Raw genomic sequence first — 95345 nt, forward strand, 5'->3', positions numbered from 1 at the left:
ACATCGTGACATCTGGAACCGGTGCCGACATGACGGCGCCCGAAACCGAGGGGGGTGCATTGGGCGCGCTTTTGCCGGCGCTGGCGCTGGCGCTGGCGGGGCTGGTTGCGCTGGCGGGCCATGCATTGACCCGCCCGGGCGCGCCGGGACAGTTCCTTGTTATGACCAGTCCCGGCCTGCATCGGGCGCAGGTTCTGGACCTGGTCCATGCCGCCGGGGGCGGGGTGATCGCCTTTGGCGCGCTGCCCGGCCTGTCGGTCGTGCTGTCGGGCGACGACGGGTTCGAGGACCGCGTCCGCCAGCGGGGCGCATGGCTGGTGCTGCCCGCGCCGGGATCTTTGGGATGCGTCGCGTCGGACGCGGAGGGGGCACGATGAACGTCGAACTGAACGCGCTGCGGGCGCGCTATGGCCGGATGCTGGTCACGCTGTTCTGGGCTCATGTCCCGGTAATCGGCCTGGCCGCGCTGTGGGTGGGCAGCATGTCACCGTTTACGGCGATGGCACTGGCCGGGGGGCTAGCCGCGCTTTATCACCTGCTGTGGAGGCTGCGCCGCACTCGGCCGGTGACGCGCAACATCGCCGCCGTGGCCCTGGTGGGCGAGCCTGCGCTGTTCCTGTTGGTGTTCGAGGGGCACGCCTGGCAGATGGACATGCACATGTACTTCTATGCCGTGCTGGCGCTGAACCTGGCATGGTTCGATCGGTCGGCCCTGATCATGTCGGCGGCGGCGATCACTGTGCATCATCTGGTGCTGTTCTATCTGCTGCCGAATGCCGTGTTCTCGACCGACGGCGACGTGGCGCGGGTGCTGCTGCACGGGGCCATCGTGGCGTTTCAGACCGCGGTTCTGGTCTGGGTCAGCGACAAGGTCGTCCAGTCCTTCGACCGCATCGGCAAAATGAGCGATGAGATCGTGGCCAAAAGCGCCGCCCTGGAGGAACGCACCCGCGAGGCCGAGGAGGCGAACCGCACCAAGAGCATGTTCTTGGCCAACATGAGCCACGAGATCCGCACCCCCATCAACGCCATCCTGGGCTTTTGCCACCTGGTCCAGCGAACTACGCTGGAACCGCGCCAGCGCGAGCATGTCAGCCGGATCAGCACCGCGGGGGGCGTCCTATTGCGCCTGATCAACGACCTGCTGGATTTTTCCAAGAACGAGGCGGGGGCGCTGACCCTGGAGGCGCGGCCCTTCGACCTGCGTTCGGCGATGTCATGCCAGGTCCAGATGGTGGCCGACACCATGGCCGCCCGCCGCCTGACCTTGCGCCAGGAGATCGACGAACGCCTGCCCGAGATGCTGGTCGGGGATGAGCTGCGCCTGAACCAGGTGCTGCTGAACCTGTTGAGCAACGCGACCAAGTTCAGCGAGGATGGGGAGATCGTGCTGACCGCCCGCCTGGTCGAACGGCAGGACGACCAGGCCCGGGTCGAGATCTCGGTCAGCGATTGCGGCATCGGCATGACGCCCGACCAGGTCGGCCGGCTGTTCACGCCGTTCACGCAGGCCGACAGCTCGACCACGCGGCGGTTCGGGGGGACGGGGCTGGGGCTGGCGATCTGCAAGCAGATCGTCCAGCAGATGGACGGCTGGATCCGCGCGGAGAGCGTGCCGGGGCAGGGCAGCCGGTTCACCTTCTCGCTGTGCCTGGGGATCGGACAGGTGGAGGCCGCCGAGGCGATCCTGCCCTGCAGCGCGATCCGCGCCCTGCGCATCCTTATCGCGGATGACAGCCCCATCGCGCTGAAGATGCTGGAGGCGATCTTTGCCCGCTGGCAGATCCGGGTGATCCTGGCGCCCTCGGGCCGCGCGGCGCTGGACATGGTGCAGGCGGCGGATCAGCGGGGCCATCCCTATGACCTGGTGATCCTGGACTGGAAGATGCCCGATCTGGACGGGCTGCAGACGCTGCGCGCGCTGCGGCGGGTGGGTCTGCGGCGGATGCCCGCCACGATGGTGATGACCGCGCACGGCGTCGACGCCGTCATGGCCGAGGCCGGCGGAGAGACGATCGACCTGTTCCTGGCCAAGCCCATCAACGCGCGCAACCTGCTGGATGCGCTCAAGCAGCTGCCCGGGCTGGCCGAGCGCCATGTCCCCGAGGTCGCGCCCGTCCTGCCCGCCGCCCCCGTGCTGCCCGAGGCGATGCGCGGTCAACGCGTGCTGCTGGTCGAGGACAATCCGATCAACCAGGAGATCGCGGTCGCGCTTTTGGGCGATGCGGGCCTGCTGGTCGATTGCGCCGAGAACGGGCTTGTCGCCTGCCGGATGGTCGAGGCTGGTGCGGCGGGCTATGCCGCCGTGCTGATGGACATGCAGATGCCGGAGATGGACGGGCTGACCGCCACGCGGCAGATCCGCCTGACGCACACGGCCGAGGCCCTGCCCATCATCGCGCTGACCGCGCATGCCTATGACGACGAACGCCGCGCCTGCATGCAGGCGGGGATGTGCGATCACGTGACCAAGCCTGTCGATCCCGCGCGCCTGATCGCGGTGCTGTCACGCCACATGCGGATCGTGCCCACCGCCGCCCCCCCGACCCTGCGGGCCGAGGGGGTGGGTGCCGCGGACCTGCCCGACCACCTGCCGCCCTTCGACATCCCCGCCGCGCTGGCACGGGTGAACGGCAAGCGGCCGCTGCTGCGCCGCCTGATCCTGTCCTTTGCCGAAGGGAACCGCGATGCTGTCGCGCAGATCGCGCAGCTGATCGCCGACGGACGACGCCAGGACGCGCATCGCGCCGCCCATACCCTGAAGGGGGTCGCGGCCTCGCTGGAGCTGCCCCGGATCGCGGCCCTTGCCGGGCAGATCGAGGCGTCACTGCAGGCCGATGACACGATCGGCTTCGACGCGCTGTTGGCGCAGCTGTCCGGCCCGCTGGCTGCGGCGATCGCCGCCGCCGACAGCCTGACGGCGGCGGCGGGCACGCCCTACGCGGCCGCGTCGCCGCCCACCCCGGCCGGCGACAGCGCGCGGATCGCCCAGCTGCGCGGCCATCTGCGCGACCAGGTCCGCCGTCGCAGCATGGCCGCCCGTGCCAGCTTTGACGCGCTGGCCGAGGCGCTGCAGCTGGACCGCATGGCGATGGACGACCACCCCGTGCGCCGCGCGCTGCTGCGGCTGGATTATGCCGCGGCAGATGCGCTGCTGAACGGCCCCCACCCCGACACCGGTCAACCAGGGATATGAACATGGACAACCGCCCCGTCATCCTTGTGATCGACGACGAACCCGCCAACATCGAGATCGTCACCGCCGTTCTGGAGGACGAATACGAGATCTGCTTTGCCCTGTCCGGCGAACAGGCCGTGCAGGTGGCCCGCGAAAGCAGGCCGGACCTGATCCTGCTGGACGTGGTGATGCCCGGCATGGACGGCTATCAGCTGTGCCGCATCTTCAAGGCCGATCCGCTGCTTAGCGACATTCCGGTGATCTTCGCCACCGCCCTGGGCGATGACGAGGCCGAGTTGCGCGGGTTGGCAGTCGGTGCGATCGACTATGTCACCAAGCCGATCCGCCCGGCCGCCCTGCAGCGGCGCGTGCGCAACCACGTCCAGATGAAGCGGATGCGCGACCAGTTGACCGAACAGGCGCTGCGCGATCCGCTGACGGGGCTGGCCAACCGGCGCATGCTGGAACGCCGCCTGCAGGCAGAGCTGCACCGGCAGGCGCGCGACGGCGGTCTGATCGCGGTGCTGATGCTGGATATCGATCACTTCAAGGGCTTCAACGACAGCTATGGCCACCCCGAGGGGGACATCTGCCTCAAGGCCGTGTCGCAGGCGCTGGCGCAGGCGATCCGCCGGTCGGGCGACCTGTGCGCGCGCTATGGCGGCGAGGAGTTCGCCTGCATCCTGCCCGGCACCGACCTGGACGGCGCCCTTCACCTGGCCGAGACGATGCGCGCCGGCGTCGAGGCGCTGGCCATCCCGCACCGCGCGTCGCAGGTGGGGCAGGTGGTGACGATCAGCATCGGCGTCGCGTCGGGGCGTTGCGACATGGGCAGCGACAATGCCTTCTGGCTGACCGGGGCCGACCGGATGCTGTATCGCAGCAAGCTGGCCGGGCGGAACCGCGTCAGCGGGCAGGTGATGAGCGCCGATCACCCGCTGCGCGACGCGTCCGCGCTGGACGGCCCGGTCGTCGGGGATGTCAGGGCGGGCTAGGCCCTTCCCGTCGGGCCGGCCGTCAGATTGGCATTGAATGCCGGACGGGCCTGCGGCAGGCTGCATGACATGCAACCCCGCGACACAGCGGGGGCCGATCACCGACAGGAACCTCACATGACATATCCCCTGACCATGCGCGCCATGCTTCTGGCCTCGGCGCTGGCGCTTGCACCCGCGGCCTGGGCCGAGACGCCGGCCGACACCCTGGTCGTGGCCCACACGATCGACGACATCATCAGCCTGGACCCGGCGGTAAGCTTCGAATTCGCGGGCAACGACGTCAACAACAACACCTATGACCGGCTGGTCGATTTCAACCCGCTGGACCCGGACGCGGGCTTCCAGCCCAGCCTCGCGACCGAATGGGCGGTGTCCGAGGACGGCCTGTCCATCACCTTCACGCTGCGCGAGGATGCGACCTTCCATTCCGGCAACCCCGTGCGCGCCGCGGACGCCGCCTGGTCGCTGCAGCGCGCGGTCAAGCTGGACAAGACCCCGGCCTTCATCTTGACCCAGTTCGGCTTTACCGCCGACAACGTCGATCAGATGATCACCGCCGACGGCAACACGCTGACGCTGACGATGGACAAGCCCTATGCGCCGACCTTCGTGCTGAACTGCCTGACCGCCAACATCGCCAGCGTGGTCGACATGGAGACCGTCATGGCCAACGAGGTCGACGGCGACATGGGCAATGCCTGGCTGAACACGAACGAGGCCGGGTCGGGCGCCTATGTGCTGTCGGCCTGGCGTCCGAACGAGGCGGTGCAGCTGACCGCCTATGAGGAGTACTGGCAGGGCGCCCCCGAGATGAAGCGCGTGATCGTGCGCAACGTCGCCGAATCCAGTGCGCAACGGCTGCTGCTGGAGCAGGGCGACATCGACGTGGCGCGCAACCTGACGCCGACGGACGTGGAGTCCATCGCCGCGGTCGAGGGCGTGACCATCCAGGACGAGCCGCGCGGCCGCATCCTGTACATGGGCCTGAACCAGAAGGACGAACTGCTGTCGAACCCCGCCGTGGTCGAGGCGATGAAGCACCTCGTCGATTACGAGGGCATCACCGGCAGCTTTCTGAAGGGTCAGTTCGTCACCCACCAGACCTTCCTGCCCCAGGGCTATCTGGGCGTGCTGGACGAGCAGCCCTGGACCTATGACGTGGAGAAGGCCCGCCAGATCCTGACCGATGCGGGGATCGAGGGCGGCACCATCACCACCCGCGTGCGCGACCTGCGCGAATACGTGGACGTGGCCCAGACCCTGCAGGCGTCGATGGCCCAGGTCGGCCTGACGCTGGAGATCGAGCAGATGACCGGCGCGCAGGTGCTGGACGCCTATCGCGCCCGCGAGGTTCCGATCTTCCTGGGCGAATGGGGGCCGGATTACTCGGACCCGAACACCAATGCCGCGACCTTCGCCTATAACCCCGACAACAGCGACGAGGCCGCGGCCGTGGGCCTCCTGGCTTGGCGCAACGCCTATGAGGTGCCGGCCGAGATGAACGAGGCCACCGTCGCAGCCACCCTGGAGCAGGACGCCGACGCCCGCGCCGCGATGTACCAGGACATCCAGCGCCAGTACCAGGCCGAGGCCCCGATCGTGCCGCTGTTCCAGCGCATCGAACAGGTCGGCCTGCGCGACGGCGTCCAGAACTGGTGGAGCGGCGGCGCCATTTCGTCGGTCATGTATCGTCAGGTGACGAAGGGCGAATAAATGGCCCTGACCGATCCGACCGGCGTCGCGACCGCATCGTCGCGGCGCCGCGCCCTGACCCGCAGGCGCGTGCGCAGCGTAGCGGGGACCGTCCTGTCGCTGGCGCTGACGCTCTTGGGGCTGCTGCTGGTCACCTTCATCATCGGGCGGGTCATGCCGATCGACCCGGTGCTGAAGGTGGTGGGCGACCGCGCCACCCAGGCCCAGTACGACGCCGCCTATGTGGCGATGGGTCTGGACCAGCCGCTGATCGTGCAGTTCCTGTCCTATGTGGGCGACGTGCTGCGCGGCGATTTCGGGCGCTCCATCTCCACCGGGCAGCTGGTGGCACAGGACATCGCCCGCGTCTTTCCCGCGACCTTCGAACTGGCGGCCCTGGGGACATTCATCGGCGTCGTGATCGGCGTGCCCCTGGGCGTGATCGCGGCGGCGCGGCGCGGCGGCGTCATCGACCAGGTCGCACGGGTCGTGGCGCTGGTCGGCTATTCGATGCCGATCTTCTGGCTGGGGCTGATGGGCCTGCTGATCTTCTATGGCATGCTGGGCTGGGTCGGGGGGCCGGGGCGGCAGGGGATCATCTATGATGGGATGGTGCCAAGCGTGACCGGCATGATCCTGGTCGACAGCCTGATCGCCGGGGACTGGGGCGCATTTCGCGACGCGTTCTCTCACATCATCCTGCCGGCCAGCCTGCTGGGCTATTATTCGCTGGCCTATATCAGCCGCATGACGCGCAGCTTCATGCTGGAACAGCTGTCGGCGGAATACATCACCACCGCCCGCGTCAAGGGCCTGTCCGAACGCGCCGTCATCTGGGGCCACGCCTTCCGCAACATCGCGATCCCGCTGGTGACGGTCATCGCGCTGTCCTTCGGCTCTCTGCTGGAAGGGTCGGTGCTGACCGAGATCATCTTCAGCTGGCCGGGACTGGGCAGCTACATCACCCGCGGCCTTCTGTCGGGCGACATGAACGCGGTCCTGGGCGGCACGGTGGTCGTGGGCGTGTGCTTCGTCGTGCTGAACCTGTTCAGCGACATCCTGTACCGTTTCCTGGATCCGAGGTCGACATGAGCGCCATGACACGCCGCGATTGGCTACTGTCCGACGCGCCCCAGACCCGCCGCCAGGCGCGGCTTGGCGCGATCTATCAGGGGTGGCTGACCTTTCGCGCCAACAAGCTGGCGATGGTCGGGCTGATCATCCTGGTGCTGCTGATCGGCATGGCGATCCTGGCGCCCTGGATCGCGCCGCAGAACCCCTATGCCCAGAACCTGGCCGACCGGCTGCAGCCGCCGTCTGTCGCGCATTGGCTGGGTACCGACGCCCTGGGGCGGGACATCCTCTCGCGGCTGATCCACGGCTCGCGCATCACGCTGTTCATCGTGGGCACGGTCGCGCTGATCGCGCCGGTCATCGGGCTGCTGATCGGCACGGTGGCGGGGTTCGCCGGGGGCTGGGTGGACCAGGTGCTGATGCGGGTGACCGACATCTTTCTGGCCTTCCCCAAGCTGATCCTGGCGCTGGCCTTCGTCGCGGCCCTGGGGCCCAGCATCGGCAACGCGGTGCTGGCGCTGGCGCTGACCGCCTGGCCGCCCTATGCGCGCCTGGCGCGGGCCGAGACGCTGACCATCCGCAACGCCGACTTCATCGCCGCCGCGCGCCTGCAGGGGGCGGGGCGGCTGCGCCTGCTGATCCGCCACATCTGGCCGCTGTGCCTGTCGTCGCTGATCGTGCGGGTGGCGCTGGACATGGCGGGGATCATCCTGTCGGCGGCGGGCCTGGGCTTTCTAGGCCTCGGCGCACAGCCGCCGCTGCCCGAGTGGGGGGCGATGATCTCGGACGGGCGGGGCTATATCCTGGACTTCTGGTGGGTCGCCGCCATGCCGGGCATCGCGATCTTTCTGGTGTCGATGGCCTTCAACCTGCTGGGCGACGGGCTGCGCGACGTGTTGGACCCCAAGGGAGACAAGTCGTGACCGAACCCCTTCTGTCCGTGCGCGACCTGCGCGTTACCTTCCCGACCCGGCAGGGCGAATTCCAGGCCGTGCGCGGCATCGATTTCGACCTGGGCCGCGAACGCCTTGGCGTCGTGGGCGAGAGCGGGTCGGGCAAGTCCATGACCGGCCGCGCGATCCTGGGCCTGGTGCGTCCGCCCGGCCGGGTCGAGGCCGCCCGGATGGAGCTGGAGGGCCGGTCCATCCTGAACCTGCCCGACCGGCAGATGCGCAGCGTCCGCGGCGGGCGCATCAGCATGGTCATGCAGGACCCCAAGTTCAGCCTGAACCCGGTGATGACCGTGGGCCAGCAGATCATCGAGGCCTATCGCCTGCACGCCCGCGCGCCCCGCGCCGCCGCCCGCGCCAAGGCGCTGGAGATGCTTGAGGCCGTGCAGATCCGCGACCCCGAACGCGTCATGGACAGCTATCCGCACGAGGTGTCGGGCGGCATGGGACAGCGCATCATGATCGCCATGATGCTGGCCCCCGACCCGCAGATCCTGATCGCGGACGAACCGACCAGCGCGCTGGACGTGTCGGTCCGGACCGAGGTGCTGCACATCATGGACCGGCTGGTCCGCGACCGCGGCATGGGGCTGATCTTCATCAGCCACGACCTGAACCTGGTCGCGCAGTTCTGCGACCGCGTGCTGATCATGTATGCCGGCCGCGTGGTCGAGACGCTGCCCGCCCGCGATCTGCACCGGGCACAGCACCCCTATACCCGCGGGCTTCTGGACAGCCTGCCGCGGCTGGACGCGCCGGTGTCGCGCCTGTCGGTCCTCCAGCGCCAGGACAGCTGGCGCGACCCCGTCGTGAAAGGCCCCTGAGATGCTGAGCGTTGCCGATCTGACCGTCTGGTTCGGGCAGGAGCCCGACCGCGTCACCGCCGTCCACGATGCGGCCTTCGACGTGGCGCAGGGCGAAAGCTTTGGCCTGGTCGGCGAAAGCGGGTCGGGCAAATCGACCATCCTGCGCGCCATCGCAGGCCTGGTCCCCGGCTGGTCCGGCCACATCGCGGTCGACGGTCAGATCCAGAAGGGAGAGCGGCGCGACCGGGCGTTCTTTCGCACCGTCCAGATGGTGTTCCAGGACCCCTATGCCAGCCTGCATCCGCGCCATTCCGTCGATGCCGTCCTGGCGGAAACCCTGCGCCTGCAGGGCATGGACCGGATCGACCAGCGCATCGTCAAGCTGCTGGACGACGTGGGCCTGGGCCGGGGGTTCCGCTTCCGCTATCCGCACCAGCTGTCCGGGGGACAGCGTCAGCGCGTGGCGATCGCCCGCGCGCTGGCGGCGGAGCCGCGCCTGCTGCTGCTGGACGAGCCGACCAGCGCGCTGGACGTCAGCGTCCAGGCCGAGATCCTGAACCTGCTGGCCGATCTGCGCGACGAACACGGGCTGACCTATCTGATGGTCAGCCACGACCTGTCGGTGATCGCCCATATGTGCGACCGGCTGGCCGTGATGCAGCGCGGCCGCATCGTCGAGATCCTGCCGGCGTCCCATCTGCGGGCGGGGCAGGGCGCCCAGCCCTATACCACCCACCTGATCGAGGCGTCCGCCGGATACCGCCCGGAGGCCCGCCCATGACCGATGCGCGACAGGATGCGGTCGCCCGCGCCGAGGGTTATTTCGACCAGGGCGGATTCCAGGCAGATCTGGCGGCCTTGGTGGCGCATCCGACCGAAAGCCAGGACCCGGCGCAGCGGCCCCATCTGGACCGCTATCTGACCGAGGCGATGATACCGCGCCTGTCCGGTCTGGGTTTCGCCACGCGGGTGCTGGACAATCCCGACCCGCGCGGCGGCCCCCTGCTGATCGCGGAACGGATCGAGGATCCGGCCCTGACCACGGTCCTGACCTATGGTCATGGCGACGTGGTCCGCGCCCAGACCGACCAGTGGCGCGACGGGCTGTCGCCCTTTGTCCTGACCGCCGAGGGCGACCGCCTGTATGGCCGTGGCGCGGCCGACAACAAGGGGCAGCACCTGATCAACCTGGCCGCGCTGCAGGCGGTCATCGACACGCGCGGGCATCTGGGCTTCAACATGCGGATCATCTTCGAGATGTCCGAGGAGACCGGATCGCCCGGCTTGGCCCAGGTCTGCCGGGACCATGCCGATGCGCTGGAGGCCGATGTGCTGATCGCGTCTGACGGCCCGCGCCTGCAGGCCGACGTGCCGACACTGTTCATGGGATCGCGCGCCGCGCTGGCCTTTGATCTGGTGCTGGAGCTGCGGTCGGGGGCGCATCATTCGGGCAACTGGGGCGGTCTTCTGGCCGATCCGGCGATGATCCTGGCCCATGCGCTGGCCACGATCTGCGATCGGCGCGGCCAGATCCAGGTCCCGGAATGGCGCCCCGACAGCCTGACGCCCGCGCTGCGCGACGCCTTGCGCGACCTGCCGGTGATCGAGGCGGGCGGCCCCCAGGTCGATGCCGATTGGGGAGAAGTCGGGCTGACACCCACCGAACGCGCCTTTGGGTGGAACAGCTTTGCGGTGCTGGCGATGACCGCCGGCGTGCCCGACGCACCCGTGAATGCCATCGCGGGCCGAGCGCGGGCGACCTGCCAGCTGCGCTATGTCGTGGGGACCGATCCGGACGACATCCTGCCGGCGCTGCGTCGCCACCTGGACCGCCACGGCCATCACGCGGTGCGCATCGTGCCGCGGGACGGCGATCCCGCCCATGCCACGCGGCTGATGCCCGACCACGACTGGGTGCGCCGGGTCGCGGTGTCGGTCCGGCGGACGACCGGGCAGGACCCGCATCTGCTGCCGAACCTGGCCGGATCGCTGCCCAACGAATGCTTTGCGGAAATCCTGGGCCTGCCGACGATCTGGGTGCCCCATTCCTATCGTGGCTGCTGTCAGCACGCGCCCGACGAACATGCGTTGCAAAGCCTGTCGCAGCAGGCGCTGGCGATCATGGCGGGGCTGTGGTGGGATCTGGGGACGCCCGCGGATCGCACTTGACCGCAGGGGTGACAGATCGGCCGGGTGTCTGAACTCTTTAAACCAATCACCAAGGAGGCCCGGCCGATAAGCCTCTTTTGTCTGAAGTCGGCGGCGGCGTCATCCTGTCCTTATGGACAGGAAAAGATGCACCGATTGGTGCGGTAAGGGTCTGAGCTGAAACGGAAAATGGCGACCCCGGCAGGATTCGAACCTGCAACCTATTGATTAGAAGTCAATTGCTCTATCCAGTTGAGCTACGGGGCCGGCGGGCTGGCCTTTCTTAGCGGCAGGCGCATCGGCAATCCAGACGCTAATCGCCCTGGCAAGCACGAACTTGTGCGCAGGGCCTTCCCATGACCATGGAACGGCACCCGCGGGGCCGGTGTTGATGTGCCACACCACCTGAAGGAGGTCGACATGGACCACGCAAACCACACGCGACTGACCCACGACGAACTGACCGAGGCCGTTCTGGACGGCGCCACCGTCTATGGCCCGGGCGACGAAACCGTCGGCAGCGTGTCGCACACGCATGGCATGGGCGCTTCGGCCAAGGTCGTTCTGGACGTTGGCGGGTTCCTGGGCATCGGCGCCAAGCCGGTCATGGTTCCGGCGACCGACCTGGATTTCATGCGCGACGAAAGCGGCACCGTACATGCCCGGACCAACTGGACCAAGGATGATCTGAAGGCTCTGCCCACGCACGAGCACTGATTGATCGACAGGAAGACGACGGCGCGCATCGCAGGATGCGCGCCGTTTGCATTACAGCATCAGCGTCATGAAGACCGAATGCGGGTCGGCGCGATAGCTGCCGAAGGGCGGGCATTCGGTGAACCCCTCGCGGGCATAGAGGCCACGCGCTGCGACAAATCCGGGCTGCACGCCGGTTTCCAGCGACAGCTTGGCATAGCCCGCGTTCCGCGCGTGACCCAGCATGTGCCGCAGCAGCATCCGCGACACGCCCCGCCCGCGCTGTTCGGACAGCACGTGCATCGATTTCAGCTCTCCCTCGGATGCGCCCAGATCCTTGATGGCACCCATGGCCACAGGTTGGCCCGCGTCGCGCACGACGAAGAAAGCGATGGCGGGGTTCTCCAGCGCCTCCTTGGGCATCATGTGGATCGATCCCGGCGGGGTATCGGCATGCATCTCGGCTGTGTGGCGTTGGAACAGCAGGTCCAGGTCGGGCCCAAGCGGGCTTTCCAGGTCGATCGTCAGCGTCATGTCGGGGTCCTGTCGCCACATGGTCACGGCGGGGCACTATCCCGCCGTGACGCGCGCGTCAAAGGCTTAGCCGCGCGGGGCGGTCGCCTGGTCCAGCACCGGCACAAGCCGGGCCATCGTGCCGTCGACATCGCGCAGCTTGTCCAGACCGAACAGCCCGATGCGGAAGGTCGAGAAGTCGGCCCCTTCATCCACTGCCAATGGCACGCCGGCCGCGATCTGGGTGCCGAGGGCGGCGAAGGCACGGCCCGACTTGACCTCGGGGTCGTCGGTATAGCTGACCACGACGCCCGGCGCCTGGAACCCCTCGGCCGCAACCGAGCGGATGCCGCGCGCGGACAGTTCGTCGCGGACCGCCCGGCCAAGGCGCCATTGCGCGTCGCGCGCGGCAGCGAACCCCATCGCGCGGGTCTCCTCCATCGCGTCGCGCAGGCCCAGCAGCGCGTCGGTGGGCATGGTCGCATGATAGGCATGGCCGCCATCCAGATAGGCCTGCATGATCGCGCGCCATTTCTTAAGGTCCAGCGCAAAGCTGTCGCTGTCGGTGGTGGCCAGTCGTTCGGCGGCGCGATCGGACAGCATGACAAGGCCTGCGGCGGGCGACGCCGACCAGCCCTTTTGCGGGGCCGAGATCAGCACGTCGACGCCCGTGGCCCGCATGTCGACCCAGATGGCGCCCGACGCGATGCAGTCCAGCACCATCAGGGCGCCCACCTCATGCGCGGCATCGGCCAGCGCGGTGATATAGTCGTCGGGCAGGATCAGCCCGGCCGAGGTCTCCACATGCGGGGCAAAGACCGCGTCGGGGCGCGTGTCGCGGATGCGGGCCACGACCTCGTCGATGGGCGGGGGCGCATAGGCGAGCTGGGGCGCGTTCCCCTGCGGGCGGGCCTTGACCACGGTCACCTCGCGCGCGAATGCGCCCGCGTCGAAGATCTGGCTCCAGCGATAGCTGAACCAGCCGTTCCTGACGATCAGCGCATGCGCGTCGCGCCCGAACTGGCGCGCGACCGATTCCATCGCATAGCTGCCGCCGCCCGGCACGATCGCCACCTGGGCCGCGCCATAGACCTCGCACAGACCCGCCGACAGATCGCGCATGACCTGCTGAAAGCGTTTCGACATGTGGTTCAGGGACCGGTCGGTGAACACGACCGAGAATTCGTCAAGGCCGTCCGGGTCGATCTCGGGGCGCTGATGGGGCATGGGTGCATCCTTTCCGTTGCGCGCAGCCTAGCGCCTGTGCGTCTGCGCGGCCAGACCGCCAAAAGGCGCAAACGCCCCCCTTGCGGCCCCCCCTGCGGGGCGACTAGGCTTCGGACACAAGCAACATCAAGGTTTTTCATGCGGATCGGCATCCTTCAATGCGGCCAGTCGCCGGCGCAGCTGAAGCGGGATTTGGGCGACTATCCGGACATGTTCGTGCGCCTGCTGGCCGGGCGCGGATTCGACTTCACCACCTGGCATGTCGAGGGAATGGAGTTTCCACAGGACATCCACGATGCGGACGGCTGGCTGCTGACTGGCTCGCGCCACGGGGCCTATGAGGATCACGCCTTCATCCCGCCGCTGGAGGATTTCATCCGCCGCGTTCACGATGCGGGCGTGCCGATGGTCGGCATCTGCTTTGGTCATCAGATCATCGCGCAGGCCCTAGGCGGCACCGTGGTCAAGCATCCCGGCGGTTGGGCCGTGGGCGCGCAGGATTACGATTTCGGCGGCCAGCCCGTCACGCTGAACGCCTGGCACCAGGATCAGGTCGTGGCCCTGCCGCCCGGCGCGCAGGTCGCGGGCCGGAACGCCTTCTGCGAAAACGCCGCGCTGATCTACGGCGACAGGGCCTTCACCGTGCAGGCGCATCCGGAATTCGGCGACGACTTCATCCAAGGGCTGATGGACACCCGCGCCAAGGGTGTCGTTCCGGACGACCTGCTGGCCGGGGCTGCGGCCCGCATGGGGCAGGCAGACGGCGCGTCCCTGCTGGCCGACCGGATCGAGGCCTTCTTCAAGCAACCCCGCGCCCTGGCGCAAGCCGACAAAGGTGCCGCATGAGCGACTGGACCGAGAAACTGCCCCAGGCCGCGCGCGACTTCATGTCCGGGCGCCGCCTGGACGAGGTCGAATGCATCGTGGCCGACATGGCGGGCGTCGCCCGTGGCAAGGCCATGCCCGCGTCGAAATTCGCGCGGCAAAACCAGTTCTACCTGCCCAATTCGATCTTCCTGCAGACGATCACCGGGGAATGGGCCGACAACCCGTCGGGCGCCTTCACCGAACCGGACATGGTGATGGTTCCGGATTATTCGACCGCCACCGCCGCGCCCTGGACCGCGGACTGGACCATCCAGGTCATCCATGACGCGACCGACCAGCAGGGCAACCCCATGCCCATCGCGCCGCGCAACGTGCTGAAGCGCGTGGTGCAGCTCTATCGTGACAAGGGCTGGAACCCGGTCGTGGCGCCCGAGATGGAGTTCTTCCTGGTCGCCCGCAACATCGACCCGAACCAGCCGATCATCCCGCCCATGGGCCGCACGGGCAGGCGCGCGGCGGCCAAACAGGCCTATTCCATGTCGGCGGTGGACGAATACGGCAAAGTCATCGACGACATCTATGACTTTGCTGAGGCCCAGGGTTTCGAGATCGACGGCATCCTGCAGGAGGGCGGCGCGGGCCAGGTCGAGATCAACCTGAACCATGGCGATCCGGTGGCCCTGGCCGACGAGATCTTCTACTTCAAGCGGCTGATCCGCGAGGCCGCGCTGCGCCACGACTGCTTTGCCACCTTCATGGCCAAGCCCATCGAGGGCGAGCCGGGCAGCGCCATGCACATCCATCATTCGATCACCGATATCGAAACGGGCCGGAACATCTTTTCCGACGAAAAGGGCCGTGAGACGCCGGCCTTCCTGCATTTCATCGCCGGCATGCAGAAGCACCTGCCCGCGGCCATCGCGCTGCTGGCGCCCTATGTGAACAGCTATCGCCGCTATGTCCCGGACTTCGCGGCGCCAATCAACCTGGAATGGGGGCGCGACAACCGCACCACGGGCCTGCGGGTGCCGATCTCGGGGCCCGAGGCGCGGCGGCTGGAGAACCGGCTGGCGGGGATGGACTGCAACCCCTATCTGGGCATCGCCGCCAGCCTGGCCTGCGGCTATCTGGGCCTGCTGGAGGCCGAGAACCCGCGCGCCGAATGCCTGGGCGACGCCTACATGTCCGAGGACGAGCTGCCCTACAACCTGGGCGACGCGCTGGACCTGATGTCCGAGAGCGCACCCATGCGCGGCGTGCTGGGCGAGGATTTCTGCGCCGTCTACGAATCGGTCAAGCGCAATGAATACAAGGAGTTCCTGCAGGTCATCAGCCCGTGGGAACGCGAACATCTGCTGCTGAACGTATGAACCTGCTGCACCTGAACGACGGGCTAGGGGCCTATCCGCCCAGCCTCTATGCCGACCAGTGCGGGCCGCAGCCCGACCTGCCGCCCCTGCGGGGCGAGGCGCGGGCGGACGTCGCGGTGATCGGGGCGGGCTATACCGGGCTGTCCGCCGCGCTGCATCTGGCGCGTTGCGGCCTGTCGGTCCGGGTGCTGGAGGCGCAGCGCGTGGGGTTCGGCGCCTCGGGCCGCAACGGCGGCCAGATCGGGTCCGGCCAGCGGCAGGAGGTCGACTGGCTGGAGGCGCAGCTGGGCCGCGACATGGCCCGCCGCCTGTGGGACCTGGCCGAGGAGGCCAAGGCCGCCGTCCGCCACATCGCGGCCGAAGCGGGCGTGCCGGTCCGGGACGGCATCGCCCATGCCTGCCGCAGCGGGGCGGAGGTCGAACACGCCCGCCACATGGCCGACCATCTGGCACGGCATTACGGCTATGACCGGGTCACGCCCCTGGATCGCGACGGGCTGGCGGCGGCCTTGGGCAGCACTGCCTATGTCGGCGGCGATCTGGACCGCGGGGCGGGGCATGTGCAGCCGCTGGCGCTGGCCCTTGGGATGGCGCGGCTGGCGCGGGATGCGGGCGTCGTGATCCATGAGCGCGCGCAGGTCACCGGCCTGACCCATGGCGCGCCCAGCACCATCCGCACCGATCAGGGCGTGCTGCGGGCCGATCACGTCATCCTGGCCTGCAACGGCTATCTGGGCGATCTGGACCGGGGCGTGGCCGCGCGGGTCATGCCCATCAACAACTATATCGTCGCGACCCCGCCGCTGGACGACCACCCCGAGATCCTGCCGGACCGCATCGCGGTGGCGGACACGAAATTCGTCGTGAACTACTGGCGCGTCGACGACGACCGGCGGCTGGTCTTCGGCGGTGGAGAGACGGTCACCTACCGCTTTCCGCGCGACATTGCGGCGGTGGTCCGCCCGCATCTGCTGTCGGTCTATCCGCAGCTGCGGGACGTGCCCCTGACCCATGCCTGGGGCGGGACGCTGGCCATCACCATGAACCGGATGCCCTGCTTCACCCGCCCCGCGCCGAACTGCCTGTCGGCCAGCGGCTATTCCGGGCATGGCGTGGCGATGGCCACGCTGGCGGGGCGGCTGATGGCCGAGGCCGTGGCGGGCCAGGCCGAACGGTTCGACGCGATGGCTGCCGTTCCCACCCGGCCCTTTCCGGGCGGTGCGGCCCTGCGCAAGCCGCTGCTGGTGGCGGGGATGGCGTGGTTCGGGCTGCGCGACCGGTTAGGGTTCTAGGCCCGTCCGGGCCAGCACCTGCTGACGGATCTCGGCCGATTCGCGGTCGGTCATGCCCAGAAGGCTGGAGACCAGGCGGATCAGGCTGTCCTCATCCGCGTCGCGGCTGTTGTCGGCATAGGCGACCTCCCACAGCGCGGCCAGAACGGCACGACGATCCTCCAGCGCGATGCGGTCCTTGATCTGGCGGGTAAAGCGGACGGTGTCGCTGGCCTCCGCCTCCAGCGCCTCGGCCTGGGCGCGGCGGGCGGCGGCCTCGGCGGCGGTCAGGCCGCGGCGGGACAGGACCTGCTCGATCCGGTCGCGTTCGGCCTGATCGTAATGATCGTCGGCCCGCGCCAGGCGCACCAGCAGCGCGGCGATGGCCAGTTCGGCATCGTCGCGGTCGATCGGCGCGGCGGTATCGCCCATCAGGCGTGTCAGCAGGTCCATGAACATGGCCGAAGGATGCCCCCGAAGGTGCCTGCGGTCTAGCCGGGCCAGCCCTCGACGATGATCACATCTGCGGCAGAGACCGGCTCGCGCAGCGCCTTGGCCGCCTGATAGCCGGGACTGTCGTAACAGGCCTGCGCCGCCTCCAGCGAGGGAAACTCGATCACGACGCTGCGGGGGCGGGCATGGCCCTCGACCACCTGCTGCGCGCCACCGCGCACCAGGAAGCGCGCGCCGTATTCCGCAAAGGGCGCGGCATTGGCCCGTCGATAGGCGTCATAGGCGTCGGGGTCGTCGATCGTCACATGGGCGATCCAATAAGCCTTGGTCATGTGTCCTCCGGGATGCGGATGCGGCCTTGGGCCACGGGAACGGCACGGCCGGACACGCAGACCTGCGCCAGCGCGCCGCCCCTGACGGCGATGCGCAGGCCCAGCTGCGACGGGCGCCCCATCTCGACCCCCTGGCGCAGGGACAGGCGGCTTTCTCCCTCGGGCAGGACGCCTGCGGCCAGCAGGGGGGCGGCCAGGGTCGCGGTGGCCGATCCGGTGGCGGGGTCCTCGGGGACGCCGCTGCCGGGGGCGAACATGCGCGCGCGGAACCCCGCGCCGTCGGGGGCATAGGCATAGACCTTGCCGACCCGTGCCGTAAGCGCCTCGAACGCGGCCCCCGCGGGGCGGGCATCGGACAGGGCCTGCGCGTCGCGCAGCGGCACGAAGATGAAGGCCGGACCCGCATGGGCCACGACCGGCCGATGGTTGCCAAAGCCGATCCGGTCCGCGCCAAGGCCCAGGCCCGCGGCGGCCAGGTCAGCTGCAAACGCATCGCCCAGCTGCGGCAGCACGGGGGCCGCGAATTCGGCCAGGCCGTCTCGGATGGTCACCGGGACCGGCCCAGCCTCCTCCTCCAGCACCAGATCGCCGTCGCCCGCCGACAGGTGCAGCGCGCAGCCGATGGTGGGGTGGCCCGCGAAGGGAATCTCCGCCAGCGGCAGGAAGATGCGGACGCGGGCGCGGTGCGCGGGATCGCGCGGCGCCATGACGAAGATCGTCTCGGACAGGTTGAACTGGCGGGCGATGGTCTGCATCTGCCGTGTGCTCAGGGCATCGGCCCCCATGACCACGGCCAGCGGATTGCCCGCAAAGGGCCGGTCGGTGAAGACGTCATAGACATGATATTCTAGCATCGTCGCCCCGGTTCAGTATTTTTGCGGAACATACAGCTCGCGGGGGACCGCGTCGCGCTCATAATCGGGGTTGAAGACGCGATCGGGCAGCGTGATCTGTTCGTGGTCCACGTCGCCATAGGGGATCAGGCCCAGCAGGTGGTCGATGCAGTTCAGACGCGCGCGCTTCTTGTCGTTGCCGGGTACGATGTACCAGGGCGCCTCGGGGATGTTCGTGCGTTCGAACATGTCCTCCTTGGCCTTGGTATAGGCCTCCCACCGGACGCGGGACTGCAGGTCCATGGGCGACAGCTTCCACTGCTTGAGGGGGTCGTGGATGCGCATCTGGAACCGCATCTGCTGCTCCTCGTCCGTGATCGAGAACCAGTACTTGACCAGCCGGATGCCCGACCGGACCAGCATGCGTTCGAATTCGGGCACATCCTGGAAGAACTGTTCGACCTGATCCTCGGTGGCGAAACCCATGACGCGTTCGACGCCCGCACGGTTGTACCAGCTGCGGTCGAACAGCACGATCTCTCCGCCCGCCGGCAGGTGGGGGACATAGCGCTGGAAATACCACTGCGTCTTTTCCCGGTCGGACGGGGCGGGCAGGGCGACGACGCGGGCCACGCGCGGGTTCAGCCGCTGCGTGATGCGCTTGATGGCGCCGCCCTTGCCGGCGCTGTCGCGCCCCTCGAACAGGACCACGACACGTTCGTTGTTGTGGCTGACCCAGTCCTGAAGGCGGATCAGTTCGGACTGCAGGCGCAGCAGTTCGCGGAAATACAGCTTGCGGTCCATCTGGTCGGGATGGTGGCTGCGATAGATGCGCCGGATCTCGGCCGACAGGGCGGCGTCCTCCATCTCAAGCTCGATATCCTCGTCCAGGGTCTCCTGCAGTTCTGCCTGCAGCCAGTCCTTGTAGTCGTTCATCTGCGTCTCCGGTGGCTTTGCTGCGGTCTAGGGACGGAATGTGACGATAGGGTGTCAGCGCATGAACTGGCGCGCGCAATCGGGCGTGACCGCCAGCACCAGACTGCCGTCGCGCAGCCCGTCGACCGTGCCGCACCAGGCGCCCTGCACGGTGAACAGGCTTTTCGTGCCCCGCGCCGGGCGATAGGCGATGCGCCGGCCCTGGGTGTCGAACAGGTTCAGCACCCCGACCGCGTTCGGCGCGTAATAGCCTACCACCGACCCGTCCGAGGTGAAGATCACCCGCCCCTCGTTCACGCGGTCGGTGGGGCGGTTGCCCGGTGCAGTCGGCGCGTTCGCGGTGTTTCCGGCCGAGTTCCAGGCCGCATGGGGCGCGTTGCCCGGCCGCGCGGGGCTGTTGACGGGGTTCCCGGGCCCCAGGTCGAACGGCAGCTGCGTGCGGTCCAGCACCATCAGCGGCGCGTCGGCCAAGGCCGCGGGGGCGGCCAGCATTGTCAGGAACAGGGCAAGTCGCATCATCGGGGGCATCCTTTTCGCAGGCCCATCATGGCCAAACCCCGCGCCCTGCGCCAGAGGTTGTGCGGCCCGCCCCCGCGCCCTAAGGCGTGACGGGCGGCACCCTGCGCCACCAGCCGCGAAAGGGCAGACCATGGCCGATGACGACTATGTCTATGACGAGGCCACGGGCGAATGGCGCCCCGCCGCCGAGGTCGCGGCCGAGGCCGCCGCCGCCGGCATCGTGCGCGACAGCGCGGGCACGCCGCTGGCCGACGGCGACCAGGTGGTCGTCATCAAGGACCTGAAGGTCAAGGGCAGCAGCACCGTGATCAAGCAGGGCACCGTGATCCGCAGGATCCGCCTGACCGACGACCCGGCAGAGGTCGACTGTCGCCACGACGGCATCAGGGGCCTGGTCCTGCGCACGGAATTCCTGCGCAGGCGCTAGCGGGTCAGGGCCTGCCCGACGCGGGCGAACTCGTCCCGGCTGCCGGGAATGCCAAGCCGCAGCCAGCGGTCCGAATAGGGAAAGCGCCGGGTCCAGACATGTGCGCGGGCCAGCGTGTCCTGGGCCGCCTGCGCGTCCGGCGTGTCGTACAGGCGGAACAGATGCGTCCCGCCCAGGGGCCGCCAGCCCGCGCGCGCGGCCAGCCGGTCCAGGTTCAGCGCGGCTTCGGCGTGATAGGTGACGGTGTCGTCGGCCCAGGCCCGGTCGGCCATGGCGGCGGTCGCGATCTCCAGTGCGGGGCCGCTGACGGACCAGGGGCCCGCTGCCTCGCGCAGCGGCGACAGCAGGGCCGGGTCCGCCAGCGCAAAGCCAAGCCGCAGCCCGGCCAGACCCCAGAACTTGCCGAAGCTGCGCAGCACCACCGCATTGGCGGGCAGGGACCGGGCCAGCGACAGGTCGGGGCGCGCATCCGCAAAACTTTCGTCGACGATCAGCAGGCCGACCCGCCGTGCCAGCGCGGCCAGGGCCAGGGGCGACCATTCCCGCCCGTCGGGGTTGTTGGGGTTCACGACGACGGCCAGGTCGGCGCCATGCATCCTGTCCAGGTCGGGGGCGGGGGTGACGCGCCAGCCCGCGGCGGTCAGGCTGGCCGCATGTTCGTTGTAGCTGGGCGTCAGCACCGCGGCATGGCCCGCGGGCCGCAGGCGCGGCAGCAGCTGGATCGCGGCCGTGGCCCCCGCCATCGGCAGGACATGGTCGTCCGCGCAGCCGAACCATTCCGCGGCGACCCGGATCAGCGCCCGTTCCGCCCTGGCCATCGGCAGCGCGCGGAAGGCCGTGTCCGACAGGGGCTGGACCGGCCAGGGCCTGCGGTTGATGCCGGTCGACAGGTCGATCCAGTCGTTTGTGCCGAACCGTGCCTGCGCCGCATCCAGATTGCCGCCGTGATCGCGTGCCATGCCGCCCCCTTGGTCCTGTCCGCCCCTGCTAGGACACCACCGCGGCGGGGGCAATTCGGACTTTACACCAGTGGTAAAGCCGACCACGATATGTTGTAAGCGCCATGGCCGCCGACCCCCGGTGTTGTGTGGCCACCCAAGGACCACCGCGGCGCAAGACCGCAGCCACAGGCAGACCATGACGCAGATCGATTCCTCCATGCGCATCGACGACATCCACCCGATCGACATCGTCGAAGCCGTGGCCACGCATCACGCCTGGGAGTTCGACCGCCTGGCCGAGGATCAGATCGTCATGGATGTGGACGGCCAGTGGCGCCGCTATGCGCTGACCCTGGCATGGTCGCCCCGCGACGCGGTGCTGCGGCTGATCTGCAGCTTTGACATGGACCCGCCGGCGGACCGCATGCCGGCCATCTATCAGACGATCAACCTGGCCAACGACCGGGTCTGGGACGGGGCCTTCACCTTCTGCGCGCCGCAGCGGCAGATGGTCTGGCGGTACGGGCTGGTGCTGGCGGGGGACGCGATCGCGCTGCCGGAACAGGTGGACCGGATGATCGGCACCGCCCTGGCCGCGTGCGAGCGGTTCTATCCTTCGTTCCAGTTGGCCGGGTGGGGCGGCACCTCGCCCGCCGCGGCGCTGGAGATTGCCTTGGGCGAAACTTACGGACGGGCCTGACATGAACGATTTCGACGACATCAACGCGCGCGGACTGGTCCTGGTCGGATGCGGCCGCATGGGCGGGGCGATGCTGCAGGGGTGGCTGGCGCGCGGGCTGGACGCGGGCGCGGTCACGGTCATCGACCCGAACCTTGCGCCCGAATGGCAGGACCGCGGGTTGCGCGTGAATGCGGACCTGCCGGCCGATCCGGCCGTGGTCGTGCTGGCGGTGAAGCCGCAGATGATGGGTGGCGCGCTGTCTGCCATGCCGGACCTGTCGGGCAGCTTGGTGATATCGGTCGCGGCAGGCACGACCATCGCGACCTTCGAGGCGGCCTTTCCCGGCGCCCCCGTGATCCGGGTAATGCCCAACACGCCCGCGGCCATCGGTCAGGGCATTTCTGCGATGATCGGCAACGGTGCCGCAACGCCCGCGCATCTGGACCTGGCCGAGGCGCTGATGCGCGCCGTGGGCCGCGTCGTCCGGCTGGAGCATGAGGGCCAGATGGACGCCGTCACCGGCCTGTCGGGCAGCGGCCCGGCCTATGTGTTCCACCTGATCGAGGCGATGGCCGCCGCGGGCGCGGCGCAGGGCCTGTCGCCCGCTCTGTCGTTGGAACTGGCGCGCATGACTGTGGCCGGCGCCGGTGCGCTGGCCGTCCATGCGGACGAGGACCCGGCCGTGCTGCGCCGCAACGTGACCTCTCCCAACGGGACGACAGCGGCGGGGCTGGCGGTGCTGATGGACGAGGGCGCGGGCCTGACGCCGCTGATGGTGCGCACCGTCGCCGCCGCGACCGAACGCGGGCGGGAGCTGGGCCGCGGATGATCACCTTTGACGATTTCCTGAAGGTCGACATCCGCGTCGGTACCATCACCCGCGCCGAACCCTTCCCCGAGGCGCGCAAGCCCGCGATCAAGCTGTGGCTGGACCTGGGCGATCTGGGCGAACGCAAATCCTCGGCCCAGATCACCCGGCATTACGACCCCGAAACGCTGGTCGGCCGCCAGGTCCTCTGCGTCGTGAACTTTCCGCCCCGCCAGATCGGCCCCGTCATGTCCGAGGTGCTGGTCCTGGGCGTGCCCGACCCCGACGGAGAGGTCGTGCTGATCCGTCCCGACCTGCCCGTCCCCAACGGAGGCCGCCTCTATTGAAGGTTCTTGTCACCCGCCCGATGACCGATCGCGCCACCGCCGCCATCCGCGCGGCCTGCGACGCGACATTCCGCGACAACACGCCCCTGACCGTCGATCAGGCAGGCCAGGCGATGCGCGATTATGACGCGATCATCCCGACGCTTGGCGATGCGTTCGGGGCCGAGGCCTTCCAGGGCGATCTGCGCTGCAGGCTGCTGGCCAATTTCGGCGCGGGGTTCAACCATATCGACATCGTCGCGGCCCGCGCCGCCGGTGTGGCGGTCACGAACACGCCCGACGTGGTGACGGACGCCACCGCCGACATCGCGCTGACGCTGATGCTGATGGTGCTGCGCCGCGCGTCCGAGGGCGAACGCCTGCTGCGCGCGGGCGGCTGGACCGGGTGGAACCCCACGCAACTGCTGGGCGCGGAGATGTCGGGCCGCACCCTGGGCATCGTCGGCATGGGCCGGATCGGTCAGGCCATCGCGCGGCGCGCGCATCTGGGCTTCGGGATGGAGGTGGTGTTCTTCAACCGCTCGACCGTCGCGGGGCTGGAGTTTCCGGCCCGCCAGATCGGCGATCTACGCGCCATGCTCTCGGCCTGCGACGTGGCGGTGATCGCCGTGCCGGGGGGTGCGGCCACGCGCGGCCTGATCGGCGCGGCCGAACTGGAGGCCCTGGGTCCCCAAGGCGTGCTGGTCAACATCGCCCGCGGCGACGTGGTGGACGAAGACGCCTTGATCGCAGCCCTGGTGGACGACCGCATCGCGGGCGCGGGCCTGGACGTCTATGCGCAGGAGCCGCATGTGCCCCAGGCCCTGCTGGATGCCCCCAATGCCACGCTGCTGCCGCATCTGGGAACGGCCACCGACGACACGCGCACCCGCATGGGCCTGCGCGCGCTGGCGAACCTGCAGGCCCATATCGACGGCGGCGTTCCGCCGGACCTTGTCCGCTAGGAACCTGCCACGGCTGTGGGCGTTATTCCGGCATATGAACGTCTGAAAAGGAGGCGGAAATGAACTGGGATATCATCGAAGGCAAATGGAAGCAGCTGAAAGGCGCGACCAAGGTCAAATGGGGCGAACTGACCGACGACGAGCTGGATCAGATTGACGGCAACAAGGACAAGCTGGCCGGCAAGCTGCAGGAAAAATACGGCTGGACCAAGGACGAGGCCGACCGCGAGATCGACGATTACTATCGCGACAAGTGATCGCCCTGCCGCAACCGCCAGTAAGGGGCGTCCCATCCGGGGCGCCCCTTTCCACATCCGCTTGATCGTTTGTCCGCCGTAGGGCACCACGGGGGCGAACCGACCGGAGCGTCGCATGTATTACGCCTATTCTATCGAGAACGGTCGCCTGGTGCGCCTTGCAGCAGAACGCGATGTCGCGGACGCGGCATGGATCGACCTGATCCAGCCGAACGACGCCGAGATCGCGCAGCTGCGCGTGCTTGGCGTGCCTGTTCCCAGCCTGGCCGAGATGGAGGAGATCGAGTTGTCCAACCGCCTCTATCGCGAGGACGGGCTGGACTACATGACCGCGATGCTGCCGGGAGAGCGCGCCGGAGGTGACCGAATCTCGATGCCGGTGACGTTCATCCTGTCGACGGACCGGCTGGTAACGGTGCGCCACCATTCGCCGCGGCCGTTCCTGACCTATCCCGAACGCGCCGAACGCTCGACCCTGGGCTGCGGCACGCCCGACCGCCTGTTCCTGGGCCTTGTCGAGGAGATCATCGCCCGGCTGGCCGACATCCTGGAAGGGGCAGGCCGCACGCTGGACCAGACCACCGCCGCGGTGTTCGAACGCCGCGCGGTTGCCGCGGCCTCGGATAGGCTGCAGGCTGCGCTGCAGGATGTCGGACGCGAGGCCGAGACGATGGCACGCGTCCGCCTGGCCCTGCTGACGGTCGAGCGGATGCAGGCGTTCTATACCGCCACGCTGGAGGACCGCCCCGAGGAGGGCCGCCTGCGCGCCGCCACCCGTGCCCAGATGCGCGACATCCAGGCGCTGGAGGTGCATGCCGATTTCCTGGGCGGGCGGGTCAGCCTGGCGGTGGACACCACGCTTGGCCTGATCAACCTGCAACAGAACAACACGGTCCGCATCCTGTCGGTCGTCGCGGCGCTGTTCCTGCCGCCGACGCTGATCGCCAGCGTCTATGGGATGAACTTCACGAACATGCCGGAACTGGAGGAGCCCTGGGGCTATGCCTTTGCCTTGGTCCTAATGGGCGGGACGACCTTGGGGACATGGCTGTTCCTGCGTTGGAAGGGCTGGATCTAAAGATCGTCCAGCAGGTCCAGCATCTCGGGGGGCATCTGACCCTCAGAAAGGGTGATGGCGTGCGGGCCGGTCGCGTCCGTCACGGTGATCGCATAGCGCATCCGATCCGGGCAGCCGGGACAGGGGGTGGCCGCCATGTCGGCCAACGCCTTGGGGTGGAAGGCCGCGCACAGCTCCTGCGCCCGGGGTTCGGGCTGGGCGTCGGTGTCGATGCGGCGCGAGGTGGCGGCAGTGATGCCGCCAAAGCCGCCGTGGCTGCGGATCTCTATGATCATGCGGTCCTCCGGTCCGCGGATCATAGGATCAGACCGCGATTCCCACAAGTTTCCACGCGCGTCGCAGCAGCAGCGCCTGTTGGCTGCCCGCGCCTGCCAGTGCTGCCGCGCTGCGCAGGGTCTGGTCGGCGAAATCGGAAAAGCTGGCCATCGGATTGTTCAGGTCCTGCAGCGTCCGGTACCAGATGCGGCCCGGCAGCTCCCACGCGTTGCCGCCCAGATAGCTGCAGAACAGGTAGAAGGCGTGGTTCGGAATGCCCGAATTGATGTGCACGCCGCCATTGTCGTCGGTCGTGGTGTTGAACTGATCCATGTGCCAGGGCTGGGGATCGGTGCCCAGCAGGTCGTCGGCATAGGCCGTGCCCGGTGCCTTCAAGCTGCGCAGCGCCACGCCGTTGATGCCCGCGCCCAGGATGCCGCGCCCGATCAGCCAGTCGGCCTGATGTGCGGTCTGACCCAGCACGCGCTGTTCGGCCAGCGCGCCGAAGACGTCGGCCACATGTTCGTTCAGCGCGCCGGACTGGTTCTCATAGATCAGCCCGCCGGAATGCTGGATGACGCCATGGGTCATCTCATGCGCGATGACCGACAGCTGCAGAAAGGTCCGGAAGATCTTGCCGTCGCCCGTGCCATAGGCCATCTGCTGCCCGTCCCAGAAGGCGTTGTTGTAGTTGCGGCGGTGCTGGACCGTCGCCACCAGCGGCATGCCCCGCCCGTCCAGCGAATTGCGGCCGTATTCCTCGGCGAACATCGCGAAGACTTGGCCGGCGCTGTCATAGGCCAGGTCGGCATCCGCGATGCCGGACGGCGCGTCGCCTTCGCCCCGCACTAGGCGGCCGGGCAGGGCGGCGCGGAATTCGCCGTCGTGGATGCGCCGGTCGGGGCAGCACAGGTCGGGATCGGGCGCGATGCCCTGCGGCGCGGGCGGCAGGCTGGCCCAGGCCGCGCGCTCCTCGCGCAGCTGTTCGTCATGGCGCAGCAGCGTGCGCGCCATGTCCGCCGTCGCGGGGTCACCCCGAAGCGCCAACACCCGCAGCATATAAGGCGGCACGATGCAGGCGACGGGATTGTGGTGAGAGCAGCCGAACGACAGGCACATGGGGCGACCTTTCCGCTTTGGTTCACCCCAAGGTAGCACGGAACGCCCGACCCGCAAGGGTCGGATGTTCACGTTTCATTCACGTCAGTCCATGCGCTTGCCGCTGGCCTTGTCGAACAGGTGCAGCCCGCCGGGGCGATAGGACAGGCGCATATGATCGGACAGGGGGGCATCGGACGGCAGGGTGATGGTGATGCGGGCATCGCCGGTCTTGCCGTGGACCAGCCGCTGCGCGCCCAGTTCCTCGACCGCCAGAACCGACATCTCGATCGGGCCGTCGGCGGTGACGCTCAGATCCTCGGGGCGGATGCCCACATGGCCCGCATGCCCGGTGCCGGGCAGGTGCGGAACGGCGCTGGCCTCGATCAGGTTCATGGCCGGGCTGCCGATGAAGCTGGCCACGAAGGCCGATGCCGGGCGGCGATAGACCTCCAGCGGCGTGCCGATCTGTTCGATCTGCCCGCCGTTCAGCACCACCAGCCGGTCGGCCAGCGTCATCGCCTCCAGCTGGTCGTGGGTCACGTAGATCGAGGTCGTGCGCAGGCGCTTCTGCAGCTCCTTGATCTCAAGGCGCATGGCGACGCGCAGTTTCGCGTCCAGGTTCGACAGCGGCTCGTCGAAGAGGAACGCGGCCGGTTCGCGCACGATGGCGCGGCCCATGGCGACGCGCTGACGCTGGCCGCCCGAAAGGGCGCGCGGCTTACGGTCCAGGAACGGGCCGATCTGCAGGATGTCCGAGGCGATGCCCACGCGGCGTTCGATCTCGGCCTTGGGGGTGCCGCGGTTCTTCAGGCCGTATGCCAGGTTCTGTCGCACCGACATGTGCGGGTACAGGGCATAGTTCTGGAACACCATCGCGATGTCGCGATCGGCGGGCTCGATCTCGTTGACCACGCGGTCGCCGATGCGGACCTCGCCCTCGGTGATGCTCTCCAGCCCCGCGACCATGCGCAGCAGCGTGGATTTTCCGCAGCCCGACGGGCCGACCAGGACCAGGAACTCGCCATCCGCGATGTCGATATTGACGCCGCCCACGGCGCGGGCGCCGCCGGCATAGACCTTGCCGACATTGTTGAGGGTGATGGATGCCATCTTATTTCTCCGTCTCGACAAGACCTTTGACGAACAGGCGCTGCATGGCGACCACCACGATCACGGGTGGGATCATCGCCAGCATCGCGGTCGCCATGACCAGGTGCCATTGCGGCAGACCGTCCACGGCATCCGCCATGCGCTTGATCCCCGCAACGATGGTGTAATAATCCGAACTGGTCGTGATCAGCAGCGGCCAGAGATACTGGTTCCAGCCATAGATGAACAGGATCACGAACAGGGCTGCGATATTGGTGCGCGACAAGGGCAGCAGGATGTCGCGAAAGAACTTCATGGGCCCGGCGCCGTCGATGCGGGCGGCCTCGGTCAACTCGTCCGGGATGGTCAGGAAGACCTGGCGGAACAGGAACGTGGCCGTGGCCGACGCGATCAGGGGGATCGACAGGCCGGCATAGCTGTTCAGCATGCCCAGGTCGGCGACCACCTGGAAGGTGGGCACGATGCGCACCTCGACCGGCAGCATCAGCGTGATGAAGATGCACCAGAAGGCCAGGCCGCGCAGCGGAAAGCGGAAATAGACCACCGCGAAGGCCGACAGGACCGAGATGACGATCTTGCCGATGGCGATGGCCAGCGCCATGACCAGGCTGTTGAACATCATCACGCCGACCGGGGGCGTGCCGCTGGTGGATACGCCCGCGCCCAGCATCTGGCTGTAGTTCTGGATCATCTGGTCGCCCGGCCACATCGGGATGGTGCCCGACATGAAGGCGGTCGCGCTGTGGGTCGAGGCCACGAAGGCCACCCAGACCGGCAGCGCCACGACGCAGACGCCCAGGATCAGTGTCAGGTGGGCGGCCAGGTTCAGGAAGGGACGGTTCTCGATCATCAGTAGGCCACCTTCTTCTCAACGAACCGGAACTGGATCACCGTCAGCACCAGGACCAGCGCCATCAGGACCACCGACTGCGCGGCGGACGAGCCCAGGTTCTGCCCGACGAAGCCGTCGAAATAGACCTTGTAGACCATGATGTTGGTGGCCTGTGCCGGGCCGCCCTCGGTCGTGGCGTCGATCACGCCGAACGTATCGAACATCGCATAGACGATGTTGACCACCAGCAAGAAGAACGTCGTCGGCGACAGCAGCGGAAAGGTGATGTCGAAGAAGCGCCGCACCGGACCCGCCCCGTCGATGGCCGCGGCCTCGCGCAGGCTGGCCGGGATCGCCTGCAGCCCTGCCAGGAAGAACAGGAAGTTGTAGCTGATCTGTTTCCACGCGCTGGCAATGACGACCAGCGTCATGGCGTCGCCCTTGTCCTGGATGTGGTTCCAGTCATAGCCCAAGCCCCCCAGCAGATAGGGCATGATGCCGATGGTCGGGTTGAAGATGAACCACCACAGGATGCCCGCGACCGCAGGCGCCACCGCATAGGGCCAGACCAGCAGCGTCGTATAGACACGCGTGCTGCGGATCATCCGGTCCACCGCGATCGCCAGCAGCAGCGACAGCCCCATCGACAGCACCGTGACCGAGATGGCGAAGACCGCCGTTACCTGCAGGCTGTTGAGATATTCGGGGCTGCCCCACAGGCGGGCGAAATTCTCCAGCCCGACAAAGGTCGTCCGGGTGCCGAAGGCATCCTCGCGCAGAAAGCTTTGACGGATGGCCTGACCGGCGGGCCACAGGAAAAAGATGAAGGTGATGATCAGCTGGGGGGCCAGCAGCAGCCATGGCAGCAGCTGGTTTCGGAAAATGGTGCGCTTCATCGCGGGACCTTGGGGCGAAAACGGGAAAAGACCGGGGCCGCGCGTGATGCGCGGCCCCGGCCGAAGGGGGTGGGGCGGTTACTGGTTCTGCGCCTGGAACTCTTCCAGCAGCGCGTCGCCGCGGCTGACGACCGCGTCCAGCGCGCCCTGCGCGTCCTTGTCGCCCGACAGAAGCTGTTCGAACTCTTCGTCGATGATGCCGCGGATCTGGACATAGCTGCCAAAGCGCAGACCCTTGGAGTTCTCGGTCGGCTCGTTCAGGGTGATCTGGTTGATGCCGGTGTCGGCGCCGGGGTTCTCGGCATAATAGCCGGCCATCTGCTCACGCGCGGCGGCGGTGATGGGCAGGTAGCCGGTGAAGGACGCCCAATCGGCCTGCACCTCGGGCTGGGTCAGGTATTCGAAGAACGCCGCGGTCGCCGCGTATTCCTCGTCCGTCTTGCCCGACAGCACCCACAGCGAGGCGCCCCCGATGATCGAGTTCTGCGGCGCGCCCTCGACGTCGTCGTAATAGGGCAGCATGCCATAGCCGACCTCGTAGGCGGTCGAGTTGGCGATGACGCCTGCACGGCTGGCCGAGCTGCCCATCATCATCGCGCATTCCTGCGAGTACAGCATCGGGGCCGCATTGTCGGCGCCCACCGGGCCGCCGTACTTGAAGATGCCCTCGTCGGACCATCGCTTGAGGTTGTCCCAGTGCTTCACCTGAACGGGACCGTTCAGCGACAGGCGCGCGTCCAGACCGCCAAAGCCGTTCTCCAGCGTGCCGATGGGCTGGTTGTGCCACGCCGACAGGTTCTCGGTCTGGGCCCAGCTAATCCATTGCGTGGTGAAGCCGCAGGTCGCGGCGCCCGATTCCATGATCTGCTTGCTGAACTGCTCCAGCTCGGCCCAGGTCTTGGGAGGAGTGTTCGGGTCCAGGCCCGCCTTCTCGAACACGGTCTTGTTGTAGTACAGGATCGGGGTCGAGCTGTTGAAGGGCATCGACAGCATGTTGCCGTCGGAATCGGTGTAATAGCCGACGACGGCCGGCAGGAACGCCGCCTGGTCGAAGGCTTGGCCGTGCTGCTCCATCAGTTCGTGGACCGGGACGATGGCGCCCTGGGCGGCCATCATGGTGCCGGTGCCGACCTCGAACACCTGGACGATGGCGGGCTGCTGGTTCGCGCGGAACGCGGCGATCGCGGCGGTCATCGTCTCGGGGTAGGTGCCCTTGTAGGCGGGGGTGACGGTGTATTCGTCCTGGCTGTCGTTGAAGCCCTGGGCGATCTCCTCCAGCTTCGCGCCCAGCTCGCCGCCCATGGCGTGCCACCATTCGATGTTCGTTTCTGCCTGCGCGGCAGTCAGCGACGCCACTAGCGCCACCGCGGATGCGGTTCCGTATCGGATCATGTTGTCTTCCCTCCCTTACAGAGTTGCGATGCTGACCCCGCCTATCGGCAGTTCACGACAGCATCGCAACGCTCATGTGACAGTCTTGTGACGTCGGGAGGTTTGGGTCAACGGGTTTCGTTGGCGTTCGGTTTTTTACGAAGTTGCGCGAATGCCCCCATCACCGCGCCGATGATCGGGTTGATGACCTTGGCCGCCACCGGCAGCAGGGCCAGTCCCAAGATCAGGCCGATGACGCCGTCGCAGAAGGCGGTGACGACCCATGCGACCACGCCGGGGGCGGCGGGCACGGCGGCGGCGGCGGCCTCGGCCCAGTCATGGATCAGGTGATAGGGCGCCCCCCAGCCCAGCTGCTCCAGGCCGTGCACGATGATCTGCCCGCCGACCCAGATCATCGCGGCGGTGCCGACCACGGTCAGCGTCTTCATGAAGCCGGGCATGACCTTGACGATGCCGCGGCCCAGGGCGGCGACGGCGCCGGTGCGGCGCTGTGCCAGGTGCACCCCGACATCGTCGGCCTTTACCACCAGCGCCACGAACCCATAGACCGCGACGGTGATCGCCACGGCGACCAGCGCCAGGATGACCGCCTTCATCAGCAGGCTGTCGTCGGTCGGGATGGTGGACAGGGCGATTGTCATGATCTCGGCCGACAGGATGAAGTCGGTCTTGATGGCGCCGGCGACGCGGGCCTCCTCCAAAGCGGCACCGTCGGTGTCGGGATGGGTATGCTTTTCGCTGTCATGGGTGTCGGTCTTGTGGAACAGGTGCGCGACCTTGTGCGCGCCCTCGTAGCACAGATAGGCGCCGCCCAGCATCAGCAGGGGCGGAATGGCCCAGGGCGCAAAGGCCGACAGCAGCAGCGCGACCGGCAGCAGGATCACCAGCTTGTTGAACAGCGATCCGCGGGCGATCTTCCAGACGATGGGGATCTCGCGGCTGGCGTCGAAGCCGTGGACGTATTTCGGCGTCACCGCCGCGTCGTCGATGACCGCGCCCGCGGCCTTGGCGCCCGCCTTGGCCGCCTGGCCCGCCACGTCGTCGATCGATGCCGCCGCCACCTTCGAAATTGCCGCTACGTCGTCAAGAAGCGCGATCAACCCGCTCATGCAGTGTCCCTTCGGAAATTGGCCCGATGCGGCGCCGTGCCGCAGCCCATCAGCACCCGGCAACGCGCGTCGAGGCAAGGGGTTTCACCATCACCCACGGATCGGCATGCAAAAAGGCCCGCGCAGAGGGGACTGCGCGGGCCATGACCTGCCTGTCGGGGGACGGCAGGTCCTGCGGGGCGTCTTAGGACGCCGGCAGCAGCACGGTGTCGATCGAGTGGATCACGCCGTTCGACTGGTCCACGTCGGGGATCAGAACGGTGGCGACGTTGCCGTTCTCGTCGGTGATCTGCAGGGCGTTGTCGCTGGCGCGGATGCTGGCGGTCAGCGTGCAGCCGCCCACGGTCTCCAGCGCGGCCGAACCGCCGCCCTGCTGGATCATGCGGCCCACGGCGGACGACATCGCCTCGGTCGGGACGACGTGGCAGGTCAGGATGGTCTGCAGGGTCTGCAGGCTCTCGGGCTTCAGCAGGTCCTCGACGGTGCCGTCGGGCAGCTTTTCGAAGGCCGCGTTGGTGGGGGCGAAGACGGTGAAGGGGCCGGGGCCCGACAGCGTCTCGACCAGGCCCGCGGCCTGCACGGCGGCGACCAGCGTGGTGTGGTCGGCCGAGTTCACGGCGTTTTCGACGATGTTGCGGTTCGGGAACATCTCGGCGCCGCCCACCATGGTGTTCTGGGCAAAGGCCGGTGCGCCAAGCGCGATGGTGGCAGCGATGATCGAAGCGCCGACTTTGGTAAAGCGGGTGGTCATGGACTTCCTCCGGTTTTGGTTCTGGGCGGCATTTCTGCGCCCGACAGTCCCAAACACGCGGCAGGTGCGGGTTAGTTGCGCAACCCCCCGGTCAATCCGCGATCACAAGGACGTGAGCGGCGCGATGGCCACGACCGGACCGGTCGCCTGACCGGTCGGCGATCCCCCCGCCGGTTCGTCCGACAGCGCGATCTGGATGTCGGCCGAGGGGTCCAGCCCGTCCGGCAGCGTCATGCGCAAGGTGCCGTCGCGCGGGACCAGCCCGATCGATACCGGGGCCGAGCCGTCGGGTTTCACCCACCAGATCTCCCAGTCGCGGTCATCGGGGGCGGCGCCGCTTTCCAGCGCGATCTCCATGTCGCGCCCGTCGATGCGGGCGGCGACGCGCAGGGCCTGATCCTGGGTCGCAAGCTGTGCCTGATAGGCGGGCGCGGCGGGCTGCTGCAGCCCGGGCAGCCACAGGAACGCGGCGGTCGCGGCGACGGCAAGCAACCCGGCCAGTGCGCCCATCGGACCGCGCCACCAGGCCCGCCGTTCGGTCGGGTCGTTGGCCAGGGGCGGGGTGACGTGGCCCAACCGTTCGCGGATCGCCTGGCGTGCGCGGGCAGGGGCCATGACCGGGGTCAGCGCCTCGGCGATGCCGGCCATGCGTTCGTACCAGTCGTGGACGATGCGGGCGAAATCCGGGTCGGTGGACATACGGGCCGTCGCGGCGGCGGCCTCGGGTCCGTCCAAGAGGCCAAGCGCCAGCTCGGCCGCCAGCGCCTGGTCTTCCTGGGACGGGGTCAGCGGGGCGTCGTCGGTCATTGGCTTACGCAATCCTTCAGTCGCAGCAGGCTGCGGCGCAGCCAGCTGCGCACGGTGTTGATGGGCAGCCCCTCGCGCGCGGCCAGGTCGGCATAGCTGACCCCCTCGAGGTAGACGGCACGCACGGCGCTCGCCTGCGCCTCGGCCAGCCTGGCCAGGCAGTCGTCCAGCATGCGGCGTTCCTGGGCCATGATCGTCGCCGATTCGGGACCCGGCGCGCTGCAGGCGACGAAGGCCGCGGCATCTTCGGGCGCGGTCACCGGTCGTGATCCGCGGGCGCGAAGCCTGTCGATGGATCGGTTGCGGGCGATGGTGATCAGCCAGGTCATCGGCGACAGCCCGTTCGAGGCATAGCGCGCGGCGCTTTGCCACACGCGGATATAGACCTCCTGCAGGGTCTCCTCGGCCTCGGGGCGGTCCTTGAGGACCGACAGGCACACGGCGTGCAGCTTGGCCGATGTCGCGTCGTACAGGCGGTCAAAGGCGTCGCGATCACCCATGGCGGTGCGGGCGATCAGGGTTTCCAGTTCGGAACGGCGTGCGTCTGTCAAAACCGGGGCATCCTTCCAAGGGTTGTGGGCACCTTATGAAGCACACCCTCGCGCGTCAACGCGCGCACGGGGTGGCGGCCGCCCGCGCCGTGCCTTGCACCCGTTCCCCGAATGCGCGATCAATGCGCCGATGTGATGGAAAGGGCTAGGGCCGATGCTGGACATGAACGCGAAACCCACCGAAGAGATCGACCTGCGCGAGGTGTTCGGTCTGGACAGCGACATGAAGGTCAAGGGCTTTGCCGACCGCACGGATCGCGTCCCCGAGATCGACAGCACCTACAAGTTCGATCCCGACACGACGATGGCGATCCTGGCAGGCTTTGCCTACAACCGCCGCGTCATGGTCCAGGGCTATCACGGGACGGGCAAGTCCACCCATATCGAACAGATCGCGGCGCGCCTGAACTGGCCCTGCGTGCGCGTGAACCTGGACAGCCATGTCAGCCGGATCGACCTGATCGGCAAGGACGCGATCAAGCTGGTCGACGGCAAGCAGGTCACCGTGTTCCACGAGGGCATCCTGCCTTGGGCTCTGCGCAACCCGACCGCAATCGTGTTCGACGAATACGACGCGGGCCGCGCGGACGTGATGTTCGTGATCCAGCGCGTGCTGGAGGCCGACGGCAAGCTGACGCTTCTGGACCAGAACGAGGTCATCACGCCGAACCCCTATTTCCGTCTGTTCGCCACCGCCAACACCGTGGGCCTGGGCGACACGACCGGCCTCTATCACGGCACCCAGCAGATCAACCAGGGCCAGATGGACCGCTGGTCGCTGGTCGCGACGCTGAACTATCTGCGTCACGACGCCGAGGCCGCGATCGTGCTGGCCAAGGTGCCGCATTACAACACCGAGAAGGGCCGCAAGACCATCAACCAGATGGTGACGCTGGCCGATCTGACGCGGACCGCCTTCATGCAGGGCGACCTGTCCACCGTCATGAGCCCGCGCACGGTCATTTCCTGGGCGCAGAACGCGCGCATCTTCGACAACGTGGGATACGCGTTCCGCCTGACCTTCCTGAACAAATGCGACGAGCTGGAACGCCAGACCGTGGCAGAGTTCTATCAGCGCCTGTTCGACGAGGAATTGCCGGAAAGCGCAGCCGCCAAGGCGGGCTGAGGCCCGCGCGGCCAAGGGGGCCATCCGCAGATGAAGAAATCCGACAACCCCGCCGACCCGTTCAAGAAGGCCCTGACCGAGGCGACGCGCGCGCTGGCGGGCGAACACGAACTGAACGTGACCTTCAGCGCGGACCCGGCCGGGGTTGCGGGCGACACGATGCGCCTGCCGCAGATCAGCCGCCGCATGGGCCGCGACGAGGTGCTGTTGGCGCGCGGCACGGCCGACGCGCTGGCCATGCGGATGCGCCACCACGATGCGGGCACCCATGCCCGCTATTCCCCCGCGGGCCCGATGGCCCGCGAGCTGTACGAGGCGCTGGAGACCGCGCGCTGCGAGGCGCTTGGCGCGCGCGACATGCCGGGGGCGCTGTCCAACATCGACGCCAAGATCGGCGCCGAGGCCGACAAGAAGGGCTATGCCCAGATCAAGGCCCCTGCCGATGCGCCGCTGTCGGTGGCGGCGGGTTACATCCTGCGCCAGGCGGCGACCGGGCGGGCGCTGCCTGCGGGCGCGCAGCATGTCGCCGACCTGTGGCGGCCCTTTGTCGAGAGCCAGGCCTCGGGGGCGCTGGCGGATGTGAACGATGCGCTGGCGGATCAGGCCGCGTTCTCTCGGCTGTCGCGGCGGATCATCACCGACTTGGGCTATGGCGACCAGCTGGGCGAGGATCCGGACCAGCCCGAAGATGACGACAGCGACGAGAGCGCCGAGCAGGATGAGGAATCCGGCGACAGCGAATCGCAGGATCAGGACGACAGCGAGGAGAGCGACGCCAGCCCCGAGCGCAGCCAGGAGCAGACCCAGGACGAGCGCCAGGCCCAGGTCGGCATGGACGACACCGCCGAGGACGAGATGGCGGACGAGGCGGAGATGCCCGATCAGGACAGCCCGCCCGACCTGCCGCCCCCGGTCAGCGAGGCCAGCCCCGATTACCGCGTCTTTGCCCAGACCTGGGACGAGGAGATCCGCGCCGAGGATCTGGCCGACATTGCCGAGCTGGAGCGCCTGCGCGCCTATCTGGACAAGCAGCTGGAACCGTTGCGGGGGGCGGTCAGCCGCTTGGCCAACAAGCTGCAGCGCCGCCTGCAGGCCCAGCAGAACCGCAGCTGGGAGTTCGACAAGGAGGAGGGCGTCCTGGACGCCGGCCGCCTGGCGCGCGTGGTGGCGAACCCGACCATGCCGCTGTCCTTCAAGATCGAGAAGGACACCGAGTTCCGCGACACGGTCGTGACGCTGCTGATCGACAATTCCGGGTCGATGCGCGGGCGTCCGATCAGCATCGCGGCGATCTGCGCCGACGTGCTGGCCCGGACGCTGGAGCGGTGCAACGTCAAGGTCGAAATCCTGGGCTTTACCACGCGCGCCTGGAAGGGCGGGCAGTCGCGCGAGGCGTGGCTGGCCGCGGGCCGTCCGGCCCAGCCCGGCCGCCTGAACGACCTGCGCCACATCGTCTACAAGTCCGCCGATGCGCCCTGGCGCCGCGTCCGCCCCAATCTGGGGCTGATGATGAAGGAGGGGCTGCTGAAGGAGAACATCGACGGCGAGGCGCTGGAATGGGCGCACAAGCGCCTGACCCGCCGTCCCGAGGCACGCAAGATCCTGATGGTGATCTCGGACGGCGCGCCGGTCGATGACAGCACCCTGTCGGTCAACCCTGCCAACTTCCTGGAACGCCACCTGCGCGACGTGATCGCCATGGTCGAGAAGCGCCGCGCCGTCGAGTTGCTGGCGATCGGCATCGGCCATGACGTCACCCGCTATTACCAGCGGGCCGTGACGATCACCGATGCGGAGCAGTTGGCCGGGGCGATCACGGAGCAGCTGGCGGCGCTGTTCGACAGCGATCCGCGCAAGCGGGCGCGGGTGCTGGGCATGGCGTCGATCCGGCGAGGCTGATTGCGTCCCGCGACGCCGGGGGGCGCTGCCCCCCGGACCCCCCGAAGGCGTCGCTGATCCGTGACCTAGTCCCGCAGCAATCGACGGATCGTGCGGCGCAGCAGGCGATCACCCCTGGGTTGCCATCCGGCGCCGATCAGTGCCGTGCAGTCCGGAACGCGCAGGCGTGACGCATCGGCACGCGGGGGCAACGGGTGACGGCTGCCGGTGGCGTCGCGGACGATCGCCAGCAGGTCGTGGTGATCCAGCACAAGATCACTGCAGTTGACGGTGGATGGCAGCACCCCCGTCGACAGAAGCAGGACCAGCGCCCGGGCGAGGTCGGCGGCGTGAACCTCGGTCGCGATGCGCGGGGCGATGGGGCGACCGGACAGGTAATCAGCGAACAACGTCCGCCATTTATGCGCGGGGCCGGGACCATAGACGCCGGTCGCGCGGATCGCGCAGCCGGCCAGCGGCAGCGATGCCAGATGCGCCTCTGCCCCGGCCTTGACCTGTCCGTAGAGCGTGGTCGGCGCGGCGGGCAGGTCGTCGGGCAGGCGCATCCCCGACGGATGACCGTCATGCACCGCGCGCGAGGACAGGAACAGCACCCGCCCGACGCCATGCCGCACGGCCTGATCGAACAGGGCACGCGTACCGTCCAGGTTGGCAGCGATGAAGGCCGCGGGGTCGTCGCCCTCTCCGCCGCGATAGCGGCCCGGCGCGTGGGCGAAGGCACAGTGGATCAGGGCGTCATGGCCCTGCAGCGTCGCAGGGTCGCCCAACGCCCAGCCATGGGCCCGGTCCAGGGGCGTGACGTCGTGGCCCGCCCGGCCAAGGGCGCGCGCGGCATAGCGCCCGACGATCCCGGACGCGCCGGTCAGGGCCACGCGCATCAGGCGGGCGGGCCGGGCAGGGCGTTCAGGTCGGGCACGGGTCCGCCCACCGCGATCTGGCGCCAGAGGTCGATCAGCGGGCGCAGACTGTCGGCCTTGGGGTGATCCTGCCAAGGCTTTTCGTACTGGAAATGCAGGATGCGGATCTGGGTCCAGTCCCACAGCTGCGGCATGTGCGTCCAGACGTATTGCAGCAGGTTGTGGTGGATCGACAGCCCCTGCCAATCGGGAAAGTACTCCTGCAGGAAGGTCTGATCCGTGCGCCGCCAGAACGCGCCCGGCCGGTCCAGACGGGCCATCATCGCGGCAAAGGTCGCGGGATCGGGGCGTGCGGTGAAGACACCCGAATTCATCCGGCCGAACCCGTCCAGCCCGTCATAGACATTGGGCGCGGCGCAGAATTCCGGGAAATCGAACAGCTTGTCGACCGGGCGCAGCACGATCGCGTCGGCGTCGATGAAGACGCAGGCGTCGTAGTCCAGCTGCCACAGCCGCAACTTGATGAAATTGTCCAAGGGGGTATGGAAATCCGGCTTTCCGCCCTTGAGGAATGCGGCCCGTGCGTGCAGCGCGTCGCGGGCATGGGCCTGGTCGAAGGCGTCCGACGTGGGCAGCAGGTCCGCCCGGATCAGCCGGGCGCCAAGCGCGGACAGGCGCGCCAGCGCATCCGCATCAAGGCCGCGATGCATCACCGCCAGATCGGCGGAGGTTCCGGTCAGCCTGAGGGAACGCAGGAGCGCCTCGGCGCCGGGCAGGTAGGCGGCATTGCTGACCAGAGTGACGAAGGCGCGGCGTGCTGTCGCAGGGCCGTCCGCGACAAGTCCGGGGGGCAGCGTGGGATCGGTCATCGGCGCGGGTCCTGATCGGGGCGGGTGTCGGGCCTTCATGGCAGACGGGCGCGGGGTTTGCCAAGCTGTTGCGGAACCGCCCACCCCCGGCCACGTTTCCTTGCGAGTCCAACAGGAAAGTGATCCCATGTCCCACAACCACGAGCCGGAAAAAGCCGCGCGCAACCACAAGCCCGCGATCATCGCCATCATCGTCGCGCTGGTCGTGGCGGCACTGGTGTTCTTCGTCTTCACGCCCGGCGTGGACGAGCAGGAAGATGGCATCGCCACGACCGCCCCGCCCGCCGACACGCCGATCAGCGATGCCGAGGGTCTGGGCGAGGATGTCGGCGAACCCACCACGCCCGGCGCGGATACCCCGGCCGATGGCACCGCCGCCCCCACCGGCACCGCCGACCGGCCCGCAGGCGACGACGCCCCCGCCCCCGCGAACTGAGCCGCGCCCACATTCCGCGTTCCCCGCGCCCGGACCCGAAATGGTCCGGGCGTTCTTCTGACGCAACCGTGACCGGCTTGGACCGATGACATTGCCTCACGGGTTTGAGATAACGGCCACAGAATGGCGCGCAAAGCGCCGCGGGCGGTATCTTCGGACAGAAGAAGGGGCAGGCATGAAATTTCTGACAAAGCTGTTGCTGGGGTTGGCGGTGGTGACATTCGCCGTCTCCTGCGGACGGACGCCGCCACGGGGGCAGGCGCCTGGCGGCTATCAGGTCGCACCCGGACCTGGGGCGAACCCGCAGCTGGGCGACCGCGCGCCGCACCAGTGGCGCAACGGCGCGCCCTATGGGCATGCGGTGCACGGTATCGACATCTCGCGCTGGCAAGGGGACATCGACTGGAACCGGGTGCGCGGCGCGGGCATCAGCTTCGCCTTCATCAAGGCGACCGAGGGGGGCGATCACGCCGACCCGAACTTCCGCCGCTACTGGTACGAGGCCGCGCAGGCCCGGATCCCGCGGGGCGCCTATCATTTCTACTATTTCTGCCGATCTGGCGCCGAGAACGCCTATTGGTACATCCAGAACGTCCCGCGCGAGGCCGGGTCGCTGCCGCCCGTCCTGGACATGGAATGGACCAATTCGCGCAACTGTCCCCGCCGCCCCCCGGCTGCCGAGGTCCTGCGCGAGGCCGAGGTCTTCATGCAGATCGTCGGCCGTCATTACGGCCAGCGCCCGATCATCTACACCACCGTCGATTTCTATCGCGAGAACCAGATGGGCCGCATGAACGCCGAGTTCTGGCTGCGCTCGGTCGCGGATCATCCCAGTGTCACCTATCCGGGCCAGCGCTGGACGTTCTGGCAGTATACCGGCACGGGCATCGTTCCGGGCATCCGCGGTGACACGGACATCAACGCCTTTGCGGGCTCGGCTGCGGATTGGGCGCGATGGTTGCAGGCGCGTCTGGTTCGCTAGCCCCGCGGCGTTGGCTGCAGGTCGAGTTCGCGGCGCTCTATGTCGGGGCGCCGCTGGCCATCGCACTGTTCCTGCCGCCCGATCAGCTGTTCACCGCGCTGGCGGTGTTCAGCCTGGCCGGAATGGCGCTGCTGTGGATCACCGGCGGGTTCCGCTGGCGCGTGCTGGTGCGGGGCTGGCGGCGGATGCCGTGGCAGGAGCTGGCGGGCATCGCGCTGGCGACGCTGGCGGCGGGCTGGCTGATCCTGGCCTGGATGCGCCCCGAGGCGCTGTTCTCGATCCCCCGCAACCGGCCCGAATTCCTGCTGGTCATCTGGACCTTCTATCCGATCCTGTCGGCGCTGCCGCAGGAGCTGATCTTCCGACCGCTGTTCTTTCACCGCTACGGTGCGATCCTGCCCCAGGGGCGGGCGGCCATCGCGCTGAACGCGGCCATCTTTTCGTTCGCGCATCTGATGTACTGGTCCTGGATCGTGGCGATCATGACCTTCGTGGGCGGCTGGTTCTTTGCCCGCGCCTATCTGCGGCACGGCTTTCCGGCGGCCTGGGCGCTGCATGCGGTGGCCGGGAACGTGCTGTTCGCCATCGGCATGGGCGTCTATTTCTACACCGGCAACGTGGTGCGGCCGTTCTGAAGGCCTGCTCTAAGAGGTTGACTTCCCGCCCGGCCCGCGCTTTGTGCGGGGGCTGAAAAACTGGGGAAAACGCTCATGCACGCCTATCGCAGCCATACCTGCGGCGACCTGAAGGCCGCCGATGCCGGAACCACCGTCCGCCTGTCGGGCTGGGTCCACCGGGTCCGCGACCACGGGGGCGTGCTGTTCGTCGACCTGCGCGACCATTACGGCATGACGCAGGTGCTGGCCGACAGCGACAGCCCGGCCTTTGCCGCGATGGACAAGCTGCGGGCAGAGACCGTCATCCGCATCGACGGCCGGGTCAAGATGCGTGACGCGTCGCTGGTCAACGCCAAGCTGCCCACCGGCGAGATCGAGGTCTATGCCACCGAGATCGAGGTGCTGGGCCCCGCGGACGAACTGCCCCTGCCGGTCTTCGGCGACCAGGACTATCCCGAGGAGACGCGGCTGGCCTATCGCTTTCTGGACCTGCGCCGCGACAGCCTGCACAACAACATCATGCTGCGGTCCAAGGTCATCCGGTCGATCCGCAACCGCATGTGGGACCAGAACTTCACCGAATTCCAGACGCCGATCATCACCGCCAGCAGCCCCGAGGGCGCGCGCGACTTCCTGGTGCCGTCGCGGCTGCATCCGGGCAAGTTCTATGCCCTGCCGCAGGCGCCCCAGCAGTTCAAGCAGCTGATCATGGTCGCGGGCTTCGACAAGTATTTCCAGATCGCCCCCTGCTTCCGCGACGAGGACCCGCGCGCCGACCGCAGCCCGACCGACTTCTATCAGCTAGACATGGAGATGTCCTTCGTCCGTCAGGAGGACGTCTTTGCCACCGTCCAGCCGGTCATCCAGGGACTGTTCGAGGAGTTCGGCGGCGGCCGCCGCGTGGACGCCGACTGGCCGCTGATCCCCTATGCCGAGAGCCTCCTGAAATACGGCACCGACAAGCCGGACCTCCGGAACCCGATCGAGATGCAGGTGGTCAGCGATCACTTCCGCGGGTCGGGCTTCGGCATCTTCGCCAAGCTGCTGGAACAGGAAGGCACGCAGGTCCGCGCCATTCCCGCGCCCACCGGCGGCAGCCGCAAGTTCGCCGACCGCATGAATGCCTTTGCCCAGAGCCAAGGCCTGCCGGGCATGGGCTACATCATCTGGCGCAAGGCCGAGGACGGCACGACCGAGGCTGCCGGTCCCATCGCCAAGGCGCTTGGCGTCGAGAAGACCGAGGCGATCCGCACGCAGCTGGGCTTGGCCGAGGGTGATGCGGCCTTCTTCCTGGGCGGCCATCCCGACCAGTTCGAGGCCGTCGCGGGCCGCGCCCGCACGGAAATCGGCCGTGAATTGGGCCTGATCGACGAAAGCCAGTTCAAGTTCGCCTGGATCGTCGATTTCCCGATGTACGAGAAGACCGACGACGGCAAGATCGACTTCAGCCACAACCCCTTCAGCATGCCGCAGGGCGGGATGGAGGCGCTGAGCGGCGACCCGCTGGAGGTGTTGGGATACCAGTACGACCTGGCCTGCAACGGCTATGAGCTGATCAGCGGCGCGATCCGCAACCACAAGCCCGAGATCATGTTCAGGGCGTTCGAGCTGGCCGGCTATCCGGCATCCGAGGTCGAAAAGCGGTTCGGCGGCATGGTCAAGGCGTTCCGCTATGGCGCGCCGCCGCACGGGGGCTGTGCCGCGGGCATCGACCGCATCGTGATGCTGCTGGCGGACGAGCAGAACATCCGCGAGGTCATCATGTTCCCGATGAACCAGCGCGCCGAGGACCTGATGATGGGTGCCCCGTCAGAGCCCACCAACGAACAGATGCGCGACCTGCGTCTGCGCGCGTTGCCGAAAGAGTGACCTGACCCCGGGCGGCGGACATGGCATGATGCTGCACAGCAGCACCAGCCGGAGCCTGTCGCCCGATGCCGTCCTATGCTGAAATCGCCGCGATCCGCCTTGGCTTCGGCCTGTCGCCGCGCCTGACACCGCCCGCCGACCCGTCGGGAATGGCGGCATCGGTTGCGGCGTCCACGCGGTTCGGGTCGGAGGCCGTGACGCTGGACAAGGTCCGCGCCTGGCAGGACAAGGGCCTTGACCTTGGCGCCGCCGCCCGCGCCGGCGATCCTGCCGCCCGCGATCGCGATGTTGCCTATCGGCGCAGGCTGGGCGGCATCTATCGTGCGGCGATCCAGAACCGTTTTGCGCGCGCAGTCGATGACCCTTCCGGCTTTGGGGAACGTCTGGTCTGGTTCTGGGCCGATCATTTCACCGTCACCGGTGGCACGGTCTATTGGAACCTGATGACCGACGCCTTTGTGCAGGATGCGATCCGTCCGCATCTGACCGGTCGGTTCGCCGACATGATGCTGGCGGCCGAAACCCATCCGGCGATGGTTCGCTATCTGGATCAGGACCGGTCGGTCGGCCCCAACTCGGCCCGCGCGCGCAGGAATCCTGACAAGCCGTTGGGACTGAACGAGAACCTGGCGCGCGAGATGATCGAGCTGCACAGCCTTGGCGTGGGGGCCGATTACTCCCAGCAGGACGTGACGCAGCTGGCCGAACTGCTGACCGGACTGGCCTATCACCCCCGGCAGACGGGCATCTTCCGTCCCGGCCAGGCCGAACCGGGGGTCGAGACGGTTCTGGGCGTCCGCTATGGCGGGGGTCGCGCCAGTCTGGACGATATTCGCGGGGTCATCGCCGATCTGGCCCGCCATCCTGCGACCGCCCGGCATATCGCCCGCAAGATGGCCGTGCATTTCGTCGCGGACGAACCGCCGCAGCCGCTGGTCGACCGGCTGGCGGCCGTGTTCGCCGATACGAGCGGCGATCTGGGCGCGATGAACCTGGCGCTGGCAGAGGCGCCGGAGTTGCGGCAGCAGTTCCGCCGGAAGATGCGGCAGCCCTTCGACTTTCTGGTGGCCGCCCTGCGCGGCCTTGGCGTCGACGGGCGGCAGGTCCGCGACATGAAGCCGGGCCAGCTGCAGCGTCTGTTGATGCAACCGATGACCGCCATGGGGCAGGCCTGGGGCAGCCCCCTGGGGCCCGATGGCTGGCCCGAGGATCAGGCGGCCTGGGCCAGCCCGCAGGGCTTGGCGATGCGCATCACCTGGGCGCTGAGCGCGCCGTCGCGGCTGACCGACCCGCTGCCCGACGCGCGCCAGCTGCTGCGTGCGGCCTTGGGCGACACTGCGTCCGAGGCGCTGTCCTGGGCGGTCCCGCGCGCCGAAAGCCAGGCCGAGGGCGTGGCCCTGATCCTGGCCTCGGCCGATTTCAACCGGAGGTGACGCGATGCTGTCTCGGCGGCTGTTCCTGAAATCGACGGCGCTGATCGGCTGTTCGGCCGCCGCGCATCCGCTGCTGTCGTCGGCGACCTTCGCGGCGGCGCCGGGCGACAATCGCCTGGTGGTCATCATCCTGCGCGGCGCGATGGACGGGCTGGACGCGTTTCAGCCCTATGGCGACCCCGCACTTCGGGGGCTGCGCCAGACCCTGTCGCTTGGACCCGATCACGGCGCCACCGATCTGGACGGGTTCTTTGCGCTGCATCCGGGCCTGTCGGACCTTTTGCCGCTGTGGCAGGCCGGGCAGCTGGCCTTCGCGCCCGCTGTCTCGACGCCCTATCGCGACAAGCGCAGCCATTTCGACGGCCAGACCATGCTGGAGGCCGGCACCGGCACCGACCTGGACCTGGATGCCCAGCAGGACGGCTGGCTGAACCGGCTGCTGCAGGCGATGCCGGGGCAGGCGTCGGAGACCGCCTATTCTGTAGGGGTCTCGCAGATGCGCATCCTGCAGGGGCAGGCCCCGGCCAAAAGCTGGACCCCCAAGGCGCAGATGGACCTCAGCCCGCAGGCCGAGCAGCTGCTGACGCGCATCTATCACGATGACCCGCTGTTCCGCGACGCCAGTGCGCAGGCGATGGAGATCGTGGCCAGCCTGTCGCCGGACCTTGCCACCGGCAAGCCGGGACAGGACCACCTGGAGATCGCGCGTTTTGCCGCGGACCGCCTGAACGGCCAGACGCGGATCGCCAGCTTTTCCATCGGCGGGTGGGACACCCATGCGGGGCAGGCGGGGTCGCTGCCGCGGATGCTGGGGCGGCTGGCCGACACGATCCTGACGCTGAAGGCGGATCTGGGCGCGAATTGGGACCGCACCACCGTCATGGCGATGACCGAGTTCGGACGCACCGTCCGCGAGAACGGATCGGCGGGGACCGATCACGGCACCGGGGGCACGCTGCTGGTGGCGGGGGGCGCCGTGCGCGGCGGGCGGATGATGGGCGATTGGCCGGGTCTGGCAGAGGGCGACCTGTACGACGGGCGCGACCTGATGCCGCTGCGCGACATTCGCGCCTATGCGGCCTGGGCGATGCACGCCAAGTTCGGCATCGATCGTGCCACCCTGGAGGGGTCGGTCTTTCCCGGACTGGACATGGGGTCCGATCCGCGGATGACCGCCTGATCCTACATCTCGGCCACGCGGGACAGGCGGTCCTGGACCATGCCGCTGATGCGGGCCAGATCCGTCGCAAGCGCGTGGCCCGCGTTATAGTCGCGCGCAAGGGCGGTGGCCGCAGCCTCCAGCGCGGGGTCGTGCGCCGAGCGGGCGACGCCGGCCAGGAAGCGGGCGATATAGTCGATCTCGGTCGTGTCATGGGCGCTGGACAGCACCTCGGCCACATGGGCCAGATCGTCGCGCAGGCCCGAGGGGTCGGGCTGGATCACGTCGTCGGGCAGCGCCCGCAGCGTCATCGCCCCGGTATCGGCGGGCAGCACCCGCAGGATCGCCTGCTGGAACACCGCCAGGCTCTCGACCGGCTTGGGCAGGAACCCGTCCGCACCCGCCGCCAGCGCCTCGGACGCACGGTCGGGATCGCCGGACATCGCCAGGATCACCGGCACCCGCAGTTCGGCGGCGTGCAGTTCGGCGATCAGCGCGACCCCGTCGCCATCGGGCAGGCCCAGGTCGATCACCACCACCGCCGGACGATAACTGCGCAGATGACGCGCCGCGGACCGCAGGCAATCCGCGCGGCGAATCCGCGCACCGGACTTGAGACACAGCAGCCGCACGGCCTCGCTGGCAAAGCGCGAATCCTCGATCACCAGCACCGTCAGGCCTGTCAGCGGTCTGTTGGGCAGCGACAAACGCCATTGCGGCAAGGGCTTGGGCGTGTCGGCCGTGATATCCGTCAGCATGTCTGTGTCCCCATCCACGTCTTCACGCCCAGTTAAGCCCAGATTCGCTAAGAACCGGTTAACGGCGATGCTTTTCCTTTCCCGCGGCGCGCCCAAGGCTTAGAACCGCCTGAAACGGAGGATGTGACGATGATCGGTCGCCTGAACCATGTCGCCATTGCCGTCCCCGACCTGCAGGCGGCGGCGGCGCAGTACCAGACCACCCTGGGGGCCACGGTCGGCCCGCCCCAGGACGAACCCGACCACGGCGTGACCGTCGTGTTCATCGAACTGCCGAACACCAAGATCGAGCTTTTGTATCCCCTGGGCGACGACAGCCCGATCCGCGGGTTCTTGGACAAGAACCCGTCGGGCGGCATCCATCACATGTGCTTCGAGGTGGATGACATCATCGCCGCGCGCGACCACATGAAGACACAAGGCGCCCGCGTCCTGGGCACCGGAGAGCCGAAGATCGGCGCCCACGGCAAGCCTGTGCTGTTCCTGCACCCCAAGGATTTCAACGGCTGCCTGATCGAACTGGAGCAAATCTGATGAACCTGACCGGCGGTATCGTTCTGTTCGCCTCGCTGTGGTTCCTGACCTTGTTCTGCGTCATGCCCATCGGGCAGCGCAGTCAGGCCGATGCCGGAGAGGTCATTCCCGGCACCCATGCGGGCGCACCGTCGGGCGTGAACTGGCGGCGCAAGCTGATCTGGACCACGGCCATCACCAGCGCCATCTGGGCCGTGCTGGCGTGGATCATCCTGGGCGGCGTGATCACGCGCGCGGATATCTCGAACCTGGACCAGTGGATCCGCTGATCATCTGGAACAGGTGGGTGAAGGCCGCCGCCGCCAGCAGCGGCACGGCGATGTTGACCACGGGGATGACCAGGCCCACCGCGACCAGCACGCCCGTCAGGGTCACGCGCGCCGAATGGGCGCGGCGCAGGTCGCTGGCCGGGCCTTCGTCCAGGTGGCGACGGGCGGCCATCTGAAAGTACTCGCGCCCCAGCAGCCAGCCGTTCGCGCCTAGGAACAGCAGGGGCGCAAAGGGGCCGATGAAGGGCGTCAGGATCAGGCTGATCACCAGCACCCCCAGGACCGCCAGCACGACCGCCACGGATTCCAGCAGCCCGTCGAAGAAGTCCAGCGACGTGCCGCGGCGGTCCGGGTAATGGATCGCCTCGACCTTTTCGGCAACGGTTTCCGCGAAGAGGCCCGCAAAACCGGCGGCGACCGGGGCCATCAGGAAGATCCCCATCACCGGAAACAGCGCCAGCGATCCCCAGGACAGCACCTGACCGAACTCGATCTGGCCCAGCCAGGGCAGCGTGACCCCGCCCGGCAGCCACAGCCGCAGCGCCCAGAAGATCGCCGCCTGCAGGGCCACGAACAGCACCAGCGTCAGCCCGATGCCCAGCAGCACCAGCCGCAGCACCGATGGGCGCAGCAGGTCGGCCCAACCCCGCCGAAGCGCACGAAGGGGCATCATGGACGCCACTCGGTCTTGGCGGCGATGTCGGGGCGCGGGCGTTCCGGGGGCTGCGCGCCGCGGGTGCCGATATGGATCAGCCCCGCGACGCGCTCATGCGCCGCGATGCCCAGATGCGCCTGCGAGAAGGACTGGTCCAGCGCCGCGAAGCCCGTCAGCCAGGCGGCGCCCCAACCGGATGCCAGCGCCGCGTTGACCAGCCCCAGGCACAGCGCGCCCGTCGACAGGACCTGCTCCCATTCGGGAACCTTGGGGCTGTCGACCGGGGAGAAGACCACCGCCACGATCACCGGCGACGCCATGGCCGAGGCCGCCTTGTCCGCCGCCGCCTGGTCCTGCCCCGCGGCCAGGACCGCATCGCGCAGCCGCGGCGCCATCGCCTCCAGGGTCTGGCGGCCCAGCACGACAAAGCGCCACGGCTCCAGCTTTCCATGATCGGGCACGCGGGCCGCCAGGGTCAGCAGATCGGCCAGCTGGTCAGGGTCCGGGCCCGGGCCGGTCATCATCTTGGGCGGGTGGGACCGGCGGGTGGCCAGAAACTGCAGGGCGGCGTCGTTGCGGTGGTCCATGCGGATCTCCTGTAAGATCAGGGGCGGTAGCCGAGAGGCTGGCCGCGGGCGGGCGGTCAGCCTTCCTTCTCGATGCGGTAATTGCCCTCGGGCAGGTTCAGCGCAAGGCGCAGTTCGGTCAGCTGATGCATGGACAGGGTGATGCGCACGACCTCTTCGCCGTCATCGCTCATCTGTTCCAGAATCACCCGGTCGTCAAAGCCCAGGATGACGACGTCCTCGTTCAGCGGGCGTGTCTGGGCCTCGGCCTCGTCGATCAGGGTGATCACGGTCGCGTCGAAGTCGTGTTCGATGGTGAACATCCGAATCTCCTTGGGAAAGGCCCGACAATCGCGTGAAAGGGGGGCTGCGGCAAGCGGTCGGGGTTTACGCCGGACGGGCAGGGGGTATTCTGCGCCGACAGGATCGCGCCGACGCTGGGGCGGCGCAACAGGGCAGGGACGATGGGACAGATGATGGCGCGCAGCTGGCTGGCAGGGTTGATCGCGGCAGTGGCCGTCGCGGGCTGTGCGCCGCTGCCCGCACCCGGCACCGCCCCCATGCCCGCGCCCGTCCCGCAGGTCCCGGTCCTGCCGGCCCCGTCGGCCCCGCACGCGGCGACGCCGGATGGCGCTGCGCGCAGCTTTGTCCAAGTGATGCGCCGGATGGAGCCGGCCGTCCGCCAGGACTGCCTGAACCGCCGCACCGCGCCGATCAGCTGCGATTTCCTGTTCGTCGTCGACGACCGCCCGGGGCTGGAGCCGAACGCGTTCCAGACCGTCGACCGCAACGGGCGCCCGGTCGTGGGCTTTACCCTGTCACTGATCGCGCAGACCCAGAACCCGGATGAAATCGCCTTTGTCGTGGGGCACGAGGCCGCGCACCACATTCTGAACCACCTGGATCGCAAGTCCGGGGCGGCCACTGCCGCGGCCGTCGTCCTTGGCAGCCTGGCCTCTGCCTATGGCGGCGACACCGGCGCCATCGCCCGCGCGCAGGAGATCGGTGCATCGGTCGGCGCACGCTACTATTCCAAGGAATGGGAGCTGGAGGCCGACTATCTTGGCGCGATCATCACGCTGAACGCGGGCTATGACCCGATCACCGGATCGGGCCTGTTCCAGCGAATCCCCGATCCCGGGAACCACGTCCTGGGCACACATCCTGCACGCGCGCAACGCCTGGCGCAGGTCCGCCGCGCGGTAGCCGACGTGCAGGCGGGGCGCATCCGCTAGGGCTGGTGGTGGGGTTGTGCCTGTGCCGCAACGCGACAACCTACGGCTGCAATAAAATTCACGTGGTGAAAGGAAAAAGCTGGCATACCGGCGGTTTTCTGCTTTAGTCGGCAAAGGTTTGCACAAGACAGATCCTTGAATCGATACCATCCGGCGCTTCGGCGCCTTTTCTATGAAGGGGCGCCCATGATCGGGGTTGTCGTATGGAGCAGCGGGTCGCGTGAAAAGGCGATCATCTGGTGCGAAGATCAAGCAACGCTGGCCTATCTGCAGGGAACCGCGAATTTTGCCGGGCCCGGCGAATGGCCCCAGCCCGGTGATCTGGTCGAACTGGAAACCCGGACCGTCGGCAACCTGCGCCATGCCCTGAACGTGACCATGCTGTCGGAGAAAAGCTGTCTGCAGCTGCCGCGAATCCTGGCCGATTCGCAGCAACAGCAGCCGTCGCGGCCAGCCCTGCGCGTCGTGGCGCATCAGGATGCGGTGCCGAGCGGATCCGTGGCGTCGTCCACCCGACGCCCGGCGACGACCTATGCGCGACCCCGCAGCGGGGCCGCGCGCTAGGGTGCGATCAGGCGCCGCGTGACAGTGCGGCAACCCCGGTGCGCGCCAGGTCCGTCAGGCCCAGAGGACGCATCAGATCGGCAAAGGCCTCCAGCTTGGACGGCGTGCCAACCAGTTCGAAGACAAAGCTTTCCAACGTCGAATCGACCACGTTCGCGCGAAAGATCTCGGCGATGCGCAGCGCCTCGACGCGCTTGTCGCCGGTGCCGCGCACCTTGAACAGGCCCAGTTCGCGTTCCACCACCGGCCCCTCGACCGTCAGGTCGTGGACCTCGTGGACGACCACGATGCGGCCCAGCTGCGCCTTGATCTGCTCGATCACCTCGGGGGTGCCGCGTGTGACCACCGTGATGCGCGAGCGGTGGCCGCTGTGGTCGACCTCGGCCACGGTCAGGCTGTCGATGTTATAGCCGCGGCCCGCGAACAGGCCGATCACGCGCGCCAGGACGCCTGGCTCGTTCTCGACAAGGACGGCCAGGGTATGGCTCTCCTCGCGCGGGGCGTGCGGATCGCGCAGGTCATAGGCCGAATGGCTGGACATGCCCTTCTGGATGTTCAAAGCGTTCATGGTTCTGCTCTCTTTCCGGCCGGTCTCAGACCAGCACCGCGCCTTCGGATTCGATCACCCCCTGCGTCTCGGCCTCGCCCAGCAGCATCTCGTTATGCGGCTTGCCGGAAGGGATCATCGGGAAGCAGTTCTCGTGCTTCTCGACCAGCACGTCCAGGATGAAGGGGCCGTCGTAATCGATCATCTGCTGGATCGCGGCGTCCAGATCCTTGGGGTCGCGCACCTGCGCGCCGGCGCAGCCGAAGGCTTCGGCAAGCTTGACGAAATCGGGCAGGCTGTCCGACCAGGACTGGCTGTAGCGTTCGCCGTGCAGCAGCTGCTGCCACTGGCGCACCATGCCAAGGCGCTCGTTGTTCAGGATGAACTGCTTGACCGGCAAGCGGAACTGCACCGCCGTGCCCATCTCCTGCATGTTCATCAGCCAGCTGGCATCACCCGCGACGTTGATCACCAGCGCCTCGGGATGGGCCATCTGCACGCCGATGGATGCAGGCAGGCCATAGCCCATCGTGCCCAGACCGCCCGAGGTCATCCAGCGGTTCGGCCCTTCAAAGCCCAGGTACTGCGCCGCCCACATCTGGTGCTGGCCGACCTCGGTGGTGATGTAGCGGTCGTGGCCCTTGGTCAGCGCCTCCAGCCGTTCCAGCGCGTGCTGCGGCTTGATGATCGTGTCGCTAGGGCGATAGGCCAGGCATTTCCGGGCCCGCCATTGCTCGATCTGGCCCCACCATTGCTGGACCGCGGCGCTGTTCGTCTTGCGGCCGCGCGATTTCCAGACCTTCAATAGATCCTCCAGCACATGGCCCACGTCCCCGACGATCGGCACGTCGACGCGCACGACCTTGTTGATGGACGACGGGTCGATGTCGATATGCGCCTTGACCGATCCGGGGCTGAAATCCGCGATCCGCCCGGTGATCCGGTCGTCAAAGCGCGCGCCGATGTTGATCATCAGGTCGCAGCCATGCATGGCCAGGTTCGCCTCGTAGGTGCCGTGCATGCCCAGCATGCCCAACCACTTGTCGCCCGATGCCGGATAGCAGCCCAGTCCCATCAGCGTCGAGGTCACCGGAAAGCCCGTCGCTTCGGCCAGCTCGCGCAGCAGTTGGCTGGCGCCGGGACCCGAGTTGATGACGCCGCCGCCGGTATAGAGGATCGGACGCTCGGCCTGCTCGATCAGCTCGACCAGGCGCGTGATCGCGCCCAGATCGCCCTTCTTCGTCGGCTGATAGCGGCCCGTGTCGACCTGCTTTGGCCCGACATAGGTGCCGGTCGCGAACTGCACGTCCTTGGGGATATCGATCAGCACCGGACCGGGCCGGCCCGAGGTGGCGACGTGGAAACCCTTGTGGATCGTCGCGGCCAGCTTGTCCGTGTCCTTGACCAGCCAGTTGTGCTTGGTGCAGGGGCGGGTGATGCCGACCGTGTCGGCCTCCTGGAAGCCGTCGGTGCCGATCATGAAGGTCGGGACCTGGCCTGACAGCACGACCAGCGGGATCGAATCCAGCAGCGCGTCGGTCAGGCCGGTGACCGCGTTCGTAGCGCCGGGGCCCGACGTGACCAGAACCACGCCCGGTTTCCCGGTCGCGCGGGCATAGCCCTCGGCCATGTGGACGGCGCCCTGTTCGTGGCGGACCAGGACGTGGGTGATGTCGTTCTGCTGAAAGATCTCGTCATAGATGGGTAGGACGGCCCCGCCCGGATAGCCGAATACGGTATCGACGCCCTGATCGCGCAGCGCCTCGACCACCATTCTCGCACCCGTCATTGTTCGGGACATCGTCTTGCTCCATCCATCAAAAACACCCGCAAAGCGCACCCGTCGCGGCCCCGCGTCGGCGCAACCTAGGGTCAGGTTCGGACAGGGTCAATGGCATTTGGCGGAGAAAGTGATGCAGGCACGCCGGAAATTGAAACTTTATTTCGCGGTTTGACGGACGCTATCGGTCGAATTGCGGCAGCGCGATACGGGCGACCTGTTCGACGATCGGATCGACGGACAGGGGATGCGCTTCGTTCGAATGATCCTCGGGGTTGCCGATATCCTGCCAGACGCCACCCTTGTAGATTTCCAGCGCGCTGAAGCGGGCCTTGTAGTCCATCTTGCGGCTGCCCGGCACCCAATAGCCCAGATAGACATAGGGCAGGCCCGCGGCCCGGGCGATCTCGATATGGTCCAGGATGATGTAGGTGCCCATGCTGGCCGGCCGCAGCAGCGGATCGTAGAAGCTGTAGACAAGGCTCAGCCCGTCATCCAGCACGTCGGTCAGGCAGACCCCGGCCAGGTGATCATCGCCCTGCGCCAGCGCCGGCATCGCATCGTCGCTGCAGCGGTATTCGATGACGCGGGTCTTGACCGGCGTCTCCTCGATCATCGCGGCGAATTCGAAGATGTCCATGTCCGCCATGCCGCCATCCGCGTGGCGGCTGTCCAGATAACGGCGGAACAGTTCGAACTGATCCTCGGTCGCCCAGGCACTGGTGGCCAGGCGGCGCAGGGCGGCGTTGCGGGTCGTGATGCGGCGCTGCGTCTTGGAGGGGCGGAAATCGGCCACCCGGATGCGCGCCGACATGCAGGCCACGCAGCTTTCGCAGCTGGGTCGGTAAAGCACGTTCTGCGACCGGCGGAATCCCTGCCGCGACAGCGCGTTGTTCAGTTCCGCCGCATTGTCGCCCTGCAGCGCGGTGAACAGCTTGCGTTCGGCCCGCCCGTGCAGGTACGGACAGGGCTGTGGCGCGGTCACATAGAACTGCGGCGCATGGGGCAGCGTATGGCGCATCAGGTGCGCCCCTTGCAGCATCTGGTCAGGTCGCGACTGATCATGCGGGCGCAGAAGGTTCCGTATCGCGGGTTGGTGTGCGCGAAAGCCTAGCAACGATTTCCCGGCAGGCCAAGCGTGGAAAGCAGCGGGCCCGCCGGTTCCGCGCAACATGGTTTACCGCGCGTTGCGTTGACGGGCCGGGGCGACCCCGGCAAGGTGGCGCGCATGAGCTTTCAGTCCCGCATCACCCGCCTTCCGCTGCCCGTCGACGCCGCCCGCGGGGCGGATGCGGCGGCGCTGTTCCCGACCCTGTCCGACCGGATGCGCGACCTGATCGCGGGCGCCGCGGGCAGCAGCCCCTATCTGGCCGGCCTGCTGCGGTCCGAGGCCGACTGGCTGCCCGATGGTCTGGACCATGACGACGTCGTCGCGCGCGAGACTGCGGGCCTGCAATCGCTGGACGCGGATGCCCTGGGCGTGGCGCTGCGCCGCGCCAAGCGGCGGGTGGCGCTGCTGGCGGCGTTGGCCGATCTGGGCGGCGTCTGGACGCTGGAGCAGGTGACCGGCGCGCTGTCCGACCTGGCCGACCGCGCCGTCGACCTGGCCCTGCGCGCCCATGTCGCGACCGAGATCCGTCGCGGCAAGCTGCCCGCCACGGACGCCGATGCGGGCGGCATCTTCGCGCTGGCGATGGGCAAGGGCGGCGCGCGCGAGCTGAACTACAGCTCCGACATCGACCTGATCGTCCTGTTCGACGAAACCGCCTATGCCGAGGTCGACCAGATGGAGGCGCGTGCCGCCCTGATCCGGGCCACGCGGCGTATGGCCGCGACCCTGTCCGACGTGACCGACCACGGCTATGTCTTTCGCACCGACCTTCGCCTGCGGCCCGATGCGGCGGTGACGCCGGTCTGCATCTCGACCGCCACGGCGCTGGCCTATTACGAGGCCGAGGGGCGGACCTGGGAACGCGCCGCCTTCATCAAGGCGCGCGCGGCGGCGGGCGACATCGCCGCGGGCGAACGGCTGCTGCGCGAATTGCGGCCCTTCGTCTGGCGCAAGCACCTGGATTTCGCGGCCATCCAGGACGCCCATGACATGCGGCTGCGCATCCGCGACCACAAGGGTCTGGGCGGGCGGCTGGAGGTGGCGGGCCACAACCTGAAACTGGGCCGCGGCGGCATCCGCGAAATCGAGTTCTTCACCCAGACCCGCCAGCTGATCGCGGGCGGGCGCGACCGCGACCTGCAATGCCGCGACACGGTCGGCGGGCTGGCGGCGCTGGCGGCCAAGAACTGGATCCCCCGGGACGTCGCAGAGGAACTGACGGCGCATTACCGCGAACATCGCGACATCGAACACCGCATCCAGATGGTGAACGACGCCCAGACCCACAGCCTGCCCAAGGACGATCAGGGATTGGCCACGATCGCCGCCCTGATGGGCGAGGGCGATGTCCAAGCCTGGTGCGCCCGGCTTAAATCGCGGCTGGAACGCGTGCATGCGCTGACCGAACGGTTCTTCGCCCCGACCGAACCGACCGAAAGCCTGCCCGACCTGTCGGACGAATCGCGGGCGGTGATCCAGCGCTGGCAGACCTATGCCGCGCTGCGGTCCGACCGGGCGCGGCAGATCTTTCGCCGGATCGAGGCGCCGCTCTTGTCGCGCATGGCCCGCGCGGGCCACCCCGCCGAGGCGCTGGCCCGCTTCGACAGTTTCCTGTCCGGCCTGCCTGCGGGGGTCCAGCTGTTCTCGCTGTTCGAGGCCAATCCTCAGCTGATCGACCTGATCGTCGACATCTGCGGGACGGCGCCTGCGCTGGCCGCCTATCTGGCGCGCCATCCGTCCGTTCTGGACGGCGTGCTGGCAGGCAGCTTCTTCGCACCCTGGCCGCGGGAGGCCGGGTTGGTTCAGGAACTGGACGCGGTCCTGCAACGGGCCCTGAGCCAGCCTGGCGGTGGCTATGAACGGGCGCTGGATGCGGCGCGGCGGTGGGCGCATGAATGGCAGTTCCGTATCGGCGTCCATCACCTGCGCGGCCTGATCGGCGCGGACGAGGCGGCGGTGCAATACTCGGACCTTGCGGGCGCCTGCGTGGCGGCGCTGCTGCCGGTGACCGCCGCCGATTTCGCGCGCCGCCATGGCCCGCCGCCGGGCCGCGGCGCGGTCGTGGTGGGCATGGGTTCCCTGGGCGCGCGGGTGCTGAACGCCGGGTCGGACCTGGACCTGATCGTGATCTATGACGCGGACGGGGTCGATGCCTCGGACGGGCCGCGCCCGCTGGCCGCGCGCCCCTATTACGCCCGTCTGACGCAGGCGATGGTCACCGCCCTGTCCGCGCCCACCGCCGAAGGCCGGCTGTACGAGGTCGACATGCGGCTGCGCCCGTCAGGGCGGCAGGGGCCGGTGGCGACCTCGATCGACAGCTTCGGCACCTACCAGATGACCGAGGCCTGGACATGGGAGCATCTGGCCCTGACCCGCGCACGCTGCGTCGCGCAGATCGGACCCGATGCGGATATGCTGTGCCAGCAGATCGAGACCCTGCGCCTGAAGGTGCTGGCCGAACGCGGCACCGATCCGCGTGTTCTGCCCGACACGGGCCAGATGCGTGACCGCCTGTTCGCCGCGAAGCCGCCGGGCGGGGCCTTCGACGTGCGACAGGGGGCCGGGCGGCTGCAGGACATCGACCTGGTGGCGCAGAGCTGCGCCTTGCGGGCGGGCGATCCGGCGCGGTCGACGCTGGCGCAGTTGCGGGCGGGTCGCCGGGCGGGGCTGCTGACGGCGGAACAGGCGGACCGCCTGTCGTCGATCTGGCGGGGATTGTGGCGCGTGCATGCCGCCGCCCGCCTGTTGACGGACAGGCCGCTGGACATGGACGTGATCGGGCGCGGAGGCCAGGATTTCCTGCTGCGCGAGGTCGAGGCCGACAGCCCCGATACCCTGCGTGATCGGCTGTCCGACGATTTCGCCACGGTGCAGGCCCTCGTCGAGGGACATCTGTCGGACGAAAGTCCGCCCGACTAGCCGCTGGCGGCGCGGTCCTGAGGATAGCGCATGGCATCCGGTTCGACTGCCGGCGCATCGATCTGGACCAGGTTGGGCTGTCCCGCGGTGGCCTGTCCGGCGCTGCTCTGCAGGTCCGCCGCCACCTCTGCCAGGGACCGGCCGCCGATCTGGCCCAGGACCGGGATCGAGACCATGCCCGGTGCCAGGGGGATGACGGGGGCATCCGCCGCCTCGACGAACAGGCCGTGGGCGGTCTTGTCCCAGTAGAAGGGCTTGGCCACGACCTCGTAGATGGCTTTCCACCCGGCCAGGCATCCAAGCGGGAAATAGAGATGCAGCGTCGGCACCCAAGGCATCAGATGGCGGTGCTTCGCCCCGCTGACCGCACGCATGCTGACGAAGATGCTCAGCGCCTCGGACGCGACGAACAGTCCGAACAGGCCGACGATCGCCCAGGAGCCCACCCCGGTTTCCAGCGGTGCGCGCAGCGGATGCGGCAGGCCGAAGGTCAGCAGCCAGAAGCTCCACAGGATCGGTGCCAGAAGGTATTGCGACAGCGCCCCCAGGAACTGGACCTGAAAGCCCCAGAAGCGCCACGCCCCCAGATCGCGGTAGAGCGCCGCAGGATCGCGCATGTGCACCGCCCAGGTCATCGCGTATCCCTTGAGCCAGCGCGACCGCTGCTTGACCCAGGGCAGGGCGCGGCAGTTCGCCTCCTCATCGGTGGTGGTCTCGATGATCTCGGTCCGGTATCCGCGCCGGGCCAGGCGGACGCCCAGATCGGCGTCCTCGGTCACGTTCCATGCATCCCATGCGCCGACCTGTTCCAGCAGGTGGCGGCGAAAGAACAAGGTTGTGCCGCCCAGGGGCACGATCAGCCCAAGCCGCGCCACCCCTGGCAGCAGGATGCGGAACCAGCTTGCGTATTCGATGGTAAAGCAACGCGCCAGCCAGTTGGTGCGCGGGTTATAGTAATCCAGCGCTCCCTGCAGGCATGCGACGTCCGCAGGCGCGACATGAAAGCGGCGCGCAACCTTGTGCAGTTGATCGGGATCGGGTCGGTCCTCGGCGTCCCAGATGCCCACGATCTGGCCGCGGCAGAAGTTCAGCGCATAGTTCAGCGCCCGGGGCTTGGTCTTGATCGGCCCGTCGGGCACCCGCACGACGCGGATCCAATACGGCAGGCGCACGCCGTCCAGCGCGGCCTCGGTGATCTCGTCGCTGGCCTCGATCACCAACAGGATGTCGGTCAGTTCCCGCGGATAGTCCAGACGTGCCAGCCGTGCGACCAGCTTGCCCGCGACGTCCTTTTCGTGAAACAGCGGCACCATGACCGAGATCAGCGGCAGCGCAGCCTCCATCAGCGGGGGGACGGGATGACCCTGTCGGATGGCCAGCGCACGGGCATCCTGCTCGCGCAGCGCCCGCCGCGCCGCCAGGAACGACGCCAGCTTCAGCCCACTCTGCGTCAGCAGGGTCAGCACCGCCCAGAAGGTCAGAAGCCCCACGATCAGCGTCGGGACCAGGATCAGGCCGGCCGCGGTCAGGGCCAGCGCCGCGATCGCCAGGCGTGCCGTCCGGGCCTGGTCCTGCGTGCGACAGCTTTCGATGGCGGGGACGCGCGTCTCGGCCTCGCGGATCAGGCGGGTCCGGCGGGAGTTCAACACACCGCCCTGGGCCTGGTCCGCACTGCACAGCAACATGCGGACCTGGCCGAACTGGCGCGGCAGCAGGGGCAGCACGGCCGCGAAATCATCGGGCCGCGCCGTCGCTATCCAGGTCACCCCGCCGATTCGCCGCCAAGGCAGCAGCCCGTGCGTCAGGCAGAACCCGGCCCCCGCGTCATCGATCAGCCGCGGGTCGGCGGGCGTCACGTCGGGGTCGATAGCGGTGGTGCGCCACTGCCGCGACAGCGCGCGGGCCAGGGCGGCGGGCTGGACCATCCCCTGGGCCAGCAATACCTGGTCCAGCCGCAGGCGCAGCTTTTGCTGGATTACCGTCGCCTTGAGCAGGTCCCCTGGATCGACGGCCCCGTCTTCCAGCAGGATCTGCCCAAGCGACCGCCGGTCGCGCGGCGCCAGCGTCGGCCCGCACAGGACGGCGCTGCCGGCGGTGGCCGGATCGGGCAGGTTGGCAGGCCGGGGCAGGGGGGCAGGCTGCGCCATGGTCGTTTCCCATCAGGATCGACCCGTCTTGGCACGTGATGCGTTAACAGAAGATTAAGCGATCCCGCGCGACCGGCAAAATCCGGTCGCACGGGATGAATTCGTCATCAGGCGCGGCGCGCGCGCATCGAATCGGTGAACCGCTTGAACAGGTACAGGCTGTCCTGGGGACCGGGTGAGGCCTCGGGGTGGTGCTGGACCGAAAAGACCGGCTTGTCCTGCATGCGGATGCCGCAGTTGCTGCCGTCGAACAGGCTGACATGGGTCTCGATCACACCAACTGGCAGGCTTTGCGAATCGACGGCGAAACCGTGGTTCATCGAGGTGATCTCGACCTTGCCCGTCTCGACGTCACGCACGGGGTGGTTCGCACCGTGATGGCCGTGGCCCATCTTGACCGTCTTGGCGCCAAGCGCCAGCGCCAGCATCTGGTGACCCAGGCAGATGCCGAAGATCGGCATGTCGCGGCCCAGCAGGTCCTTGATCATCGGGACGGCATATTCCCCCGTGGCCGCCGGATCGCCGGGGCCGTTCGACAGGAACACGCCCTCGGGCTCGTGCGCCATCACCTCCTCGGCGGTGGCGGTGGCGGGCAGGACGGTGACATCGGCGCCATGGGCCACCAGAGAGCGCAGGATGTTGCGTTTCGCACCGTAATCCAGCGCCACGACCTTGAACGGCTTGTCGCCGGGTGCGGTGCCGAAGCCTGCGCCCCATTCCCACGACCCCTGATCCCACCGATAGCTTTGGGCGCAGCTGACGCCGCGGGCCAGATCCAGGCCGACCAGGCCCTGCCAGTCGCGGGCGCGGGCGATCATCGCCTCGATGTCGAAATTGCCGTCGGGATCATGCGCCAGGACGACGTGGGGTGCACCCTGCTGACGGATCGCGCGGGTCAGGCGACGGGTGTCCACGCCGCCGATGCCGATGCGGCCGCGGCGGGCCATCCAGTCGGTCAGTTCGGACGTGCTGCGCCAGTTCGACGGCTCGGTCGGGTCCCACCGCACGACGATGCCGCTGGCGACCGGATCGGGAGCCTCGTCATCCTCCGGCGTGACGCCGGTATTGCCGATATGGGGAAAGGTGAAGGTCACGATCTGGCTGGCATAGGACGGATCGGTCATGATCTCCTGATAGCCGGTCATCGCGGTGTTGAAGACCAGCTCGGCGACGACCTCGCCGGGGGCGCCAAAGCCCATGCCATAGAAGACGGTCCCGTCGGCAAGCGCCAAGCAGGCGGTCGGTTTAGCAGCCATGTCGGCACCTCTGGAATGAAATCAGCCGGTGAATAGGGGGCGGACGCCCCGAGGTCAACCCGCAGCGGCGCGGGAGCTGCGCTTGAAACGCAGGCGCCGGGGGGCTAGATGCGGTTCTTTCGGGCGCATCCCGCGCCTTGGGTTGGAGACGAAGATGGATCTGCGCGCCAAGCTGCAAGCCGCCACCAAAGAGGCGATGAAGGCCCGCGACAGCGCCCGGCTGTCGACGCTGCGCCTGATCGCCGCCGCCGTCAAGGACCGCGAGATCGCCGCGCGCAGCGGGGACACCGACGGCACCCTGACCGAGGGCGACCTGGTCATGATCCTGTCGCGCATGGTCAAGCAGCGCCAGGAATCGGCCAAGGCCTATGAGGAGGGCGGCCGTCTGGAGCTGGCCGCCAAGGAGGAGGACGAGATCGGCGTGATCCAAGAGTTCCTGCCGCGCCAGATGAACAGCGTCGAGACGACCGCCGCGATCGACGCGGCCATCGCCGATCTGGGTGCCGAGGGCATCCGCGACATGGGTCGCGTGATGGCCGCGCTGAAGGAGCGCCATGCCGGCCAGATGGATTTCGCTGCGGTAGGTCCGGCCGTCAAGGCGCGCCTGCTGGCCTGAAACCCGCGCGTCGCATCACGCGTTGTGCGGGCAGGAGGTGACCCCATGCCCGCACGATCCAAAGCCCAACAACGCGCCGCAGGCGCCGCCCTGTCCGCCAAGCGCGGCGAGACGAAGGTCGGCGATCTGCAGGGCGCGTCCAAGGACATGTATCACAGCATGACCGAGGCAGAGCTGGAAGACTTTGCCAAGACCGACCACGACGACCTGCCGGAGCGCGCCGACGACGACTAGCGCAGCCGCGCCAGCCGCCGCATCAGCTCGTCGCACAGGTCGCGGCGCTCATCGGGGGTCAGGAACGCGCCCAGCTCGATCTCGCGCTGGCCGTCGGACAGGGTCAGATAGGCCTCGACCGGACCATTGCGCAGGCCGGGGCGCACCCAATAGCTGTTGGTCTGCCACAGGCGCTCCGGGCGCCCCGGATCGTTGCGCCGGATCTGCAGGCGGCTGCGGTCCATGACCAGCTCCTCGCGCGTCTGTCCGGTGCGATAGGTCTGGCGCAGGGCGATCCAGACCCCCCCCACCGTCACCATCATAAAGGGCAGCAGCCCCCACAGCACCTGCGTCCCCAGAACCGCCAGGATCGGCAGCAGCAGCAGCGTGGCCGTCGTTCCGATGAACCACACAAAGCCCCGTTTGGGCAGCGACCGGTGCGGCCACAGGGTCACGGTTTGCAAAAAGGCCCCGGACGTGTCCGGGGCCGTTTCTGTCCAACGATAGGGCATCGAGGAATGTGCCTTAGTGGGCCGGGCTGCGGTCCCAGTCCTCGCGCTTGGGCAGCTGCTCGAACGTGTGCTCGGGCGGGGGCGAGGGCAGGGTCCATTCCAGCGTGTCGGCGTACTCGTTCCAGTAGTTGTTCTGGGTGACGCGCTTGCCGGCGAACAGGGTGTAGAACATCACGCCGATGAAGAAGATGAACGACGCGAAGGACAGATAGGCGCCCCACGAGCTGATCGCGTTCCAGAAGGCGTATTCCACCGGATAGTCGATATAGCGGCGGGGCATGCCCTGACGGCCCAGGAAATGCTGGGGGAAGAAGGTCAGGTTCGCACCGATGAACATCGCCCAGAAGTGCAGCTTGCCCGCCCATTCCGGGTACTGGCGACCCGACATCTTGCCGATCCAGTAGTAGATGCCCGCAAAGATCGCGAAGACCGCGCCGAGCGACATCACGTAGTGGAAGTGCGCCACGACATAGTAGGTGTCATGATACACGCGGTCCAGCGGCGCTTGGCTCAGCACCACGCCGGTCACGCCGCCGACGGTGAACAGGAACAGGAAGCCGAAGGCCCAGAGCATCGGCGTCTTGAACTCGACCGAGCCGCCCCACATCGTCGCGATCCACGAGAAGACCTTGATGCCCGTGGGCACGGCGATCGTCATCGTGGCCAGCATGAAGTAGCTCTGCTGGGTCAGCGACATGCCGACGGTGTACATGTGGTGCGCCCAGACGACGAAGCCCAGGATCCCGATCGCGGCCATCGCCAGAACCATCGGCAGGTAGCCGAAGATCGGCTTGCGCGAGAAGGTCGCGATGACGTGGCTGATGATGCCGAAGCCGGGCAGGATGATGATGTACACTTCCGGGTGGCCGAAGAACCACAGGATGTGCTGGTACAGCACCGGGTCACCGCCGCCGGCCGGGTTGAAGAAGTTCGTGCCGAAGTTGCGGTCCATCAGCAGCATGGTGATGGCGCCGGCCAGAACGGGCAGGGCCAGCAGGATCAGCCAGGCGGTGATGAACACCGACCAGGCGAACAGCGGCACCTTGAACAGCGTCATGCCGGGGGCGCGCATGTTCAGGAAGGTGGTGATGATGTTGATCGCACCGACGATCGACGAGGCGCCCGAGACGTGAACCGCGAAGATCGCGAGGTCGGTCGAATAGCCGCCCTCGGTCGTCGACAGCGGCGGGTACAGCACCCAGCCGATGCCCGAACCGGGCTGCTGGTTGCCGCCCGGCGCCAGCAGCGAGGCGATGCCCAGCAGCAGGCCCGCGACATAGAGCCAGTAGCTGAGGTTGTTCATCCGCGGGAAGCTCATGTCCGGCGCACCGATCTGCAGCGGCATGAAGTAGTTGCCGAAACCGCCGAACAGCGCCGGAATGACGACGAAGAACATCATCAGCACGCCATGATACGTGATCATGACGTTCCACAGGTGACCGTTGGGGGTGCATTCGGCCGCGGCATTCGCGAAGAATCGCGCGCCTTCCATGCACATGTACTGCACACCCGGCTCGTGCAGTTCCATCCGCATGTAGACGGTGAAGCTGACCGAGATCAGGCCCGCCAGGCCGGCGGTGAAAAGGTAAAGAATACCAATGTCTTTGTGATTGGTGGACATGAACCAGCGGGTGAAAAACCCGCGTGTGTCATGATGGTCGTCGTGGCCGTGTGCGGCTGCGTCTGCCATACCCGAACTCCCTCAAGATGTCGTCGATCCGGCCTGTCGACCGTCATTATCACGTATTCTTTAGACCACCTGCGGGCACCGGGCAATGCGTCACAGTGGCCCCGGAGGCAAACGCCCCGGCCGGGTCCGAAAAACCCGGCCGGGGCGCCAAGGCGGCACGGGGCCGCGTCAGAGGGTCATTCGGCAGGCGCGTCCGGCGAAACCGAGGCCAGATAGGCCGCGACGTCCGCCTGGTTGCGGTTCAGCTTGAAGGTCATCTTGCTGCGGGCCGAATCGTCGCCCGACTTTTCCTTCACCCAGGCCGTCGGATCGGTCACGTAGGCGACCAGCTCCTCCTCGGTCCAGACCATGTCCGGGTTGGCTTCCTTGGCGGCCAGCAGGCCGTCGCCATAGTTGAAGCCTTCCATGTGGGCGATGGGCGCGCCGACGATGTTCCACAGGTTGGGACCGGTGGCCCCGCCCTTGACGATGTCGGTCCCGCTGTCGTCCTGGATCATGTGGCAGGCGCGGCATTTGCGGAATTCGCCCTCGCCCGCGGCGGCGTCGCCCGCTTCCTGCGCGACGGCGGGGATGGCTAGGGTCGCGCCCAACAGGGCGCCGACAATGGCTGATTTCATGCGTAGTTCCTCGCTGGGCCCTGGAGGGGCCGTGGTCTCCCGAAGGGCACCGTAGGACCAACGCGCTCCGGAAATCCAGCCATCGAAAGGTCGCATGAAAAGAATTGATCGGCCGCCTAGCCGAATGTGCGCGCAAAACCCTGGCGCAGCGCCACGTCCAGATCGGCCATCCCCACCGGCAGCCCCAGATCGACCAGCGAGGTCACGCCGTGCCCGCTGATCCCGCAGGGCACGATCCCGCCGTAATGCGACAGGTCGGGGTCCACGTTGACGGCGATGCCGTGAAAGCTGACCCATCGGCGCAGCTTGACGCCGATGGCGGCGATCTTGTCCTCGCGCATCTGGCCATCGGGCAGGGGGGGCTTGTCGGGACGCGGCACCCAGACGCCCACGCGCCCCTCGCGGATCTGGCCGGACACGCCGAAGCTGGCAAGCGCGTCGATCACCCACCCCTCCAGCTGTCCGACAAAGGCGCGCACGTCGCGGCCGCGCCGGTTCAGGTCCAGCATGACATAGGCCACGCGCTGGCCCGGCCCGTGATAGGTGTACTGACCGCCCCGCCCGGTCTGGTGCACCGGAAAGCGCGCGTCCAGCAGGTCCTGGGGGCGGGCGCTGGTCCCGGCCGTGTACAAGGGCGGGTGTTCGACCAGCCAGACGGCCTCGGGGGCCTGGCCTGCATGGATCTGCGCCACGCGATCCTCCATCAGGGCCACGGCGTCGGCATGCGCGGTCAGGCCGCTGCTGATGATCCATTCAACCATGGTTGCGATGTGGCCTCTTCGTCCGTCCCCGTCAACATCCGTCGGCATCCGCAGAAACCGCTTTTCTTTGCAATCTGCCTCGGCTATCAGGCGCGCACTGCCCGGATGCGGCCGTGGCGGAATTGGTAGACGCGCAGCGTTGAGGTCGCTGTTCCTTAACCGGAGTGGAAGTTCGAGTCTTCTCGGCCGCACCAACCCCCCCTTCATCGATGCCTTGACCCCGATGCCGTTCGGGTCATTCTGTCCCCCGACAACCGGGGATGGTCATGGCCACGTATGCCGCCATAGCGCGCGACCACAGATTTCGCTTTGACAGCCTGGCTGCGGTGATGGCCGCGGCCTCGCCGGAACGGTCGGGCGATCAGCTGGCCCGGATCGCGGCGGGCAGCGCGCTGGAACGTGTGGCGGCGCGGCGCGTGCTGATGGACCTGCCACTGTCCACCTTCCTGTCCGATGCGCTGGTTGCCTATGAGGATGACGAGGTCACACGCCTGATCATCGATGGCCACGACCGCGCGGCCTTTGCGCCGGTCGCGTCGATGACTGTGGGCGATCTGCGCGACTGGCTGCTGTCACCCGCCACGGACGGTGCGGCCCTGGCCGCCGTCGCCCCCGGCCTGACGCCGGAGATGGTGGCCGCGGTCAGCAAGCTGATGCGCAACCAAGACCTGATCCGCGTGGCGCGCAAGGTGCGAGTCGTCACGGCATTCCGGAACACCATTGGCGGGGCGGGGGTGCTGGCCTCGCGGCTGCAGCCCAACCATCCGGCGGATGACCCGCGCGGCATCGCGGTCGCGGTGCTGGACGGGCTGTTGCAGGGGGCGGGCGACGCAGTGATCGGGATCAACCCGGCGTCGGACAACCTGACCAACTGCCACGCCCTGCTGTCCGCCCTGGACGAGATGCGCCAGGCGCTGGACATCCCCACGCAGACCTGCGTGCTGACCCATGTGACCAACGCCCTGACCCTGCTGGAGCGGGGCGCTCCGGTGGACCTGATCTTCCAGTCGGTCGCGGGCAGCCAGGCCGCCAACGAAGGTTTCGGCATCACCCTGTCGATGCTGGAGGAGGCCCATCAGGCGGGACTGGCGGCGGGGCGGGGAACGGTCGGCCAGAACGTGATGTATTTCGAGACGGGGCAGGGGTCCGCCCTGTCGGCCGACGCCCATCACGGCGTCGATCAGCAGACGATGGAGGCCCGCGCCCAGGGCGTCGCCCGCGCCTATGCGCCGCTGCTGGTCAATACTGTCGTGGGCTTCATCGGGCCGGAATACCTGTTCGACGGCAAGCAGATCATCCGTGCGGGGCTGGAGGATCATTTCTGCGGCAAGCTGCTGGGCCTGCCGATGGGGGTCGATGTCTGCTATACCAACCATGTCGCGGCCGACCAGGACGACATGGACACGCTGTCGACGCTGCTGGCGCAGGCGGGGGTCAATTTCGTGATCGCCGTGCCGGGCGCCGACGACGTGATGCTGGGCTATCAAAGCCTGGCATTCGAGGACATCGCCTATCTGCGCGAAACCACCGGCCTGACCCCGGCACCCGAATTCGTGGCATGGCTGGATGCGTTCGGCCTTGCGGGTGGGGCATCGCCCGATACCGGCGCGATGGCCCGCCGCCTTGGGCTGTCCGCATGAGCGCGCCGGACCTGCGCCGCCTGTCCGCCCTGACTCCGGCGCGGGTGCGGCTGCAGGCGGGAGCCGGGCCGACCGCCCTGCCGGACCTGTTGCGGTTTCAGCAGGACCACGCGGCGGCGCGCGATGCGATCCACGGGCAGGTGGATTGGGACGCGCTGGCGCGGGACCTTGGCCCGCTGCCCGTGCTGCGGGTGGACAGCATGGCGACCGACCGCGCCACCTATCTGCGCCGCCCCGACCTGGGGCGGCAGCTGGCGCCCCATGACCTGCCCCGGCTGGACGCGCCGCTGCAGGTGGTGATCGGGGATGGGCTGTCCGCGCCCGCGGTCATGGCGCAGGCCGCGGGCGTGGTGCGGGCGCTGCTCGCCTGCCTGCCGGAACTGGCGGGGCGTCCGGTGATCCTGGCGCAGGGCGCGCGGGTGGCCTTGGGCGATGCGATCGGGGCGGCCACGGGGGCGGGCATGGTGCTGATGCTGATCGGCGAACGGCCCGGACTGTCGGTGGCCGACAGCCTTGGCGCCTATCTGACCCATGCGCCCCGGATCGGGCTGCGCGACAACGCGCGCAACTGCGTGTCGAACATTCATCCGAACGGGGGGCTGTCCCATCAGGCCGCCGCCGAACGGCTGGCTTGGCTGGTGATGCAGGGGCGTCGGATCGGCGCGACCGGCATCGCGCTGAAGGACGAAAGCGGCGGCAGCGACCTGCTGCCGCCACAGGCTTAGTCGGCGATCCGCGCCACGGCGGCACCGGCGCCGGTCGCGATCTGCAGCGCGGCCCATTCCTTGGCGGCGTCGTTGCGGGCCGATGCGGCCTGCAGGCGTGCCGCGGCACGCTGACGGTCGGCGTCCAGCAGATCGACCAGCGGCAGGGCGCCCGCCTCGAAGTTCGTGCGCGCCAGGGCATAGGCCCGGTCATAGCTGGCCGCCGCGCGGTCCAGCGCATCGACGCGCTGGCGCAGGCGGCGCAGGTTCGACTGGCTGGTCTGCACATCCTCGACCGAGGCCGCGACCTGGCTACGCCATGCCAGATCGGCCTGGCGCGCCTCGGACACGCGGCGGGTGCGGGTCGCGCCCAGGATGCCCTGATTGGCCACCGGCAGGCTGATGCGCGGGCCAAAGCCCCAGCCCGTCGCACCGCCCGTGTCGCTGACCGTGCCCGTCAGCGACAGCGAGGGCAGCATGTCCGCCGTCGCGACCCCCACCGCCGCCAGCGCCTGCACCAGATCCTGCTGGGCCGCGCGCACGTCTGGACGGTTGCGCAGCAGTTCGGCCGGTACCCCGGTGCCGGGGCCGGGCGGGATGCGCAGCGCGCCCGATCCGCCCTGCATCTGCGACATCAGCGGCCCGGCCTGCTGGTTCAGCAGCGTCGACAGGCGATAGACCTGCGCGTTGAATTGTGCCTCGAAGGCGGGAAGGTCGGCCTGCGCGGTCTGCAGCAACGCCTCGGTCTGGGCGATGTCGAAATCGGTGGCAAGGCCCAGGGCCTGGCTGTCGCGGGTGACGCTCAGGGTGGCCTGGCGCGCCTCGATCGTGTCGCGGGTCAGGGCCAGCGCCTGCTGGTTGTAGCGTGCGTCGGAATAGGCGCTGATGACCTCGGCCAGCCATGCCAGCCGGGTGACCTGGGCCTGCGCCTCGGCCGATGCGACGCCCGCGGCGGCCCCTTCGCGGGCCCGGCGCGCGCCCCCGAACAGATCGAACACGAAGCCCGCCGACAGGTTGGCGCTGCTGGTATAGCCGGTCGCCTGACCGTCGCCGCCCGACCGCACGCGGCTGGCCGATGCGGGCTCTCCGCTGATCTGGGCCGCCAGGGGCTGGGTCGCCTGAAGGTCGGCCGCCGCGGCACGGATGCGTTCGTTGGCGGTGATGATGTCCAGGCTGGTGTCCAGCCCGTCCGCGATCAGCCGCGACAGGGTTCGGTCCTGATAGCCCGACCAGAAGGCCGTGGTGCCGACCTGGCCCACGGGGCCGCCGCCGCCTTCAGCGAAGGCGCCCTGGACACGGGTGTCGGGCAGGGCGGTGGGGTCGGGCCCCACCGCCGCGCAGGCGGAGATCATCAACAGCGCCGTCAGCGACAGTGTCGCGCGGGTCATACGGGGAAACGTCACGAGGTCTTTTCCTTCTTGCGCGACAGCAGCGACCGGATCTTGAGCACGGCCACATAGAAGACCGGCACCAGGAAGATCCCGATGACGGCAGAGGAAGCCATGCCGCCCAGAACGCCGATGCCGATCGAGTTCTGCGCCCCCGCACCGGCGCCCGACGCGATGGCCAGCGGCAGCACGCCCAGCATGAACGCGAACGTGGTCATCAGGATCGGACGCAGACGCTGGCGCGATGCGATCAGGGCGGCCTCGACCACGGTCTTGCCCTCCTTGACCTGCGCCTCGGCGAATTCGACGATCAGAATGGCGTTTCGGGCGGCAAGCCCGATGGTCGTCAGCAGACCCACCTTGAAGTACACGTCGTTCGACTGTCCGAAGAACAGCGCGGCCGCCAGGGCGCCCAGGATGCCCACCGGAACGGTCAGCATGACCGCCAGTGGCACGGACCAGCTCTCGTACAGCGCGGCCAGCGACAGGAACACGACCAGCGCCGACAGCGCGAACAGAAGCGGCGCCTGGTTGCCCGACAGCCGTTCCTGGAACGACAGCCCGGTCCATGCGGTGCCATAGCCGCCGTCCATGTCCGCCACCATCTGTTCCATCACGTCCATCGCCTCGCCCGAGGACAGGCCGGGAACGGCCGCCCCGCTGAGCTCCAGCGCCCGCGTGCCGCCGAAACGCGCCAGCGATTGCGGTTCCTGTTGCCAGCTTTGATCGGCGAAGGCGCCGAAGGACACCATTTCCCCCTGGCTGTTGCGGGCATACCAGCGTTCGATGTCCTCTGGCTGGCTGCGGCTTGCGGCCTCGCCCTGGACCACCACGGGCCGCAGGTCGTTGCCAAGCGCAAAGTCGTTCACGTCGCGCCCGGCAAAGATCACCGACAGCATCGCGTTCACGTCACCGATGTTCAGGCCAAAGGCCGCGGCCTTCTGCTGATCGATGTCCAGGCGCAGGGCGGTCTGGGTGTTGGCAGTCTCGTTGCCGCGCAGGTTGGTGACCTGGCCACCCGCCTGCGCATCCGCGACAAGCTGGTTGGCGGCGGCGGCCAGCGCGTCCTGGCCCTGACCCGTCTGGTCCACCAGATACATGGTAAAGCCGGAGGACGTGCCCAGGCCCTGGATCGCAGGCGGCTGCAGGGCAAAGATCTGGCCCTGGCGGTTGGTGGTGAAGAAATAGCCGTTCGCCCGGTTCACCAGCGACGCGATGTCGAACCCGTCGCGTTCGGCATAGTCGCGCAGCTTGATGAAGACCAGCGCGTTGCTTTGCCCGGTCCCGCCGAAGCTGAAGCCAAGCGCGGCAAAGACCGATTCCACCGTGTCGGTTTCCTGGGTCAGCAGGTATTGCTCGACCTTCTCGACCAGGGCCTGCGTCTGCTGGGTGGTCGATCCGTCCGGGCCCTGAATGATGGCCAGGGCGACGCCCTGATCCTCGTCGGGCAGGAACGACCCGGGCAGGCGGTCGAACAGCGTCATCACGCCGAACCCGATCGCGACCAGGACGATCAGCATCCGCAGCGGGCGCTTCACCAGCCGTGTGACGATGCCGACATAGCCGGTCGTGGTCCGGTCCAGGTTGCGGTTGAACCAGCGGGCGGGGGCGATGCCGCCCTGGCCATGCTTGCGCGCCTTGAGCAGGCTTGCGCACATGGCGGGGGTCAGGATCACGGCCACGCCCAGCGACAGGATCATCGCGGTGATGATGGTGATCGAGAACTGGCGATAGATGACCCCGGTAGCGCCGGTCTGGAACGCCATCGGCAGGAACACCGCCGACAGGACCAGCACGATGCCGACCAGCGCCGAGGTGATCTCGTCCATGCTCTTTTCGGTGGCCTCGACGGGGCCCAGGCCCTCTTCCTCCATCACCCGCTCGACGTTCTCCACGACTACGATGGCGTCGTCGACCAGAAGGCCGATGGCCAGCACCAGCGCGAACATCGTCAACGTGTTGATCGAGAAGCCCGCGACCGCCAGCACGGCGAAGGTGCCCAGCAGCACGACGGGGATCGCCACCACCGGGATGATCGTCGCCCGCCAGCTTTGCAGGAAGACCAGGATCACCAGGAACACCAGCAACACGGCCTCGGCCAGGGTCTTGTAGACCTGGCTGATCGACTTTTCCACAAACGGAGAGGTGTCATAGGGATAGGTGATCTCGACTCCGGCGGGCAGGGCGTCGGCAAGGCTGTCAATGGTGTCGCGCACGGCGGCGGCGGTCGACACGGCGTTTGCGCCGGTCGCCAGGTTCACGGCGACGGCCGCGGCCGGGTTGCCGTTGTAGCGCGAGCTGCCGCCATAGCTTTCCTGGCCAATCTCGATCCGGGCGACGTCGCCCAGAAAGACCGTCGATCCGTCGGGATCGACGCGCAGCAGGATGCTCTCGAACTCCTCGACCGTGGACAGCTGCGACTGCGCGGTGACCGACACGGTCAGCCTCTGGCCCTCGGCGGCGGGCTGCGCGCCCAGGTCGCCCACGGTGACGTTGGTGTTCTGCGCGGCCACGGCCGCGGTGACGTCGGCGGGCGTGACGCTGTACTGGACCATCTTCATCGGGTCCATCCAGACCCGCATCGCATAGCCCGAGCCGAAGGTGTTGATCGACCCGACGCCCGGCGTGCGCTTGACCGGATCCTCGATGAACTGAGAGATCAGGTCGCCCAGCTGGACTGTGGTATAGGTGCCCTCTTCCGCCGTCAGCGCCGCCACCAGCAGGATAGAGCTGGTCGAGCGTTCGACCTGTACGCCCTGCTGCTGCACCACGTCGGGCAGCTGCGACGTGACCAGCTGCAGCTTGTTCTGCACCTGGACCTGGGCGATCTCGGGGTCGACGGTGTCGTCGAAGGTCAGCGCGACCGATGCCGACCCGGGCGTCGAATTCGACGTCATGTAGGTCAGGCCGTCGATGCCGGTCATCGCGTCCTCGATCACCGTGGTGACCGAGGATTCGACGATCTCGGCCGAGGCGCCGTTATAGGTGGCCCGGACCTGCACCGTCGTGGGCGCGATCTGGGGATATTGTTCGATGGCCAGGCTGTTCAGGCCAAGCGCGCCGACCAGCATGGTGATCAGGGCGATCACCCATGCAAAGACGGGCCGGTGAATGAAGAAACGTGCCATGCGCGATTACTCCGTCGCGCCGGCGGGGGCGGCATCCGCCTCCGCGGGGGCTGCGTCGGCGGGGCCGGTGTCGGTTCCCGCGTCGGCCGCGGCTGCGTCGGGGGCCGTGTCGGCGGAGGCCGCATCGGTTGGGGCTGCATCCGTGGGGGCTGCATCGGCGGGGGCGCCTTGGGTGGGGGCCTGTTCGCGCACGACGCCGGTCTCGTCGATGGTCACGGGGACGGTGACGACCTCCATGCCCTCGGCCAGCCCGGTCAGTCCGTCGACGACCAGGGTCTCGCCATCCTCGATGCCGTCTGTGACGATCCACTGGTGCTTGTAGGTGCCGTCCTCGGTCAGCTGGCGCTGGCTGACCTTGCCGTCCTCGACGACCCAGGCCGTCAGGGTGCCGACCTTGTCACGCGTGGCCGACGACTGTGACACCAGGATCGCCGAGGTCACGCCCAGATCGACCTGCCCGCGCAGGAACATGCCCGGCAGCAGCAGGTTGTCGGGATTGTCGAACCGGAACCGCGTGTCGATCGACCCGGTCGAGGTCGACACGGTCACGCCGGGCGCGACCAGCTGGCCAACCGCCTGGTATTCGCGGCCGTTCTCCAGCGTCAGGGTCGCGGCCAGTTCGTCGTTCAGGCGCAGGTTGCCGTCGTTGATGTCGTCCAGCACGCTGAGGAAGCGCGACGAGGGTTCGTACATGTCGACCTCGATCGGGTCCAGCTGGGTGACGGTAGCCATGGCGTCGGCCTGTCCGGCGGTCACCAGATCGCCCACAGACGCCGCCGACACGCTGGCGATGCCCGACAGGGGGCTGGTGACCGTGGTCCAGCCCAGTTCGGCCTGGGCCAGCGTCAGATCGGCCTCGGCCGATTGCAGCGCGGCGGTCGCCTGATCCAGCGCGGCCTGGGCCTGTTCGACCTGGGCCTGGGTCGTCCCAGACCCCAGCAGCTGTTGGGTACGGTCAAAGGACGACTGCGACTGCGTCACCTGGGCGCGGGCAGAGGCGACCTGCGCCTCGGCACTGGCCAGGTTCGCCTGATAAGTGGTGTCCTCGATGCGGAACATCGGAGTGCCCGCCTCGATCGCGGCGCCCGGATCGTACAGGATCTCGGTCACGATCCCGCCGACGCGGGGGCGGATGGCGGTCTCCGACACCGCGACCGCGCGACCAGGCAGGGTCACGATTCGCGGAACGTCCTGAACCGCCACCTGCATGACGCCCACCTGCTTGGGCGGCATCCCTTCGGGCGCCTGCGCCCAGGCCGCGGAGGTGGACAGAATCGCGGCGACCATGGCGGCGCCGGTCGCAAGGCTGTGTTTCGGCATCATCTTTGTCCTGGATAAGCACCCGACGGGGCGTCACTGTTGCGCGCTGATTGCATGTTTTTGCGGACTATGCAATGTTTGCTTCGACTGCACGAGGAGACTGCCCCGAAAATGACCAGCAACCTGCGCGACCGCCGCCGCCAGCAGACCGCCCGAGAGATCCAGCTGGCCGCGCTGCGGTTGAGCATCCGGTCGGGCTATGCGGCGGTCACCACCGATTCCATTGCCGCCGAGGCAGGGATCAGTCCGCGCACCTTCTTCAACTATTACGCCAACAAGCAGGCCGCGGTCCTGGGCATGCCGCCGCAGCTGGAACCCTGCACGGCCGATTGGATCGTGACGTCCAAGGGGGCGCTGATCGACGATCTGGCGCTGTTGCTGGGACGGATGCTGGAGCTGAAGGATCTGGACCGCCAGGTCGTCCGCATGATCGAACAGGTCTGGGACACCACCCCCGAGCTGATGGCCGTGTTCCGCAATTCGATGGACAACATCGCCCTGACGATCGGCGGGCTGCTGCACGCCCGCCTGGGCCCCGACCGCCAGGCCGAGGCGATGCTGATCGCCGAACTGGCGACCCACGCGTTGTCGCATGCCGTGCGCACCTGGGCGGGGGACGAGACGATGACCGAATCCGACATTCCCGACATGCTGCGCCAGCAGATGCGGCAGGTCGGCGCGCTGCTGACCTAGAAGGTCAGGCGGGTGCGGCGGCTGTCCGCGTCCAGCGTCACCTGCAACGTGCCGTCGATCTGCGATGTCGCTCCCTCCAGCAGGATCGAGCCGAAGCCCGCATCGGGTTCGTCCTGCGCCCGCGGCGCGTCATAGCGTTCGGTCCAGTCCAGCACCGCCCTGTCGCCATCGCGCCGCCACGTGATCTGCAGCGCACCATCGACCGGCCCCAAGACGCCGTACTTGAACGCGTTCGTGGCCAGTTCGTGCAGGATCAGCGACATCGGGACCACCAGGCGGGCCGGGATGGTCAGGTCGTCACCGCCGCTGTCGATCCGCGCACCATCATAGGGCGCCAGCGTGGTCGCGATCAGATCGGCCAGAGGCAGCTGCGATTTGGTGCCCCGCGCCGTGGTCAGTCCGTGAGAGCTGGCCAGCGCATTGATCCGGGCAGAGACCTCCTCGACCACGGTTTGGGCGTCGTCGGTCTCGCGGGCTGCCATCCGCAGCATTGCCGAGATCTGGGTGAACAGGTTCTTGACCCGGTGGTCCATCTCGGAAATCACCGCTTCACGCAGCGTGGCGGCCGATTGCGCGGCGGTCACGTCCAGCATGACCCCCAGCACGCGGCAATCGCCGTCGTCGGTCCCGAACCGCGCGGCCGCCGTCTCCAACCGCACGGCGGAGCGTGCGTCGGACGAAGGTGACACGACACGCCGAAAGGCCGTGCCCGCGGCGCAGGCCTGCAGGTCGGCCAGGAGCCCGTCACGGTCGGCGGGCGCGATCAGGGCCGCAAAGGCCGACAGCGGCAGCTGCGCCGTCTGGCCCAGGCCCAGCAGGTCTGAGCTGTCGTCGATGGTCAGCATCCGCGATGCGGCGTCGTAATGCCAGACCGCGATCCGCGCCATGGACCGCACCGCGTTCAGCCGCTCCTCCTGCCGCTCGACCTCGACGCGCAGGTCGCGCAGCGCGGTGACGTCCTCGAAGACCAGCATGGCGCCGTCCAGATGCCCCTCGGGGCCGCGATAGGGCTTGGCATCGACGCGCCAGACACGGGTGCCGCCGGCCTCGACCAGCTCGGTCCCCTGCGCCTCGCCCTGGCGGGCCACCTCGGCCGCCATCGACAGCAGGACGTCGCTGGCAAAGACGTTGGACACGTCGGCCAGGGGGCGGCCGTGATCGGACCGGCGCAGCGGAAAGATCTGCAGCGCCGCGGCGGTGAAGTTGCGCACCCGCACGTCGCGGTCGACCACCAGCAGGGGGATCTTGGTCGCGGAAAAGAAGTTCTGCAGGTCGCTGTTGGCGGCCGTCAGATCGTCGATCTTGGACTTCAGCTCGTCGTTGACGGTGCTCAGCTCCTCGTTCGTGGACTGAAGCTCCTCGTTCATCGACATCATTTCTTCGTTCGAGCTCTTCAGCTCCTCGTTCGCGGTCTCAAGCTCTTGGACGGCGCCGTGCAGCTCGATCCGCGTCAGGCGCAGCTGCTCCTCCAGCAGGTCCGACCGGGATTCGGTGACGCTCAGTTCGTCCGTCTCGTCCAGCGTGTCGGGCAGGGCCTGTGCGCCCGCGTCGTGAAATACCAGCAGGACGCTGCGGTCGGGCAGGGGCTCCGCGAACAGGGTCACCGGCTGTGCCCCCAGGTCGGACCGCGCCAGCAGGTTGCGCAGGATGGCCGCGCGGCCAGTTCCGGCCACCTGGTCCAGCGCGGCGGTCACCGCCTCCTTGAGGCCCGGATGCACGATCTGCGGTGCCAGGATCGGCTTTCTGGCGGTCGGATCGACGGCCAGGAAACGGCCCAGCCTGCCCGCCGTCCACAGGACCTCTCCCGCAGGGGACACCTGCAGCGAGGCGGGCGCGAACCGGTCCAGGACCCGGCGCTGTGCGGCAAGGGCCCCGTCGCGGGCCGCGCCCTCCTCGGCCTTGCGGCTGCGGGTGGCGGGGGAGGGGCGGTCGCCCTCGGACCGCAGGAACGGCATGTCCAGCGGCAGGCGCGCGGGCGTCGCGTCGCGCTGGAACAGCCGCGCGGGGCGGTCCAGTTCGGTGAAGTGCATGGATTCGCGACGCACCCCTTCGGACGGGCCCAGAAACAGGTAGCCGCCGGGGCGCAGGGCATAGTGGAACAGCGGCAGCACCTGCGACTGCAGATCTTCGTCCAGATAGATCAGCAGGTTGCGGCAGGAGATCAGGTCGACCCGCGCAAAGGGTGGATCGCGCAGCACCGAATGCAGCGAGAAGCGCACCCGGTCGCGCAGCTGCGGCGTGATCTGCATCAGCGCGTCGCGATGTGTGGTATAGGCCGCGCGCATCTCCTCGGGGATGTCGGCCAGGGCGCTGATCGGATAGGTGCCGGCGCGGGCGATCTCGATCATCTTCTTGTCGATGTCGCTGGCGAACACGGTGAAGCGGGGCCGCAACCCGGCGGCGCGCATTTCCGTATCGATCAGCATCGCGACGGAATAGGCCTCCTCGCCGGATGAGCAGCCGGCGACCCAGACGCGCAGCTCCTCTCCGTCGGCGGCCGCGACCATCGGGCGGATCGCCTGTTCGCGCAGGGCCTGGAACATCTCGGGGTCGCGGAAGAACCGCGTCACGTTGATCAGGAACTCGTTCAGCAGCGCCTCGCATTCGTCGGGATGGCGCTGCAGGTGGCGCAGATAGTCGCGCGTGCCGGCAATGTTGAGGACCTGCAGCCGCCGGCGGATGCGCCGCACCAGCGTCGTCATCTTGTAGCCGGAGAAATCGTGCCCGCACCGGTCCAGCAGGTGTCGGCAGATCAGCCGCGCATCGGCCAGCATCGCGTCGTCGGCCTGCTGCGTTTCGCTGGAATCGAAGAACTGCAGGATGGCGGGCACGATCCGTTCCGGCGGCAGAACATAGTCCACCAGCCCGGTCGACTGCGCAGAGAGGGGCATTCCGTCATACCGGGCGGTACGCGGTTCCTGGATGACGCAGATGCCGCCATGTTCCTTGACCGCGCGCAGCCCCAACGTGCCGTCCGCCCCCGTGCCCGACAGGATCACGCAGGCAGCGGCCGGGCCGCGGTCATGCGCCAGGCTTTCGAAGAAGTCGTCGATCGGGCGGCGCAGCCCGCGCGGCTGGTCGAAATCGGTCAGGTGCAGGCGTCCGTCGCTGATCAGCATCCGCGCGCCGGGGGGTATGGTATAGACATGACCCGGCTGCAGCACCGTGCCGTCGGTCGCCTGCTGCACGCTGAGCGCGGTGCGCCGATCCAGCAATTCGGCCAGAACGCTGTCATGCGTCGGATCCAGGTGCTGGATGACGACATAGGCGGCTGGGTCCTCGCGCCGGACGTCACGCAGCAGGTCGTGCAGCGCCTCGAGCCCCCCGGCCGAGGCGCCGATGCCGACGACGGCGAAGGGCGGACGCGTGGTGGCGCGTGCGGGCGAGGCGTCATTCATCGCGCAATGTGATCCTTGCAAGCGTGCTGATTGAACGAGCGATCAGCCCCGTGGAATCCGACATGATCAGTCCGAACTGTCCCGCGGCCCGGCGCAAGTCCGCCATGTTGCGACTAAGTGCCACATCATCGCGCGCGATCGTTCCTGCCGCGTCCGATGCGGTCACGTCGAACTGCGACCCGATCACGAAACGCAGCGTGCCGTCGCTGCCGCGCAGCTTGGACATGAACACCAGGTTCATGAACGACCGCCCGTCGCGGGTGCGGTTCAGGACCGGGAACCGCCCGTCATCCTGTGCATCGTCGGCCAGGAACCGCGACATCGCGCCGATCTGGTCCCTCGGCGTGGCGGAGGATTGCAGAAAGCGGCAGTTGCGGCCCAGGCTGTCGTCGGCGTCAAAGCCGGTCAGCCGGCAGAAGGCGTCGTTGACCATGCACAGCGGCATGTCGGGCATCGCCGCCGCCAGGGAAATGGCGATCCGCGACCGCGCGATCTGGGCGCGCAGGGCTTCGGGCAGCGTGGGGTCGGGCATCGTCATCCTGTTGCGGCGGGCCATGTCCCCGACGTTCAACCGTACAATATTAATCCCCGCCGCCTGGAACAAGTCACGTTTTTACCGCCTGTCCGGTGCTGGCGCGGACAACCAGATCGACGCCCAGGGTGATGCTGTCGATGACCTGCTGGCCCTGCATGCGGGCCAGCAGGACTTCGGCGGCGCGCCGGCCAAGGCGGGCGCGGTGCTGGCGGATCGTGGTCAGGCCGGGGCTGCTGTAGGCCGCCATCTCGATGTTGTCGAACCCCATGACCGAGATGTCCTGCGGGACCCGCAGCCCGGCCACGATCAGCCCGTGCATCAGGCCGATCGCCATTTCGTCGTTGTCGCAGAAGACCGCGGTGGGACGGTCGGGCATGGCCAGCACCTGCGCGGCCATCTGCTGGCCGAACCGGGCGGTGAAATCGCCGGTGATGCTGTCCCCGGGGCCGGGATCGGGCAGCCCCGCCTGCGCCAGACCCTGCAAGAAGCCCTGGCGGCGCGACAGGGTCAGCGAACTGCCCTGCGGCCCGGTCAGGTGCAGGATGCTGCGGTGCCCCAGGTCGGTCAGATGCCGGGCGGCCAGGCGGCCCCCTTCGACATTGTCGGCCAGCACGCGGGGGGCGGACAGGCCGTCGATCCATTCGCAGGCCTGCACCAGGGGCGGACAGCCGGGACGGGCGAACAGGCCCGGCTCCATCTGCCCGTCCAGTACGATCACCCCGTCCGAGCGCGACCGCGTCAGATAGGGGCCCAGCACCTTCATCGCCGGCTGGTCAGGCACGGCGGTCGTGTCCATCACCAAAAGGCTGAGGTTATGACGGCGCAACACCTCGGAGATGCCCGACAGGATCTGCGAGAAGAACGGATTGGCCAGGTTCGGTACCAGCGCCAGCACGCCGCCCACCTGCTGCTGACGCAGGTTCCGGGCGGTGAAGTTCAGCGTGTAGCCGGTCTGCGCGATCGCCGCCTCGACCGCCTTGCGCGTGGTTTCCGACACGATCGACGGGTTCGAGATGGCCCGGCTGACCGTCGCCACGGACACCCCCGCCAGCTTGGCGACATCATGGATTCGGGGCGGACGCGATTGATCTGACACAAGAAACCTTTGTTCGGGACAGCATCAGGCTTAGCGGAAAAATTGATGTTGTAAACCTTTTCATCCTGTGAGAACGTCAGATGAAACCGATTACATGATGCGGAATCGGGCAAGGGGAACTTCGGAGGGGAAGTTCCGGGAGGATGTATGAAGACGATCAAGGGCCCCGGCCTTTTCCTGGCCCAATTCGTGGGCCCGCAGGCACCGTTCGACAGCTTTGGCGCGATCACGGCATGGGCTGCCGATTGCGGCTATCTGGGCGTGCAGGTGCCGTCGGGGGCGGAGGTGCTGATCGACCTGGATCTGGCCGCGACCTCGACCACGTATTGCGACGATCTAAAGGGGCAGGCCAACGGGTTGGCCATCACCGAACTGTCGGCCCATATCCAGGGTCAGCTGGTCGCCGTCCATCCGGCCTTTGACGAGGCGTTCGACGGGTTCGCCCCGGCCACGCTGCGGGGCAATCCGACGGCCCGTCAGGCATGGGCGGTGGATCAGATGCGCAAGACCATCGATGCGTCGGCCAACCTTGGCCTTGACCGGATGGCGGCGTTCTCGGGGGCGCTGGCCTGGCCGTACTTCTATCCTTGGCCGCAGCGCCCCGCGGGCCTGGTCGAGGCGGCATTCGACGAACTGGCCGCGCGCTGGCGTCCGATCCTGGACCATGCCGACAGCCGCGGTGTCGACATCTGCTTCGAGATCCATCCCGGAGAGGACCTGCACGACGGCGTCACCTTCGAGATGTTCCTGGACCGTCTGGACCAGCATCCGCGGGCCAAGATGCTGTATGATCCGTCGCACTACCTGCTGCAGCAGCTTGATTACATTGAGAACCTGGACATCTATGCCGACCGGATCGGCATGGTCCATGTCAAGGACGCCGAATTCAATCCGACCGGTCGGCAGGGCGTCTATGGCGGCTTTCAGCCTTGGGCGCAGCGCGCCGGCCGCTTCCGCAGCCTGGGCGACGGTCAGGTCGATTTCGGCGCGATCTTTTCCAAGCTGGCGGTGATGGGGTTCGACGGCTGGGCCGTGGTCGAATGGGAATGCGCGATCAAGCACCCCGAGGACGGCGCCCGCGAAGGGGCGGCCTTCGTGCGCGACCACATCATCCGCGTGACCGACCGCGCTTTTGACGATTTCGCAGATGGGGGTGCCGACATGGAAGCCAACCGCCGCATGCTGGGGCTGTCCCGATGAACCGCCCGATCCGTCTGGGCATGGTCGGGGGCGGCGAGGGGGCGATGATCGGCAACGTCCATCGCATCGCCGCGCGGCTGGACGGCCGGTTCGACCTGATCGCCGGCGCCCTGTCCTCGGACGAGACGCGCGCGGCCGAGAGTGCGCGTGCCTTGGGCATCACCCGCAGCTATGGCGATTTTCGCCAGATGGCGCGTGACGAGGCTGCCCGTCCCGACGGGATCGAGGCCGTGTCGGTCTGCACCCCGAACCACCTGCATGAACCCGTGTCACGCGCCTTTCTGGAACAGGGCATCCATGTCATCTGCGACAAGCCGATGACCGCGACGCTGGATCAGGCGCAGGCCTTGGCCGACCTGGCCGGGCGGTCGGATGCGCTGTTCATCCTGACGCACAACTATTCCGCCTACCCCCAGATCCGGCAGGCCCGCGCAATGATCGCGCGCGGCGATCTGGGCACGCTGCGGCTGGTCCAGGTCGAATACGCCCAGGACTGGCTGACCCAGGACACGGACAGCAAGCAGGCCGCATGGCGCGGCGACCCGGAGCGCGCGGGCGCCGGCGGCGCGATCGGCGACATCGGCACGCACGCGTTCCAGTTGGCGCGGTTCGTTACTGGCGAACTGCCCGACCGGCTGGCTGCGGACCTGACCAGCTTCGTCCCCGGCCGCAGGCTGGACGACAACGCGCATATCCTGCTGCGCTATGCGTCGGGGGCCAAGGGGATGCTGTGGGCCTCGCAGGTGGCGCCGGGAACGGAGAACGGCCTGCGGCTGCGGGTCTATGGCGACAAGGGCGGCCTGGAATGGCAGCACGACACGCCCGAGACGCTGAGATACACCCCCTTCGGCAAACCGGCGCAGATCCTGCGCCGCGCCGGGCCGGGCAGCACCCAGGACGGCAGCCGCGTGCCCCCCGGCCATCCGGAAGGATACCTCGAGGGGTTCGCGAACCTTTATGCCGAGGCCGCGCAGGCGATCCGCAGCGGCACCATGCCCGACACCCTTCCCGGCGTCCGCGACGGGCTGGAGGGGTTGCAGTTCATCGACGCCTGCATCCGGTCAAACGCGGCGGATGCGGCCTGGGTCCAGGTGACGCCATGACCGATCCCATCCTGGCGCTGAACGGCGTCACCAAGTCCTTTGGTCCCATCGAGATCCTGCACGGCGTCGATTTCGCCCTGCATCCCGGAGAGGTCCACGCCCTGATCGGCGAGAACGGCGCAGGCAAGTCCACGACGATGAAGATCCTGGCCGGATACCTGGACCCCACGGGCGGGCAGGTGACGTGGCAGGGCAAGCCCATCACCTTTGCCGGGTCGGACGAGGCCGAGGATCTGGGCATCATCATGATCCATCAGGAGTTCAACCTGGCCGAACACCTGTCGGTCGATCAGAACGTCTTTCTGGGCCGCGAACTGCAGCGCGGGCTGCTGCTGGATCACAAGGCGATGCGGGCGCAGACGGCCGATCTGCTGGGTCAGCTGCAGTGCCGGGTCGATCCGGGCACGCCGGTCAACCGCATCTCGGTCCCCGACAAGCAGATGGTCGAGATCGCCAAGGCCCTGTCGCGCAAGGCGCGCGTCTTGATCATGGACGAACCGACCGCCGTGCTGACCGAACGCGAGACCGAGGTGCTGTTCGCCCAGATCGACCGCCTGCGGGCGGAAGGGGTGGCGATCCTGTACACTTCGCACAAGCTTGGCGAGGTCAAGCGCATCGCCGACCGCGTGACGGTGCTGCGCGACGGCACGATGGTGCGGTCGGACCTGACCGCCGACGTCACCGAAGACGACATGGCCACCGCCATGGTCGGGCGCGAGCTGTCGGACCTGTTCCCGCCCAAGGCCGCCCACGGGGCCGAGCCGATCCTGGAGGCGCAGGGCGTCAGCGTGCCCGGTGTGGTCCATGACGCGTCCCTGGTGCTGCACCGGGGCGAGGTGCTGGGCATCGGTGGCCTGGTCGGATCGGGGCGTACCGAACTGGCCGAGGCCATCGCGGGCCTGCGCCCACGCAGCGGCACCGTGCGCCTGAAGGGGCAGGACCTGCCCGCCAACCACGTCGCGCAGGCGATGCGGGCCGGCCTGGTCTATCTGACCGAGGACCGCAAAGGCGCGGGTCTGTTGCTGGACAAGACGCTTCGCGAGAACCTGACCCTGGGCCAGCTGGACCGGTTCGGCAGCCCCCTGATCGACCGCAAGCGCGAGGAGGCCGCGCTGGACACGGCCATCGGCGACTTCGCGATCCGCGCGCCCGAACGCGGCATGGCGGTGGGCGATCTGTCGGGCGGCAACCAGCAGAAGCTGCTGTTGGCCAAGACCCTGCTGTCGGACCCCCAGGTGGTCATCATCGACGAACCCACCCGCGGCATCGACATCGGCACCAAGCAGCAGATCTATACCCTAATTGCACGGTTGGCCGCCGAAGGCCGCAGCATCATCGTCATCTCCTCGGAAATGCCCGAACTGATCGGTCTGGCCAGCCGCGTGGTCGTCATGCACGCTGGTCGCATCGTGGGCGAACTGGCCGACGCGGCCGTGACCGAGGGCAATATCGTGCGTCTGGCCATGGGGATGGACCATTCCCAGGGCGGACATGAAAAGGACAGCGCCGCATGAGCATGGCAACCACCGCCCCGACCCGGCGTCCCAGGGTCAATCTGGCCGTCGTCGCGCCCATCGTGGCGCTGATCGTGCTGGTCCTGATCGGCATGGCGCTGAACCCGAACTTTCTCAGCTTTGCCAACATCACGAACGTGCTGGCGCGGTCGGCTTTCATCGGCATCATCGCCATCGGCATGACCTTCGTCATCACCGCGGGCGGGCTGGACCTGTCCGTCGGGTCGATGGCGGCCTTTGTCGCCGGGCTGATGATCCTGGTGATGAACATGCTGACCGAAAGCATGGGCGGCGGGCTGCCCGTCATCCTGATCGGCATCGCGCTGGCGCTGTTCACGGGACTGGCCGCGGGCTTCATCAACGGCATCCTGATCACCCGCGCTGGCATCGAGGCGTTCATCCTGACCCTGGGCACGATGGGCATCTATCGCAGCCTGGTGACCTGGCTGGCCGACGGCGGCACGCTGTCCCTGGGCTATGAGATGCGCGAGCTGTACCGCCCCGTCTATTACGACGGCATCCTGGGGATCAGCTGGCCCATCATCGTCTTTGCCGTGCTGGCGATCCTGGGAGAGATCACCATGCGCCACACCGCCTTCGGCCGCCACTGCGCCGCCATCGGTTCGAACGAGAAGGTCGCGCGCTATTCCTCGGTCGCGGTGCTGCGGGTGCGGTTGATGACCTATGTCCTGCTGGGCACGCTGGTCGGCATCGCGGTCGTGATGTACGTGCCGCGCCTTGGATCGGCATCCGCCACCACGGGCCTGCTGTGGGAGCTGGAGGCGATCGCCGCGGTGATCATCGGCGGCACCCTGCTGAAGGGCGGCTTCGGCCGGGTCTGGGGCACGGTCGTGGGGGTCCTGATCCTGTCGCTGATCGGCAACCTGCTGAACCTGACCGACTTCGTCAGCCCCTATCTGAACGGTGCCATCCAGGGCGTCGTCATCATCCTTGCCGTCGTGCTGCAGCGAAACACCGGCGCCGCACGCTGATTTTCACCTGTGGGAGGAGTAACCACCATGAGAAAGACCCTGATTGCCACGACCGCCCTGATGGGCCTGACCGCTGTTCCGGCGCTGTCGGAAACCATCGGCATCTCGATCCCGGCGGCGACGCATGGCTGGGCGGGGGCGCTGAACTTTCACGCCGAACGCACCGTCGCGCGGCTGTCCGAGGCGAACCCCGATCTGGAATTCGTGCTGACCACGACCTCCGATCCCGGGCAGCAGGTGTCGGACCTTGAGGACATGGTGGCCACCCGCGGCATCGACGCGCTGGTCGTCCTGCCCTTCGAATCCGAGCCCCTGACCGGCCCGATCCAGCGCATTGCCGACAGCGGCGTCTGGGTCACCGTCGTCGACCGCGGCCTGGCCCAGGAGGGCATCGAGAACCTGTATGTCGCAGGTGACAACGACAGCTTCGGCCGCACCGCAGGAACGTATTTCGCCGATACCCTGGACGAGGGCGCCAAGGTCGTCGTGATGCGCGGCATCGCCTCCACCGTCGACAACGAGCGCGTGGCGGGTTTCGAGGCTGCGCTGGAAGGGTCGGGCATCGAGGTGCTGGCGATGGATCACGGCAATTGGAACCGCGACACGGCCTTCAACCTGATGCAGGACTGGCTGTCGCGCTTCCCCGAGATCGATGCGGTCTGGGCGGCGGATGACGACATGGCCGTGGGCGCGCTGGCGGCCATCGACCAGGCCGGCCGCACCGAGGAGATGTTCGTCGTCGGCGGCGCCGGGATGAAGGAAATGGTCCAGCGCATCCAGGACGGCGATCCGACGGTTCCGGTGAACGTGACCTATCCGCCGGCGATGATCTCGACCGCGATCGAGATGACCGCCTTGGGCCTGACCTCCGGCGCGCCCATGTCAGGCGAATTCATCATCGCCTCCGAGCTGATCACCCCGGAGAACGCCGAGAGCTTCTATTTCGAAGACAGCCCGTACTGACGACGACGCGGCGCGGGATGTGACCCGCGCCGCATTCCGACCCCGGAGGAGGGGGTCGTTCCGCCCCGAAATGTAAACGGTTTCATATTTCGCCCGAGGGCGTGACCGGGGCCTGCATCAAAGGGAGGATAACCATGACCGATCTGTCGGACCGCGCGACCATGACCCGGCGCGGACTGTTTCACGGCGCCAGCGGCCTTGCGGCGCTTGGGGCGGGGCTGGGCGCCGTGCCCCTGATGGCCCAGGATGCGCAGCCTGCGGGGCTGCAGGGCAACATCAACCATTCCGTGGCGCGCTGGACCTTTGGCGACCTGCCGCTGGCCGACCTGTGCCAGCTGGCCCGCCAGACCGGCCTGGGCGCGATCGACCTGTGCGGTCCGGACGACTGGCCGGTGCTGGCCGAACACGGGCTGGCCAGTTCGATGTGCAACGGCGCCGAGATCAGCCTGGAGGATGGCTGGGCGGACCCTGCTAACCACGACGAACTGACCGAACGCTATCTGCGTCACATCCCGCTGGTCGCGGAGGCGGGGCATGTGAACCTGATCTGCTTCAGCGGCAACCGCCGGGGCATGTCCGACGAAGACGGCCTGCGCCATTGCGCCGAGGGCCTGTCGCGCATCCTGCCCGCCGCCCGCGATGCCGGCGTCGTGCTGCAGATGGAGCTGCTGAACAGCCGCGTCAATCATCCCGATTACATGTGCGACCGCAGCGCATGGGGCGTGGCGCTGTGCGAACGGCTGCAAAGCCCGCAGTTCAAGCTGCTCTATGACATCTACCACATGCAGATCATGGAGGGCGACGTGATCCGCACCATCATGCGCGACCATCGCTGGTTCGGGCATTACCACACCGCCGGCAATCCCGGCCGCAACGACCCCGACGACAGTCAGGAACTGAACTATCCCGCGATCTGCAGGGCAATCCGGGACACGGGCTATCAGGGTTGGGTGGCGCAGGAGTTCATCCCGCGCGACCCCGCCCCGCAGGCCGCCGCCGCATCGCTGCGCGACGCGGTGCTGACCTGCGACGTCTGAACGCCTCAAGCAATTTCTAGAAAGGAACGCCAGATGGCAGACAACATGCATTACGACGCGATCGTCGTCGGATCGGGCATCAGCGGCGGGTGGGCCGCAAAGGAGCTGACGGAGAAGGGCCTGAAGGTCCTGATGCTGGAACGCGGCCGCAACATCGAGCATCTGACCGACTATGTGAACGCCGACAAGGAGGCCTGGGACTATCCCCACCGTGGCACCGCGACCATGGAGATGAAGGACAACTATCCCGTCCTGTCGCGCGACTATCCCCTGAACGAACAGACCTTCGGCATGTGGGCCAACGAGCAGGAGAACCCCTATGTCGAGGCCAAGCGCTTTGACTGGTTCCGGGGCTATCACGTCGGCGGGCGCAGCCTGATGTGGGGTCGCCAGTCCTATCGCTTCTCGGACACAGACTTCACCGCCAACGAACGCGAGGGGATCGCGACCGACTGGCCGATCCGATATGCCGACATCGCGCCCTGGTACGACCATGCCGAACGCTTTGCCGGCATCTCGGGGACGAACGAGGGGCTGGACATCCTGCCCGACGGGCAGTTCCTGCCGCCCATCCCGCTGAACATCGTCGAAAAGGACGTGGCCGCACGCCTGCGCAACGCATTTGGCGGCAAGCGGTACCTGATCAACAGCCGCGTGGCCAACATCACCGAGGCGCTGCCCGACCAGAACCGCGTCGCCTGTCAGTATCGCAACAAGTGCTGGCTGGGCTGCCCCTATGGCGCCTATTTCAGCACCCAGTCCGCGACGCTGCCCGCCGCGATGGCCACGGGCAACCTGACACTGCGGCCGTTCTCGATCGTCAAGGAGGTCCTCTACGACAAGGACCGCAAGCGCGCGACCGGGGTCGAGATCATCGATGCCGAGACGAACATGACCTATGAATACACCGCAGACGTGGTGTTCCTGAACGCCTCCAGCTTCAACTCCACCTGGGTGCTGATGAACTCGGCCACCGATGTCTGGGAAGGCGGTCTGGGGTCGTCGTCGGGCGAGCTGGGCCACAACGTCATGGACCACCACTTCCGCGTCGGCGCCGAGGGCAGGGTCGAGGGGTTCGACGACAAGTACTACTTCGGGCGCCGTCCGGCGGGCTTCTACATCCCGCGTTTCCGCAACATCGACGGCGAGGAGCGGCCCTATACCCGCGGCTTCGGCTATCAGGGTTCGGCCAGCCGCCAGGGATGGCAGCGCGACATCGCCGAATTGAACATCGGTGCGGACCTGAAGCAGGCGCTGTCGACGCCGGGCAACTGGACCATCGGCATGACCGGCTTCGGCGAGATGCTGCCCTATCACGACAACGCCATCTCGCTTGACCGGGGAACGACGGACAAGTGGGGCCTGCCGGTCCTGTCCGTCAGCGTCGACCTGCGCGAGAACGAGATGCGCATGCGCGAAGACATGAAGCAGGACGCCGTCGACATCCTGGAGGCCGCCGGCGTCAAGGACGTCAAGCCGGTCGACCGCGACTATGCCCCCGGCATGGGCATCCACGAAATGGGCACGGCACGCATGGGCCGCGATCCGAAGACCTCGGTCCTGAACGGCAACAACCAGGTCTGGGATGCGCCGAACGTCTATGTGACGGACGGGGCCTGCATGACCTCGGCCAGCTGCGTGAACCCGTCGCTGACCTACATGGCGCTGACCGCGCGTGCGGCGGATCACGCCGTCAAAGCCCTCAAGAACGGAGATCTGTGATGAACCGTCGCGACCTTCTGACGATGATCGCCGCCGTCACCGGGACGGCCATGCTGGGTGCGGGCCGGGTGATGGCCTATGTCCCGACCGAGACCGGAGAGAACCTCTTCACCCCCCAGGATGCGGCCTTCCTGGACGAGGTGGCCGAGACGATCATTCCCGCCACCGACACGCCGGGCGCCAAGGACGCGGGCGTAGGCGCCTTCATGACCCAGTTCGTCAGCGACTGCTATGACGCCGAGGAGCAGGCGGCGTTCCGCGACAGCATCGACACGCTGAAATCCGAGGCCCAAGCACAGTTCGGCAAGCCGTTCGAGGACCTGACCGCCGAGGAGCGCCAGCAGATGCTGCAGGAGGCCATGGTCGCCGCCAGCGCCCAGGCCGCCGTCGTGGCCCAAGCCAAGGAGGAGATGCGCATCCAGGCCCGCGACCAGCAGCAGTCGGCCGACACCGCCGCCACAGCGCAGGCCCAGACCGAGGCGGACCTGCCGGCGCTGCACTGGTTCACGCCGATACAGCAGCTGACGCTGTTCGGGTTCTTCACCTCCGAGATCGGTGCGACGCAGGTGCTGCGTTATGAGCCGGTGCCGGGCGAGTACATCGGCGATCTGGAATACGACGGCGGCCCGGCCTGGGCCACCTGATCCCGCCAACGGCCCCGGCATGCCCGGGGCCGCATTCTTTCGCAAAGGACATTGCCATGAAACTGATGACATCGATGGCCGCGCTGCTGGCGTTGGCCGCCCCCGCCCTGGCGCAGGACGCCCCCGAGCCGACCCGCGAGGAACGCCAGGCCCAGTCCCGCGTGACCGAGATCGCGGGCCCCGAGCCGCGGCTGGTCCAGACCCCTGAGGGCGAGCCGCCGTCGGACGCGGTCGTGCTGTTCGACGGGACGAACCTGGACGGGTGGGAATCCGTGAACGGCGGCGCGGCCGAGTGGGTCGTCGAGGATGGCGCGATGCGCGTCGCGCGCGGATCGGGCGACATCCGCACCACGGAAAGCTTCTGCGACGTGCAGCTGCATGTCGAATGGCGCTCTCCTCCGAACAACGAGGGGCATGACAGCCAGGACCGCGGCAACAGCGGCATCTTCCTGCAGAGCCGCTATGAGGTGCAGGTTCTGGACAGCTTCGAGAACCCGACCTATGCGAACGGGCAGGCGGGGTCGATCTACAAGCAGCACCTGCCGCTGGTGAACGCCTCGCGCGCACCCGAAGAATGGCAGACCTACGACATCATCTTCCAGGCGCCGATCTTTTCGGACGAAGGTGCGCTGCGCCGTCCGGCCCATGTCACCGTCCTGCACAACGGCGTCGTGGTGCAGAACCACGCCCAGATCCAGGGCGTGACCGAATGGATCGGCTATCCGGCCTACGAGGCGCATGACTGCGCGCCGATCCAGCTGCAGGACCATGACGCGGATGTCAGCTTCCGCAACATCTGGGTCCGCCCGATGTGATCCGGCCGGGTCCGCCCCCGCGGCGGGCCCCGGCATCCCCACCCGGCATCGCGACACGGAAAAAGGGGCCGCGACGATGTCGCGGCCCCAGTCAACCTGTCCGGCAGGGAGGGTTCAGCGCGTGGCGCTGTCCGGCAGGTTTTCCGTCAGGAAGGTGGCGCCGGTCATCACGACCTCGGCGGCATCCAGGGGCTGGTCATGCTCGATGATGTACCACTGCGCGCCGGCCTCCTCGGCGGCGGGCAGGATCGCGGCCCAGTCCAGCGTGCCTTCGCCAAGCGCCTTGAATCCCCGCTCGTCCTCGGCCTCGCCCTCGGGGGCGTTGTCCTTCGCGTGGATCGCAAAGACGCGGTCGTCGAAACGGCCCAGATACTCGACCGGGTCCAATCCGCCGCGCGCGACCCATGCCAGGTCCAGCTCGGCCATGACGTCCTCGCCCGCGGCCTCCATCATGATCTCCAGCGCGGTGCGGCCGTCGAACTCGACCATCTCGAAATCGTGGTTGTGATAGGCCAATGTCATGTCCGCCGCCTGCAGCGTCTCGCTGAGCGCCGCCAGTTCTTCGCCCAGGGCGGTCCAGCCGGCGGCATCCGCAGGACGGTCCTCCTCGGCCAGATAGGGGACGGTGATGACGTCGTTGCCGATCGCCTTGTTGAAATCGATCACCGCCTGCGCGTCGGCGCGCAGATCGGCCAGCTGTGCATGGGTCGAGATCGCCTCGATCCCGTATTCCTGCAGCTTGGCCGACAGGTCCTCGGCGGTGCTGTCCTGCATGCCGACGGTCTCCACCGCGGTCACACCCGCCGCCTGGACGGCGGCCAGCTGTTCATCAAGCGTGCCGTGGTCGCGCAGCGTGTACATCTGGACTGCGATGGGCAGGTCGGACGTGGCCGCATCCTGGGCCATCGCCATCGGTGCCACCAACGTGGCCAGCCCACCGATCAGGGCGGTTTTTGCAAATGTCATGATCTTCTCCTCTGGTCCCCGCTCCTCCGGGGGTTGTCCACAGATGTAATGGATTTCATTCCGTCTGAAAAGGATTACATTCACACAGGCCCGGCTTTTTGCTGCCCGGATCGGCACCCTACCGCCGCAATGCTTGCGCTGAGCGCCGTTTCGCCCTAGGCCCCCGCTGCGCCAACCAGAGGACATCATGGCCCAAAACGACCTGGAAGCCCGACATCTCGATACGCTGGACCGCGACCTGGGGCGGTTCTCGGCGCTAGAAAACGCCACCGCCTATGTCGCGCGCCCGCTGGTCGCGCCGGGCGTCGCGCTGGCCTTCGTGCTGCTGGCCGGGCTGGGGGCGATGGTCGCCTTCGGACAGACCGACAACACGCTGATCGTCGTGGTCGCGGCGATCTTCGGCGCCTACATGGCGCTGAACATCGGCGCCAACGACGTCGCGAACAACATGGGCCCGGCGGTCGGTGCGAATGCGCTGACCATGGGGGGCGCCATTGCCATCGCCGCCGTGTTCGAGACCGCGGGCGCGCTGATCGCGGGCGGCGACGTGGTCAGCACCATCTCTCGCGGGATCATCGATCCGCAGACGATCGGGACCGACGGCATCTTCGTCTGGGCGATGATGGCGGCGCTGCTGTCATCGGCGCTGTGGGTGAACCTGGCGACCTGGATCGGCGCGCCGGTCTCCACCACCCATTCCATCGTCGGCGGCGTGATGGGCGCGGGCATCGCCGCGGCCGGGTTCGGCGCGGTCAACTGGCCCACGATGGCGACCATTGCGGCCAGCTGGGTGATCTCTCCGGTGCTGGGCGGGCTGATCGCCGCGGCCTTCCTGTGGTTCATCAAGGCGCGCATCATCTATCGCGACGACAAGATCGCGGCCGCGCGCGTCTGGGTGCCGGTCCTGATCGGCATCATGGCGGGTGCGTTCGCGGCCTATCTGGCGCTGAAGGGTCTTAGCCGCATCATCGACGTGACCTTCTCCGGGGCGCTGATGATCGGCGCGGTGCTGGGCCTGGTCTGCTGGATCGTCATGATCCCGGTGATCCGCCGCCAGTCGCGCGGGCTGGAGAACCGCAACAAATCGCTCAAGGTGCTGTTCGGCATCCCGCTGGTCGTGTCGGCCGCGCTGCTGTCCTTTGCGCATGGTGCCAATGACGTGGCCAATGCCGTCGGGCCGCTGGCCGCCATCGTGCAGGCCCTGGGGTCGGGCGGCACGGCCGAGGCCGTGGCCATCCCGCTTTGGGTGATGCTGATCGGGGCGTTCGGCCTGTCCTTCGGTCTGTTCCTGTTCGGACCCAAGCTGATCCGCATGGTCGGCAGCCAGATCACCAAGCTGAACCCGATGCGTGCCTATTGCGTGTCGCTGTCGGCGGCGCTGACGGTGATCCTGGCCAGCTGGCTGGGTCTGCCGGTCAGTTCGACCCATATCGCCGTCGGTGCGATCTTCGGGGTGGGCTTCTTTCGCGAATGGGACGCGGCCCGCCGCGCCCGCGCCGTGCAGGGTCAGGCCCCGGAACGCCCCCGCACCGCCCCCGAGGAGCGTCGCCGCCGCAAGCTGGTGCGCCGGTCGCATGTGCTGACCATCGGCGCGGCCTGGGTGGTCACGGTTCCGGCGGCGGCGGCCCTGTCGGGGGCGCTGTTCTGGGCGCTGCGGGCGATCGGCGGCTAGGCGCCGCAGGCCGCCAGCCAGCGGCGGATCGCGTCCAGGGCAGGGGCCTCGTCCAGCCAGGGGATATGGGCGCGGCCGGGCACCTCGGCCAGGATCAGGTCCGGGCGCATGTCCTTCATGCGCGCGGCCACCGCAGGCGACAGAAGGTCCGAATTCGCCCCCCGGATCAGTGCGACCGGCAGGCCGGCCGTCGCCTGCCACAACGGCCACAGATCGACCGGATCGCCCTGGAACGCGGCCAGGAACGCCTCTCGCAGGGCGGGGTCATAGGTGATGCGCAACCCGTCCGGCGTTTCGTGGTAATGGCGGCGCACGTCCTCCAGCCAGCGTCCCGGCGGCACGTCGGCAAAGCCCGGCATCAGCCCGGGCAGGCGCGCCGCCAGTTCGGAATGGCTGGCAGCCGCGGGATTGCGCCCGACATAGTCAAAGATCCGCTCCAGCCCGGCGCGCGCGATCTCGGGGCCGACATCGTTCAGACACAGGCCCGACAGGCGGTCATGTGCGGTCGCGGCCAGCACCATGCCGACCAGCCCGCCGCGTGACGTGCCCAGCACCGCGGCCCGGTCGATCCCCAAATGATCCAGCAGGTCGATCGCATCGCGCGCCTCGCGCGGGACGGTATAGGTTTCGGCCCCGGTCCATTCGGACGCGCCGCGGCCGCGGTAATCCATGCGGATCAGGCGCACCCCGGTCAGGTGCGGCGCGACATAGTCGAAATCGGACATGCTGCGGGTCAGGCCCGCCAGGCACAGGACGGGCAGGCCGGTCCCCTGGTCAGAAAAGGCGATGCGCGCCCCGTCACCCGCCGTGAAAACCGCCATGCTGCCCCCCCTGTCGTGATCGCCGCTACAGGTTCTCGCTCTGCGGCATGCCCAGCACGTGATAGCCGCCATCGACCATCACGATCTCTCCGGTGGTACAGGCGCCCCAGTCGGACAGCAGCCAGACCGCGGTGCCGCCGATGGATTCCAGCGTAGCATTGGCGCGCAAGGGCGCATTGGCCTCGGTGTGCCGGAACGTCTTGCGCGCGCCGCCGATGGCCGCGCCTGCCAGCGTCTTCATCGGGCCGGGGCTGATGGCGTTCACGCGGATGCCGTCCGGGCCAAGGTCGTTGGCCAGATACCGCACGCTGCTTTCCAGCGCGGCCTTGGCGACGCCCATCACGTTGTAGAACGGCGTCACGCGGTTCGACCCGCCATAGGTCAGGGTGATGATCGACCCGCCGCCCGATCCGTCCTTGGCCGCCATCAGCGGATGGGCGCGGCGCGCGACCTCGATCAGCGAGTAGCAGCTGATCTCCAGGCTGTGCTTGAAGTTGGCGCGGCTGGTGTTCATGAACCGGCCGGTCAGCTCGTCCTTGTTGGAGAAGGCGACGGCGTGGATCACGAAGTCGATCGACCCCCACCGGTCGGCCAGCGTGGCGAAGGCCGCGTCCAGCGACGCGTCGTTCGTCACGTCCACATCGACCAGCAGGTCCGACCCCACAGAGGCCGCCAGCGGTTCGACCCGCTTGCCGAACGCCTCGCCCTGATAGCTGAACGCCAGCTCTGCCCCCTGGTCGGCCAGCGCGCGCGCGATGCCCCAGGCAATGGACCGCTCGTTGGCGACCCCCATCACAAGCCCGCGCTTGCCCTTCAGAAGATCGCCCATGCGTTGGTCCTTTGCCTCAGTCCTGATAGCGCGACATCAGCAGGGTGGCATTCGTGCCGCCAAAGCCGAAGCTGTTCGACAGGACCGAATCCAACCCGGCGTTGTCCACGCGGCTGGTCGCAATCTCGCCCGATTGAATCTCGGGGTCCAGCGTCGTGACGTTCGCCGAGGCCGCGATGAAGTCATTCTGCAACATCAGCAGGCTATAGATCGCCTCGTGAACGCCGGTTGCGCCCAGGGAATGCCCGGTCAGCGACTTGGTCGAGCTGACGGGCGGGGTCGACCCCTCGCCGAAGATGCGGCGGATGGCCTTGATCTCGCCCAGATCGCCCACGGGCGTCGAGGTGCCGTGCGCGTTGATGTAGCTGACCTTGCGGTCCTCGGGCAGGGTGGACATGGCCACGCGCATCGCACGCTCGCCGCCCTCGCCGGAAGGGGCGACCATGTCGTAGCCGTCGCTGGTCGCGCCGTAACCCGTGACCTCGGCATAGATCTTGGCGCCGCGCGCCAGGGCGTGGGACAGCTCCTCCAGCACGACGACGCCGCCGCCGCCCGCGATCACGAACCCGTCGCGCGTCGCGTCATACGGGCGCGACGCGGTTTCGGGCGTGTCGTTGTATTTCGACGACATCGCGCCCATCGCGTCGAACAGGCACGACAGCGTCCAGTCCAGCTCCTCGCCGCCACCGGCGAAGACGATGTCCTGCTTGCCCATCTGGATCTGCTCGACCCCGTTGCCGATGCAATGCGCCGACGTCGCGCAGGCCGAGGTGATGGAGTAGTTCACGCCCTTGATCTTGAAGGGCGTGGCAAGGCAGGCCGAATTGGTGGAGGACATGCAGCGCGTGACCATGAAGGGGCCCATGCGCTTGGGGCTGCCTTTCTCGATCACCGTTTGATGCGCCAGAAAGAAGTTCGACGTGGACGGCCCGCCCGATCCCATGATCAGGCCGGTGCGCTCGTTCGAGACGTCGCCTTCCTCCAGGCCGCTGTCCTTGATGGCCTGTTCCATGGCCAGGAAGTTGTAGGCGGCACCGGGACCCATGAAGCGCAGGTTGCGCTTGTCGATATGGTCCTCCAGCACGATCTGCGGCATGCCGTGGACCTGGCTGCGAAAGCCGTGCTCGGCATATTCGGGGGCGAAGACGATGCCCGACTTGCCCGCGCGCAGGCTGTCAGTGACCTCGTCGGCATTGTTGCCGATGGGGGATACGATACCAAGCCCGGTGATGACGACACGACGCATGGGGGCCTCCTTGAATGGGTGGGGTCAGCTGGCCGACAGGGCCACTTTCATGTCCTTGACCTGATAGATCAGCTCTCCGTCCGCCTCGACCCGGCCATCGGCCACGCCCATGGTCAGGCGACGGGTCTGGACGGCCTTGGTGAAATCGACGGTATAGCGCAGCATCTTGCGGTCGGGCCGCACCATGCCGGTCAGCTTGACCTCTCCGACGCCCAGGGCGTAACCGCGCCCCTGCCAGCCGCGCCAGCCCAGGTTGAAGCCGGTCAGCTGCCACAGCCCGTCCAGGCCCAGGCAGCCGGGCATGATCGGGTTGCCGGGAAAGTGGCAGCCGAAGAACCACAGGTCGGGCGTGATGTCGAATTCGGCGACGATATGGCCCTTGCCATGCGCGCCGCCGTCCTCGGACACGTCGGTGATGCGGTCCATCATCAGCATGGGCGGTTCGGGCAGCTGGGCATTTCCGGGGCCGAACAGTTCTCCACGCGCGCAGGCAAGCAGGTCGTCGCGGTCGAAGCTGGTCTGGGTCAATGCCATCCGGGTCATGCCTTCATCTGTGCAGCCCCTGCGGGCCGGTCGGTTTTTCAGGTTGCCGCAGGGTCTATCATCCGGGGCAAGACCCGCGCAAGGGCAAGCCGCAGCCGTCTAGAACCACTGTCCCGGCTCCATCAGGCCCAGGTCCATCAGCTGCTGGCTGGTCCAGTCGAAGCGGTGCGAATTGCGCCAGGTCATGTCGCGGACCTGTTCGCGCGATCCGGGGTTGCGTACCAGCGCCTTGGCGACCCGAAAGGATGCCACAGCGGCCGTCAGGTTGTGGTGCCAGGGACAGGAGTAGGTGTTGTACTCCTCGATCGAGAAGCGGTGGTCGGCGGTCACCGTCAGGCCGGGGGCGGCGCGGAACAGCGCGATGCGGTCGATGCGGCGACGGTCTGCCGGCAGGAACTCCTCATAGCGCCAGCGCAGGCCGCCGTGAAAGTCCAGCTGGCGTTCGCGGATCTGGCCGTCCGCGCCGCGACGGCCCAGGGCATAGTATCCCGTCCGGTCGAACAGCGCCCCGTCAAGATCGACCGCGTCGGGGCAGGCCCGCAGATCACCCGCATAAAGATCAATCACATAGGACAGCATCGCGGCGCGCCGTTCCTCGGTGTGAAAGGCCAGCATCTCTCCGACGCTTCGGGTCTCGCAGAAGGGATAGAACAGGAACTCGGCGTTGAAGCCGTAGTAAAGCCAAGTGCCGGTCGGCACGGCGCGGATCACCGCGTTCACCGCCTGGACATGGGCCGCGGGCCTGCGCGGGTCGTAGCGCAGCTGCGTCACCTGCGCGGCCATCGCGTCGGGCAGATCCTGCGGCTGGTCCGACATCAGCAGGATGTGGCGAAAGCCCCGGTCCAGATGATGGCGCAGCGTTGCCGCGACGGCGGTGTCATCCTCGACCAGGATCACGGCAAGCGGTCCGCGGGCCAGGACGGCGGGCCGCCCGGCCAGGAACGGCGCCATGTCCCGGATCGGCAGGACCGTCATCAGCGCATGACCGCCTTGACCTGCTCCAGCGCGGCGGCCAGCAGGGCGGGGTCGCCCTGTGCCTCCGACACCAGCTGCTTGAGCGTCTGCTTCTGCGTGTCGGGGATGGCCGCGCTGTCGATGATGCTGTCGACCTGGGCGCGGTCGAAGCCCTCGGGGGTCAGCAGCGCCTCGATCCGGGCGGCGACGGTGGCGGCATCGGCCGTCTCGGCGGCGGCCTCCGCCGCGTCCTGCGCGGCGCTGGCGGCCTCCTGCGCGGCGGCGTCGGCGGTCAGGCCGGTGACGCCCGCGG

General features: G+C 68.0%; 93 protein-coding genes, 2 tRNA genes and 1 pseudogene. 49 read left to right on the forward strand and 47 right to left on the reverse strand.

The genetic code is table 11. The features are described from left to right. Positions 1–5: 5 nt before the first annotated feature. From FHD67_RS08300 to FHD67_RS08340, 9 genes are all read left to right on the forward strand, one after another. Positions 6–377 carry a hypothetical protein gene (locus FHD67_RS08300; protein ID WP_139598429.1) on the forward strand — a complete coding sequence of 124 codons (372 nt, stop codon included), beginning with the start codon at positions 6–8 and terminating at the stop codon, positions 375–377. Then, positions 374–3196: a response regulator gene (locus FHD67_RS08305; protein WP_139598430.1), complete on the forward strand. Its 2823-nt coding sequence runs from the start codon at positions 374–376 to the stop codon at positions 3194–3196. The genes FHD67_RS08300 and FHD67_RS08305 overlap by 4 nt, the downstream gene beginning before the upstream one ends. 2 nt (positions 3197–3198) lie before the next feature. Then, positions 3199–4173 carry a diguanylate cyclase gene (locus FHD67_RS08310; RefSeq protein WP_218062288.1) on the forward strand — a complete coding sequence of 325 codons (975 nt, stop codon included), beginning with the start codon at positions 3199–3201 and terminating at the stop codon, positions 4171–4173. Between the two features lie 117 nt (positions 4174–4290). Further along, on the forward strand, positions 4291–5889 hold the full coding sequence (locus FHD67_RS08315) for an ABC transporter substrate-binding protein (RefSeq protein WP_045981646.1): 1599 nt from the start codon (positions 4291–4293) through the stop codon (positions 5887–5889). Next, positions 5890–6960 (forward strand): ABC transporter permease, encoded by a 1071-nt coding sequence (locus FHD67_RS08320; protein ID WP_139598432.1) that lies wholly within the window; start codon positions 5890–5892, stop codon positions 6958–6960. Further along, complete coding sequence (gene nikC, locus FHD67_RS08325; protein WP_176695083.1) at positions 6957–7865, forward strand: nickel transporter permease; 909 nt, start codon at positions 6957–6959, stop codon at positions 7863–7865. The genes FHD67_RS08320 and nikC overlap by 4 nt, the downstream gene beginning before the upstream one ends. Next, entirely contained in the window at positions 7862–8716 is an 855-nt protein-coding gene (locus tag FHD67_RS08330; RefSeq protein WP_139598433.1) for an ABC transporter ATP-binding protein, read from the forward strand. The genes nikC and FHD67_RS08330 overlap by 4 nt, the downstream gene beginning before the upstream one ends. Before the next feature lies 1 nt (position 8717). Continuing rightward, positions 8718–9479, forward strand: coding sequence for an ABC transporter ATP-binding protein (locus FHD67_RS08335; RefSeq protein ID WP_139598434.1), 762 nt, complete (start codon positions 8718–8720; stop codon positions 9477–9479). Next, positions 9476–10867 (forward strand): M20 family metallopeptidase, encoded by a 1392-nt coding sequence (locus FHD67_RS08340; RefSeq protein ID WP_139598435.1) that lies wholly within the window; start codon positions 9476–9478, stop codon positions 10865–10867. The genes FHD67_RS08335 and FHD67_RS08340 overlap by 4 nt, the downstream gene beginning before the upstream one ends. A gap of 169 nt (positions 10868–11036) precedes the next feature. Here the strand turns inward: FHD67_RS08340 and FHD67_RS08345 are convergent. After that, positions 11037–11113 (reverse strand) — tRNA-Arg (locus FHD67_RS08345). A 153-nt stretch (positions 11114–11266) separates the two neighbouring features. Between FHD67_RS08345 and FHD67_RS08350 the strand changes: the two genes are divergently transcribed. Beyond that, a complete protein-coding gene (locus FHD67_RS08350) occupies positions 11267–11563 on the forward strand; it encodes a hypothetical protein (RefSeq protein ID WP_045981641.1) in 297 nt (98 codons plus the stop codon). Positions 11564–11614: 51 nt separating this feature from the next. Here FHD67_RS08350 and FHD67_RS08355 read toward each other — a convergent pair whose 3' ends face one another. Then, entirely contained in the window at positions 11615–12076 is a 462-nt protein-coding gene (locus FHD67_RS08355; RefSeq protein ID WP_046001007.1) for a GNAT family N-acetyltransferase, read from the reverse strand. A gap of 66 nt (positions 12077–12142) precedes the next feature. Then, positions 12143–13282, reverse strand: a complete 1140-nt coding sequence (locus FHD67_RS08360) for an aminotransferase class V-fold PLP-dependent enzyme (protein ID WP_046001006.1) — start codon at positions 13280–13282, stop codon at positions 12143–12145. Positions 13283–13420: 138 nt separating this feature from the next. Here FHD67_RS08360 and FHD67_RS08365 point away from each other — a divergent pair, with 138 nt between their 5' ends. Genes FHD67_RS08365 through FHD67_RS08375 form a run of 3 tightly spaced genes read left to right on the forward strand, consistent with a single transcriptional unit; the run spans position 13421 to position 16772 of the window. Then, a complete protein-coding gene (locus FHD67_RS08365; RefSeq protein ID WP_045981638.1) occupies positions 13421–14128 on the forward strand; it encodes a type 1 glutamine amidotransferase in 708 nt (235 codons plus the stop codon). After that, on the forward strand, positions 14125–15480 hold the full coding sequence (locus FHD67_RS08370; RefSeq protein WP_046001004.1) for a glutamine synthetase family protein: 1356 nt from the start codon (positions 14125–14127) through the stop codon (positions 15478–15480). The genes FHD67_RS08365 and FHD67_RS08370 overlap by 4 nt, the downstream gene beginning before the upstream one ends. Then, the gene (locus FHD67_RS08375) at positions 15477–16772 is read left to right on the forward strand and encodes an NAD(P)/FAD-dependent oxidoreductase (protein WP_139598436.1); all 1296 of its coding nucleotides are present in this window, start codon (positions 15477–15479) and stop codon (positions 16770–16772) included. Before FHD67_RS08370 ends, FHD67_RS08375 begins: the two co-directional genes overlap by 4 nt. Here FHD67_RS08375 and FHD67_RS08380 read toward each other — a convergent pair. From FHD67_RS08380 to FHD67_RS08400, 5 genes are read right to left on the reverse strand one after another with little or no spacing between them, the layout of a single operon-like run. Further along, positions 16761–17204, reverse strand: a complete 444-nt coding sequence (locus tag FHD67_RS08380) for a tellurite resistance TerB family protein (RefSeq protein ID WP_342775287.1) — start codon at positions 17202–17204, stop codon at positions 16761–16763. The genes FHD67_RS08375 and FHD67_RS08380 overlap by 12 nt on opposite strands. 38 nt (positions 17205–17242) lie before the next feature. Continuing rightward, positions 17243–17536, reverse strand: coding sequence for a DUF1330 domain-containing protein (locus tag FHD67_RS08385; protein WP_046001001.1), 294 nt, complete (start codon positions 17534–17536; stop codon positions 17243–17245). Beyond that, a complete protein-coding gene (locus tag FHD67_RS08390; RefSeq protein ID WP_046001000.1) occupies positions 17533–18390 on the reverse strand; it encodes a PhzF family phenazine biosynthesis protein in 858 nt (285 codons plus the stop codon). Before FHD67_RS08390 ends, FHD67_RS08385 begins: the two co-directional genes overlap by 4 nt. A gap of 12 nt (positions 18391–18402) precedes the next feature. Further along, positions 18403–19305, reverse strand: coding sequence for a polyphosphate kinase 2 (gene ppk2 / locus FHD67_RS08395; RefSeq protein WP_045981633.1), 903 nt, complete (start codon positions 19303–19305; stop codon positions 18403–18405). Between the two features lie 54 nt (positions 19306–19359). After that, positions 19360–19824, reverse strand: coding sequence for a hypothetical protein (locus tag FHD67_RS08400; RefSeq protein ID WP_176695084.1), 465 nt, complete (start codon positions 19822–19824; stop codon positions 19360–19362). Between the two features lie 130 nt (positions 19825–19954). Here FHD67_RS08400 and FHD67_RS08405 point away from each other — a divergent pair, with 130 nt between their 5' ends. Next, entirely contained in the window at positions 19955–20251 is a 297-nt protein-coding gene (locus tag FHD67_RS08405) for an alkylphosphonate utilization protein (RefSeq protein ID WP_139598437.1), read from the forward strand. On the opposite strand, the gene cobD is transcribed toward FHD67_RS08405, so the two are convergent. Next, positions 20248–21210: a threonine-phosphate decarboxylase CobD gene (cobD, locus tag FHD67_RS08410; RefSeq protein ID WP_139598438.1), complete on the reverse strand. Its 963-nt coding sequence runs from the start codon at positions 21208–21210 to the stop codon at positions 20248–20250. The genes FHD67_RS08405 and cobD overlap by 4 nt on opposite strands. Positions 21211–21388: 178 nt before the next feature. Between cobD and FHD67_RS08415 the strand changes: the two genes are divergently transcribed. The 6 genes from FHD67_RS08415 to FHD67_RS08440 all read left to right on the forward strand — a co-directional run bounded on the left by FHD67_RS08415 (position 21389) and on the right by FHD67_RS08440 (position 25308). Beyond that, positions 21389–21892 carry a type III secretion system chaperone family protein gene (locus FHD67_RS08415; RefSeq protein ID WP_046000997.1) on the forward strand — a complete coding sequence of 168 codons (504 nt, stop codon included), beginning with the start codon at positions 21389–21391 and terminating at the stop codon, positions 21890–21892. 1 nt (position 21893) lies between these two features. After that, a complete protein-coding gene (gene proC, locus FHD67_RS08420) occupies positions 21894–22703 on the forward strand; it encodes a pyrroline-5-carboxylate reductase (RefSeq protein WP_139598439.1) in 810 nt (269 codons plus the stop codon). Further along, entirely contained in the window at positions 22700–23029 is a 330-nt protein-coding gene (locus FHD67_RS08425) for a tRNA-binding protein (RefSeq protein WP_139598440.1), read from the forward strand. The genes proC and FHD67_RS08425 overlap by 4 nt, the downstream gene beginning before the upstream one ends. Further along, positions 23026–23973, forward strand: a complete 948-nt coding sequence (locus FHD67_RS08430) for a 2-hydroxyacid dehydrogenase (protein ID WP_139598441.1) — start codon at positions 23026–23028, stop codon at positions 23971–23973. Before FHD67_RS08425 ends, FHD67_RS08430 begins: the two co-directional genes overlap by 4 nt. Before the next feature lie 59 nt (positions 23974–24032). Continuing rightward, on the forward strand, positions 24033–24230 hold the full coding sequence (locus FHD67_RS08435; RefSeq protein ID WP_046000993.1) for a CsbD family protein: 198 nt from the start codon (positions 24033–24035) through the stop codon (positions 24228–24230). A gap of 115 nt (positions 24231–24345) precedes the next feature. Continuing rightward, entirely contained in the window at positions 24346–25308 is a 963-nt protein-coding gene (locus FHD67_RS08440) for a magnesium transporter CorA family protein (protein ID WP_139598442.1), read from the forward strand. Here the strand turns inward: FHD67_RS08440 and FHD67_RS08445 are convergent. The 10 genes from FHD67_RS08445 to FHD67_RS08490 all read right to left on the reverse strand — a co-directional run bounded on the left by FHD67_RS08445 (position 25305) and on the right by FHD67_RS08490 (position 34112). After that, on the reverse strand, positions 25305–25583 hold the full coding sequence (locus FHD67_RS08445; RefSeq protein ID WP_045981624.1) for a protealysin inhibitor emfourin: 279 nt from the start codon (positions 25581–25583) through the stop codon (positions 25305–25307). The genes FHD67_RS08440 and FHD67_RS08445 overlap by 4 nt on opposite strands. Positions 25584–25611: 28 nt before the next feature. Further along, the gene (locus tag FHD67_RS08450; protein ID WP_139598443.1) at positions 25612–26682 is read right to left on the reverse strand and encodes a M4 family metallopeptidase; all 1071 of its coding nucleotides are present in this window, start codon (positions 26680–26682) and stop codon (positions 25612–25614) included. Between the two features lie 84 nt (positions 26683–26766). Continuing rightward, a complete protein-coding gene (locus FHD67_RS08455; protein WP_139598444.1) occupies positions 26767–27774 on the reverse strand; it encodes a sn-glycerol-3-phosphate import ATP-binding protein UgpC in 1008 nt (335 codons plus the stop codon). Position 27775: 1 nt separating this feature from the next. Beyond that, complete coding sequence (gene ugpE, locus FHD67_RS08460) at positions 27776–28624, reverse strand: sn-glycerol-3-phosphate ABC transporter permease UgpE (RefSeq protein WP_046000989.1); 849 nt, start codon at positions 28622–28624, stop codon at positions 27776–27778. Further along, positions 28624–29502, reverse strand: a complete 879-nt coding sequence (gene ugpA / locus FHD67_RS08465) for a sn-glycerol-3-phosphate ABC transporter permease UgpA (protein WP_045981620.1) — start codon at positions 29500–29502, stop codon at positions 28624–28626. Before ugpA ends, ugpE begins: the two co-directional genes overlap by 1 nt. Positions 29503–29580: 78 nt before the next feature. Beyond that, the gene (gene ugpB / locus FHD67_RS08470) at positions 29581–30894 is read right to left on the reverse strand and encodes a sn-glycerol-3-phosphate ABC transporter substrate-binding protein UgpB (RefSeq protein WP_046000988.1); all 1314 of its coding nucleotides are present in this window, start codon (positions 30892–30894) and stop codon (positions 29581–29583) included. 107 nt (positions 30895–31001) lie between these two features. After that, positions 31002–32003, reverse strand: coding sequence for a DUF808 domain-containing protein (locus tag FHD67_RS08475; protein ID WP_139598445.1), 1002 nt, complete (start codon positions 32001–32003; stop codon positions 31002–31004). 184 nt (positions 32004–32187) lie between these two features. Next, positions 32188–32754 (reverse strand): fasciclin domain-containing protein, encoded by a 567-nt coding sequence (locus FHD67_RS08480; protein ID WP_046000986.1) that lies wholly within the window; start codon positions 32752–32754, stop codon positions 32188–32190. A gap of 102 nt (positions 32755–32856) precedes the next feature. After that, positions 32857–33561: an anti-sigma factor gene (locus FHD67_RS08485; protein WP_127898932.1), complete on the reverse strand. Its 705-nt coding sequence runs from the start codon at positions 33559–33561 to the stop codon at positions 32857–32859. Further along, entirely contained in the window at positions 33558–34112 is a 555-nt protein-coding gene (locus FHD67_RS08490; RefSeq protein ID WP_246071266.1) for a sigma-70 family RNA polymerase sigma factor, read from the reverse strand. The genes FHD67_RS08485 and FHD67_RS08490 overlap by 4 nt, the downstream gene beginning before the upstream one ends. A gap of 154 nt (positions 34113–34266) precedes the next feature. Here FHD67_RS08490 and cobS point away from each other — a divergent pair, with 154 nt between their 5' ends. Together cobS and cobT are read left to right on the forward strand one after the other, a co-directional pair. Beyond that, positions 34267–35238: a cobaltochelatase subunit CobS gene (cobS, locus tag FHD67_RS08495; RefSeq protein ID WP_045981614.1), complete on the forward strand. Its 972-nt coding sequence runs from the start codon at positions 34267–34269 to the stop codon at positions 35236–35238. Positions 35239–35268: 30 nt separating this feature from the next. After that, a complete protein-coding gene (cobT, locus tag FHD67_RS08500; RefSeq protein WP_139598446.1) occupies positions 35269–37137 on the forward strand; it encodes a cobaltochelatase subunit CobT in 1869 nt (622 codons plus the stop codon). A gap of 65 nt (positions 37138–37202) precedes the next feature. Here cobT and FHD67_RS08505 read toward each other — a convergent pair whose 3' ends face one another. Then, positions 37203–38015, reverse strand: coding sequence for an NAD-dependent epimerase/dehydratase family protein (locus FHD67_RS08505; protein WP_139598447.1), 813 nt, complete (start codon positions 38013–38015; stop codon positions 37203–37205). Continuing rightward, on the reverse strand, positions 38015–38863 hold the full coding sequence (locus FHD67_RS08510; RefSeq protein WP_139598448.1) for a glycosyl transferase: 849 nt from the start codon (positions 38861–38863) through the stop codon (positions 38015–38017). The genes FHD67_RS08505 and FHD67_RS08510 overlap by 1 nt, the downstream gene beginning before the upstream one ends. Positions 38864–38990: 127 nt before the next feature. On the opposite strand from FHD67_RS08510, the gene FHD67_RS08515 reads away from it, so the two are divergent. From FHD67_RS08515 to FHD67_RS08540, 6 genes are all read left to right on the forward strand, one after another. Further along, positions 38991–39299, forward strand: a complete 309-nt coding sequence (locus FHD67_RS08515) for a tripartite tricarboxylate transporter TctB family protein (protein WP_139598449.1) — start codon at positions 38991–38993, stop codon at positions 39297–39299. A gap of 175 nt (positions 39300–39474) precedes the next feature. Continuing rightward, on the forward strand, positions 39475–40281 hold the full coding sequence (locus FHD67_RS08520; protein ID WP_139598450.1) for a glycoside hydrolase family 25 protein: 807 nt from the start codon (positions 39475–39477) through the stop codon (positions 40279–40281). Next, on the forward strand, positions 40254–40916 hold the full coding sequence (locus tag FHD67_RS08525; RefSeq protein ID WP_139598451.1) for a CPBP family intramembrane glutamic endopeptidase: 663 nt from the start codon (positions 40254–40256) through the stop codon (positions 40914–40916). Before FHD67_RS08520 ends, FHD67_RS08525 begins: the two co-directional genes overlap by 28 nt. A 75-nt stretch (positions 40917–40991) precedes the next feature. Then, positions 40992–42767, forward strand: a complete 1776-nt coding sequence (aspS, locus tag FHD67_RS08530) for an aspartate--tRNA ligase (RefSeq protein WP_139598452.1) — start codon at positions 40992–40994, stop codon at positions 42765–42767. Between the two features lie 65 nt (positions 42768–42832). Beyond that, the gene (locus tag FHD67_RS08535; RefSeq protein ID WP_046000979.1) at positions 42833–44200 is read left to right on the forward strand and encodes a DUF1800 domain-containing protein; all 1368 of its coding nucleotides are present in this window, start codon (positions 42833–42835) and stop codon (positions 44198–44200) included. Between the two features lie 4 nt (positions 44201–44204). Next, positions 44205–45380: a DUF1501 domain-containing protein gene (locus FHD67_RS08540; protein ID WP_046000978.1), complete on the forward strand. Its 1176-nt coding sequence runs from the start codon at positions 44205–44207 to the stop codon at positions 45378–45380. A gap of 2 nt (positions 45381–45382) precedes the next feature. Here FHD67_RS08540 and FHD67_RS08545 read toward each other — a convergent pair whose 3' ends face one another. Continuing rightward, positions 45383–46117 (reverse strand): response regulator, encoded by a 735-nt coding sequence (locus FHD67_RS08545; protein ID WP_081994695.1) that lies wholly within the window; start codon positions 46115–46117, stop codon positions 45383–45385. A gap of 129 nt (positions 46118–46246) precedes the next feature. Here FHD67_RS08545 and mce point away from each other — a divergent pair, with 129 nt between their 5' ends. Both mce and FHD67_RS08555 read left to right on the forward strand, forming a co-directional pair. Then, positions 46247–46651: a methylmalonyl-CoA epimerase gene (gene mce, locus FHD67_RS08550; protein WP_042246072.1), complete on the forward strand. Its 405-nt coding sequence runs from the start codon at positions 46247–46249 to the stop codon at positions 46649–46651. Then, positions 46651–46920, forward strand: a complete 270-nt coding sequence (locus tag FHD67_RS08555; protein WP_045981605.1) for a DUF1467 family protein — start codon at positions 46651–46653, stop codon at positions 46918–46920. Before mce ends, FHD67_RS08555 begins: the two co-directional genes overlap by 1 nt. On the opposite strand, the gene FHD67_RS08560 is transcribed toward FHD67_RS08555, so the two are convergent. Genes FHD67_RS08560 through FHD67_RS08570 form a run of 3 tightly spaced genes read right to left on the reverse strand, consistent with a single transcriptional unit; the run spans position 46877 to position 48464 of the window. Then, positions 46877–47593: an EI24 domain-containing protein gene (locus FHD67_RS08560; RefSeq protein WP_246071267.1), complete on the reverse strand. Its 717-nt coding sequence runs from the start codon at positions 47591–47593 to the stop codon at positions 46877–46879. The two genes, FHD67_RS08555 and FHD67_RS08560, sit on opposite strands and share 44 nt — an antisense overlap. Next, positions 47590–48162, reverse strand: a complete 573-nt coding sequence (locus FHD67_RS08565; protein ID WP_139598453.1) for a nitroreductase family protein — start codon at positions 48160–48162, stop codon at positions 47590–47592. Before FHD67_RS08565 ends, FHD67_RS08560 begins: the two co-directional genes overlap by 4 nt. Before the next feature lie 56 nt (positions 48163–48218). Next, on the reverse strand, positions 48219–48464 hold the full coding sequence (locus FHD67_RS08570) for a hypothetical protein (RefSeq protein WP_042246064.1): 246 nt from the start codon (positions 48462–48464) through the stop codon (positions 48219–48221). Between the two features lie 141 nt (positions 48465–48605). Between FHD67_RS08570 and FHD67_RS08575 the strand changes: the two genes are divergently transcribed. After that, positions 48606–49376, forward strand: a complete 771-nt coding sequence (locus FHD67_RS08575; protein ID WP_246071268.1) for a M48 family metalloprotease — start codon at positions 48606–48608, stop codon at positions 49374–49376. A 186-nt stretch (positions 49377–49562) separates the two neighbouring features. Then, positions 49563–49940: a hypothetical protein gene (locus FHD67_RS08580; RefSeq protein ID WP_064503566.1), complete on the forward strand. Its 378-nt coding sequence runs from the start codon at positions 49563–49565 to the stop codon at positions 49938–49940. Positions 49941–49947: 7 nt separating this feature from the next. Here FHD67_RS08580 and ilvN read toward each other — a convergent pair whose 3' ends face one another. The 3 genes from ilvN to FHD67_RS08595 form a co-directional block, all read right to left on the reverse strand. After that, the gene (gene ilvN, locus FHD67_RS08585; RefSeq protein WP_045981603.1) at positions 49948–50508 is read right to left on the reverse strand and encodes an acetolactate synthase small subunit; all 561 of its coding nucleotides are present in this window, start codon (positions 50506–50508) and stop codon (positions 49948–49950) included. A 25-nt stretch (positions 50509–50533) separates the two neighbouring features. Further along, positions 50534–52288 carry an acetolactate synthase 3 large subunit gene (locus FHD67_RS08590; RefSeq protein ID WP_045981602.1) on the reverse strand — a complete coding sequence of 585 codons (1755 nt, stop codon included), beginning with the start codon at positions 52286–52288 and terminating at the stop codon, positions 50534–50536. A gap of 160 nt (positions 52289–52448) precedes the next feature. Further along, positions 52449–53288 (reverse strand): arginyltransferase, encoded by an 840-nt coding sequence (locus FHD67_RS08595; protein ID WP_046001162.1) that lies wholly within the window; start codon positions 53286–53288, stop codon positions 52449–52451. Positions 53289–53495: 207 nt separating this feature from the next. On the opposite strand from FHD67_RS08595, the gene FHD67_RS08600 reads away from it, so the two are divergent. Next, entirely contained in the window at positions 53496–56297 is a 2802-nt protein-coding gene (locus tag FHD67_RS08600; RefSeq protein ID WP_139598454.1) for a bifunctional [glutamine synthetase] adenylyltransferase/[glutamine synthetase]-adenylyl-L-tyrosine phosphorylase, read from the forward strand. Here the strand turns inward: FHD67_RS08600 and FHD67_RS08605 are convergent. Then, positions 56294–58444: a glycosyltransferase gene (locus FHD67_RS08605; RefSeq protein WP_139598455.1), complete on the reverse strand. Its 2151-nt coding sequence runs from the start codon at positions 58442–58444 to the stop codon at positions 56294–56296. The two genes, FHD67_RS08600 and FHD67_RS08605, sit on opposite strands and share 4 nt — an antisense overlap. Positions 58445–58551: 107 nt before the next feature. After that, on the reverse strand, positions 58552–59700 hold the full coding sequence (gene carA / locus FHD67_RS08610) for a glutamine-hydrolyzing carbamoyl-phosphate synthase small subunit (protein WP_139598456.1): 1149 nt from the start codon (positions 59698–59700) through the stop codon (positions 58552–58554). Positions 59701–59854: 154 nt separating this feature from the next. On the opposite strand from carA, the gene FHD67_RS08615 reads away from it, so the two are divergent. Together FHD67_RS08615 and FHD67_RS08620 are read left to right on the forward strand one after the other, a co-directional pair. Beyond that, the gene (locus FHD67_RS08615) at positions 59855–60316 is read left to right on the forward strand and encodes a GatB/YqeY domain-containing protein (RefSeq protein WP_139598477.1); all 462 of its coding nucleotides are present in this window, start codon (positions 59855–59857) and stop codon (positions 60314–60316) included. Positions 60317–60361: 45 nt separating this feature from the next. Beyond that, positions 60362–60550, forward strand: a complete 189-nt coding sequence (locus FHD67_RS08620) for a DUF3008 family protein (RefSeq protein WP_046000973.1) — start codon at positions 60362–60364, stop codon at positions 60548–60550. Here FHD67_RS08620 and FHD67_RS08625 read toward each other — a convergent pair. The 4 genes from FHD67_RS08625 to lipB form a co-directional block, all read right to left on the reverse strand. Further along, positions 60547–60984, reverse strand: a complete 438-nt coding sequence (locus FHD67_RS08625) for a DUF2244 domain-containing protein (protein WP_342775290.1) — start codon at positions 60982–60984, stop codon at positions 60547–60549. The two genes, FHD67_RS08620 and FHD67_RS08625, sit on opposite strands and share 4 nt — an antisense overlap. 70 nt (positions 60985–61054) lie before the next feature. Further along, positions 61055–62731 (reverse strand): cytochrome c oxidase subunit I, encoded by a 1677-nt coding sequence (locus tag FHD67_RS08630; protein WP_045981596.1) that lies wholly within the window; start codon positions 62729–62731, stop codon positions 61055–61057. Between the two features lie 176 nt (positions 62732–62907). Beyond that, positions 62908–63348, reverse strand: coding sequence for a c-type cytochrome (locus FHD67_RS08635; protein ID WP_045981595.1), 441 nt, complete (start codon positions 63346–63348; stop codon positions 62908–62910). Between the two features lie 116 nt (positions 63349–63464). After that, positions 63465–64109, reverse strand: a complete 645-nt coding sequence (lipB, locus tag FHD67_RS08640; protein WP_046000972.1) for a lipoyl(octanoyl) transferase LipB — start codon at positions 64107–64109, stop codon at positions 63465–63467. 107 nt (positions 64110–64216) lie between these two features. Here lipB and FHD67_RS08645 point away from each other — a divergent pair. The 3 genes from FHD67_RS08645 to eutC all read left to right on the forward strand — a co-directional run bounded on the left by FHD67_RS08645 (position 64217) and on the right by eutC (position 66474). Beyond that, positions 64217–64303: transfer RNA gene (locus FHD67_RS08645), tRNA-Leu, on the forward strand. Between the two features lie 72 nt (positions 64304–64375). After that, entirely contained in the window at positions 64376–65749 is a 1374-nt protein-coding gene (locus FHD67_RS08650) for an ethanolamine ammonia-lyase subunit EutB (protein WP_139598458.1), read from the forward strand. Next, complete coding sequence (gene eutC, locus FHD67_RS08655; protein WP_139598459.1) at positions 65746–66474, forward strand: ethanolamine ammonia-lyase subunit EutC; 729 nt, start codon at positions 65746–65748, stop codon at positions 66472–66474. Before FHD67_RS08650 ends, eutC begins: the two co-directional genes overlap by 4 nt. Here eutC and FHD67_RS08660 read toward each other — a convergent pair. The 3 genes from FHD67_RS08660 to FHD67_RS08670 are packed head-to-tail and all read right to left on the reverse strand — an operon-like array spanning position 66471 to position 72292. Then, on the reverse strand, positions 66471–67856 hold the full coding sequence (locus FHD67_RS08660) for an efflux transporter outer membrane subunit (RefSeq protein ID WP_045998781.1): 1386 nt from the start codon (positions 67854–67856) through the stop codon (positions 66471–66473). The two genes, eutC and FHD67_RS08660, sit on opposite strands and share 4 nt — an antisense overlap. Then, a complete protein-coding gene (locus FHD67_RS08665) occupies positions 67853–70969 on the reverse strand; it encodes an efflux RND transporter permease subunit (protein WP_139598460.1) in 3117 nt (1038 codons plus the stop codon). The genes FHD67_RS08660 and FHD67_RS08665 overlap by 4 nt, the downstream gene beginning before the upstream one ends. A 6-nt stretch (positions 70970–70975) precedes the next feature. After that, positions 70976–72292: an efflux RND transporter periplasmic adaptor subunit gene (locus FHD67_RS08670; protein WP_246071269.1), complete on the reverse strand. Its 1317-nt coding sequence runs from the start codon at positions 72290–72292 to the stop codon at positions 70976–70978. 108 nt (positions 72293–72400) lie between these two features. Between FHD67_RS08670 and FHD67_RS08675 the strand changes: the two genes are divergently transcribed. Beyond that, entirely contained in the window at positions 72401–72982 is a 582-nt protein-coding gene (locus tag FHD67_RS08675) for a TetR/AcrR family transcriptional regulator (protein ID WP_052714870.1), read from the forward strand. On the opposite strand, the gene FHD67_RS08680 is transcribed toward FHD67_RS08675, so the two are convergent. From FHD67_RS08680 to FHD67_RS08690, 3 genes are all read right to left on the reverse strand, one after another. Beyond that, on the reverse strand, positions 72979–76380 hold the full coding sequence (locus FHD67_RS08680) for a chemotaxis protein CheB (protein ID WP_139598461.1): 3402 nt from the start codon (positions 76378–76380) through the stop codon (positions 72979–72981). The two genes, FHD67_RS08675 and FHD67_RS08680, sit on opposite strands and share 4 nt — an antisense overlap. Next, entirely contained in the window at positions 76373–76912 is a 540-nt protein-coding gene (locus tag FHD67_RS08685) for a PAS domain-containing protein (RefSeq protein ID WP_176695085.1), read from the reverse strand. Before FHD67_RS08685 ends, FHD67_RS08680 begins: the two co-directional genes overlap by 8 nt. Positions 76913–76985: 73 nt before the next feature. Continuing rightward, on the reverse strand, positions 76986–78011 hold the full coding sequence (locus tag FHD67_RS08690) for a LacI family DNA-binding transcriptional regulator (protein ID WP_045998785.1): 1026 nt from the start codon (positions 78009–78011) through the stop codon (positions 76986–76988). 147 nt (positions 78012–78158) lie between these two features. Here FHD67_RS08690 and FHD67_RS08695 point away from each other — a divergent pair, with 147 nt between their 5' ends. From FHD67_RS08695 to FHD67_RS08735, 9 genes are all read left to right on the forward strand, one after another. Then, entirely contained in the window at positions 78159–79211 is a 1053-nt protein-coding gene (locus FHD67_RS08695; protein WP_045998786.1) for a sugar phosphate isomerase/epimerase family protein, read from the forward strand. Continuing rightward, positions 79208–80314 (forward strand): Gfo/Idh/MocA family protein, encoded by a 1107-nt coding sequence (locus FHD67_RS08700; protein WP_139598463.1) that lies wholly within the window; start codon positions 79208–79210, stop codon positions 80312–80314. Before FHD67_RS08695 ends, FHD67_RS08700 begins: the two co-directional genes overlap by 4 nt. After that, a complete protein-coding gene (locus FHD67_RS08705) occupies positions 80311–81828 on the forward strand; it encodes a sugar ABC transporter ATP-binding protein (protein WP_045983179.1) in 1518 nt (505 codons plus the stop codon). The genes FHD67_RS08700 and FHD67_RS08705 overlap by 4 nt, the downstream gene beginning before the upstream one ends. After that, a complete protein-coding gene (locus FHD67_RS08710; RefSeq protein ID WP_045983178.1) occupies positions 81825–82820 on the forward strand; it encodes an ABC transporter permease in 996 nt (331 codons plus the stop codon). Before FHD67_RS08705 ends, FHD67_RS08710 begins: the two co-directional genes overlap by 4 nt. A gap of 27 nt (positions 82821–82847) precedes the next feature. Then, positions 82848–83783, forward strand: a complete 936-nt coding sequence (locus tag FHD67_RS08715; protein WP_139598464.1) for an ABC transporter substrate-binding protein — start codon at positions 82848–82850, stop codon at positions 83781–83783. 134 nt (positions 83784–83917) lie between these two features. After that, positions 83918–84820 (forward strand): hydroxypyruvate isomerase family protein, encoded by a 903-nt coding sequence (locus FHD67_RS08720; protein WP_139598465.1) that lies wholly within the window; start codon positions 83918–83920, stop codon positions 84818–84820. A 33-nt stretch (positions 84821–84853) separates the two neighbouring features. Further along, positions 84854–86542 (forward strand): GMC oxidoreductase, encoded by a 1689-nt coding sequence (locus FHD67_RS08725; RefSeq protein ID WP_045983176.1) that lies wholly within the window; start codon positions 84854–84856, stop codon positions 86540–86542. Then, entirely contained in the window at positions 86542–87186 is a 645-nt protein-coding gene (locus FHD67_RS08730; RefSeq protein WP_139598466.1) for a gluconate 2-dehydrogenase subunit 3 family protein, read from the forward strand. The genes FHD67_RS08725 and FHD67_RS08730 overlap by 1 nt, the downstream gene beginning before the upstream one ends. A gap of 56 nt (positions 87187–87242) precedes the next feature. Beyond that, a complete protein-coding gene (locus tag FHD67_RS08735) occupies positions 87243–88001 on the forward strand; it encodes a 3-keto-disaccharide hydrolase (protein ID WP_139598467.1) in 759 nt (252 codons plus the stop codon). 114 nt (positions 88002–88115) lie between these two features. Here FHD67_RS08735 and FHD67_RS08740 read toward each other — a convergent pair whose 3' ends face one another. Beyond that, complete coding sequence (locus FHD67_RS08740; protein WP_139598468.1) at positions 88116–88967, reverse strand: sugar phosphate isomerase/epimerase family protein; 852 nt, start codon at positions 88965–88967, stop codon at positions 88116–88118. A gap of 187 nt (positions 88968–89154) precedes the next feature. Between FHD67_RS08740 and FHD67_RS08745 the strand changes: the two genes are divergently transcribed. Then, positions 89155–90639, forward strand: coding sequence for an inorganic phosphate transporter (locus tag FHD67_RS08745; protein ID WP_045998792.1), 1485 nt, complete (start codon positions 89155–89157; stop codon positions 90637–90639). Here FHD67_RS08745 and FHD67_RS08750 read toward each other — a convergent pair. The 6 genes and pseudogenes from FHD67_RS08750 to FHD67_RS20395 form a co-directional block, all read right to left on the reverse strand. Beyond that, positions 90636–91460, reverse strand: a complete 825-nt coding sequence (locus FHD67_RS08750) for an alpha/beta fold hydrolase (protein WP_045998793.1) — start codon at positions 91458–91460, stop codon at positions 90636–90638. The genes FHD67_RS08745 and FHD67_RS08750 overlap by 4 nt on opposite strands. Before the next feature lie 25 nt (positions 91461–91485). Further along, positions 91486–92289, reverse strand: a complete 804-nt coding sequence (locus FHD67_RS08755) for an enoyl-ACP reductase FabI (RefSeq protein ID WP_045983170.1) — start codon at positions 92287–92289, stop codon at positions 91486–91488. Between the two features lie 16 nt (positions 92290–92305). Then, complete coding sequence (fabB, locus tag FHD67_RS08760) at positions 92306–93535, reverse strand: beta-ketoacyl-ACP synthase I (RefSeq protein WP_045998794.1); 1230 nt, start codon at positions 93533–93535, stop codon at positions 92306–92308. Between the two features lie 24 nt (positions 93536–93559). Next, positions 93560–94069 (reverse strand): bifunctional 3-hydroxydecanoyl-ACP dehydratase/trans-2-decenoyl-ACP isomerase, encoded by a 510-nt coding sequence (gene fabA, locus FHD67_RS08765; protein WP_045983185.1) that lies wholly within the window; start codon positions 94067–94069, stop codon positions 93560–93562. Positions 94070–94177: 108 nt separating this feature from the next. Then, positions 94178–95044, reverse strand: a complete 867-nt coding sequence (locus FHD67_RS08770; RefSeq protein WP_369799394.1) for a glycosyltransferase family 2 protein — start codon at positions 95042–95044, stop codon at positions 94178–94180. An 8-nt stretch (positions 95045–95052) separates the two neighbouring features. Continuing rightward, positions 95053–95345 (reverse strand): annotated as a pseudogene (locus tag FHD67_RS20395) (hypothetical protein); the annotation flags it as partial.

The organism is Paracoccus haeundaensis (assembly GCF_006239215.1).
Taxonomy (GTDB): Bacteria; Pseudomonadota; Alphaproteobacteria; order Rhodobacterales; family Rhodobacteraceae; genus Paracoccus; species Paracoccus marcusii.

Coding starts and splice junctions, on each gene's coding strand:
- FHD67_RS08305 (WP_139598430.1), top strand. CDS start 374: ATGAACGTCGAACTGAACGCGCTGCGGGCGCGCTATGGCCGGATGCTG.
- FHD67_RS08310 (WP_218062288.1), top strand. CDS start 3,199: ATGGACAACCGCCCCGTCATCCTTGTGATCGACGACGAACCCGCCAAC.
- FHD67_RS08315 (WP_045981646.1), top strand. CDS start 4,291: ATGACATATCCCCTGACCATGCGCGCCATGCTTCTGGCCTCGGCGCTG.
- FHD67_RS08320 (WP_139598432.1), top strand. CDS start 5,890: ATGGCCCTGACCGATCCGACCGGCGTCGCGACCGCATCGTCGCGGCGC.
- nikC (WP_176695083.1), top strand. CDS start 6,957: ATGAGCGCCATGACACGCCGCGATTGGCTACTGTCCGACGCGCCCCAG.
- FHD67_RS08335 (WP_139598434.1), top strand. CDS start 8,718: ATGCTGAGCGTTGCCGATCTGACCGTCTGGTTCGGGCAGGAGCCCGAC.
- FHD67_RS08340 (WP_139598435.1), top strand. CDS start 9,476: ATGACCGATGCGCGACAGGATGCGGTCGCCCGCGCCGAGGGTTATTTC.
- FHD67_RS08350 (WP_045981641.1), top strand. CDS start 11,267: ATGGACCACGCAAACCACACGCGACTGACCCACGACGAACTGACCGAG.
- FHD67_RS08355 (WP_046001007.1), bottom strand. CDS start 12,076: ATGACGCTGACGATCGACCTGGAAAGCCCGCTTGGGCCCGACCTGGAC.
- FHD67_RS08360 (WP_046001006.1), bottom strand. CDS start 13,282: ATGCCCCATCAGCGCCCCGAGATCGACCCGGACGGCCTTGACGAATTC.
- FHD67_RS08365 (WP_045981638.1), top strand. CDS start 13,421: ATGCGGATCGGCATCCTTCAATGCGGCCAGTCGCCGGCGCAGCTGAAG.
- FHD67_RS08370 (WP_046001004.1), top strand. CDS start 14,125: ATGAGCGACTGGACCGAGAAACTGCCCCAGGCCGCGCGCGACTTCATG.
- FHD67_RS08375 (WP_139598436.1), top strand. CDS start 15,477: ATGAACCTGCTGCACCTGAACGACGGGCTAGGGGCCTATCCGCCCAGC.
- FHD67_RS08380 (WP_342775287.1), bottom strand. CDS start 17,204: ATGGACCTGCTGACACGCCTGATGGGCGATACCGCCGCGCCGATCGAC.
- FHD67_RS08385 (WP_046001001.1), bottom strand. CDS start 17,536: ATGACCAAGGCTTATTGGATCGCCCATGTGACGATCGACGACCCCGAC.
- FHD67_RS08390 (WP_046001000.1), bottom strand. CDS start 18,390: ATGCTAGAATATCATGTCTATGACGTCTTCACCGACCGGCCCTTTGCG.
- ppk2 (WP_045981633.1), bottom strand. CDS start 19,305: ATGAACGACTACAAGGACTGGCTGCAGGCAGAACTGCAGGAGACCCTG.
- FHD67_RS08400 (WP_176695084.1), bottom strand. CDS start 19,824: ATGATGCGACTTGCCCTGTTCCTGACAATGCTGGCCGCCCCCGCGGCC.
- FHD67_RS08405 (WP_139598437.1), top strand. CDS start 19,955: ATGGCCGATGACGACTATGTCTATGACGAGGCCACGGGCGAATGGCGC.
- cobD (WP_139598438.1), bottom strand. CDS start 21,210: ATGGCACGCGATCACGGCGGCAATCTGGATGCGGCGCAGGCACGGTTC.
- FHD67_RS08415 (WP_046000997.1), top strand. CDS start 21,389: ATGACGCAGATCGATTCCTCCATGCGCATCGACGACATCCACCCGATC.
- proC (WP_139598439.1), top strand. CDS start 21,894: ATGAACGATTTCGACGACATCAACGCGCGCGGACTGGTCCTGGTCGGA.
- FHD67_RS08425 (WP_139598440.1), top strand. CDS start 22,700: ATGATCACCTTTGACGATTTCCTGAAGGTCGACATCCGCGTCGGTACC.
- FHD67_RS08435 (WP_046000993.1), top strand. CDS start 24,033: ATGAACTGGGATATCATCGAAGGCAAATGGAAGCAGCTGAAAGGCGCG.
- FHD67_RS08440 (WP_139598442.1), top strand. CDS start 24,346: ATGTATTACGCCTATTCTATCGAGAACGGTCGCCTGGTGCGCCTTGCA.
- FHD67_RS08445 (WP_045981624.1), bottom strand. CDS start 25,583: ATGATCATAGAGATCCGCAGCCACGGCGGCTTTGGCGGCATCACTGCC.
- FHD67_RS08450 (WP_139598443.1), bottom strand. CDS start 26,682: ATGTGCCTGTCGTTCGGCTGCTCTCACCACAATCCCGTCGCCTGCATC.
- FHD67_RS08455 (WP_139598444.1), bottom strand. CDS start 27,774: ATGGCATCCATCACCCTCAACAATGTCGGCAAGGTCTATGCCGGCGGC.
- ugpE (WP_046000989.1), bottom strand. CDS start 28,624: ATGATCGAGAACCGTCCCTTCCTGAACCTGGCCGCCCACCTGACACTG.
- ugpA (WP_045981620.1), bottom strand. CDS start 29,502: ATGAAGCGCACCATTTTCCGAAACCAGCTGCTGCCATGGCTGCTGCTG.
- ugpB (WP_046000988.1), bottom strand. CDS start 30,894: ATGATCCGATACGGAACCGCATCCGCGGTGGCGCTAGTGGCGTCGCTG.
- FHD67_RS08475 (WP_139598445.1), bottom strand. CDS start 32,003: ATGAGCGGGTTGATCGCGCTTCTTGACGACGTAGCGGCAATTTCGAAG.
- FHD67_RS08480 (WP_046000986.1), bottom strand. CDS start 32,754: ATGACCACCCGCTTTACCAAAGTCGGCGCTTCGATCATCGCTGCCACC.
- FHD67_RS08485 (WP_127898932.1), bottom strand. CDS start 33,561: ATGACCGACGACGCCCCGCTGACCCCGTCCCAGGAAGACCAGGCGCTG.
- cobS (WP_045981614.1), top strand. CDS start 34,267: ATGCTGGACATGAACGCGAAACCCACCGAAGAGATCGACCTGCGCGAG.
- cobT (WP_139598446.1), top strand. CDS start 35,269: ATGAAGAAATCCGACAACCCCGCCGACCCGTTCAAGAAGGCCCTGACC.
- FHD67_RS08505 (WP_139598447.1), bottom strand. CDS start 38,015: ATGCGCGTGGCCCTGACCGGCGCGTCCGGGATCGTCGGGCGCTATGCC.
- FHD67_RS08510 (WP_139598448.1), bottom strand. CDS start 38,863: ATGACCGATCCCACGCTGCCCCCCGGACTTGTCGCGGACGGCCCTGCG.
- FHD67_RS08515 (WP_139598449.1), top strand. CDS start 38,991: ATGTCCCACAACCACGAGCCGGAAAAAGCCGCGCGCAACCACAAGCCC.
- FHD67_RS08520 (WP_139598450.1), top strand. CDS start 39,475: ATGAAATTTCTGACAAAGCTGTTGCTGGGGTTGGCGGTGGTGACATTC.
- FHD67_RS08525 (WP_139598451.1), top strand. CDS start 40,254: ATGGTTGCAGGCGCGTCTGGTTCGCTAGCCCCGCGGCGTTGGCTGCAG.
- aspS (WP_139598452.1), top strand. CDS start 40,992: ATGCACGCCTATCGCAGCCATACCTGCGGCGACCTGAAGGCCGCCGAT.
- FHD67_RS08535 (WP_046000979.1), top strand. CDS start 42,833: ATGCCGTCCTATGCTGAAATCGCCGCGATCCGCCTTGGCTTCGGCCTG.
- FHD67_RS08540 (WP_046000978.1), top strand. CDS start 44,205: ATGCTGTCTCGGCGGCTGTTCCTGAAATCGACGGCGCTGATCGGCTGT.
- FHD67_RS08545 (WP_081994695.1), bottom strand. CDS start 46,117: ATGCTGACGGATATCACGGCCGACACGCCCAAGCCCTTGCCGCAATGG.
- mce (WP_042246072.1), top strand. CDS start 46,247: ATGATCGGTCGCCTGAACCATGTCGCCATTGCCGTCCCCGACCTGCAG.
- FHD67_RS08555 (WP_045981605.1), top strand. CDS start 46,651: ATGAACCTGACCGGCGGTATCGTTCTGTTCGCCTCGCTGTGGTTCCTG.
- FHD67_RS08560 (WP_246071267.1), bottom strand. CDS start 47,593: ATGATGCCCCTTCGTGCGCTTCGGCGGGGTTGGGCCGACCTGCTGCGC.
- FHD67_RS08565 (WP_139598453.1), bottom strand. CDS start 48,162: ATGGACCACCGCAACGACGCCGCCCTGCAGTTTCTGGCCACCCGCCGG.
- FHD67_RS08570 (WP_042246064.1), bottom strand. CDS start 48,464: ATGTTCACCATCGAACACGACTTCGACGCGACCGTGATCACCCTGATC.
- FHD67_RS08575 (WP_246071268.1), top strand. CDS start 48,606: ATGGGACAGATGATGGCGCGCAGCTGGCTGGCAGGGTTGATCGCGGCA.
- FHD67_RS08580 (WP_064503566.1), top strand. CDS start 49,563: ATGATCGGGGTTGTCGTATGGAGCAGCGGGTCGCGTGAAAAGGCGATC.
- ilvN (WP_045981603.1), bottom strand. CDS start 50,508: ATGAACGCTTTGAACATCCAGAAGGGCATGTCCAGCCATTCGGCCTAT.
- FHD67_RS08590 (WP_045981602.1), bottom strand. CDS start 52,288: ATGTCCCGAACAATGACGGGTGCGAGAATGGTGGTCGAGGCGCTGCGC.
- FHD67_RS08595 (WP_046001162.1), bottom strand. CDS start 53,288: ATGCGCCATACGCTGCCCCATGCGCCGCAGTTCTATGTGACCGCGCCA.
- FHD67_RS08600 (WP_139598454.1), top strand. CDS start 53,496: ATGAGCTTTCAGTCCCGCATCACCCGCCTTCCGCTGCCCGTCGACGCC.
- FHD67_RS08605 (WP_139598455.1), bottom strand. CDS start 58,444: ATGGCGCAGCCTGCCCCCCTGCCCCGGCCTGCCAACCTGCCCGATCCG.
- carA (WP_139598456.1), bottom strand. CDS start 59,700: ATGGCTGCTAAACCGACCGCCTGCTTGGCGCTTGCCGACGGGACCGTC.
- FHD67_RS08615 (WP_139598477.1), top strand. CDS start 59,855: ATGGATCTGCGCGCCAAGCTGCAAGCCGCCACCAAAGAGGCGATGAAG.
- FHD67_RS08620 (WP_046000973.1), top strand. CDS start 60,362: ATGCCCGCACGATCCAAAGCCCAACAACGCGCCGCAGGCGCCGCCCTG.
- FHD67_RS08630 (WP_045981596.1), bottom strand. CDS start 62,731: ATGGCAGACGCAGCCGCACACGGCCACGACGACCATCATGACACACGC.
- FHD67_RS08635 (WP_045981595.1), bottom strand. CDS start 63,348: ATGAAATCAGCCATTGTCGGCGCCCTGTTGGGCGCGACCCTAGCCATC.
- lipB (WP_046000972.1), bottom strand. CDS start 64,109: ATGGTTGAATGGATCATCAGCAGCGGCCTGACCGCGCATGCCGACGCC.
- FHD67_RS08650 (WP_139598458.1), top strand. CDS start 64,376: ATGGCCACGTATGCCGCCATAGCGCGCGACCACAGATTTCGCTTTGAC.
- eutC (WP_139598459.1), top strand. CDS start 65,746: ATGAGCGCGCCGGACCTGCGCCGCCTGTCCGCCCTGACTCCGGCGCGG.
- FHD67_RS08665 (WP_139598460.1), bottom strand. CDS start 70,969: ATGGCACGTTTCTTCATTCACCGGCCCGTCTTTGCATGGGTGATCGCC.
- FHD67_RS08670 (WP_246071269.1), bottom strand. CDS start 72,292: ATGATGCCGAAACACAGCCTTGCGACCGGCGCCGCCATGGTCGCCGCG.
- FHD67_RS08675 (WP_052714870.1), top strand. CDS start 72,401: ATGACCAGCAACCTGCGCGACCGCCGCCGCCAGCAGACCGCCCGAGAG.
- FHD67_RS08680 (WP_139598461.1), bottom strand. CDS start 76,380: ATGAATGACGCCTCGCCCGCACGCGCCACCACGCGTCCGCCCTTCGCC.
- FHD67_RS08685 (WP_176695085.1), bottom strand. CDS start 76,912: ATGCCCGACCCCACGCTGCCCGAAGCCCTGCGCGCCCAGATCGCGCGG.
- FHD67_RS08695 (WP_045998786.1), top strand. CDS start 78,159: ATGAAGACGATCAAGGGCCCCGGCCTTTTCCTGGCCCAATTCGTGGGC.
- FHD67_RS08700 (WP_139598463.1), top strand. CDS start 79,208: ATGAACCGCCCGATCCGTCTGGGCATGGTCGGGGGCGGCGAGGGGGCG.
- FHD67_RS08705 (WP_045983179.1), top strand. CDS start 80,311: ATGACCGATCCCATCCTGGCGCTGAACGGCGTCACCAAGTCCTTTGGT.
- FHD67_RS08710 (WP_045983178.1), top strand. CDS start 81,825: ATGAGCATGGCAACCACCGCCCCGACCCGGCGTCCCAGGGTCAATCTG.
- FHD67_RS08715 (WP_139598464.1), top strand. CDS start 82,848: ATGAGAAAGACCCTGATTGCCACGACCGCCCTGATGGGCCTGACCGCT.
- FHD67_RS08720 (WP_139598465.1), top strand. CDS start 83,918: ATGACCGATCTGTCGGACCGCGCGACCATGACCCGGCGCGGACTGTTT.
- FHD67_RS08725 (WP_045983176.1), top strand. CDS start 84,854: ATGGCAGACAACATGCATTACGACGCGATCGTCGTCGGATCGGGCATC.
- FHD67_RS08730 (WP_139598466.1), top strand. CDS start 86,542: ATGAACCGTCGCGACCTTCTGACGATGATCGCCGCCGTCACCGGGACG.
- FHD67_RS08735 (WP_139598467.1), top strand. CDS start 87,243: ATGAAACTGATGACATCGATGGCCGCGCTGCTGGCGTTGGCCGCCCCC.
- FHD67_RS08740 (WP_139598468.1), bottom strand. CDS start 88,967: ATGACATTTGCAAAAACCGCCCTGATCGGTGGGCTGGCCACGTTGGTG.
- FHD67_RS08745 (WP_045998792.1), top strand. CDS start 89,155: ATGGCCCAAAACGACCTGGAAGCCCGACATCTCGATACGCTGGACCGC.
- FHD67_RS08750 (WP_045998793.1), bottom strand. CDS start 91,460: ATGGCGGTTTTCACGGCGGGTGACGGGGCGCGCATCGCCTTTTCTGAC.
- FHD67_RS08755 (WP_045983170.1), bottom strand. CDS start 92,289: ATGGGCGATCTTCTGAAGGGCAAGCGCGGGCTTGTGATGGGGGTCGCC.
- fabB (WP_045998794.1), bottom strand. CDS start 93,535: ATGCGTCGTGTCGTCATCACCGGGCTTGGTATCGTATCCCCCATCGGC.
- fabA (WP_045983185.1), bottom strand. CDS start 94,069: ATGGCATTGACCCAGACCAGCTTCGACCGCGACGACCTGCTTGCCTGC.